Origin of the sequence: Pseudobutyrivibrio sp. (assembly GCF_015057185.1) — a bacterium.
Taxonomy (GTDB): domain Bacteria; phylum Bacillota; class Clostridia; order Lachnospirales; family Lachnospiraceae; genus Pseudobutyrivibrio.
Genome location: NZ_SVEV01000006.1, coordinates 1 through 100,737, shown reverse-complemented (window position 1 = coordinate 100,737; position 100,737 = coordinate 1). Strand labels below are relative to the sequence as shown.

The following is a 100,737-nucleotide window of genomic DNA, read 5'->3' as shown; positions in this document are numbered from 1 at the left end:
CGCCGTGTACCGAACGGTACGCACGGTGGTGTGAGAGGTCGGGAAATTCATTTGAATTTCCCTCCTACTCGATTATTTTATTATTAGCTATAAAGTGCTAGAATGTTTAATATGAACAAAAAGAAATTAGACATGACTCATGGCCCTCTTCTGGGCAAACTTATTATCTTTACTATTCCTATTGTAATGTCAGGTGTGTTGCAATTATTGTTTAACGCAGCTGATGTAATTGTTGTGGGGCGATTCGCGGGAGAAGCGAGCCTTGCTGCAGTTGGTTCTACTGGATCCCTTATTAATTTAATGACAAACCTATTCATTGGTGCTTCGGTTGGTGCTAATGTTTGTACGGCTCAGTTTTATGGGGCTAGACAATATGAAGATGTAAAAAAGACACTACACACTAGTGTAGCTATATCTATTATTGGTGGAATAGTATTAGTATTTCTTGGACTATTTGGTGCAAGACCAATGTTGGAATTAATGGGTTCTCCTGAAGATGTTCTTCCATTGGCAGCACTATATGTACAGATTTACTTTTTGGCAATGCCAGCTGCGATGTTATACAACTTTTTAGCAGCTATTCTGCGAGCAGCAGGTGACACTACTCATCCATTAGTATTTTTAACTATAGCTGGAATTGTAAATGTAATATTAAATCTTGTTTTAGTTATATGCTTTGGGCTCGGAGTGGCAGGTGTTGCCATTGCTTCTGCTACTGCCAATTATATTTCTTGTATATTATTGGTTCTATTCTTTATCAAACAGGATGACGCTCTAAAGCTCAATCTTTCAGAGATTAGCATAGATAGACGTATCCTCAAGAAAATTGTAAAGATTGGATTGCCAGCAGGTATTCAGGGTAGCGTATTTTCACTATCCAACGTAGTTATTCAATCTGCAATTAATTCTTTTGGTACTGCAGCAATAGCCGGTTCTTCAGCTGCAAGTTCGATAGAGGGCTTTGTTTATGTTTCAATGAACTCAGTATCTCAGACTTGCGTTACATTTACAGGTCAGAACTTTGGTGCTGGTAATGAGAAACGTGTTAAAAAGGTTATTTTTGAGTGTTTAGGCATTGTTACTGTATTGGGAATTATTTTAGGTAATTTAGCTTATTATTTCGCTGATGTATTGCTTGGTATTTACACTGACAGTGCTCCAGCAATTGCCGCTGGCACCATTCGTCTATTCTGGGTATGCACACCATATTTCTTGTGCGGAATAATGGATTCACTTACTGGTGGTCTGAGAGGTCTGGGATATTCAACTGTCCCTATGATTGTCTCTCTGTTGGGCGCATGTTTTTCGAGACTTATTTGGATTGCAACATACTTTAGAGTTCATCATACAGAGTCAGTATTGTTTTTCTCATATCCAGGAAGCTGGTTGTTAACATTGAGTGTGCATAGTATATGTCTGGTGATTATTTACCGTCGTTGGGTTAAAAAGAAGAAATCTGAAATCAGGATTTAATAACTAGAGGGGGTTGTTATGTATTGGAAGGAAATGCTAGGGGCCATTAGCCGAATTGACAAAAATGCACCAGTTTATGAACTGAGCACAGATTATAAATATGAGGGGCTGCAAGAATATCCACGTCCACAGCTTCAGAGAAATACATATATTAATCTTAACGGCAAGTGGAATTATAGAATTATTAGTGGTCAGGGAAAAGTGGTTCAAAAAGGGATTATAGAGGTGCCATTTTCTCCTGAGACTACACTGTCTGGTGTTGAAAAACACGTTTTACAGCCTGATGAGACGCTAGAATATATAAAGGTTTTTGGGCTTGATAAGGTAAAAAAAACTAAGCATTTAATTTTACATTTTGGCGCTGTCGACCAGGTGTCACAGGTATCTATAAATGGCATAAATCTAGGCACCCATGAAGGTGGTTATACAGCATTTTCCTATGATATCACTGATTTTATTGTAGATGGCGAAAACGAGATAAAAATAAGGGTTAGAGACTATACAGATGGTGTTGGCTATGCTAGAGGAAAGCAAAGTATTTCACCTTGTGGAATGTGGTATTCTGCTCAAAGTGGAATATGGCAGACCGTGTGGATGGAATGGGTCCCTGAGGCCTACGTAACAAAGCTGAAAATTACCCCTGATATTGATAATAATCGATTAGATTTAGTTTTGAGTGTTTCTGAGTTAAAAGGTCAGGTGTCTATCTCAGCTGCCAATCAGGAGCTTATAAAAGATTATTCAGTGGACAAAATACAGGATGATAAAATATATGTTCATGTAATCCTGAATCACTATAAGCTATGGACGCCAGAAGATCCTAATATTTATTTCTTAAACATTGAATATGGTAAGGATACCTTTTCTACTTATTTTACTATGCGTCACTTTGGAGTAGGAGTGGATGAACGAGGATTTCCTTGTCTGACATTGAATCACAAGCCATATTTTATGCATGGCGTGTTAGATCAGGGATATTATCCAGAGAGTCTTATGACTCCACCTAGCGATGCTGCAATGATAAATGATATAGAGTCCATAAAGTCTTTAGGCTTTAACATGATTCGAAAGCATTGCAAGATTGAGCCTATGCGTTGGTATTTCCACTGTGACAGAATAGGAATGATTGTATGGCAGGATATAATTAATGGTGGCACCAAATACGACATGAAAATGATTTGTCATATTCCTACAGTAGTTAGACCATTTGGAAATACAAAGGATAAAAATAAACTATTCCTTAGATTCACAGGTCGAAATACTGAAAAATCAAAGGCAGTGTGGCGACATGAGTGCAAGGAAATGATTGAACAGCTTTATAGTGTGCCATGTATCGGTCAGTGGTGCTTATTCAATGAAGGCTGGGGACAATTTGACGCTAAGGCCTGTTTAGAATATGCGAAGCAGTTTGATTCCACAAGACCTATAGATGCTGCGTCAGGTTGGTTCCATGAGGGCTGTGGTGATGTGTTCTCAGAACATCTATATTTTGAAAAGCTAAAAGTAAATCATGGACCTAGACCTTACGTTATATCAGAATATGGTGGCTTTTCCTTGAAGGTAGGCAATCATGTGAGACGTGATGCAGTTTATGGATATAAAAAGTATTCACAAGGCAAAGATTTGCAATCAGCATATGATGAAATTATGAAAAAAATAAAGTCCCTCAGGGAAGAGGGACTAGCAGGTGCGGTTTATACACAGGCAACCGATATAGAAGATGAAGTTAATGGATTGTTTACTTACGATCGGAAGGTGCAAAAACTGTATTAAACCAACTTTGTGGAAATGCCATTCCGAAAATGATTCCCATAACTATGGCGCCTGCGGTCTTGATTGTTGAAAGACCATAGTTTGTAAAGTTAACCATATCATTCATAATTAAATAATAGGATGTATAGTAAATTCCGGCACCGGGTACTAAAGGGAATATTCCTGAAATCAAGTATACGGTGACGGGATTTTTGCGTTTAGACGCAAGACTTCTTGAAAATACTGTAAGGAAGAATGAACCTACAACATTACCAAGGGTAGGTGCAGCTAATGTGCTAGCAATTACAGAATAGAAAATCCATCCGATTGCTCCAGATATACCGCAAAAAAACAGCTCGGATTGAGGCGCAGAGAAAACGATTGCAAATCCAATTGTTGCTATAGTGGCAACTATAAATTCGATAATATAATTTGTATACATTAGATGTAAGCACCTCCTCCTATTAAATGAGCAATAGTGATTATGGTACCAACACCAACAGCTATACAAAATGCAGTTAATAATGCATCAATAAGTCTGATTGATCCTGAAAGATAATCGCAATTGATAAAATCTCTAATACTATTAGTAAGTGGAATACCAGGAACTAATGGCATGATTGCTCCGATAATGATTTTGTCGTAATGTACAGGTAACCCTGCAGCATAAAACAGCAACGCTACAATAGTAATAACCATACTGCTCAGTACATTAGTAATTGTTTTCGAGTGACCAAGCTTTCTATCTAATGTGAGGAATAATCGAAGTATAACACCAACTATGATGGCAATAAATGCATCTAGAGGAGTTCCACCATATAAATATGCAAATCCGCCACAACCAATTCCTGTTGCAAGTATTAATGTTAATAAATTATATTCAGGTATAACTTTTGCTTGCTCCAATTTTTTCCATGCATCTTCGATGGAAATCTTTTTTGCACAGACGTCACGACATAAACTATTAATGGCAGCGATTCGACTTAGGTGCATAGGGTACATAGGGACATGCCTAATCATTGAACTGGCATGCTTAGTTACTTCGTCCGCACTGGCGAAAATTCCGTTACTCAAAACATACACATCACAGTCTGTAATATCATAAGAATTCAAAATAGCAAGTACGCTATCCTCAACTCTATAAACTTCAGCTCCATTTCGAAGTAAGCAGTCTCCTAATTCAACTGCAAAGGATAATACTTTTTTTGTATCTGACATATTGTCTCCTAAATGAATAAATTTTCCAGTTCTGATTATCTAATAATCCCGGAATAATTTCAACCTTATGGAAAGTTATTTACATTTGTGGATAACTTTGTGGGAAATGTTTGTTCGTTGAATTATATATCAAAAAGACACAAATTAGCGCTAGCCATTGAAAATTGGGGATTTTTGAAAAAAAGTTATCAAGACTAAAATGTGGATAACTTGTAAAAATGAAGTTATCCTCAACCTTAGAAAAATGATTGTGGAAAATGTTGATAACTATATTTTTAGGTTGATACATTACTCAACAAGATAAAACGTCAACAGTGAAGCTTTTCCTATATACATGTATTTCTAAATAAACCTTATATAAGTTGGGTTTTATGATATAATCAAACACAGTGAAAATGAAAGAGATAGATTAGGAGGTCTAATAATCATGGCAGATAATAATACATGTGCTTCAGCCAGCTCTTGTAGCAGAGGCTCATGCGAAGGTTGTCCTTCTGCATCAGCAGCACAACAAGGTGTTAGGAATACAGCTTTTTTAGAGGCACCAAATGCCAATTCCAATATTAAGCACGTTATCGGAATCGTATCTGGTAAGGGTGGCGTAGGAAAATCAATGGTTACATCTTCACTTGCAGGTGTAATGGCGAGAGCAGGTTACAAGGTAGGTATCCTTGATGCAGATATTACAGGTCCATCTATTCCAAAAATGTTTGGTGTTCATGGTCCAGCTGCAGCAGACGCTGAGGGAGTTATGCTTCCAGAGGTTGCAGAGGATGGCACAAAGATTATGTCAATAAACCTTATCCTTGATGACGAGGAGAGTCCAGTAATATGGAGAGGTCCTGTTATTGCAGGTGTTGTAAAACAATTCTGGACAGATGTTGCATGGGGTGATATCGATTACTTATTTGTTGATATGCCACCAGGAACAGGTGATGTTCCACTTACATGTTTCCAGTCTTTACCAGTTGATGGTATTGTAATTGTTACAAGTCCACAGGAACTTGTTCAGATGATAGTTAAGAAAGCATATAACATGGCAGATATGATGCATATCCCAGTGCTTGGAGTTGTTGAGAACTATTCATATGTACAGTGTCCAAATTGCGATGAAAAGATTCAAATCTTTGGCGAGAGCCACATTGATGAAGTAGCAGCAGAGCTTAATATTCCAGTACTTGGTAAAATACCAATGGACAGAAGCTTCGCTACAGCAGCAGATGCTGGTCGCATTTATGACATGGAGAATAAGTATCTTGCAGATGCTAAAGCTGTTCTTGAAAAAGCAGAGAGTGTTGCAAAATAAAAAATCGTAAACGAGGCTATAATTAAATACATATTTAATATATATAGCATTATAATTGCTTAAATGAGCTTGTAGTTCACAATCTCTGAGGTCTCTGGAGGATGACATGTAGTCACCGTAAGAGACTCTCAGGATTGTGAGCGTAACAAGCGGAGTAAAGGAGAATTTATTATGGCACAGAATCCAATTGTTACAATTGAAATGGAAAATGGCGATATCATGAAGGCTGAGCTTTATCCAGAAATCGCTCCTAACACAGTTAATAATTTTATTAGTCTTATCAACCACAATTTCTATGATGGAGTTATTTTCCACAGAGTAATTAACGGTTTTATGCTTCAGGGTGGAGATCCTGATGGAACAGGCATGGGTGGCCCAGGTTATTCTATCAAGGGTGAATTCTCAAGCAATGGTTTTGAAAATAACCTTAAGCATGAGCCAGGTGTTCTTTCAATGGCTCGTACAATGATTCCAGATTCAGCTGGTAGCCAGTTCTTTATCATGCACAAAACTAGTCCACATCTTGATGGAGACTATGCAGCATTTGGTAAAGTTATCGAGGGTATGGATATAGTTAACAAGATTGCTGAGACTGCAACAGATTGGTCTGACAGACCTGTTGAGGAGCAGAAAATGAAGAAGGTTACAGTTGAGACTTTTGGTGTTGAGTATCCAGAGCCAGAAACTGTATAGCAAATCATTTTACTTGCCAATGAGGTTTTAATATGGTAAACTAGCGGCACGCGTTTTGCGTGTCGTTTTTTTCGTTAAATTCAATTTATTTCCCAAAGGACAATATGAAACTAAATAATATTTACTTGTGCTTTGTACTGTGGATAACAGTAGGAGGTTTGGCTTCTATTTGCTCAATTTACAGGCGTATTAGGGCAAAGAAAAAGAATAAGCTAAGGCTAGCATACATGAATAGATTAATGCTATTAGCAGAGCAAAATCATGATGTTACGACACTCTTAAGAGAAGTTTATTATGGATTTAATAATAAGCTGTTTAAGCACTGTCTATTTAAAGCGCTTTTGCTGCAGGAAAAAGCAAAGGATAAAGAAGCATATGCTCAAATCGGATTTAGATACATTGAAAAGAAATATGGATGTAAGCCTATGAATTTAATTCATAATTATCTTATCAATGAGTTTCTAAAAAATGGAAAGTTATCCACAATGGATTATGCTGCTTTCTATAATTATGGAGAGAAACTAATAAATGCCTGGAAAAAGGAAGAGTTGGTGTTCAATCGTATAATGAGAAAAGAACTGATAAAAGGTGTTCTATGGCAATTGTTTTTCTTTAATATGAATATAGCGGTGTATTTTAATTTTTATACAGAAATAAGTGAACTAATCCTTGTAATTGTCAACACAATTGGGATTGTGGTATTTATTATTCTGGATTATGAACGTACTTTTGTAGATGTGAAAAACCGTGACGGAAAACTTGCAAAGACATTTTGGGGCAAAAAAAGAGCCCTAGCCAAAACCATCAGGATAAAATCCTTTTATCAACTGATAGGTGGCATGGGCCTTATAATTAATCTTGGTTTGTTTGTGAGTCAGAAGCTTGCGCAGGAAGCTTTATTCTAAGCTTAGTAATACGTTTTTTCTCAACAGCAAGTACTCGAATAATAGCTCCATTTTCTGAAACGTAAGTCTCACCCACATTTGGAAAATGATCAAAGGCGCCTGTAATGTAACCACCAATGGTATCGTAGTCCTCACTGGAAAAACCAAGTGGGATAATATCGCATAAATCCTCTAAGTTCATAGAACCTAGAACCTGATATTCTCTATCACTTATGCGAACAACAGGGTCTTCTTCGTCTTCATCATACTCGTCTCTGATTTCGCCTACGATTTCCTCTAATAGGTCTTCTAGTGTAATCATTCCAGAAAGGTCACCGTATTCATCCAACACAATGGAAAGAGAGGCAGCCTCGGATCGCATTTCATCAAATAGGTCAGAAACGTTTTTCATTTCAAATGTGAAATAAGCGTCTCTTAAATAATCGCGAATTGAAAAATTATCAGGTCGATTAAGCCCGAGAAAATCCTTCATGTTGACAATTCCAAGAACCTTGTGGGTATCTGGCTCGCATACAGGAAGTCTTGTGTACATGTCTTCTTTGAAGACTTTTATTAATTCATCATAGGTGATGTCGGCATCTACCATAGTCATGTCTATTCGAGGAATCATTACTTCCTTAGCCGTGGCGTCAGAGAAGTCAAATACCTTGTGAATCATGGTGCGCTCATCACCTTCGATGGCTCCACTTTCGTGGCTGACATCAACCATTGTTCGGATTTCTTCTTCGGTAATTGTTGTATCTTTAAAATCTGGGTCAATGCCAAACATCCTAATAAAAATGGCAGATAAAAAATTAATGGCAACAATTACTGGAGTAAGAATCCACATTAAAGCACCAATTACTGGAGCAAATATAAGGCTGAGGCTGGTAGAATAGCTGGTAGCTAATGACTTTGGTGTAATTTCACCAAATATTAAAATTAACAAGGTCAGGATACCAGTTGCTATTCCGGCACCAACATTACCAAAGATATCTATGGCAAGTGCTGTGGCAAGAGAAGACGCTGATAGGTTTACAATGTTGTTGCCTATTAAAATAGCAGAAAGCATCTTTTTAGGTCGGTTAATAACATTTAAAACCCGGGCGGCTTTTTTGTCATTATCATCAGCCATAGTTTTTATTTTAATTTTGTTAACAGTTGTGAGTGCAGTCTCTGCAGAAGAAAAAAATGCAGATAAGCATAGCAGAACAAAAAGAATTATTAGTTTACTTAGCAAGTGCACATCCAAACGATAAAACCCTCCTTTGTTATGAATGAATAATTTCTAATAATTATATCATATAGAAGAAAAGATGTTGCAAGTTTTCACTACACAAAGGCTGGTTACTTTGATAGAATTATCACTATGAGAAAAAGGTTAATTGCGATTGGATTAAGTGCATATATGGTGCTGTCTTTGACGGCATGTTCTAAATATAACGAGACTGAAATTTCTCTCAGAGATGAAGGCATCGAGCTTATGGATACAGGAGACTATGAGGGGGCCATTGAAAAGTTTGACGAGGCGCTAGACTGTTCCATTGGCAAGGTCACTGATTTAGAAATCGACATTAATTATTACAAGGCTGCAGCCCAGTATAATGCAGGAAATTTTGAGGATGCAACGAAAACATATGCAGCTCTTATAAAATATGATGGCGATAACTATAAACCATATTTTCTTCGAGGCAGCATATATGCCAAAGAGGGTGAAATCGGTCAGGCTATTTTAGATTATGACGCAGCTATTGCCATAGATGATGAGAATTATTTGTTATACATTGAAATATATGAGAATTTAAATTCGCTAGGGTATACTGATCAGGCTATGGTCTATTTGAATGATGCTCTTGCTGTTGACGATAATTCCTCAGATGCAAAATATTACAAAGGTCGAATCTATTACATGCTGGGAGAGACATCTGATGCCGAAACTTATTTAAAGGAGGCTGTTGATGATGATATAGTAGAGGCCAGATTATATTTGGCAAAGCTGTATCAGGATCAAGGAGATTATACTTCTGCCCAGACTTTATTAGAGGAATACGCTTCATCAGAGGATGTGACCAGTGATGCTCTTGCAACACTTGGAGATATCGAAGTTTCAAATGGCAATTATGAGAAAGCCTTGAACTATTTTGAGGCAGGGTTGAAATTAGATTCAATAGACAATTTGCCAGAACTAATGAAGGGTAAGGTTGCTGCCCTAGAAGGACTAAATAGATTCTCCGAAGCAAAGGAAGTGCTAACACAATATCTTGAGTCTTACCCAAATGACGAAGAGGCTCAAAAGGAACTAGTTTTCCTACAAACCAGATAAAAACACCAAAGACACGCTACAATATATAGTGTGTCTTTTTTGTGTTTAAATACCAAATATTGTGTGTGTTGAAACGTAATTCTACCTATAATTTATTCAAAAGGTTTTAACTAATTTAGGTAATAATGACGAAAAACACTATATATAGTGATTAGACATTGACCCACCACCCTAGATTTTGATAACATATATTCAAGTCAAAAGTACCTTAGTTCAACAGAAGAAAGAGGCAACAAATAAGGTTGTAGGGGGAGTCCTTTTATTGACGAGATTAAGGATACTAGTGAAAGGAAATTGGTGAGTAGAATTGTTTGATGTAGTGAAAAGAGATGGAGAAATCGCAGAGTTTAATTTGGGGAAGATTAATGACGCGATAGCAAAGGCTTTTGAAGCAACTGGAAAGGAATACAACGACGATATAATCGGTTTATTATCACTTCGTGTTTCCGCAGATTTCCAGACAAAAATCAAGGAGAGCAAAATATCAGTAGAGGATATTCAGGACTCTGTTGAGAATGTTCTGGAGCAAACTGGATATACTGATGTAGCAAAGGCTTACATATTATATAGAAAGCAGCGCGAAAAGATGCGCAACATGAAGTCTACAGTTTTGGATTACAAGAACGTTGTAGACAGCTATGTTAAGGTAGAGGATTGGAGAGTAAAAGAAAACTCTACAGTTACATATTCTGTAGGTGGACTTATTCTTTCAAACTCAGGGGCAATCACAGCTAATTATTGGCTTTCAGAGATTTACGATGAGGAAATTGCAAATGCACATCGTAATGCTGAGATTCATATACATGATCTTTCGATGCTTACAGGCTACTGTGCAGGTTGGTCATTAAAGCAGCTTATTCAGGAAGGTCTTGGAGGAATTACTGGCAAGATTACTTCTGCACCAGCAAAGCATTTATCAGTACTTTGCAACCAAATGGTAAACTTCCTCGGTATCATGCAGAATGAGTGGGCAGGAGCACAGGCTTTCTCTTCATTTGATACATATCTTGCACCATTTGTTAAGACTGATAATCTTTCATATGATGAGGTTAAAAAGTGCCTTGAGGCATTTATATATGGTGTTAATACTCCTTCACGTTGGGGTACTCAGGCACCTTTCTCAAACATCACATTAGATTGGACTGTTCCAAATGATCTAGCAGAGCTTCCAGCTATAGTTGGTGGCAAAGAGATGGACTTTAAGTACAAGGACTGCAAGAAGGAAATGGACATGGTCAACAAGGCATTCCTTGAGATTATGATCGAAGGTGATGCAAATGGTCGTGGATTCCAATATCCTATTCCAACATATTCAATCACACGTGATTTTGATTGGTCAGACACAGAGAATAATAGATTATTATTCGAGATGACTGCAAAGTATGGTACACCATACTTCAGCAACTATATCAATTCAGATATGGAGCCAAGTGATGTGCGTTCTATGTGCTGCCGTCTTCGTCTTGATCTTCGTGAGCTTCGCAAGAAGTCAGGTGGTTTCTTTGGCTCAGGCGAGAGTACAGGTTCTGTTGGTGTTGTTACTATTAATATGCCACGTATCGCTTACCAGGCAAAGGATGAGGCAGACTTCTATGCGCGTCTTGACAAGCTTATGGATATTTCAGCACGCTCACTTAAAATTAAGCGTGGTGTTATTACAAAGCTTCTTGATGAGGGATTATATCCTTACACAAAGCGTTACCTTGGAACATTCGACAATCATTTTTCAACAATTGGTCTTATTGGTATGAACGAGGTAGGTCTTAATGCTAACTGGCTTCGTGCAGATATGACTGACAAGAGAGTTCAGGAATTCACAAAGGATGTACTTAATCACATGCGTGAGAGACTCTCTGATTATCAGGAGATGTATGGAGACCTTTACAACCTTGAGGCTACTCCTGCAGAATCTACCACATACCGTTTTGCTAAGCATGATAGAGAGCAGTTCCCAGACATCATTACAGCTGGCAAGGAAGGTGATACACCATTCTATACAAACAGCTCACATATGCCTGTTGAATTCTCATCAGATATTTTTGATGCTCTTGAGGTTCAGGACGAGCTTCAGACACTTTATACATCAGGTACTGTATTCCATGCATTTATCGGTGAGAAGCTTCCAACATGGGAGTCAGCTGCAAACCTAGTTCGTAAAATCGCTGAGAATTACAGATTACCTTACTATACACTTTCTCCTACATACTCAGTATGTAAGGATCATGGTTATATTGCTGGCGAGCATTATACATGCCCACACTGTGGTAAGACTGCAGAGGTTTACAGCCGTATTACTGGTTACTATCGTCCTGTTCAAAACTGGAACGAGGGTAAGACTCAGGAGTACAAGAACCGTAAGCTTTATGATATTGCAGGCTCTGTATGTAGACGTGCAGGCGAAAAGAAGGTCGCAGCTCAGGAGCAGCCACAGGTTAATCTTGAGATTGTATCAGAAGAGCCAGAGACAGGTGTAAAATATTTGTTTACAACCAAGACATGTCCTAATTGCGCTAGAGCAAAGGAAATTCTAGAAGACGAGGATTATATCCTTGTAGATGCTGAGGAACAGGTTGATTTAACAAAGAAATATGGTGTTATGCAAGCTCCTACATTGGTAGTTGTTAATGGCGACGATGTTAAACGCTATGCAAATGCAAGTAATATTCAGCGTTATGTAGACGAAAATTAGACAATAAAGTAAAATTATGGATGTGTCAACGTTCGCACACGTTGACGCATCTATTTTTTTATGTGGATATTATGATCAAGGACTGTAGTAAACAATCTCTTATTACTTTGAACGAATCGTTTTAGATGAGTGAAAAGTACATAAGGATTGTATACGTAACAGTCCGTAGGTCGTGGATGTTGGGAGAATGAAAAAATGAAATATGATGCGTTTATTAGCTATAGGCATTTAGAGCGGGATATGTATGTAGCCAAAAAGGTACATAAGGCATTGGAAACTACCAAAATTCCTAGAAAGATTCAAAAGGAGATTGGTAGAAAGAGAATTAATAGGGTTTTCAGAGATCAGGAAGAGCTTCCTATTGGTAGTGACCTGGGAAGTAATATTGAGGCGGCATTACAAGAGGCAGGAATGCTTATTGTTATCTGCTCTCCACAAACTAAAGACTCTTATTGGGTAATGAAGGAGATTGATACCTTCATTGCTATGCATGGTCGAGAAAATGTACTCGCTGTGCTAGTAGATGGTGAGCCTGGAGATTCTTTTCCACCACAGCTTCTAGTAGATGAAGCAGGCAATCCAGTGGAGCCACTTGCAGCAGATGTTAGAGGAAGCTCAAAAAGAGAGGTTCGACGTAAGCTAAAGACAGAATCCCTTAGACTTGCAGCTTCTATTTTGAACGTTGATTATGATGACCTAAAGCAGAGACATAGAGAACGTCGTATAAAAAAGATTGCAGGAATCGCGATTGGTATAACAACTATTATAGCAGGTCTTGGTATTGCCTTTGGTTTGTACAACGCATACAACCTTCAAAAGATAAATGAAGAATATACTCAAAAGCTCATAAATGAATCCAAGGTTTTGGCCGCAACATCCCTTGATGTTTTAGATTCTGGAGATCGTCAGGCTGCGGCCCTCATTGCGCTAGCAGGCTTACCAACTGAGGAAAATGAGAGACCAGTTGTGCCAGAGTCAATTTACGCTTTATCACAGGCATTGGATTGTTATGATATTGGAGCAGATTTGGCGAAGGACAAAATACTTGTTCATAATTTGCCTGTTACAGATTTTGTAGAAAATATTCAAGGTACTCGCGTGCTTAGCTATGATACTTCAGACTATGTGTATCTATGGGATTTGGAGTCAGGTGAAAAGCTTTTTGAAATTCCACCTGAGTATGATAATTATGGTACCACTGTCTCCAATAAAGCACTTGGCTTTTCAGAAAGCAATGCTGTTGTAATAAATGCAAATGGTATATTTGCTTATAATGAGAGTGGAAAAGAGGTATATAGCTTTATTCCTGAGGGGTACGTCAAAGGTGGAGAAATATATAGCAAGTCAGGTAAAGCAATTCTTTGCACTGACACTAATGTTTATTTGATTGATGCTGAGTCTGGAGAGATATTAAAGGATTATGCTAATCATACAGATATAGATTTTGGTCATTATTGTGCCTTGGATACAGAAAACAATAAGATGGCTGTGACCCACTATGATATAGGTGACATGGACATTAATTATTGCACTATCTATGATTTAAATACTGATGAGTACGTGGATGTGCCTATGGCAGGTGATACATGTATAGATTTAATATTTGATGATGACGGGCAGCTTTTGTTGGGAACCATGGATTATGATGGACTCATGAGCTTTTCAGACGCACCACTATATGTACAAAGAATTGATTCCACTACAGGTCAGGAACTGTGGAATAGAGAGTTTGTATATGAGGGCGCGAGCCTTTCTTCTAGCTACTCATACATACGAACAACAAAAGTCGAGCTTAATGGCGAGGAATGTGGTCGAGTTATTATAAATGGTACCAAGTCAGTATTTGAACTTGATTTATATACTGGAGAGGATATAAACACTATCAATTCCGATAGTTACATCCAAAGAATAGGCTTTAATGATATTGGTACCTACATTTTTGTTGGTACCTCAGATGGAAAGGTGACATTGTATCATACAGATCCAGCTATCACTCTTACAGATAATATTATGGACATAACAGATGATAGCATGATGGATTTCTTTATTACTTCTGGTACTTTGGTTGCTAGGACATATAGAAGCTCCGAGCTATTGGTACAAAAATATTCTACTGATGAGTCCATGCTATATGAGGTGGATTTAGATGCGAAGGTTTCGGCAATTGTTGACTCTAGTCCTAGCGGTGACTTGTATCTAGTGGCAGAGCATTATGACGGAGCGGACGATAGCTATGGATATATGTACGATGTTGTAGAAACTGCAAGTGGTGAGATTAAAAACCATTTTGAAGTAGAAAAGGCAGATTACAAGTCAACTCGTTTTATTAGCGAAGACAAAATTGTGATACCACGTACTGATGGATGTATTGATACGTATAATATTTCGAAATCTAAGCTGGACGAAGAAAAGTACTATGATTGTTATACTGCTGAGGCTAGTTATTCACAGAATGGAAAATATCTTATCTACTATAATGGAAGCGATTACACTGTGGTTAGCCTATCAGACATGAAAACGATAAAGGATGGTTCAAATGAGAGTGGACCAATTTCGTCTGCCATTGTTACCAATGATGGAGAAACAGTTTATTGTATTGATAGTCTAGAATACACATTGAAGAGATTTAGTACATCAAAAGACAAGGTTGAAACGTTAGTACCAGACTATCGAGTTGACATTATCGGCCTTAGTGATGATGCAACACTTGTTGCAGCAGCATGTGACGATGGAAAACTCAGAGTGTATAAAACTGACTCCATGGAGCTTGTTGACGAGATTCCATTCTACGTCAAATCATATTCTGGATTTGTGAAGTTCTCTAATGACAACTCCAAGCTTTATTTGCAGGGAGCTGATTTGTATTTTAGAATCTATGATTTGGAGCAAAACAAATTTGTATACAAGAATAAATACCAGACAAATGAGTATGATTTTTGTGAATATGATGAAGAAAACAATAGATTGATATTATCTAACTTTATTGCTATGACTATCATAGATTTAGATAGCATGGGTGAATTAAGCTATATATCAGGTGGAAGAATATATATTCCTGAGAACAAAACTATCATATGTGTTGATAATCTCAGTCTATATGCATTTAAGTTTAAGGAGCTAGAAGAGCTTATGGAGCAAGCAGAAGAGTTGTACGGTGACATGGAATTAACCGATGAACAAAAACTAGAATATCATATTGAATAACTGATTAAGGGCTGTCCTATGGGCAGCTCTTTTATTATGCTACCTGCAATATGCTTTGCCCCCAAAAATAGTAGTAAAAAAATATTTTATAATAATTATTGACATACTATGTATAAAGTATTAATATACTACTTAGAAAATACGCTAATCCATAGAAAAAGGAGGATGATAAAAATGATTAAGGTGGTTAACAAAGCATTTCTAGTAGCATTACTTGGGGTTTCATTAATATTTGGTTCCCAGGCATTGAAAAGCAATGCACAAGAGATTCCCCAGTCCACAATAACTAAATCAATGCCTACTAGCGCCAGCGTTACCACCTGCCACAAGAAAATTGTCGGAGAAAACATTCAGCAATCTACAACTAGAACAAGCGGCCTCAAATACGTTGAAGAAAACTCCGAATTACTATATAGCATCACACCACAGACAAGCATGGAAAAAGCACCAGCCTTTAACTAAGGCTGGTTAATTTTATGCTTTAACTTGCTAAAGCGTTGTGATAAAATAGATTCTAAGATTTTAGAGAAGGTTTTAGGAGGATTACTATGAAAAAGAGACTTTTATCGATGCTCATGGTTGGTCTTATGACTGGTGTTATGATGATGGGCTGTGGTGATACAGAAAAAGCTGCTGGTGGAGATTCGGCAGATGCAGGAAATGACACAGTTACTGAGGGACAGGTTTATAAGGTTGGTATCATTCAGTATGTTGATGATGCTTCACTTAATCAGATTGTTACTAATCTAGAGGCTCAGCTTGATAAGCTTGGTGAGGAAAAGGGCTGCACATTTGAGTATGAGGATTACTATTATAATGGACAGGCTGATTCTACTAATATTAATCAGATTGTTACAGAGCTTATTAATGATGAGGTAGATATTCTGGTTCCTATAGCTACTCCTACAGCAATGATTTGCCAGGCAGCTACAGAGGATAATCAGATTCCTGTTGTGTTTGCAGCAGTTTCTGACCCAGAGGCAGCAGGTCTTGTTGAGAGCAATGATGCTCCAGGTTCAAATGTTACAGGTACATCAGATGCCCTTAATACAGAGGCTGTTATTGACCTTATGCTTACTCAGGATAGAAATCTTGATAAAGTTGGTTTGCTTTATGACAAGGGACAGGATTCTTCAGCAACAGCAATTACTGATGCAAAGGCATATCTTGATTCAATGGGAATTGAGTATGTTGAAAAAACAGGTAACACTAATGATGAAGTTATGCTTGCAGCAGATGCTTTAGTAGCAGAAGAAGTAGATGCTATATTTACACCTACTGATAATACAATTATGACATACGAGCTTGCTATCTATGAGAAGTTCATTGATGCAGGTATTCCACATTACTGTGGAGCAGATTCATTTGCACTTAACGGAGCTTATTTAGGATATGGAGTTAACTATGCAACACTTGGTGTTGAGACAGCTAACATGGTGTCAGAAATATTAGTTGATGGCAAGGACCCAGCTTCACTTGCGGTAAAGACTCTTGATAATGGAACAGCTACTGTAAATACAGAGACAGCTGCTGCCCTTAATCTAGACTACGAGAAAATCCGTGATATGTGCGACGGATTCGTAGAAATCCAGACTGCAGAGGAGTTTGAGTAATGTCATCTATTTTTACAGTTTCAATTTTTCAAAGTGCTTTAGAACTAGGGTGTATGTACGCCCTAGTTGCTTTAGCACTTTTTATTTCATTTACAATTCTAAATATCGCGGATTTGACAACTGATGGCTGCTTTACCTTGGGGTGTGCTGTTGCGGCTCTTGTTACCCTTTCAGGTCATCCGTTTATGGCGCTGATTGCTGCAATGGTGGCAGGCGCCTTTGCAGGCTTTATTACAGCCTTTTTGCAGACAAAACTTGGTGTGGAGTCGATTCTTGCTGGTATTATCGTTAATACGGGTTTGTATACTATCAATATTTCACTGATGTCAGCAAAAATTAATATATTTGGTGCAGACACATTGTTTTCTATTGGAAAGGATGTTTTAGGAGAGTCCTTCATTGGAGATTGGTACAAGGTATTTTTGGTTGTGGCGATTATCGTAGTCATTGCCATTTTATTGTGGTGGTTCCTTGGAACTACTCTTGGAATGTCGATTAGAGCCACAGGTGACAATGCGGAAATGGTAAAATCATCTTCCATTAATCCAACATTTACAATCACAGTTGGCCTTTGTCTTTCCAACTCCCTAACAGGTTTGTCAGGAGCCCTTATTGCCCAGTATCAAAAGTCAGCTGACATAAATATTGGTACAGGAATGGTTACCATTGCCCTGGCATCACTTATAATTGGTCAGTCATTAATTGGAAATAAGGGAAGCATGCTTCGAAGAATACTTGGCACAATTTTAGGTTCTATTCTCTATAGATTTATTGTTGCAATAGCTCTTCGACTTTCGGTTCCAGCAGAGGCGTTAAAGCTTGTTTCTGCAGTTATCGTTGCGGTTGCAATCGCTGCTCCTTATGTTAGAAAAAAGGCAGCACTTAAAAAGCGTCAGTTTGCAAACTACAGGGGACAGCGTAGTCAGGAGGTGAAGGGCGATGCTTAAAATAGATAACATTTCAAAGACCTTCAATCCTGGTACTGTTAATGAAAAGGCTGCATTGACTAATTTGAGTCTTGATTTAAAGGATGGAGATTTTGCCACTATTGTTGGCTCCAATGGAGCAGGCAAGTCCACCATGTTCAATGCCATCGCAGGAACATTTATTGTGGACGAAGGCAATATTTATCTGGATGGAGAAGATATTACGTTTAAAAAGGAGCACGTTCGAAGCCGAGTTATTGGCCATTTGTTCCAGGACCCATTAAAGGGTACCGCTCCTAACATGACAATAGAAGAAAATATGGCCCTGGCTTTCTTGAGAGCGTCCCATGCTTCAGCTCATCTGTTTTCTAGAATTAGCTCTAAGGATAAAGCTAGGTTCAGAGAGCAGCTGGCTCTACTTGATATGGGACTAGAGGATAGAATGAAGCATCCTGTTGGGCTGCTTTCAGGTGGCCAAAGACAGGCACTAACACTTCTTATGGCTACATTTGTTACGCCAAAACTGTTATTATTGGATGAGCACACTGCTGCTCTTGATCCAGCCACTGCTGAAAAGGTTCTTGAGCTGACCAAAAATATTGTTGCTGAGCGAGGCATCACATGCCTTATGGTCACACACAATATGCATCAGGCCCTAGAAGTAGGTAACCGTACACTTATGATGAATGCAGGAAAAATAGTATTTGATACTAGTGGAGAAGAGCGAAGCAAGCTTACAGTTTCAGATCTACTTGAAAAGTTTAAAGTGGGAGCTGGAGAAGAATTAGATAATGATAGAGTGTTGTTATCAGAATAATTTGGATAAATTAACACTTTAATTCGCTAAAGTAATAGTGTAAAGTAAATGACAATAAAGTAGTACTTAAATATTATTAGGAAGAGGAAATAATCGATGAAAAAGGTTGTAAAATTTGGAGGTAGCTCACTTGCTGATGCAAATCAGTTTAAAAAGGTAGGAGATATCATTCGAGCTGACGAAAATAGAGTATTTGTAGTACCTTCTGCTCCTGGCAAGCGTAATAGCAAGGACACAAAGGTTACTGACATGCTTATCCAAACATTCAAGGATGCTGAGGCAGGAAAGGATGTTACAGATAATCTTAAAGCTATTAAGGCCAGATATGATGAGATTATTGATGGTCTTGATTTAAAAGGCTTCTCATTAGAAGAGGATTTCAAAAAAATAGCTCAGGATATTAAGGATGATTTATCTCTTGATTACCTTGCAAGCCGAGGTGAGTTCCTTAACGGAAAAATTATGGCAGAGTATTTAGGCTATGATTTCATCGATGCAAAGGACGTTATCTTCTTTAATGAAGAGGGACATCTTAATTCATACAAGACAATGAAGACTCTAGGCAAGGCCTTAGAAGAGCATCCACACGCAGTTGTACCTGGCTTCTATGGCTGTGACAAGGATGGCAGGGTTAAAACATTCTCACGTGGTGGCTCTGATGTAACAGGCTCAATCGTAGCTGGTGCAGCAAAGGTTGATGTATATGAAAACTGGACAGATGTATCAGGCTTCCTTATTTGTGATCCACGAATCGTTAAGAATCCTGTAGGAATGCAGACAATTACATATAGAGAGCTTCGCGAGCTTTCATATATGGGGGCTTCAGTGCTTCATGAGGATGCTATTTTCCCAGTTCGTTCAGCAGGCATTCCTATCAATATCAAAAATACAAACAAGCCAGAGGATGATGGTACTTGGATTGTAGAAAGCACAGGACAGCGCAATGAGTACGTTATCACAGGTATCGCTGGAAAGAAGGGCTTCTGTACAGTACTTATTACAAAATCACTTATGAACTCAGAGGTTGGTTTCTGTAGAAAGGCACTTCAGGCCTTTGAAGACAATGGAATCTGTATCGAACACATGCCATCAGGTATCGACACAATGACTGTTGTTGTTCATGAAGATGAGTTTATTAACAAGGAGCAGGCAGTTGTTTCTGCTATTCATAGAAACTGTTCTCCTGATTCTATTGAAATTGAGTCAGACCTCGCACTTATTGCAGTTGTAGGTCGTGGCATGAAAAATACACGTGGTACTGCAGGTCGTATCTTCTCTGCACTTAGCCATGCACATGTAAATGTTCGTATGATTGACCAGGGTTCTTCCGAGCTCAACATCATCATCGGAGTTGAAAACCAAGACTTCGAAGCTGCTGTAAAAGCAATCTACGACATTTTCGTAACCACAAGACTATAGACAAATATATAGACATACTAAGAGCCACTGTTACGGCTACAAGCCATGTAACGCTCCGCTCAACGAACATGTTTCGCTTGAGAGTTACATGAGCTTGATGCCTACAGTGGCTCTTTTGGATTGTCTTATAAGTGTAAGGCACAAGCAACCAAAATATTAAATAATATATTGATGATTTTAGGTGCAAAAAGCGGTAGAATGAAAAAACATGGTAGTGAAAATGAGTTTAAGCTCTAAATAGTTTTAATTAGTGGAGGATTATATGGATTTAGTTAGTGCAGTGAACAGTGCGAAAAATGGAGATAATGCAGGATTCACATATTTATATGAACAAACATATCAGAAGAGTTATTACATTGCTTTTAAATATTTAAAAAATGAGCAGGCAGCTATGGATGTTTTGCAGGAGTCTTATATCAAAGCTTTTCAAAGCATGGATCAATTGGAAGACGCAACAAAATTTGAACCATGGCTTGGACGTATTGTTGCCACTCGCTCGCTAAATGAATTAAAAAAGAATAATCCTTTATTGTTTTCAGAGGCAGAAAATGAGGATGAAGGAGATATCAGCGATACATTCGAGGACGATCGAATTGATACAAGACCTGATTTAGCAATTGATCAGCAGGAAACTTCTAGGCTCATCAGAGAAATGATGGCAGACCTTTCTGATGAGCAGAGAATGTGCGTAACCATGTTTTACATGGAAGAAATGTCTGTCAAAGAAATTGCTGAAACCCTTGGGGTCTCTGAAAATACTGTTAAAAGCCGTCTCAATTATGGCCGTACCAAGATAAAGGACAAGGTCCTTGCGCTAGAAAAGCAGGGTACAAAGCTTTACGGTATGCTTCCTATGGTATTCTTCTTTGCACTTTTCAAGAAAGATGCCATGGCATGCGAGGCTGTTGCACCTACAGTGGAAGCTGTATTATCTACAGTCAATGCTGGCTCAAAAGTTGGAAAAATTGCCGCTACAGGCGCAAAGACAACTGCCACAGTAGGCACAAAGACGGGTCTTACTATTGGTGGTGTTACAGTTACAACAAAGGTATTTGTAGCAACAGTTGCAGCAGTATTAGTTATTGGAGGCGGCGTTGCCTATGTCGTGAGCCACAATGACGCTGATACAGCAACAGAAGAAACTGCTGATATTGACTCTGCAAATCAGGATGAAGCTGATGAGTTAAATTATGAAGAGATTAATTCCTCAGAAAATTCTCAGGGAACAAGCCAAAGCGATGATTTAAATAAAGATGATAATGCTGGCAAAATAGGTGATGATGCAGCAGGTGAAATTGGTGAAGATTCTCAGGCTGTAGAAGAGGGTGCTGAAGAAGCTAATCAGACAGAAACTGCTGGTGAGGCAGGAGCTATTGGACAGCAGGTTGATGAGACAAGCACAGAGTCCGAGGGATTTAGTGGAACCTATTATTCATTAGAAGAATATGATTATTGTGAGATTAATTTTGATAGTTCCACAAGTGGTGTTGTTTATATGGGAGATGTGGCTTGTGACTTTACAAAAAATGGTAGTTCATATGCATTGAGCAATTATCGTTTTAGTGATGGAACAACTATGGATGAAACAGGAACCATGACTATTAAGGAAAATCCTGATGGAACCCTTGATGTTACAATAGATGGGTCATATTACCGTCTGACAAATAATTAATAATACGTCCCGTAGGCGAACAAATAATAGCAAAAATAGCCCATGGTAGGCAAATATATAACAATAATGAAAGCCTCTGTAGGCATCAAGCTATTGCAGCTCTCAAGCGATACATGTTAGTAGAGCGGAGAGTTGCAATGCTTGTAGCCGTAACAGGGGCTCATTATATTTTATGTTTTATTCTTCATCTATTTGGAATAGATTTACTATATTTGTGAGGGCTTCAATGGCTTTTTCAGTATCGCCTACTTTATCGTTGACTTCGCCAGTTCCCATAACGATCCCAGAAGTTTTTTCTGCAATATCGTATACACCTTCAGCTGATTCACTAACAGTGGCATTGATATGTCCTAATGTTTCAGAAATATTCTCAATAGAGTGAGATAGTTCTTGAACACCTGTTGAAATGGTTCCCATACTGTTCTGGAAAATTTCAGCGTCTGAGTAGTATTGCTCGGATACCTTTGTAAAATCAGAGTAGTCAACAAGTACTGTTTGCTCAAGGAAATCTGTTGTTTCCTGAAGACAAGAAGACATTTGATAAACTGCATTGTTTACTTCTGCAACAATTTCGTCGATATTTCCAACTGCTTCACTAGTCTGCTTTGCGAGATTACTAATCTCAGAAGCAACTACGGCAAAGCCTCTACCAGCATCGCCTGCTCTTGCAGCTTCAATAGAGGCGTTGAGAGAAAGTAACGATGTCTGAGAAGAAATCTGCATAATTGTGTTAGTCAACTCATTAATCTTATCAACGGCTTTTGCATTCTCAATAGCTTCATCTGTTTGTTGGCGAACACCTTCGTAAGTAGCCTGTGTACGCTCAGCTGCTTTTTTAGTGCTAATCTTAAGGTCAGAGGCTCTGCCCATAATGTCTTTTGAAAGGTTTGCGCCCTCAACAGCCATCTCGTCAATGCCGTTAGCTTCATCCTTTATTATAGAAACATTGTTGCTAATTTCCTCAGTAGCAGCAGATGTTTCTTCCATAGATGCAGCTAATTCCTGAGCTGTAGCGGAGTTGTCTGAACACATTGCATTAACGTCATCTGCAGTACCTTTTAATGTGATCACGTTATTATTAATACGGTTCTCTGTTGAAGTAATATCTGTAACCATACCGCGAAGTGCATCACGCATTACACGTACAGAATTTGCTATCATGCCCACTTCATCTTTTCTTTTAGCTAAAGCTACACCCTTCTTACTCTTCTTGAAATTAAAGTGTGCAGTTTCATCGATTATTTCTGCTACATCTCCAAGAGGTCTAAGCATAGTATTAATCAATACAAAGAAGATAATCATGAAGATTAATAAGATTACAGCAACAGTGATAGTAACAAGCGCAGCCATGGAATTAACCGGCTCCATGATTAAATCATAATCACCAGTAACAATGACAATATTTCCTGCCCCTGTGAATGCATATCCTGCATATTTATTGGCACCATTATATTCATAAATAATGGAGCCACTGCCAATATCCTCAGGAGTTTCTCCTGCCTGTAAACGTTCTACCAAACCTTTAACAGCAGCATTTTCTACTGGAGTACCAATTTTTTCTATAGTAGGATGGTAGATCATTGTTCCTTCGCGGCTTACATAGTAAGCATAAGAACCTTCTACACTTTCGATTTTGATGTTACCAAGTGGCTTGTCAAAAACTTCAAATATAGAGTCTCTGTTAGCATCAACATCAGCCTCCAATTGTGAAAGCAGATACATTTCGATAGTAGGACCGGATAAATCATTGTATCCCTCGAGAGTAATGTATCTACCAGTAGAATCCATAGTAGAATCTACAGTACTTGCAGCTACCTCTGCTAAATTTTTTGTATAGTTGCGGTATGTTTCAGTAAGTGTCGATTTTGAATTATGTATCGATATACCTCCTACAGCCAACATTGCTAAAATAAATATTATGTCAAAAACTAGAACAATCTTGAAAGCCATAGAATGAGTAAATGATACTTTAGATTTTTGTTTCTTAGTTTTCATATTTCATTCCTCCAAAAAAATCTTTCATATATTAACATAAGGAATCTTATAAATGAATAGCCAAATTAAATAGTTTATTATTTAATCGCGCAAAATTTAAAATTGGGTATTTATGCTCTAGTGTAGAGCAAATTATTCGAGAGAACGATTAACAGTAAAAACAGTAATCTGAGATTAGTAACTAAAGCGGTAAAAATAGTTTTAATAGATGGGGGACTTATGCTATACTATTTAAAGTTTAGAAGAGAGAGGTAAAACATGAGCCTTATAATCAAAAATGGTAGGGTTTTAAATCCACCTACAAACACAGATCAAATATTAGATATTAAGATAGACGGGAACAGTATTTCAGCTGTAGAGGCTGAAATTGTTCCCGTTTTTTCTGATTTAGTAATTGATGCAAAGGGATGTTTTGTTATGCCAGGACTCATTGATATGCATGTGCATTTCAGAGATCCGGGCCAGACAGCAAAGGAGGATATTGAGACAGGTTCCAAGGCTGCGGCTAGAGGAGGGGTTACCACAGTTCTTGCCATGCCAAATACAAAGCCTGTTGTTGATAATCCTGAGCTTGTTAATTATGTCCATGAAAAGGGAAACTCTGTTGGACTTTGTAGAGTACTTCAGGTGGGCTCGGTTACAAAGGGCATGGCAGGCAAAGAGCTTTCGGATTTGCAAGGAATGATTGATGCAGGAATTCCTGCTATTTCAGAGGATGGCAAATCAGTTATGGATTCAGGTCTATATCGTCAGGCTATGAAAATAGTTGCAAACCAAGGAGTTCCAGTCCTAGCACATTGCGAGGATATTAATTTGGTTGAGGGCGGTGTTATGAATATGGGAACACGCTCAAAGGACCTTGGAGAAAAGGGTATTAGCAATGCGGTTGAAAATATAATCGAAGCCCGTGATATTATGCTTGCTGAGGAGACTGGAGCAACACTTCATCTTTGCCATTGCTCCACAAAGGAGAGCTATGACATTCTTAAGGAGGCAAAGGCTAGAGGTATTAAGGTATCCGGGGAGGTTTGCCCACATCATTTCACACTTACTGAGGATGACATTGTGCCAGGAGATGGCAATTACAAAATGAATCCTCCAGTTCGTACAAAAGAAGACAGAGACGCTTTGCGCAAGGGATTGGCAGAGGGAGTTTTTGAGGTTATTTCTACTGACCATGCTCCACATACAGCTGAGGAAAAGGCAAAGGGATTTGCATCTCCATTTGGAATCGTAGGTCTTGAAACGTCGGCCAGCCTTACATATACAGAGCTTGTTTTATCAGGTCTTATTTCACCACTTACAATGGCTGCGTACATGAGCAGCAATCCAGCGAGAATATTAGGAAGAGATGATTTAGGAAATATTGCAATAGGCAAGGCTGCCGACATTACAATATTTAATCCATCCATTGAATACGAAATACATGCTGCCGACTTCGTAGGCAAATCAAAAAACATGCCATATGAAGGCCGCAAGGTGCAGGGCAAGGTTGTCAAAACAATCTACGATGGAAAAGTCGTCTACTCCGAATAGCTGAGTATGTAGTATCAAGAAAAATACCAATGTAGATTTTATCGTTGTATAACGTGAATTAATTTTAAATTAGTTGTTATTTAGATGATTAGATGATTAGATGAGCTTGTAGTTATCAATCTCTTGGGGTTACTCTCGCGAGACATTCCAGTCGAGCGGAGTAATGCCAAGGATTGAGAACGTAACAAGCGGCCTAGGGAGGAAATATGATTCAGAAATTAATTAGTCAGATTCAGGAGAAAAATGCACCGATTGTAGTGGGCCTTGATCCTACTATGAAGCTTATGCCTAAGGGGCTTGTGGACAAGTGGACTGCAGAATGTGGCCAGACACTTGAGGCTGTGGGTGAGGCTATGTTTGATTACAACAGACAGATTATGGATGCCTGCGCAGATTTAATCCCAGCAGTAAAGCCACAGATTGCCATGTACGAAAGCTATGGCATACCTGGCATGATTGCTTATAAAAAGACAGTTGATTATGCAAAGGAGCTTGGTCTTGTTGTTATCGCTGATATTAAAAGAGGTGATATCGGTTCAACATCAACAGCATATGCTTTAGGACACCTTGGCTCAGTTCAGGTTGGAGAATATAAGTATCAGGGCTTTGATGCGGATATGGCTACAGTAAATCCTTACCTTGGATCAGATGGAGTAAAGCCATTTGTTGATGTATGTAAGGAAGAGGACAAGGGAATTTTCGTACTTTGCAAGACTTCAAATCCATCGTCTGGAGAATTCCAGGACAGACTTATTGATGGTAGACCTCTTTACGAGCATATGGCAGAAAAAATTGAAGAGTGGGGCGCTGATACTTTAGAAGGCAACTACTCAAATGTTGGCGCAGTTGTTGGTGCAACATATCCAGAGATGGGGGCAAAGCTTCGTAAGCTTATGCCACATACATATATTTTGGTGCCTGGTTACGGCGCACAAGGTGGCAAAGGTGCAGACCTTGTAAACTTCTTTAATGAAGATGGACTTGGTGCAATCGTAAACTCTAGCCGTGGAATTATTGCAGCTTACCAGCAGGAAAAATATGCAAAATATGGTGAGGCTAACTTCGCAGAAGCAAGCCGTGCAGCAGTAGAAGATATGTTAGCAGATATCCGTGGAGCACTTTCTTAATTACCACTATCAAACTGCAATTGGCAAAACAAATATTAGGAGTTTAATAAAGCATGAAAGTAAAAGAAAAAGCTAAGGTCATAGATCAGCATAATTTGGCAGAGGGAGTATACAGTATGGTGCTTTCTACAAAGGCTGCTGAGTATGCTATCCCAGGTCAGTTCATAAGTATATTTTCTAATAATGGAAGTAAGCTTCTTCCACGCCCTATAAGCATCTGTGAAATCGATAAAAATGCAGGTACTCTTAGAGTAGTTTATAGAGTTGTAGGAGAAGGCACTACAGAGTTTTCAAAACTAACTGCTGGCGATGAAATAGAAATTATGGGCCCTCTTGGAAATGGATTTCCACTTGAGGGAGACAAGGCTATAGTTATTGGCGGTGGAATCGGTGTGCCACCAATGCTCGAGCTTGCAAAACAATTGCCAGGTACAGTGACTGCTGTTATGGGATATAGAAATGATGATATGTTCCTTACAGAAGAATTTACTGATGTGGCATCAGAACTAATTATTGCAACAGACGACGGCTCTGTGGGAGTTCACGGAACAGTTGTAGATGCTATGAAAGAAAATGAACTAAATGCTGATGTAATCTACGCTTGTGGACCAAAGCCAATGCTTCGTGGTGTGGCAGAATATGCTAAAGAGCATGGAATTAAATGCTACGTTTCTATGGAAGAGAGAATGGCCTGCGGAGTGGGAGCTTGCTTAGGCTGCGTTTGTCAGTCAACAGAAAAGGATGACCACAGCCATGTAAACAACAAGCGAGTTTGCAAAGATGGTCCAGTATTTCTTTCGACGGAGGTAGTGCTCTAATGAATACAAAAGTTACAATTGCAGGTGTAGAATTTCAGAATCCAATTATGGAGGCTTCAGGAACCTTCGGTTCGGGAATGGAGTACTCAGAATTTGTTGATTTAAATAAGCTTGGTGCTGTGGTAACAAAGGGTGTAGCAAATGTACCTTGGCCAGGCAATCCAACTCCTAGAATCGCAGAAGTAAGCTCAGGAATGCTTAACGCTATAGGACTTCAGAACCCTGGAGTTGAAGTATTTTGCAAAAGAGATTTAAAATTCCTAGAACAATTCAAAGATGCAAAAGTTGTGGTTAATGTTTGTGGCCATTCAGCCGAAGAATATATTGAAGTGGTAGATATATTGTCTTCGGAAAAACGCGTGGATATGTTAGAAATCAACATTTCCTGCCCTAATGTTAAGGAGGGAGGAATTGCCTTCGGACAAGATCCAAAAGCGGTAGAAGAAATAACACGTTTAGTTAAGTCTCATGCTAAACAGCCTATAGTGATGAAGCTTTCACCTAATGTTACTGACATCAAGGTCATGGCAAAGGCTGCAGAGGCAGGTGGAGCAGATGCCATTTCACTCATAAATACTCTTACAGGAATGAAAATCGATGTGGAGCGTCAGAGCTTTGTTCTAGCCAATAAAACCGGTGGCATGTCAGGCCCAGCAGTTCATCCAATTGCAGTTAGAATGGTTTATGAATGTTCAAATGCAGTAAGCATTCCAATAATAGGAATGGGTGGCATTTCAACATGGCAGGATGCAGTGGAAATGATGTTGGCAGGAGCCACAGCCGTATCAGTAGGAACAGCTAATTTCTACAACCCTACAGCTACCCTTGACATCCTTTCAGGATTGAAGGATTATATGTTACGCAAGAATATTGACGATGTTAATGATTTGGTTGGTATTGTAAGGTAAAATAGGAATTGTACGACACTTATCCCATAGTTCACAGAAAAGTCAGATAAAATACTCAGAAATTTCCGTGACACTTTTACATCGATTTGCTAAACTTTATTTACGTCGACACACTATGTGAAAGGAGGGGAGCTGATGAAGTTCAAGAAGATAGGTGAGGACAAAATCCGTTGTGTTATCACCAAAGAAGAAATGGAACAGAACGGTATGGAGCTCGGAGATTTCGTCAGTGACCAGGAAAAAACCCAAAGCTTTATCAGGGATATTTTAGCAGAAGCATGTGAAACACTTGGTATAGAAACTCACGCAAAGGCTTATAGTGTACAGATGACAGTTATGCCACAGGGCGATGTTGCATTACTTATATCCCCAGATTCAAGTTCAGGACTGGCAACTGCTATAGAAGAATTAAAAAAGCATTTAACAGGTTTACAGGAGACACTTTCTACTACGAAAAATACACCACCAGCAATTTCAGCAAGCACAGCTGATGTACCTGTACAGAATGCTACAGTTTTAAGAGATGACAAGGATGAGGTTACAGATCAGTATTTAGATACTCCTCTGTGGGCAATCCTTCCAGATTTAGATGCATCTATAGAGTTATGTAAACATATTCCAAAGTATGATGGAATCAAGAGTTCTCTCTACAGATATGGTGATGATTACTACGTTAAGCTTAATTTTGAGCTTACACGTCGCCAGATTTCAGCAGTTATTTTGGTTATTGCAGAGTTTGCAAGCCAGATGTTTACTGAGAGCTTCGATGGAGCATTTTTATTAGAGCATGGCGATTTGATTTGTGATGATTGCGTAAATGTATTGTCGCAGATTTAAAAGTTTTATTAATCGAATAGTGTAATTTAGAGGGCAACAAATGTTGCTCTCTTTTTTGTTTGACATTGACAAAACTTAACGAAATGCGTATTATACCCTCAGTATTGTTGATAGTTAGTTTGCACTAATTGGAGAGTAATAATGAGCAAGAATAATATTTTAAAAAGAATATTTGCTCTAGTAGCTATTTTAGCTACTGTTATTCTTGTGCAGTTTTCTAATGAGTATATTTCAGAGCATATTAATCATCATTGCGATGATAGTGACCACTGTCCTGTATGCTCAGTTATCATCCAGTGCGAGAACAATATCAAAACACTTAGCACAGGTCTTATATTGGTAGTTGCTGCAGTTATTGCATTTTCTTTTATAGCTGTAGAGATTGCTAATTTTGATTATCAGTCTGTTCAGACTACACTGGTTTCCCAAAAGGTTAGATTAGATTCTTGAGTGTGCCTGCATTTACTCATAGGCATTATTGTTGTGCAAGCTTTTGTTTTAAATCAAACAAAGGCTTACAATGGATACACGAAAGGATAATGAAAATGAAAAATTTAATAGCGAAGATTTTTACTAGAAGATTATTTACAAAGAATCGTAGAGTGATGTCTTTGATGTGCGCTTTTGTTCTTGGAGCTTCTATTTTTGTAGGCTGTGGAAATGCAAATAATGCAGGAATAGCAGCTGCAAATACAGATGGTATTTCTGTAGTGACAACTATTTTCCCTGAGTACGATTGGGTTCGTCAGATTGTAGGAGATTCTGCAAATGTGGATATCACAATGCTTTTGGATAATGGCGTGGATTTGCATAGTTATCAACCTAATGCTGAGGATATCATGAAGATTTCCACTTGTGATGTATTTATCTATGTAGGTGGAGAATCTGACGAGTGGGTTGATGATGCATTAAAGGAAGCTACAAACAAGGATATGGTTGTTGTTGACCTTTTAGATGTACTAGGCGATAGCGTCAAGGAAGAAGAAGTCGTTGAGGGCATGGAAGCTGAGGAAGAAGCCGAAGGCGGTGAAGAGGAAGTTGAGTATGACGAGCATGTATGGCTTTCTTTGAAAAATACTCAGACTTTAGTTACAGCAATTTCAGATGCACTAGGAACTGTTGATGCTGAAAATGCAAGTGTATATGCAGAAAATGCAGCAAAGTACAATGAGGAGCTTGCAGCTTTAGATGCACAGTACCAGGATGCCGTTGATGCTGCTAACGTAAATACGATATTATTTGGAGATAGATTCCCATTTAGATATTTAACAGATGATTATGGCCTTGATTATTATGCAGCTTTTGTAGGCTGCTCTGCAGAGAGTGAGGCTAGTTTTGAAACTATCACATTCCTTGCAGGAAAGGTTGATGAGTTAGGGCTTAACAGTGTTTTAACTATTGAAAATTCAGACCAGAAGATTGCTGAAACTATTATCGTAAATACGAATTCAAAGGATGCAAAAATATTAACATTGGATTCTATGCAGTCTACTACAAGTGCAGATGTTGAGGCAGGCGCTACATATTTAGGCATCATGGAAAACAATCTTTCAGTTCTAAAAGAAGCATTACAATAAAGGAGTTACTATGGCAATTTTAACAGCCAAGGAACTGAGCGTAGGCTATGAAGGCAGCTCAGTATTAAATGGAATCAATTTTGAAATCAATGCAGGAGATTACTTTTGTATTGTTGGGGAGAATGGGTCTGGAAAAACTACACTTATGAAGACCATCTTAGGACTTCAGACACCGATTTCAGGCGAATTTAATTTTAGTGAGGGACTTTTGAAAAATGAAATCGGATATTTGCCACAACAATCAGATGTACAGAGAGATTTCCCAGCATCTGTTTTTGAAATAGTTCTTTCCGGCTGTCAGAATGGATTGGGCAAAAAGTTCTTCTATAGTAAGGAACAGAAGGAGCTGGCTCTTCAAAATATTAAACGAATGGGAATAGCTCAATTGAAAAATAGATGCTATAGAGAGTTATCAGGAGGTCAACAACAGAGAGTTTTATTAGCTAGAGCTCTTTGTGCAACGAAAAGAGTGCTCCTACTAGATGAGCCTGTGGCAGGTCTGGATCCTCAGGTAACTGCAGAGATGTATGAACTAATCAAACAGCTAAACGATGACGGACTCACCATTATTATGATTAGTCACGATATTGATAATATTACAAATTACGCAACTAAGATTTTTAACGTAAATACGTTAGCAGTTGAAGAGAAAAAGGAGGTGCAGTCATGCTAGACACATTAATGCTTTACCTCACTTTTCCATTTGTAAGATACGCTCTAATAGTAGGAGTGTTGATTGCCCTATGCTCCTCACTCCTTGGAGTCACTCTTGTATTGAAGCGATACTCATATATAGGAGATGGATTGTCACATGTTGCCTTCGGTGCATTATCAATTGCTACAGTTTTAAATCTTACCAATAGCATGCTTATAGTTTTGCCTTTAACCATACTGGCTGCAATATTGCTTCTTAGTAAAGGAAAAAATGCCAAGGTCAAGGGTGATGCAGCAATTGCTATGATATCAGTTGGAGCTCTAGCTTTTGGTTACATGATAATGAATCTATTCCCAACATCCTCAAATGTATCGGGAGATGTATGTACCACACTTTTTGGTTCCACATCGATTTTGACTTTGACAAATACTGAGGTTTGGGTTTGTGGAATACTTGCAATTGTAGTACTTGTAATATTTGTGCTGTTCTATAATCGCATTTTTGCGGTGACATTTGATGAGGATTTTGCCAATGCAGTTGGAACAAAGGTTAAACTATACAACCTTTTAATTGCAACAGTTATAGCTATTATCATTGTAATTGCAATGAACCTAGTAGGCTCCTTGCTGATTTCAGCCCTTGTAATCTTTCCTGCATTGTCTGCAATGAGTGTGTTTAAAAGCTTTAGAGCAGTTACAGTTTTTTCTGCAGTAGCATCTGTAATATGTGCATTCTTTGGAATCATAGTTTCAATACTTGTAGGAACACCAGTTGGTTCCACAATCGTTACCGCAGACGTAATTCTTTATATCGGTTGTTTGATCGTAGGTAAAATAAAAGGATAATAGTACATGAAAAGAATAATTACTATATTGATGTGCATAACTTTGACTTTTGGTATTACTGCTTGTGGAAAAAATGAAGATTCATCGGACGCCACTGAGACAGCCACAACAACACCTCAGGTTAAGCCAATAGAATCCACAGAGGAAGGCGAACCTCAGGAAGAAGAGACAAACACTTCTGATGAGATAATTGTACCAGATGATAGCGTAGACATTGACCTTACAGCAATGTCAGCCACCTTCGTATACTCCGAAGTCTACAACATGATAATGACTCCCGATGACTACATTGGAAAAACCATAAAAATGGAAGGTATTTGCAACATGTACGAAGACCCGGAATCAGGTCAAAAATACTACGCCTGCATCGTACAGGATGCCACCCAATGTTGCTCTCAGGGCCTTGAATTCGTACTAGACGCCGACCAATACACTGAGGACGACTACCCTCAGGTAGGTGACGACATCACAATCATTGGAACCTTCGCCACATACATGGAGGGTGAAAATCGCTACTTGACAATGTTGGATTCTAAAATGGAATAAAAGCCACTCTGTAGGAGACAAGCTCTGAGTGTTGCTTAGCGAGGCATGTTAGCCGAGCAAAGCAATATTTCAGGCTTGTCACCGTAACAGGGTGGCTTAATTATTATCGTTATCTACTTACATATACTGGTAATCCGTTTTTGTATTCAACGTCTGGGAGTCCGATAACGAGAGGCTGTAGGTAGTTTACCATATCGGAGGTAACTCCATTGTGGGAAGAATTAATCCATGACATTGGGACTTCCTTAGCTTCGTTGGCAATGTCGTGAATCTTTGCGTAGTCGAATTTGATTTCGTATGGTGCATTGCTGATACGCTCCATAGTAACCATGGCGCCTGTGACACCTTCTTCGGCAATGTTAACGGCCTTTTTTCCGATAGCTTCGGATTCGTTGATGTCAGTAAGGCTGGACATATGAGCTGCGGCACGCTGGAGTACGTTTACTTCGATAGAACGTACCTTTACGCCCAGAGCATCCTTTACAAGGTATTCAAGAGTTTTGCCTGCACCAGAAAGCTGAGCATGTCCAAAGTTATCGAGAGTACCTGTAGAAGCTGAAATGTATTCGCCATTTGCATCTCTAATGCCTTCTGAAACAGCAACAACTACGTTTGTTTTTTCTTTTAATAGACGCTTTAGGTCTTCGATAAATTTAGCTTTATCAAATGGAACTTCTGGAAGATAAATAAGGTCAGGACCGTCGCAACAATCTGTTTTGGCAAGGGATGTGGCAGCTGTTAACCAACCAGCATCTCTACCCATAACCTCAATGATTGTAACGCTAGGGTTATCGTATATTTGAGCATCGAAGATTACTTCCATTGTTGAGGTTGCAATGTATTTAGCTGCAGAACCAAAACCAGGTGTGTGGTCTGTTACACAAAGGTCGTTGTCTACAGTTTTTGGAACGCCAACAAATCTGATTTTTGAACCAATTTTGCTAGCATAAGCTGAAAGTTTGTCCACTGTATCCATAGAATCGTTTCCGCCAATGTAGAAGAATGCTTCGATTTGGTATTTTTTAAATTGATCAAATAATGTATTATATATAGGATCCTCTGAGTCGATACTAGGGAGTTTGAAGCGGCATGAACCTAAGTACATGGCTGGAGTTGTTTTAAGACGTTTCAAGAAATGTGGATCGTTAGCTACGATAGAAGAAAGGTCAATGATATTATCATCTCGAATACCGAGAATACCGTTTATTGAACCGTATATTTTGTCATAGTTAGAACCGATGGTTCCTTCAATAACTCCGGCGAGACTGGCATTAATAGCAACAGTAGGGCCGCCTGATTGAGCTACAATTACATTACCCATAAATATAATCCTCCCATTCGAAAATAGTTCTATAGGGTTGATTTTAACATAGGAGAGCAATTTTATGAATACATTTTTATACGGTATTATTGATATTATTACAGAATTACATACTTATTTTTTGAGCCTTAACGATTCCTATGAGGCCAACTTTACTGATAAGGAATTACACTTTTTAATAATTGGTGTATTTGGCATGGCACTTGTTTTGTTAATCCATCCACTTTTTACGATTTTGGCAAAGCATGACCACGTTCTTGCAATAACATGGATATATGTATTTACACTTGTAATTCTTACAACCTTTGCAATTGAAATAGGACAAAAGGTTACCAAAACAGGTGTCATGGACTTCGAGGATATCGTTTTTGGCGTATGGGGATTCCTGTTAATGTTCTTGATTTTTGCCCTAATTAGAGGCGTAATTAAAGGCATTATTGGCCTTTTCAAATCTAGAAGAGACTACTAAATTTTAGTTATCTCTACTTAAAAGCCCTGCAATAGATTTAAGTAATCTGTTGCAGGGTTCTTTTTAACTAATCATATCTATGCAATCTTTTTAAAGAAAAAATAAAATTAATAGAAAGAGTCTTTCCCAACTATTACATAAAATAATAGCTGTTAATTAGATAATTGAAAATTTAGGTTTTTATTTTCTAAAGCTATTTATAAAGGAGTCTAGGATTATGGCAAATGTTAATTTGACTATCGACGGCAAAGCTATTGTGGCTGACGAGTCAAAAACTGTCCTTGAGGCAGCTCTTGATAATGGTATTTACATCCCACATCTTTGTCATCATGATGATTTACATCCAAATGGAGGATGTCGTCTTTGTGTTGTAAAGCAGGAAGGTGTAGACGGTGTTATCACATCATGCTCAACAAAGGTTAAAGAGGGCATGGTTATTAACACTAAAGAAGAAACAGTAGAAAAGGTTCGTAAGCTTTCGGTTGAGCTTATGTTTAGAACTCATCCAGATGAGTGTGTTGGATGTCCTAAATATGGTAAGTGCCAACTTGCTTCTATTTCTCAGTACGTTGGTGATGCTGGTCGTGAATTCCGTCAGCAGAAATTACCTCTTATTGAAAATGAAGAGAATCCACTTATGCTTCATGAAATGTATCGTTGCATCCTTTGTGGACGTTGCGTACGTGCATGCTCAGAGATGCGTGGCGTAGGTGCTCTTAAATTCGAAAAGGTTGATGGCAGAATGAAGGTTGTTATCAACGGCAAGGATCTTGCTGATGCAGGCTGCCAGTTCTGTGGTGCTTGTGTTGAGGTTTGTCCTACAGGTTCAATCAGAGATAAGGTTGGTGTATTCAAGGATGATCCAAGCCTTAGCCGTGAGCAAAGATTAGTACCATGTACCGAAGGCTGCCCAGCCCACATTAATGTTCCTAAGTACATTAGATTTATCAAAGAGGGCAACTATCCAGCAGCAGCTGCTACAGTTCGTGAAAAGGCTCCTATTCCAGAGTCATTGGGTTACATCTGTGTTCACTCTTGCGAGCTTCAGTGCAAGAGAAATCACCTTGATGGACCACTTTCAATCAGAAACCTTAAGAGATTTGCAGCTAGCCAGGATGATGGTAGCTGGAAGGCACTTTCATTCCAGAAGGATGCTACGGGCAAGAAGGTTGCTATTATCGGTGCAGGTCCTGCAGGTCTTACAGCTGGCTATTATCTCAAGAAGCTTGGCCATGAAGTTACTATTTTTGAGAAGCTTCCAAAGGCTGGCGGCCAGATGAGATATGGTATTCCTTCATATAGACTACCTCGTGAAGTTCTTGATAGAGAAATCGCTGAAATTGAGTCAATCGGCGTAGAGATTAAGTGCGGTCAGGATGTTAAATCAGCAGCTGAGCTTAAGGCGCAAGGGTTTGATGCAGTATTCGTATCTGTTGGTACACATGCTGGTAACAGACTTCCACTTGAAGGAAATGATTTACCAGGTGTATATCTTAACGCTGATTTCCTTCGTGCAATCAACCTTGGTGAGCCACTTCCAGTGGGCGAGAACGTAGTAGTTCTTGGTGGTGGTAACGTTGCTATCGACTGTGCTGAGTCAGCTCTTCGTCTTGGTGCTAAAAATGTTGTAATGACATGTCTTGAGGCTCCTGACAAGATGACAGCTTCTGAAGAAGAAGTTACATGGGCAAAAGAGGATGGAATCGTTGTTGAGAATTCTCGTACATTCGATGCAATTGAGTCAGAAAATGGCAAGGTAACAGGTCTTACTGTTACAGGAATTGAGGGACTTAAGTTTGGCCCTAAGGGACCTGAATTTACACGCATCCCTGATTCAACAGTTACATTCCCAGCTGATACAGTTATTTTTGCTGTTGGTCAGCACCCAGATATTAATGAAGAATTTGGACTTGAGCTTAACAGAGGCCGTATCGTAACAACTGATGGTCATAAGACATCTGTTGAGGGTATCTACGCAGCAGGTGATGCTGTAACAGGTACACGTTCAGTTATTGCAGCAATTGCAGAGGCAAGAGCTGCTGTTAGCGAGATTGACATCTTTTTAGGTGGCGATGGAAACATTGAAGAGAACCTTGCTCCAGAGCAGGTTGCTAATCCATGCATTGGAAAGAATCCAGAGCTTACAACAACACATAGAACTGAGCCAACAGTTACTGATGCTGACACTAGAAAGTGTAACTTTGAGCCTATGGATCTTGGATTTGATTGCAGCAAGGCTGGCTGTGAAGCAAGCCGTTGCTTACAGTGTGACCTTCGTGTACAAATCTCTCCACAGAAATTCTGGAGCGATTACATTTCTGAGGAAGGAGGTCAGCAATAATGAAAAATTTATTAGTTGTTAGTTGCGTAAGCGACGATTATAAAGCACCTCTCTCAATGTATTTATTGAAGAATTGCCTTTCAGAGGTAGTTGGAGGTGTAGAACAATATGCGAAAAACCTTGATGCAGATATTATGTATTTGCTTCCAGAAGGTGAGAAAATTGATGATTTAAAGGGCGATGTGCGCTATACTAATGCATGTTCACCAACCTTGAATAATCCATATTCGGTTGTGCAGGTTTTAACTGGCAACATTCCACGTCCAATGATTCAGGACGACTATGTGGCAGTATTCGAGGACAAGGCAGTTTCAGTTGTTACACCTGAGGCAGCCTATGGTATCAAAAATGGCTTCGATGAGAAGTTTGTGGCAGTAAACGTGGGTGGCAATACAGAAATCAAAAAGGTTTCTGTAGGCCAAACTGTAGGTGAAGTTGCAAATGTTGATGGCGCAAAAGCAGTTTTACTTGGCGGCTTAAAGGGAACATTCTATGCTCCAGCCGATGCTGCTTCTACAAAGATTGAGGCAACAGAAAAGTTTAGCTCAATTACTGTATACGATCAGAGCGAATGCATGGTTGATGTACTTGTTCAGATTATGAACAAGACATATGAAATGTCATGCGGAAAGTGTGTCCTTTGCCGTGAAGGTACATCACAATTCAAGCAGATTGTTACAGAAATGACTACTGGCCGAGCTAAGGCTACTGATATTGACCTTATCAAAGAAGTATCTGAAATTATTAGTGTTGGTGCTTATTGCCCATTTGGTCAGAATATGACAAATCCTCTTACATCTGCAATTGCACTTTTTGCTGATGAGTTTGAGGATCACATTAAGAGAAAGACTTGCAAATGTGGCAAGTGCTACAAGCAGGCTGAATTATATTATATTGATCCAGATGAATGTATCGGTTGTGGAGACTGTATCGATGCATGTCCAGAGGAGGCAATCGAGGGTAAAGATGGCTATATCCACATGATTGACCAGGATCTCTGTGAACAGTGTGGAAAATGTGTATCTGCTTGTGATGAAGGATGCATCAAAACAGCTGCTAAACTTCCTAAGCTTCCAAAGAAGCGCACAAAAGTTGGTAAATGGTAACATGATGTAAAAAAAGCCGCAGGCTTTTTTACATCAGGAGACCGGCAGGTCGACGATAACATGATGTAAAAAACGCCACAGGCTTTTTTACATCAGGAGACCGACAGGTCAACGACTATAGGAGAATTCAAATGAAAGAAAAGTGGCTAAATATTTTAACATTAGCATTCACTGTAGCTTTTCTTCCACCTATTTGGGCGGTTGCATCTACACATGTAGGAGTTACAGTTGGTGCAGTGGCACTTATTTGTGCAGGCTTATTTGCAGCCCTTGGCAACAATATTAAGCTTGCAATTCCAGTATCCCTTGGCTTCCTTTGCGGAGACGTGTGGGCTGTTATTGCAACAAAGGTTATGGCATCTCTTGGATTAGGACCAGACCTTACAGTTTACGTTACATTGTTTGTTATGGGCGGTCTTGCAGTTATTATTGGATCTGTTTTAGAAAAGTTCATTTTTGTTCCAGCATGGCTTGCTGGATGGGCTATTGGACTTACTATTATGGGACCAATGGATGCAAGCAATTTAGGAACAATGCCAATTCAAATTGGTGCAGCAATGCTTGCAGGCGTTTGGTATGTAGGTGTTGTAGGAGATTTGTTCCAGAAATTATTAATAAAGATATTTAATAAGTAAAATTGAGCTTCTGCTACTAAGGTGGCAGGAGCTTTTCTTTTGTTCTATGGGCAATTTCTCAAATAGCAAAACTTAAGCTGGTTTTGCAACACATGCAACGACGCTTTGTCTTTTATTGCAGAATGATTTTCTCAAAAAATGTTTTATGCAATAAACAATAACAATAATATAAATGAAAAGCAGTTGTGAAAAATATGTGATGGTACATTATATACAAGAAAATAAGAACCAGTTAATCTTTTAAGGTTTTAGTTAAAGGAGAGAAAATGGAGAATTTAAAGACACAATTAGTTGTAATTGCCGGTGGTCCTTCTGGTATGTCTGCAGCTGTTCAGGCAGCTATGGACGGCGCTGAGGTCATCGTAATCGAAAAGGCAGCTATCACAGGTGGTGCTGCAAATATGGGTATGGGCCCTCTTGGAATTGGTACAAAGTATCAGCAGGAGCAGATGATCGATGTTACTGTTGAAAAGGCATTTAACATGTTCATGGACTATACACACTACAATGTTGATGCAAGACTTGTAAAGAGATATTTCGAGCAGTCTGCAGAGACAATCGAGTGGCTTGAGGATATGGGTGTTGAATTTGAAGGTGCTTTCAAGTACTTCCCACAGTCAGAAGCTACATGGCATATCGTAAAGACAGGTAACAAGATTGGACCTCGTGCAGCAGGTCATATGAATAAGGCACTTCTTAACAAGGCTCAGGAGCTTGGAGTAAAGGTTCTTCTTGAGACAGCTGGTAAGAAGATTCTTAAGGATGAAGAGGGCAAGGTTTGCGGTGTTGTTGCAGTAAACAAGGATGGTGAGGAATTCACAATCGAGTGTAAGGCAGCTGTTATCGCAACAGGTGGTGCTGGTTGCAACCCTGAGTTCATCAAGGAAGAAATCGGTGTAGAGTATGGCAAGGACGTATTTAACTTCGCTATTCCAGGTCTTGTAGGCGATGGTCTTAAGATGGCTTGGGAGGCAGGTGCTGATCACCTTCCAGTTAGAATTGAGTCTGCTTGCGATGTAGGTGGCGGCGAAGAAGCTGGCGCTTGCGTAAAGAACGTGCTTAGACAGCCAAACCTTCTTGTAAATGCATTTGGTAAGCGTGTTATGAACGAAGAGTTCATGCAGAATACAACATATCTTTCAAACGTTGCAAATCATCAGAAGGATAAGAAGTTATTCTCAATCGTTGACTCTACAATCGTTAAGTCATATGTAAAGAATGGCGTAGATGTAACATCACTTGTTACTCCAGATCCTGATGTATCTGCATTCTATGATGAGATGGATGAAATCATTAACAAGGGTTCTAAGAACTTCTTCAAGGCTGACACAATCGAAGAGCTTGCTGAGATGATTGGTGTTGACCCTGAGGTTCTCGAAGAGACAGTTGATGATTACAATGATTACTGTGAAGGCAGAGATGAAGAGTTCTTCAAGAACTACAGATATCTCCGCAAGTTAAAGAAGGGACCATTCTACTGTGGAACATTCCATCCAGGCGGATACGGTACAGTAGGTGGTATCAGAATCAACGAAAACTGCGAGGTTTGCGATAAGGACTTCATGCCTATCCCAGGTCTTTACGCAGCAGGTGCTGATTCATGTAACATCTACGATGATTCATACATGTTCTTGCTTCCAGGTAACTCAATGGGATACGCAGTCAATACAGGACGTATCGCAGGTATGGAAGCTGCTGAATACATCGAAGACTAAATTTTGGAGGAAATAAAATGGCAGGAAGACCAATATATGATCCAGCCAGCTTTAAGAATGTTGAGGAGAATGGTAAAGTGGTAGGCTTTTCATTTGCATGGAAGGCACAGTATTATCGTTCATTTACTCTTTCAATTTTACGCGACATTATTCTTAAGGTTGATGGCGAGGATATCAAGAGAGAAGATATCAGACTTACAGTAAATGGAGATACATTTTCACTTGAAGAGTGCAGAACAGTTATTGACCCAGAGTACAGATGGGAATTTGGCGAGTATGCAACAGTTACAGTATTAAAAGAAGGCGGCCTTTCAAAGGGTAAGCATAGCATTGAAGCTATCCAGAAGATTGCTCCATCATACATGCCATTTGTTATCGAGGCACCTTGCAATATTGAGGTTGAGTTTTAGTAGGGAGGTATTAGAAAATGAGCGATATTAAAAGAAGTGTGTCTCTCTACAGCTATCAGGACGAATTCTATCTTGGAAAGCTTGACTTAGAGGGATGCTTAAGAGAAACAGCAGCAACAGGTGCAACAGGTGTTGAGCTTCTTGCTGAGCAGATGATTAGACAGTTCCCACTTCCAATTGAAACACAGACATTTAGAGATCAGTGGTTCGAGTGGATGAAGAAATATAATCTTACTCCATCATGCTACGACGCATTCTTGGAGAATCACATTTTTGACAACCGTACTCTTACATTAAAAGAGCAGATTAAGATGATGGAGCGTGACTTACGTCTTGCATCATTACTTGGATTCCCAGTAATCCGTACACTTGTATCTACACCTATGGATGTAATCGAGGGTAGCCTTGAGTACGCTGAGAAAGTTGGCGTAAAGATCGGTCTTGAAGTACATGCACCATTCTCACTTAACTCAGGTTGGGCTGATGGATATATGGAGATGATTAACAGAACAGGTACAAAGCACTTTGGATTTATTCCAGATATGGGTATCTTCTGTAAGAACATTCCTGATGTTGTTCGTGACAAGGCTCGTCGTCACGGCGCTAAGGAAGAGTGCATCAAGATTGTTGATGACGCATACGCAAACCGCGTAGCAAAGGGCTTCACAAAGATTAAGTATGACCTTAACCTTGGTAAGGCTAACATGGAATACCGTATGGCAAACGGCATGGCAGAGATGATGGATGCTGTTAAGGCTGCAGGCGGTGGCCCAGCAGACTTAGAGTATGCAGGAACATCATTCACATACTCATGGTCAGATCCTCAGGATATTATTGATAACATCGATTATATCTTCCATACACATGCTAAGTTCTACAATGTACATGAGGATCTCACAGAGACAGCAGTAGCTATTCCAGAAGTAATCGAAGCTTACAAGAAGGCTGGTTACACAGGATTCTTGAGCTCAGAGTACGAAGGTGGCGAGCACCTTAGAATGGATCTTGATGTAGATTCAATCGAGCAGGTTCGCAGACACCAGGCTGCTATGAAGAAGTGGATCGAAAATTAATCATTGATTAATTTTCGATTCTACACAGGCGTTAGCCTGTGCTAAGTAAAGTGGATCGAAAATTAATTTAAAAAGAAGGAGTTCAACCATTTGGTTGGACTCCTTCTTTTTATTTTAATTTAAATAAATAAAATCCAAAGCATAAGACCGCAAAGCCCACTCCAATTGGATATGCAATGGTGCTTCCAAGGTTGAAGCCTTCTTGGGCCATAAGAATATAAGTCATACTAACAGCTGACATAAATGTTGCAGGCAGCGCAGTGAAAAGACTTACGAATTTATTCTTATGAGTTTTTAGTAGATAAGCTGTAGCAACCCACAAGCTTATCATGGCAAGAGTCTGATTGCTCCATGAAAAATAGCGCCATAATACATTGAAATCTAATTGTGTGAGGATAGCACCTGCACCAAGCAATGGCAATGTAATTATAAGTCTATTTTTTATTGGCTTTTGTTCGAGACCTGTTATTTCACTGATGATGAGTCGAGCACTTCTGAAGGCTGTATCACCTGAAGTAATAGGGCAAACTACAACGCCTACAATAGCTAGAATGCCGCCGATTGTTCCAAGCATTCCAGTAGAAATGTCGTACACGGTTCCTGACTGTCCCATATTTGTAATAGCATCGTTTAGCGCTCCAGTAGCACCGTAGAAAGCAACACCGCCAGCTGCCCATACAAGAGCAATTACTGATTCTGCTAGCATTGCACCGTAAAAAATCTTACGACCTTCCTTCTCAGATGTAATGCATTTTGAAATCATTGGAGATTGAGTAGCGTGGAAGCCTGAAATAGCACCACAGGCAACTGTAATAAACATGTAAGGCCATACAGGAAGGTTTGTAGGATGCATGTTTTGAAAATTAATTTCTGGAACAGTATAACCACCAATGAATATGCCCAAAAGAATACAAACAGCCATTGTAATCAATATGATGCCGAAAATCGGATATAGCTTTCCAATGATTTTATCGATTGGAAGCAGTGTTGCAAGTATGTAATAGCAAAGGATTATAACAATCCAAAAAGTTGTGTTTAGGCTTGCAGGAGTAAGTCTTGCAATTAATGCAGCAGGGCTTGTTACAAATACTGTACCAGTCAAAAGCAAAAGAACAACGGAGAAAACTCTCATTCCCCACTTTGCTGTCTTGCCAAGATATATTCCTGAAAGCTCTGCAATTGATTTTCCCTCATTTCTCTCAGAAATCATTCCCACCATGTAATCGTGGACGGCACCACCAAGTATGGAACCGAATATTATCCATAGAAAAACGATTGGTCCGAAGCAAGCTCCCATTAGGGCACCAAAAATTGGACCAGTGCCTGCAATGTTTAAAAGCTGTACTAAAAATGCTTTGCCAGTTTTTAAAGGCACATAGTCAACACCATCGTTAAGAGTGGTGGCTGGGGTTGGCCTATCGTCGGGAGAAAAAATTCTCTCAATTAATTTTCCATAGGTAGAATAACCAATTAATAAGATGATAAATGAAACTAGTAATGAAATCATGATAACCTCCTAGAAAAATTTATTGTTAACATCATTTTAGCATAATATTTTTAATTTGGATTACATGCAACAAATATGGGTGATTTGTTGCATGTTTTTTTGCCTCAAGAAAACCATGCAAAAAAAACAAAGAAAACATCATTTTTATCAAAGTGGACAAAAATAAACTCATTTAGAATCAAAATAAAGGCAATTATAACAAAAAATGCTGGATATATTTCCAGCAAAGAACAAAACAGAATAGGAAATGGGGGGATTTTTTACGGAAATATTAGCGCTTAAAAATATTACCAAAGATTATCCTGGTGTTAAGGCTCTTGATAATGTGTCAATTTCTTTTGAAAAGGGAGAAGTGCACGCTTTAGTTGGAGAAAATGGAGCGGGTAAATCAACCTTTATCAAAACTATTTCTGGTGCTATCAAGCCTACTTCAGGAACAGTGGTAATGGAAGGTAAAGAGTATTCGCATTTGGAACCATCTCAGGCAATTGATTTGGGTATTGCGGTTGTTTACCAGGAAATGATTCAGTTAGAGGCTAGAACAGTAGCGGATAACATTTTTGCCGGAGCAAGGGATGGTCTGATTGTTGATGATAAAACAAGATATAACAAGACAAAAGAACTTCTTGCAAAATTCAACAGCAACATTGATCCTAATACCCTTATTAGAGATTTATCCATGGCAAATCGTCAGATTGTAGAGTTGGCAAAGGCTATTGCCAAAAACGCAAAGCTTATCATTATGGATGAGCCAACTGCTTCTATTACTGTTGCGGAGCAGCAGAATCTCTACAAGCTTGTTAAGCAGCTTAAAAATGATGGGGTTACAATCATTTACATTTCACATCGTTTGGAAGAGCTATTTGAAATCTGCGACAGAGTTTCAGTTCTTCGAGACGGTCAGTACGTAACCACAGTCAATATTGACGAGACATCCAAGGATGATCTTATTAAGCACATGGTTGGTCGTGAATTGTCTGAGACATATCCACAAAAGAAGCCAGCTACTGATGAGGTAATCTTAGAGGTTGAGCACCTAACAGGAAATGGGGTGGAGGATATCAGCTTTAATCTCCATCGCGGAGAAATCCTTGGATTTGCAGGTCTTGTTGGTGCAGGCCGTACAGAAATTATGCAGATGATCTATGGTGCAGTGCCTAAGACCTCAGGAACAATTAAAAAGTATGGAGTGGAGATTGATCCACATTCTCCAAAGGAAGCAATGCATGAGGGAATAGGTCTTATTCCTGAGGATAGAAAATATCAGGGCTGCTTCCTTGACAAGTCAATCATTTGGAACATTTCTATTTCAAATTTAAAAACTCTTAGTAGAAAATATGTCATGAACAACTCAAAGGAAGTTGAGGTGGCAGAGAGCTATAAGGAAAAAATGCGAATTAAGGCACCTAACCTTAGACAAAAGGTGGGTGGATTGTCTGGTGGTAATCAGCAAAAGGTAGTTATCGCAAAGGTTCTTGCGGCTAATCCAGACATATTGATTTTTGATGAGCCAACAAGGGGAATTGATGTTGGTGCAAGACATGAAATATATACTCTTATGAATGAGCTTACAGAAATTGGTAAGAGTATCATAATGGTTTCCTCTGATATGGAGGAGCTTTTAGGAATGTCTGAGCGAATAATTGTTATTCACGAGGGCAAGGTTGCTGGTGAAATTTCCAAATCGGAATTTGATCAGGAAACAATATTAAAGAAAGCATCTGGTCTATAGGAGGGGAAATAAAAATGAAAAATAAAAAATCGGTTGGCCAAATCATTGCTGATTGGTCAATGGTTATATTGCTTTTAGTTTTAGTTGTATTTTTTAGTGTGATGTCGCCTGCATTTTTGACACCACTTAATATTACAAATATTTTAGTTCAAAACGTTCACGTTGCAGTATGCTCGACAGCGGTATTTATCATTATGGTCAGCGGTGGCTGCGACCTTTCAATTGGTTATCAAATGTCAGTTGCAGCAGTACTTTGTACAAAGCTTCTTGCAGAAGGTACAGTATCTGTTCCAGTTGCAGTAATTCTTGCAATAATTGTTTGTTCAGTTCTTGGAAGCTTTAACGGAATTATGACTTTAGTTCTTAAGAGTAATGCCATGATTGTAACTCTTGGAACAATGGCTATTTTCCAGGGTATTTCATATTTGATTTCTGGATCAAAGACATTCCACAATCTTCCAAGAGAGTTTATGTTTATTGGTCAGGGAAAAATTGGTCCTGTTCCACTTAACATCATTATCATGATTGTTCTTGTAGCAATAGCAATATTCGTTCTCACAAAGACATCAATCGGTAGAGATGTTTATGCGGCAGGCGACAACCCAGAGGCTGCAAGACTTGCAGGTCTTAATGTTGCAAAAATAAAAGTATTAGCATTTACAGTTGCTGGTATTTTAGTTGGTGTTTCAGCTGTGCTTCTTGCTTCACGTTCAGGTTCAGCAGATTCAAGTACAGGTGTTGGTATTGAATTTACAGGCATCACAGCCTGCGTTCTTTCAGGTGTAGCCCTTAAGGGTGGAGAAGGTACACTTTGGAAGGCGATTGTAGCAGTATATGTTCTTGGCGTTCTCGCTAATGGTATGCAGCTTATTAATCTTGGTACTTATCCACAGTACATTGCAAAGGGATTAATCATGCTGTTCTCACTTTACCTTAGCAATAGAGAGCAAAAGGCATAGATAAAATTAATTTTCATTGGAGGGTAAAAAATGAAAAAGAAACTATTATCATTAGTAACAGCAGTTGCTCTTGTAGCCTCTTTATTTGTAGGCTGCGGTAGCAGTGCAGGAAGCTCAGAAAATGCTAGCTCAGATGATGGAGCTGCAACAACTACAGAGGGTAAGCCAGGCGAAGGCAAAAAGGTTGGATTTGTAACATTTGGTCTCGGTGGAGATTTCTTCCAGATGCTTGCTGATGAGTTCGTAACAGTATTCGAGGAAGCAGGATATGAGGCTCAGTATGCAGATGGTGAGTTCAATCCTACAACACAGATTGAAGCATGCGAAAACTTTATCGCTATGGGAGTAGATGTACTTTTCTGCTGGTCAGTTGCACCAGAGTCAATGGATGGTATTGTTGCTGAGTGTCAGGAAAAGGGTATTAAGTTTGTAGCTTTCGTTGCTCCAACAACAGAGTACGATGCACTTATGGTTTCTGATGATGCAGAGCTTGCAGATTGTGCTTGTAAGCTTGCAGCCAAGTGGATTGATGAGACATATGCAGATGCAGAGGATCACTCAGTTCCTGTAGTAGTTCTTTCTTGCCGCACAGCTGATACAGGTGTTATCCAGGCTGACGAGCTTGACAAGATTGAGGAGTTCTCTACAAAGGCTAAGTTTGTTAAGGAAATCGAGTGCCAGGATGAGACAGTTGATGATGGTATGTCAGCAGTAGAAAACCTTTATGCAACAGATGACTCTACAAAGGTTATCCTTACAGCTCACTCAAACCTTGCAACAGGTGCTAACAACTATTTAACAGGTCTTAGCTCACCAGTTCAGGATTACTCAGATATGGCTATCTTTGCAATCAATGGTGATAACGCAATGGCAGAGCTTATCAAGTCTTCTATCAATGATGAGTGCCCACTTCGTGGTATGGTACTTACAGGCTCTGTTCATGATACAGCTTCAGAAATGCTTTACGTATGCGATGGTCTCCTTGATGGTTCATTAGAGGCAGGTCATATCCAGAAGGCTGGTACAATGTTCGTATATGCGGATACAGTAGATGAGTACCTTGAGACCGGTACAGTAACATCTGTAACAAATGAAGATTTCTAAATTGGACAATATCTTAACTCGATAATATATGTTTATAAGGAGAAGCAATTTTTGCTTCTCCTTATTTGTTGTTGTATAATGGTTTAGAATTTTGAGTAAGTGGGGATAGGGGAAAGTTCAGTTATACAAGGAGATTAAATGAATAGCTTCAACCAATTCAAAGTAAATATATATAGGGACATGTCTGAGGCGCAGCATCTTCATACTGATGTTGAGTTATTATATGTTGTTGAAGGAGTTATTAATGTAAAAATTAAAGACTCTGTATTCACACTAGAGCGAGATGACGTTTTAGTTATTAACTCAAGTATTCAGCATAGCATTGAGACAGTTGAAAAGAGCATTGTTTGTTCTATCATGTATGATTATCAGATTCTTGTTCACATACTTAAAAAGCCTAACAGCTTTTTCCTATGCAACAGCTCAGTGGACAAAACAAAGTCATATTTAGAAATTGTTTCATTGTGCAGAGATATTGTATATCAGCATGTTACATCTCTTAAGAAGACTGAAAGCTTGATGTATAGTATGCTTTACAAGCTTTTGGATGAGTTGATTGAGCACCACATGATTGATGATACCAATGCCGAGATTTCCGAGAATTATGATGCTGACGAAAAGCTTCAGATTATCATCCACTATGTTCACACAAATTATCAGGACGGAATTAGCTTGTCTGACTTGGCAAAGCAGATGTACACATCTACTTCTACCTTGTCACGACTTTTCAAGAAACAAACAGGCACATATTTTGCAGAGTATGTTAACCAGGTTCGTACTAGATATGCAATAGATGAGCTTCTTTATACAGAGAAAAATATGACAAAGATTGCCATGGATTGTGGTTTCTCAAATGCCAGTGCATTTACAAAGGTATTCCGTGAAATCTATAACATGGCACCAACTGAGTATCGTCAGAAAATGAAGGGCTCAGTTAAAAAAGATGTTGTAGTCGATGAAGAAATCAAGCAGAAAATCGAAGAAGAATATAGACATAACGAGGAGATTAAGTCTGCAGATGCTGCTGTAGAAGCAGTTGTAGATGTTAGAAACACTGAGGAGCTTAAACCTTGCTGGAATAAGCTGGTTAATGTTGGCTTTATCCATGATATTCTTCGTGCTAACACACAGTACCATATTCAATATCTAGCAAAGGAAATTGGATTTACCTATGCCAGAATCTGGATGGTATTCAACACAAAGACAATGGTTTCCGATGGAAAAACTGTTGGAGATTACAACTTTGATATGATATTCCAGGCATTAGATTTCCTTGTAGAAAATCGTATAAAGCCATGGCTTGATTTTACAAACAGACCTTATGCAAATGTTACAAACCCAGAAGAATCTGCATGGTTTGAGGACATTCGAATTAATTACAAGGATCAGCGTGTATGGGAAAACCTATACAAGCAATTCTTTATAAACCTTATCAGACGTTACGGTGAGAATGAACTATCCACATGGAGATTTGAGATAGGTCTCGAAGGCTTCCATGATGATTATGACAGCTTCTACCTAGAAGGAGGCTACGAATTTGTTAACGTATTTTCTTATATTTCCAAAACACTAAAGGAATTAGTTCCTGGTGCCCAGTTTGGATATTGTGGTGGTGCCGGAATACAGGAGCCAAAGGATTACGAGCAAATTCTTAAGAGCTTATATTCTGCAGAATACAAGCCAGACTTTGTCTCTGCCATTGTATTCCCATACATTCCAAAGGCGATTACAGACATTGATGGCGGCAAAGCCAATTTTGTACGTTCCCAGGACAAAGACTTCGAAGGACACGAATTAGAGCGCATTTACAACATGCTAGACAAAGTAGGCATTCCACGAAACCACTTAGTTGTATCAGAATGGAACCTTACATGCTCAAATCAAAACTACCTCAACGACAGTTGCTTTAGAGGCTGTATACTACTTCGCAACATCGTAATGTTTGCAAAGGACCTAGATATATTTGGACTTTGGCTTGCATCAGACTGGCAAGTTAACTCCTATGCAGCACGTAATGTAATCAATGGAGGTGGCGGTATCCTTTCCAAGGACACCATCAGAAAGCCAATCTACTACGCACTTAAAATGCTTAACCACCTTGGCAGCAAAGTAATAGCTCGTGGCGAAAACTACATGGTTACAAAGGTTGCAGATGACGAGTACCAGGTAATATGCTTCAACACAGTATGGTACAACTCAGGCTATTTCATTGATGCAGAAAACCAGTCTTCTGTAGAAGATGCCAAAGCTTACTTTAACACCAAAGACAACCGCAGATTTAACATAAAGCTCACCGGCGTAAGTGAAAATGCAGGCTACTACATCAAGCGCCGAAGCGTCAACCGCGAACATGGCTCAATCATTGATGAATGGTCAAAGTTCGACAACGACAGCAAACTCGAGCGCATCGACATTAAGTACCTACAAGAGCGCTGCGTACCAGAGCTATCCCGTATCCGCCAAAAATCTAAGGGCGACGTACTCACCCTTGATTTCGAAATGGAACCACAGGAATTTTGTGTACTCCACATTTTCCCTGAGTACTAAAAGCAGACGGGAGGGCCCCACTATGTGGGAGTTGCCCGTCTGCCACAGCAACCCCATTGCCGTAGGCAATTTGCATGGGGTTAGCTTTCCCGCAATGACGGGAGGGCCCCACTATGTGGGAGTTGCCCGTCTGCCACAGCAGCCCCATTGCCGTAGGCAATTTGCATGGGGCTAGCTTTCCCGCAATGACGGGAGGGCCCCACTATGTGGGAGTTGCAATATTTTTGTCATCCTATTGCGTGGATTTTGGGGACGAAATATTTGGTTGCAATGAAAAACAAAATTTTGAGAAGTTTATAAGAGAATAAAGTGAGGAAAGTCGGTATATTTTATGTAGATAAAAGATATCGACTTTTTTTGTGTAAAATTTTTAATAAGGAGAAAAACGATGGAGACAATTAAGATTGGTATTATCGGCCATGGCTTTATGGGACATGAGCACGAAGCAATGCTTACTCGTCTTGATGGCTACAAGGTAGTTGGTATTTCTGATATTGACCCTAAGCAGCTTGAGGATGTTAAGGAAGGCATTAAGAGATATTCTAATAATGAGGAGATGTTTAACGACCCTGATGTTGATGTAGTACTTATTGCTGCAAATAATAATCAGCATCATGACCTTGTTATTCAGGCAGCTCGCTCAGGAAAGGATATTATCTGCGAGAAGCCAGTTGCTATGAACTTGGAAGAGCTTGATGACATGGTAAAGGTTGTTGATGAGTGCGGTGTTAACTTTACTGTACATCATCAGAGAAGATTTGATAAAGATTTCCGTACAATGAAGAATGTGTACGATAGCGAGACACTTGGTGATGTTTATTCTATCAAGAGTAGCTTGTACGGCTTCAACGGAAATATGCATGATTGGCATGTATATATTGCAGAGGGTGGCGGAATGCTCTTTGACTGGGGTGTTCACCTTCTTGATCAGATGCTTTGGATGATGCCAGGCGCAAAGATTAAGTCAGTATTTGCTGATGTTAGAAACGTAATCAACTTTGAGGTTGATGATTACTTCAAGATTCTTATGAAGTTTGATAATGGAATTATGGCTGAGGTTGAGCTTGGTACATATTTCCTTACAGATAAAATGGATAATAAGTGGTTTGAGCGTCATTGGATTATGGGCGGAAATAAGGGAACTGCTTACCTTGATGGATTTGATCCACAGGGGGCAATCGTTCGTACAAATGGATTGCTTCAGAATGTTGGCGGTCAGCGTACTATGACTGCAGCGGGTCCTACACGTTCATTTGGACCACCACCAGAAGGAAAGCTTATTACAGAGCCACTTCCAATTGCAAATACAACTCATGAGGATTACTTTGAGAATTACCGTAAGGCATTCGATGGACAGGAAGAGTTCCTTGTAAAGATTCCTGAAACACGTCGAGTTCTTCGTCTCATGGAGGCAGCAAGAGAGTCTGCTCGTACAGGTAAATCTGTAGATTTTGAATAATAATAACTAAATGAAAGCCTGAGTTTTACTTTGATTCATCAATGTGAATAAAAGTGGGACTCAGGCTTTTGGCACTTTTACTAGAGGTCTGCAACAGAATGATTCGTTTTGTTGCAACATACACAGATTTTTTGAATTTTCGCAAGGATTTATAAAATAATCTTTTTTTAGGACAAGTTAGGTAGAAATTTAGTTGTTATTATCTTATCATCACAAATGACTTAGGGAGGTATTAGAAATGAGTGATGTATCTACGTCAGCTACAAATAATGCAGCTGCTGCACCAAAAATCGAAAAAGCAGGCCCAAAGCTGGCAGTTGGGTATGCTTTTGGTGAAATAGGCTGTCAGATGTCATGGTACATGATTAACAACTACCTGACATTATTCTACAGAGATATCGTTGGACTTTCAGCTTCAGCAATTTCCTTAATTATGTTAATTGCTCGTGTTTGGGATGCTATTAATGATCCAATGATGGGGACTATCGCAGATAGAACAAATACAAGATGGGGACGTTTCCGCCCTTACTTGTTCTTTGCACCACCTTTCCTTGCTATATTTAATATTCTTACATTTACAGTATGGCCAATGGAAGGTACAACAAAAGTAGTCGTATGTTTACTTTGCTACATAGGCACAGGTATGGCTTATACAGCTGCATCTATTGCTTATCAGGCACTACAGAACGTTGTTGCAATTGATTCAAAGGTAAGAATGCTTCTTGCAACAAGCCGTAATGTAGGTTCTTCAATTATCGGTATTATCCTTTCAGCAACAGCTGCACCTCTTCTTTTAAAGCTTTCTCATCCAGGAGTTGAGGCTGCTGATGCACAGGGTTACTTTAGATTTGCAATTATCATGGCTGTAATCATGATGATTCCATTCTGGATTTGCGGAGCTATCTGCAAGGAAAAATATACAGAGCATCTTCACTCAAACAAGGGTAAGACAGAGAAGCTTGGATTCCTTGCATCATTAAGAGAAATCGCAAAGAACGATCAGCTTCTTATGGTTGTTCTTGCAACATTCCTTGGCGCTATTTGCGTATCTGGTCGTATGGGACTTCTCACATTCTACATCATTTATGTAGTAGGTGATTTCATGCACATTGCAACATTCTTCACAGTAATGACTGTTGCACAGCTTATTGGAAGCTTATTACTTCCATGGGGAACTAGCAAGTTCACAAAGAAGGGTTACTTAATCATTCTTCAGATGTTAATGAACATTGGCTTCCTTGCAATGTTCCTTCTTCCAAACGCTGGTATTCCAGTATTACTTGGAATCTCATTCGTATGTGGTCTTTGCAACTCAGCTTCAGGTATTTGCTACGGCTTAGTTGGTGATTCACTTGAGTATGGTGATTGGAAGCTTGGCCGCCGTCAGGAAGGCGTTGCAGCATCAATGCTTTCATTCGGTGTAAAGATTGCTACAGCTGTTTGTGGCGCTGCTGGTATTCTTCTTCTTGATGCAGTTGGATATGTTCCAAATGCTGAGCAGACAGAGGCAGCTCGTCAGGGTATCAACGCGGTAGTAAACCTTATTCCATTTGTAATTGGTGTTCTTTCACTTGTTCCAATGATTTGGTACAAGCTTACACCTGAAAAGGTTGAAGAGATTAGAACTGATCTTGAGAATGGTAAGAGAGCTTACGATAGATAAATATAGAATTTTAAGGGCCTTGCAATTAGCAGGGCTCTTTTATTGCGCTAAAAATGAGGCAAAAAAATATGATTGCAAAATAATAAAAGGCTTTTGGGGAATTCTATAATGATATACGAAATTTTTTAGTTTATAATTTGCCTATGGAAAATATAAGAGAAATTGTTCAATTTAATATTATTCATGAGTCTAACAGCGAGCCGAGAGAGCAGCATTACCATCAGAATTTGGATTTGCTCTATGTGCTCGCTGGTTCTGTTGATGTGGTAATTGATGACAAGGTATTCCATCTCAAGGAAGAGGACATGATTCTCATTAATTCTAATAAGCGTCATAAATTTGAAAATTCGGGCAATCTTTTGGCTATTCGCTTTGCCATAGATTATTATTTGCTTTCTCAAACTGTTGGCACCACTCAGATGTTGTTCTTGTGTAATTCGGCAGTGGATAAAAATTCTGCCTATGATAAACTGCGCCATCAGATGAAGGAGATTATCCGTTATTATTACACAGAAGGTAACAAGGATAAATGCTATTTACAGGCCCTTTATTACCAGATGCTCCATGTGCTGATTGCGAATTTTATGGTCAAAACAGAGGAGACTAGAGTACTGTTTGACAATGATGCAGAAAAAGAGCGAATTAGTGAGATTCAAAGCTACATTCAAGGACACTATCAGTCTGCGATCAGTCTTAATGATTTGGCGGAGCAGATGTTTTTGACACCAGCCTATCTTTCTAAATATATCAAGAAAAAATTTGGTATGACCTTTGTGGATTACCTGAATAATATTCGATTGTTTCATGCAGTGGACGAACTGATTTATACCAATAAGAGCCTTACACATATTGCTATGGACAACGGCTTTTGCACTTCTGCTGCCTTTAACAAATCTTTTAAAAAGGTATTTAATGTTTCCCCAGGAGAATATAGAAAGACTGCGGAAAACCAAAACAGAAATAATCCAATTGAAGTAGATGATGAACAGGGCAAGCAGCAGATTATCACTTATATTGAAAATGACAATGCGAAACATGCAAGATTGGATTTGAATAAAAAAAGCATTCAAGCTGATGCTAGTATTTACAAGAAAAAATATGTAGATGAAACTAGAGTAATCAATATTGGAAGTGTTTACATGTTGCTTCAGCAGGAGGCACAGGAACAGCTTCTTGAGCTAAAGGAAAAATTGGGAATTACTCATGTGCGTGTGTGGGATGTGTTTGCACAGAATGCTTTTATTAGGGAAAATGGACAGTTTAGCTTCCACAAGCTTGATAATGTACTAGATTTTCTTGTGGATAATAAAATAAAGCTATACATGGAGGTTGGACAAAAGCCTACCTTGCTCATGTATGCACCCGAACGATATATCAACGTGACAGCTACTGAAAATGAGCTATTTGATTATGAATACTACAAAAAGCTTATCAAGGATTTGAGTATTCATTTGGTTAATCGCTATGGTGTTGAAGAAATCGAAAAATGGTATTTTGAATTTTGGAATAATCCTAAGCTGAATATCACCAGAGAGAACGGCGAATACTACCATTATTTTGATATGGTATATAATACCTTCAAATCCATTAGTCCGGACATTAATATAGGTGGGCCGGGACTAATTTTGGGTTACGAAAAAACTATGGCAGAAGAGGTTTTTGCCATTTGGAAAAAGAGAGATATTTGGCCAGACTTTGTGTCATTTGGTTCATTCCAATACATTTCCTTTAGTGATGGACAGTTTACCTATGGCAAGAAATCCTTGGACAAGGATTACGTTAAAAATCAGGTTGCTGTCATGAAGAAGTGTATGGCTGATGAGGGATTTAATGTAAAAGAATTTCATTTAGATGAGTGGAATTACACCATTTCCAATAGAAATGTAATCAGCGATAGCTGCGAGCATGCAGCCTACATCATGAAAAACTATATCGATATGATAGGTGAGGTTGATGTAATGTGCTATTGGCACGGATTGGATTTGTACGCAGAATACTATGATACTAACACATTGCTCAGTGGTGATGCAGGATTGATTTCCAGAGATGGAATTAAAAAGCCATCCTTTTATGCGGTAGAGTTTTTAAATCGTAGTTACTACAACGAGATTATTCGATGTGAGAATGGAATTGTATCCACTAATGGAAGAGGCAGCTATTCAATTGTGTGTCATAACTTCAAACCTTTATCAGAGAAATATTTGGACATAGAAGAGGACAGCATACAGATAAAGGATATTGATTATTACATTTCAGATACAGAGGATTTGAATCTCAATGTTGTGCTTAATAATGTTCAAAATGGTAATTACCAGATAAAGACCTATTACATTAATCCAGAATATGGCAGTGTGCAGGATTTGTGGAAAGGACTTGGACTTGCCAGCTCCATGGAAAATGAGGAGATACAGTTTATCAAACAGCATGCCAACCCAAACATGGAAAGACAGGAAATCGAGGTTAGCGATAATAAGCTTGAGATTGAGTATGTTCTTAAGGCTACAGAGATTAGATTTATTGAAATCAAATATCAGTTTAAATATGAGTAAAAGTGAATAATACACAGATTTTCTAGGAGGACAAAAAATGTACTACAATTTTTGTCCTCCTTCTTTTTTCAGGAAGCTTTAGAACTAAATTGGTAAAGAAGATTTGCCAAATCAGATAAAGTGTGAAAAAGGATTTGGACATAAAATGTTCACATATTCATTCAAGTGGTGAAAGGAGAATAGAATGAAAGTTTTAGGTATTTCCTTTGGTCGTATAGATCAAAGAAGTGATGTTATGGTAAAGGAAGCTCTTTTTGCAGCAAAGGAAGCTGGAGCAGAGGTTGAATTTATTAATACAGTTAGATTAAATATCGGTCACTGTCGTGCTTGCGATTATTGCAGCCGTTGCCGTGATAAGGGTGATGTAGAAATCCACTGCTGTATGAAGGATGACTACCATATTCTTGAGGAGAAGTGCCTTGAGGCTGATGGTATTATCATCGCAGCTCCAGTATATGCAGTTGGTATCGTAGGTCAGTTCAAGAACTTTGTTGATAGATTTGGCCCATCTCATGATAGAGCAGCTCTTATTGAGGAAAATAAGAAGCGTCAAGAGGCAGGCAAGCCACTTCTTGATGAGCGTTATTTCAAGGATAGATATGTTGGATACATTTCAGTTGGTGGAGCTCAGACTCACAACTGGGTAGCACTTGGTCTTCCAATGCTTGATTTATTCTCATTCTCATTCTGCATGAAGTGCGTAGGTCACGTAGATGCATATGATCAGGGACGTACAGGTCATCCATTATTTGACAAGGACCTTATGAAGAAGTGTGCAGACCTTGGTACAGCAGTAGCTGAATCACTTGGTAAGCCATATGACGAGGTTGATACATGGGTAGGTGAAGAAGGCGTTTGCCCAGTTTGCCACAACCCACTTCTTTCTATGAACGGTACAACAACTGTTGAGTGCCCAATCTGCGGTATTTACGGAAAGCTCTCAGTTGATGGAGATAAGGTAACAGTAGAATTCTCAGAGGAGCAGAAGAACAGAGCTCGTAACACTCTTATCGGAATCTATGAGCACTATAACGAGATTCAGAACATGATTACTGTATGTGTTCCAAAGCTTATGGCTAATAAGGATACACTTCCAAAGATGATGGAGAAGTACAAGAACTTCGATCTTCATTGGAACTAAAGTGATATTAAGAGGTGCCATCCACTGAAAAATTGCACCTCTGATATAGAAACATTATATTAAGTGAGCCGAATTTAATAATATCTTGTTGGTTTGGTGAGTATAACAAAGTGATACCAAACCAACTAGATATTATAAATGAGGCGGATTCTATGGGGGAATTAGAAATGGATACTACTAACATGGCAGGCACATCTGCAAAATCTGGTATCACTAAAGTGAACCAGTATGGTATGGCTCCTTTGAAGCCAATCAACTATTTTGTCTATGGTATGGGTAACTTTGCTTCTCAGCTTTCATGGACAATGGTAAGTACTTATCTTTCACTTTTCTACACCGACGTATTCGGTTTAGGAACAGGTGCAGTTGCACTCCTTATGCTAATTGCTAAGGTTTGGGATGCTATTAATGATCCAATGATGGGTACACTCATGGAGCGTACTCACACAAAGCACGGTCGATTCCGTCCTTACATCGTAGTAGGTGCAGTATTCCTTGTAATCTTTACTATTCTTACATTTACAGTACCTGGCTTTGGCGGTCCAGCTAAGCTTGCTTATGCTTACATTACATACATCGGTCTTGGTATGTCATACACAATGACAAATGTACCATACCTTGCAATGCCAGTTGTAATGACACGTGACCCTAAGGAAATCAATAGATTAAACGCAGCTCAGATGATGGGTATGACAATTGGTCAAATCATCCTTAACCTCTTCGTACTTCGTCTTGTTGTATGGTTTGGTAAAGGTGATCAGGCTGCTGGTTACCAGTCAACAGCTATCCTTCTTGCACTTATTGCACTTCCAATGTTCTGGGCAGTTGCAGCACTTTCAAAAGAAAGAATTGATGTTAAGAAGAGTGAACAGGGAAGTATTATCGAAGGTCTCAAGCTTATCGCAAAGAACAGAAACCTTGTATGTGCTCTTATGTACAGCTTAATGAACATGTTCGGTATGCTTGGTCGTATTTCTGTTGCAGTATACTTCTATATGCACGTTGTACAAAACTTTGAATACATTACAATTTTCATGATGATGCAGATGATTGTAGGTACAATCGTAATGCCATTTGCTCCTAAGTTCTGTATGAAGTTTGGTAAGAGAAATACAGGTATCATCTCAATGCTCATTCAGGGCCTTGCACTTATTATCATCTTCTTTGGTCCATCAAAGAGCATTCCATTCAACTTCGTAATGATGGTTATCTATGGACTTGGATACATTGCAGGACCTTCAGGATCAGGTATGGTTGTTGATGCTATCGATGACTTCGATCTTAAGTATGGTTATAGAAATGATGGTATGGCATTCTCATTCTCAGGAATGGCTACAAAGATGGGTACAGCTCTTGCAAACTCAATCTTCCTTCTTATCATGGGATTTTACGGATATGATAGCTTATTCGGTGTTAGAGCACAGTTAGAGGAAGCTACAGATCCAGGAGTAATTGCTACACTTACAGAGCAGATCGCACATACTGAGTTTGGTATCAACATGTGTGCAAACCTTCTTCCAGGTATCGTATTCCTACTTGGTATCATTCCACTTCTTATCTACAACCTTGATAAGCCGGGTTACATGGATAAGGTAAGAGATGGTCTTACAGAGAGAAATGCAAAGCGTGCTGAACAGGCTGAGTAAAATAAATAGTTAAAATTTTTAGCGAGGGTCACTCTTGTGACCCTCGTAATTGTATTTTAGGAGTTATTTGGGATATAATAAAGTTAGATTTGTGCTGGAAAATATAATGTAAGGCTTGCTTTCAAAAATTAAGGGTTGTGGAATCTTTATGAGACGAAAATTGATAGCTGTTTGCACAATTATCATAGTGATGCTTTCGACGTTTATAGGGGGATTTATGCCCGTGAGCGCGAAAACAAACCAGGTGGATCCATATCGTATTTTGTGCATTTTATCTTATAACTATTCCTATGAAATAGTTTCTGATGAAATGGATGGAATAGAGGCAGGCTTATCTTCGGATGATTACAAACTAGATTATGAAATAACCTATGAATCAATGGATTCTAAAAAGTTTTACACAGCAGAGGATATTGTAAATTTTGAGGACTATCTTACATACAAGCTTTCAAAACAAGAACCCTATGATTTAATCATAACAGCTGATGATTCTGCCCTTAGATTTGCAATTAATCATAGAGATACAATATTTAAGGATATTCCTATTGTGTTTATGGGGGTCAACTCAATCGCTGATGCCCAGACTGCAGATGTGTTAGATGGTGTCACTGGTGTGGCAGAGGTTCCAGATTATGAAGCCAACTATGAGCTGATGAAGTCACTCTTTCCAGAGAGGACCACAATAGTAGCCATAGTTGATGGCACAAATACTGGTCAGGGTGAGTTTGTTCAGTTTAGAGAATTTATCGCAAATCATCCAGAACAGGATTATCGAGTCCTCAACACTTCGAGATATTCCAGAGAGGGCATAGAACAATATCTTAGTGAATTGGGCGATACAGATATTATTTTATACCTTGATTTTCTTGAGGATGGAGAAAAAAATATATACGCATTGGATACAGCTACGAAATTTATAGCTACATATGCGGAAGATATTCCAATTTTCAGAGTATCATCAGCTGATATAGGAAATGGTGTATTAGGGGGAGTCTCTTACTCTTTTTATGATGCGGGCAAAATTGCTGGACAAATGGCAGCTCAGATTCTATCTGAATCTGAAACTGATGAGATTGAGCTTGTAACAGAAACAGTTACAAATACTTATTTTGAACAGGCAATGATGGATAAATATGGCATCAATATTTTAGATATACCAAAAGATGCCATTATAATAAACGAGAGAACAACTATCGTATCTTGGTATAGAGATAATACTGCCATAGCAAATCTAACTATCCTTGTATGTTTTTTGCTTTTGATTATCATAATATTGCTTGCCATATCAAATGGTAAGAGAAAAATTCTTGTTAACAAAGATGCATTAACAGGAATTCCAAATAGACTTAGCATAAATCGACAGATAAAGACTACAACCGCTCAAAATGAGTCATATGGTCTCATAATGGTGGATTTAGATTATTTTAAAGATATTAATGATAATTTGGGGCATCTAGTAGGTGATGAAGTATTAATAGAACTTGCTAACAGACTTGATGCTGTTGCAAAAGAAAATGATTCTACTGCTGCTAGAATTGGTGGAGATGAATTTCTAATTTTTAAGAAAAATGCTCAGGCAGAGAATTGCGCACATGTATGTGAGAAACTGCAGTTGGTCATGAAAAATCCTATTGCTACATCTCAAGGCGAGGTTGATATTACTTTGTCTATGGGGGCGGCTGCATATCCTGAGGATACGGATAATCCGGCTAAGGTTTTATCATTGGCGGATAAAGCACTTTATAGAACAAAAGAAGAAGGAAGAAACGGATATACGTTATATAAGAATATAAAAATATAAAAAATGAGAAGTGTCAGTTGGTATTATTGAAAACTGTCACTTCTTTTTTGGTGATCTCACAATACTTTATCTATATTAGCATTAGTTACCACCATCGGTGACAGTAAATACGAAGTAATATAAACATTATCACTTACATAGGTGTCGGAGTCCCGGCGGATAGTAAAATCTAAATCATAACCTTTGGTTAAATCGTCCCCTGTAGAAACTCCATTTAAATAATTCTGCACAATACAAAATGTTGCATAAGCTTCATTATTTAAATTTTTATAAATACTCATAGATTGTTTTTCATCTTTTATGTTTTGAATATTGCAGGAGTCACAATCCTGACCTGTTATTATAATCTGATTATCTTTATTGTACGAGGAATCAATGGCTTCACATACGCCTAATGCTATGGAATCATTGGCTGCTAGCACGGCATTTAACTGTTGATTGGTTCCATAGTAACTAGATAGCATAATTTCCATTCGTTCACATGCCAACTCAGTATCCCAAGAGGAAATTGATGTGCTATAGAAGGATGTTTGGTTTGATAAAACCTTTAATTTACCATCGTTTATATATGATGAAAGTATCGACATAGCTCCATCATAGAAATAAATTGCATTGTTATCTGCTGAGTCACCAGAAAAAATCTCAAGATTGAAGCATCTGTCACTATCTATATTATCTAAATCTAAAGCATCTACAATATATTGAGCCTGAAGTTGGCCAACCATATAATTATCGTAGCTCACGTAAGCAAGCAAATTCGGGTTATGATAAATAAGTCTGTCGTAGGCAACAATAGGTATATTTTTCTTATTAGCATTTTCTATACACGGACCTAGGGAATCTGAATCTACAGGGGAAATAATTAAAAGCTGAGCACCTTGATCTATCATTTGATTAATATCATTTATCTGAGCGTCAATAAGATTATCTCCATAGGAGAGTAAAACATTATAGCCGGCATCTTCGAATAAGGTTTTGAGAAGATCTGCATCAATATGCCATCTTTCTAATTGTGCTGCGGGCATACTTATACCAATGGTTTTTACGTCTTCGCCAGTATAGGTGGTTGCAGACTGAGGAACCGGTTCGCTTTCCTGAGAAAGATTGGAAACTTCTTTGGACGAGCAGGCGGTAAATAACAGAATTAATATAGATATTAATGATATTGTTTTTAATAATTTGTGCATATACATACTCCAAATCATGTGTCTACTTATATCCATCACTATTATAACAAATAAATGTGACAAAAAACTTTAAATGCAATAAACATGGAAAAAATATTGCAAATAATTTAACAATCAAATTTGGTTGCAAAATATGACAAATATGGGCTCAACATTTTTAAAGTGGACTACTATTTAATGAGATATATTATCAGTATAAGAAGTATATAACCCGGAGGTAAGATTAATTTATGGAAAAGAAAAAAGTTCTTGGTATTTCTTTTGGCCGTAAGATGAGCAACTGCGATGTTATGGTTAAAGAAGCCCTCATGGAGTGCGAGAGAGAAGGTTGTGATGTAGCTTTCCTTCGTGCTGATGATCTTGATATTAACAACTGTACAGGATGTATTGCTTGTGTTATCGGTATGATGTCTGGTCGTGGACGTGGATACTGTGTAAAGCATGATGATTTCGATATCCTTGATGAAGCAGTTATGCAGTCAGACGCTGTTATCCTTGCATGTCCAACATATGAGACATCTGTAACAGGTAGATTCAAGACTATCTGCGATAGAATTGGACCTAGCCATGATATCACATTCAGAAAGGCTAGATATGATGAAGGCAAGGCAGCTGGTGTTCCAGAGGAGCAGCTTCCAGATGCACGTGCATTCAAGAAGCGTTCAGCAGCTCTTATTTCAGTTGGTGGCGCTATGACAGAGGAGTGGATTGCACTTACACTTCCAATGATGTATGAGTTCACATTCCCAATGGCTATCGATGTAGTAGATACAGTTGAGTACTACGGAGCTATGGCATGCGAGAACGTTGCTGGTAACCCAGATATGATGGAGAGAATGACACAGGTAGGTAAGAACATCGTTGCTTCTATTAACGCTGAGGATGAAGAAGAAAGAATTAAGTTCCGTGGAGAGGAAGAGGGTACATGCCCAATCTGCCACACAAGACTTATCCAGTTCTCTCATGATAAGAAAACAGCATCTTGCTTAGTATGCGGCAGCCGTGGAACATTTGATATTGTTGATGGCAAGTTCGTAATGAACTACACACAGGAAGAGCTTGATCGCTCAAGACTTCGTTGGGGTGGAAAGCTTGAGCACTCTACAGAGATTAAGACTCAGGCTCAGCCTTCAGGTACTATTAAGAACCTTAAGGAGCTTAAGCAGCCATATGCTGACTTCAACCCAGGGGTATGGCCAGTAGATGAGAATGCTAACGGCAACGTTGCAAAATAATATTTAAACAAAATGAAAGCTTGGACTAAACTATGGTCCAAGCTTTTATTAATTGAATACTATTTTGAAATCTTCATCAGCTTAAGAGAAATCTCGTAGGCAAACATGTTATCGGGATTACTTATATCGATTCCGAATAATGATTTCATTTTTTCGATTCGATAGAAGAATGTTGATTTATGAATATGGAGTGCTTCTGCAGCAGCGGGAGCACTTCTATTTTTTTGTATGTAGGTTTGTAATGTAAGCAGATATTCGGTTTCGTTTTCCTCATCATATTTTTTAATGAATTTCAAAGCAGGATGAATAGAAGCCTGGAGAACCTCAGGATTGTCTATAATGTTTGAAATATGACGGAAGCAATAGTCGCCATACAGCAGTATTCGGTCAGTAATATCGGATGGTTCAAATAATGTGAGCATACTTTGGCACTGATCAAAATAGGTATGGCTCTCCATTAGATTCGTAAATACGAAGCTTAAAGTAGCTATCATATTGTTCATTTGTAGGAAGGTGACAAGTCGTTCCCGGTTTTCTTCAGAGTAAGGCTTTAATGTGTGAGTCGGCACTAAAGTAATAATTATACCGTTGTATGTACCTGTCACCGAATTAGTGAGAATGGACATAATCTGATTACAATAGTAATCCGGCGATAGAACCCTCTCCGAGGAGCTGATGAAATCAAAAGCCAATAAATAATAGTTGCTCTCAGGCTTCACGCCAAATAATTTCAATTGGTTTTTTATGTTTTCTTCATTATCAAAATGCTTCAAAAACAATTCCTTGAAAAAGTGGTCATATTTAATTCCCTTAGGATTGCTGAAGCTGAAATCCTTTTGCAGCTCTACAGATATAGTTTTTGATAAATCATGAATAAAAGCTAAATCCTCTTCTGAAAATTCTTTATTGATACCACGGCAACAAATGTACCCAACAACTGCTTGATTGATTCGGATGCTTTCAAATACCCAGTCATAAGGAAAGTCCTCAATCTTTGAAGTGAAGGGATAAATGCTGTGATAAATACGCTCTGTAATCTTGTTAACCTTCATATCATTTGAGAAAACATTTTTGATAGAAAGTCGATTGTTTTTGATTTCTAGTGTACGCTCATCGGAAACGGTAGGATAGGAAGCTAAAATTGAATAACTACTATCTACAAGGGTAAAAGGATTGCCAACGAATTTGTATGCTATTTTAAGAAGCTCCTGTAAACCACACCCTTTCCTAAGTGCGTCAAAAAGCTGATCCTTTTGTTTTTGCATTTCACGATAGCTCTTTACTGTATCTATTAGACAATTGTCTGAAATTTCACCTTTAGAATAGCTGTCTATTATTTCATCAAAATTGATTAAATTAGGATAATGCTCGCTCATAATCCTCTCCTTTCAACTGTTTTATTATATCAGACGTTTGTCGGAAAAGTAATTGATAAATCTTATCAAATTTCCTATTTCTGACGGATGCAGTTAATATAAAAGATTGTTATATTTTTATCAAAGTCAAAACGTAAAAGGAGAAATTAGAATAATGGCAATCAAAGTTATGGGTGTTGCTGCCGGAAGAAAAGACAGTAACAGCGAGATTTTATTAAAGGAAGCCCTCATTGCATGCGAGGAGGCAGGCGCAGAGGTCACAATGATTAACCTTAGAGATTACAACCTTATGGATTGTATCGGATGTACTTCATGTACTATCGGAATGTCACAGGGTAAGAACGTAGGATGCGTTCTTGATAAAAAGGATGACAAGAAGAAAATCATGGAGACACTTTTAAATCAGGATGCTGTAATCTATTCAGTTCCTACATATGATTTAATGCCTGCATCAAACTATCTTACATTTGCTCAGCGTAGCTTAAGCTATGAGACAGCATTCCTTGAGACAATTGGTGCAATCCAGCACAAGGATCGTGTGGCTGGTCTTATTTCAGTTGGTGGTTCTACAAGAGCATGGCAGTCAATGGCACTTGAAGGACTTCAGGCAACAATGTTTACAACAGATATGCAGGTTGTAGATATGATGCTTGCAACAAGAGTTCCAGGTCCTGCACAGGTACTTCTTAATGATGACCTTATTGCAAGAGCTCACAAGATGGGTGAGAACATCATCAAGGCTGTTAATACACCAGTTGAAGAAAGAGGATGGCTTGGTGAAGAGGACATGGGATGGTGTCCAAACTGCCACTCTAACGCTTTAGTACTCGGTGAGATGCAGTGGGATGGACTTCATTATCCAATCGAGTGTCAGGTTTGTGGAGCAGGTGGAAACCTTGAGCAGACAGCAGATGGAAAGTGGAAATTCGTTATCCAGAAGGATGGTCTCTTAAAGGACAGAACTACTGTAGCTGGTCGTGCAAAGCATCTTGAGGAGATTGCTCATACACAGGGTGGATTCTTTGAAAATCCTGAAAATAAGGAAATCGTTGCTAGCAAGATTGGCAGATACAAGAACAAGACATTCAAGGGAATCTAATTCCGTTTGGAAGGAGAAATATTTTATGAAATTCGAACATTTAATGAGTCCTATGAAAGTAGGAAATGTAACTTACAAGAACCGTATCGTAAGTGCACCAATGGCATTTGGTCTTATCGTACAGAATCCAGAGGCTAGAGATTTTACATATAGAAAGCTCGAGAGTGGTGCAGCAGGCGGAAATGCATGCGTAATCGTAGGTGAAACAGACGTCAACTTCAAGGACGCTGTACGTATCCCTGGTTTTAGACCATTTGATTTTGCTAAGCCAGAAGAGGATATGGATACATTTAACGCAGTGGCAGAGTATGCAAAGCGTATTAAGTCTCATGATTGTATCGCACTTGCAGAGCTTGTTCACTGTGGAAAAGAAAAGGTTCCATTTAGACCAGAGGAAGAGGCAATTGGACCAGTTGAGTGCACAAACCTTGCAGGCGTACATGTTCGTCCAATGACAAAGGATGATATGGACCGTATCGCAAATGACTTTGCTGTAGCTGCTACATATATGCAGAAGGCAGGCTTTGATGGTGTCCTCATCCATGGTGGACACGGCTTCTTATTTACACAGTTCTTAAGCCCACTTATGAACACAAGAACTGATGAGTACGGCGGATCACTTGAAAACCGTGCTAAGTTCCCAATCCAGATTATCAAGGCTATGCGTGAGGCAGTTGGCCCTGACTTCTTGATTGAGCTTCGTATCGATGGAACAGATCATCAGGAGGGTGGTATTACTCCAGATGAGACAGGAAGATTTATTAGCTGGGTAGAGGACTACATCACATCTGTTCACGTAACATGTGGTATTTACGAGGATTCAGTTAAGTCTGGTACAGAGAGCTCTATGTTCCATGAGCACGGACTTAACATTGAGCCAGCTTCTATTATTAAGAAATATACAAAGCTTCCAGTAGGTGCCGTTGGTGGTATCAACTCACCAGAGATGGGTGAAAAGGCAATTGCAGAGGGCAAGATTGATTTCATTATTCTTGGTCGTCAGATGCTTGCTGATCCACAGTTTGCTAATAAGTGCGCTTGCGGAGATTCAGATTGCATTCGTAGATGCTTACGCTGCTACCTTTGCTTCCCAGGTTCTCCAGAGGAAGGCTACACAGATTTACCATTCACAAGTGAGGAGCTTGCTCTTTATGTAGGACATTGCCGTATCAACCCACTTGCTCATTTACCATTTGACCCAGAGACACTTCCTGCTCCAGTAAAGAGCAATAAGGTTCTCGTAATCGGTGGTGGCGCAGCAGGTATGCAGGCTGCTATTACAGCATTTGATAGAGGTCACAAGGTAACTCTTTGCGATAAGGCAGATACACTTGGCGGACTTCTTTACTTTACAGATAAGGATATTGACAAGCCAGACCTTAGAAACTTCAAGAATGTTCTTATTCGTGAGGTTGAAAAGCGTGATATTGACCTTCGTCTTAACACAGAGGTTACACCAGAGTTCATTAAGGACTTCGGTGCAGATACAGTAATTATTGCTACTGGTTCACGTCCATCATGCCCACCAATCAAGGGTATTGAGAATGCTCATCAGGCAATGGAAGTTTATGATGATTCATTCAAGGTAGGCAAGAAGGTAGTTATGATCGGTGGCGGTCTTGTTGGATGCGAGACTGGTCTTAACCTTCAGAAGCAGGGCCATGAGGTAACAGTTGTTGAGATGCTTGACCGCGTTGCTAACGAGGCATTTGGTAGCTATCGTGAAGCTCTTGTTTGGGAAATGGAAAGATGCGGCATGAAGTCATTACCAAAGACAAAGTGTCTTGAGATTTTACCAAATGGTGTAAGAATCGAAAATGCAGATGGTGAGCAAACACTTGAGGCAGACACAATTCTTTTTGCTCTTGGAATGAAGACAGTTCCTTATGATGAGTTAAAGGCAGCTTGTGGAGATGCTGAGGTATTCATCGTTGGTGATGCAATTAAGCCAGGTCAGGTTGACCAGTGTACACGTTCTGGATATCTTGCAGCTGTTGATATTGCTAGACCAGAAAACTTTGTAGACCATGAGTACAGAGGAATTATCAATCCAGCCTAATGGGCAGTAAAAAGAGTTAAGCACTGTAATTTTACTTAAATATTAAAAGTCATGAGTTTTATGAGGGTGCAACATTTTTCTTTTAAATGTTGCACCCTTTTATTTTTGGGGATTGTATTTCGCAATAAATGAAAAAGATATATATACGTAAAAATATGATTTCATTTTGATTGTAACTACAATTAATTCATATAAAAAACTATCAGAGATAGGAGAATAAAATGAGTTATCGTATTTTAACAATTAATCCTGGCTCTACATCTACTAAAGTAGGTTGCTTCAACGGCGAAGAGCTTGAATTTTCAGTTAACGTTTCTCATGATGCTGCAAAGCTTGCTGAATTCGCAAGCATTAGCGATCAGCTTCCATATAGAAAGGAAGTTATCCTTGCAGAGCTTGAGAAAGCAGGAGTTGATTTGTCAACAGTTGATGCCTTCGTAGGCCGAGGCGGCGGACTTCTTGCGGTAGAAGGTGGTACATACAGAGTTAATGACATTATCTTAGATCATGCAAGACGTGGTGCTAATGGAATTCAGCACCCAGCACAGCTTGGTTCACAGATTGCAAACGAGTTTGCTTCACAGTACAACAAGCCAGCATTCGTAGTAAACCCACCAGATACTGATGAGTTTATCCTCGAAGCAAGAATGACAGGCATCAAGGGAGTCTACAGAGATTCTCATTTACACGCACTTAACCTTAAGGAGACTGCTATCAGACATAGTGAGCGGGGCGGTGTTAAGTACGAAGATAAAAACTATATAGTTTGTCATATCGGTGGTGGTATTTCTATTTCAGCACACCGTAAGGGCAAAATGATTGATGGAAATGACATCGTTGCAGGTGATGGTCCAATGGCTCCAACACGTTGCGGTTCTGTTCCAGCAGCACAGATGATTAGATACGCATATGATCATCCAGATAAGAAGGAGACACTTGCTCTTACTACAAAGACTGGTGGTTTCGTTAGCCATCTTGGCACATCTGATGCTCTTGAAGTATTCAATAGAGCTGAGGCAGGCGATAAGGAAGCAAAGCTTATCTGGGATACAATGACATACCAGATTATCAGATACATTGGCTCAATGGCAGCTGTACTTCACGGTCAGGTTGATGGAATTCTTCTTGGCGGTGGAATGGTTCACAACAAGAAACTTGTTGCTGATATTACAGATGCTTGTTCATGGATCGCTGAAGTTACAGCATACCCAGGAGAGTTCGAGCTTGAGGCAATGGCTGCCGGCGCTATCCGTGTCCTGGAGGGCAAGGAAGAGGCTAAGGAATATACGGGAGATCCATGTTGGACACCTGATAACGTATAAAAGTGTTTAATAGTCCTTACACTAATTAGGACTTTAAATGAGCTTTGTAGGTAGCAAGCTCTTAGATCTCTCAAGTGAGACGTTTTAGTCGAACGGAGAGATACTAAGGCTTGTGACCGTAACAAAGCGGATTATATTAAAAAGGAGATTATGAGATGAATCAGACAAAGGTTAATAAGTATTCTCGTAGCGTTTCTATTATCGGCGTTGGCTGTACCCCTTTTATGTACACAGTTGATAATCCAGAAACAGACGGTCTTACAGAGGGAGAGTTATTTGGATACGCAGCACTTAAGGCAATGGAAGATGCTGGTGTTAATCCACAGGACATTGATTTCTATTTCCATGGTGAGGCTTCACCACTTCACCAGTCAGATTACCTTACACCAAACGTACAGATTGCTAACTGGTTTGGTATGAAGGGAAAGGCTTCTATCCACCATTCAGAGGCTTGCTGTACAGGTTACTATGCAATTGAGCAGGCTGTTAACGCAGTAGCATCTGGTAAGTACAACTGCGTACTTTCAGGTTGTGTTGAGTTTGGTGATAGCTGTGCAATCGGAAATCACCCATACAAGAGAGAAAAGCTTACAATGGAGAAATTCCTCCAGACAACAGCTTGGCTCTACGATAGAACTTACACACGTTCACTTATGGCTGGTCAGGAGCTTATCTATGATGATGCTGCTGAGTGGTACAAGAGAACACGTGGACTTACAGATGAGCAGATGGATGATACAATCAACCATATGTCAATCAACAATAGAAAGAACGCTTCTATGGACGAGCTTGCTATCGAGCGTCGTACATATGAAGAGATTGCTAAGGAAGCTGGCTTTGATGATGTTATGGATTACATGCGTAGCCCATACAACCCAAAGAACGGTGACTTCCTTAGAATGAGTGGTATCGAGCTTAAGTGTGACGGTGCAGCAGCAGTTATCGTTTGTGCTACAGATATGGTAGACAAATACATGGGCAACAAGAACCATAAGCCAATCGAAGTTCTTGGTTGCGGTTGTGCAGCTTGCGAGGCTACAACACCTCACTTCGAAGTTAGAGCAACAGAAGAAGCAGTTCGTCAGGTATACGAAGTAACAGAGTGCAAGCCAGAAGAAATCGATATCTTCTATGCAAACGACTTCATCATCACATCACACCTTGTATCAGCAGAAATCGCTGGCTACTTACCATATGGTGAGGGCTGGAAGTACATCTGCGAAGGTAGAACAGCTTACGATGGAGACAAGCCAATTAATACTAATGGTGGTAGAACTTCATTTGGTCATGCTCATGCAGCATCAGGTCTTGCTGACCTTTACGAATGCGTAAAGCAGATGCGTGGCGAGTGTGGTGAGAGACAGGTTAAGAAGCTTCCAAAGACAGCTATGTTACGTGGATACGGCGGAGCTCAGAATATCTGTACTTATATCATTAGAACAATCGATTAATTGGAGGTGTCGAAATGGCAATTAAGTTAGAAAAAGTCGTTCAGGGCTTCTATGATCGCCTTGAAGAAGGAAAAATTTGTGGTAGAAAGTGCCCTAAGTGTGGCGCTGTAGAATTCCCACCAGTATATGCATGCAACTCATGCGGTAATCTTGAGACAGAGTGGTATGAGATTTCTGGTAATGCAAAAATGCATTCAATCGTTATGCCAGCAGCTCTTTCATCAAAGCCAGAGTACAAGGCTCTTGGTAAGTTTGCTTATGGCGAAATCGAGCTTGAAGAAGGCTCTCGTCTTAACGCAGTAGTACGTGGCATCTCAAAGAAGTCTCGTAAGGAGCTTCTTGACAAGCTTCCACTTGATGTACACGCAGCAATCTACCAGCGTGACGGCTACAAGACAGTAGTTTTCGATCTCGACGAAAAGTATTTACAGTAAAACGAAAAGTCGAAATAAGTTGTACTTATTTGAATTGTTTTGGTAAAGGAGCCTGTAGGTAACAAGCTCTTAGGTTTCTCAAGGGAGACGTGCTGTCGACCGGAGAAACACTAAGGCTTGTGACCGTAACAGGCGTCAAATAGAAAGGATGTAAAGAAATGGAAAGAAAAGAATTAGAAGCACAGATTATTGAGATGGTAGCAAAATGCTATAACGTTGATGCAGCAGGTCTTTCAATGGAGACAACATTTAAGGATGACCTTAAGGGTGCATCAGTACTTATGGTAGGCCTTGTATCTGAAATCGAGAACGAGCTTGACGCTATGATTGCACTTCAGGATGCAGCAGCTTGTGCAACAATCGGAGAACTTGTTGATAAGGTTGAAAACGAACTCTAATTTGTGAAACAAATTCGAGTTCCAACCCCGAGCCTTTCCGTAGGAAACTTTAATGGCTCGGGTTCCAAAGGAAATGTAATTCCTAAAATATAAAAGGAGAAAATCATGAGCGTACTTGATAAGATTTACGAGAAGGCTAAGGCCAACCCTCAAAAGGTTGCGTTCCCAGAAGCCGAGAATGAGAAAATGATGCAAGCCGCTTACGAGTGTGGACAGGAAGGATACATTGTTCCTATACTTGTTGGTAACAGTGCTCGCATCAAAGAGCTCATAGCTGAGAGAGGCTATGACGAGTCAGTATTTACAATCGTAGATATCGCTGACGAAGCTTATAAGAATGACGTTGTTGCAAAATATGTTGCATTGCCTAATACTGTTCTTAAGGAAAAGGCACTTGGACGTCGTATGGAGAATCCACTTTATTACGCAATGGCTATGCAGGCTGTTGGCGAGGCAGATGTTACATTTGCTGGTATTGATAACACAACAGGAGATGTTCTTCTTGCAGGACAGATGATTATCGGTCTTAAGGAAGGCATCAGCACAGTTTCATCAATCGGACTTTGCGATATTCCAGGATTCCAGGGAAGCGAAGGACAGCTTCTTGCAGTTGGTGACAGTGCAGTATGTACTAATCCATCAGCGGAGCAGCTTGCTGATATTGCTATTTCAGCATGCGATACAGTTAAGGGACTTCTTGATTGGGAGCCAAGATGTGCAATGGTTTGCTATTCAACACTTGGTTCAGGTCAGGGTGAGCTTATCGACAAGGTTAAGGAAGCTCTTGCAATTGCAAATGAGAAGCGTCCAGACCTTGATATTGATGGTGAGTTCCAGCTTGATGCAGCTATTGTTCCTGCAGTAGCAGCAAAGAAGGTAAATCGCGAGAGCAAGGTTGCAGGTAAGGCAAATGTTCTTATCTGGCCAGATCTTAACGTAGGTAACACAGCAGTTAAGCTTATTCAGCAGTTTGGGCATGCAGATGCTTACGGACCAATGCTTCAGGGCTTCAACAGCATTGTATGTGATTGCTCAAGAGGGGCACCTGTTTCAGAGATTAAGGGTAATGTAATTATTTCTGCAGTTCGTGCACTTGGACAAAAAAAGTAGACAGGAGGGCCCCACTTGTGGGAGTGGCCTGTCTACCACAGCAGGCCCATTGCCGAAGGCAATTTGCATGGGCCTAGCTTTCCAGTATAATGTAGACTATGAGTAATGTTCTAGGGGTCGGAATTGACCTGGTATCGATAAGTGAAATAAAGGATTTAGACGAGAGGACACACGGCGCTTTCGTTGACAAAACCTACACTGATGGAGAAAAAGAGGATGCTAATGCCACGTCTGATTTTTACCAGTTTTTAGCAGGAAGGTTTGCAGTTAAGGAAGCTGTCTTCAAAGCTATTTGCGGCAATTTCACAGATATCGAATTTGATTTTAGACAAGTGGAAACAAGGAGAATGCCAAATGGAGCACCAAAATTTGTGCCATCGATAGAACTCCTTAAGATATTAAATGATATAGGTGCCAGTGATATCCTTATTTCCATTTCAAATCAGGGAGATTCGGCCATAGCCATAGCAGAACTTATAAAATAAGCAACAAAGCCATTAGTTGCAAAAAAATAAAGATTTAATTGCACAAGTCAGGTCATCATATAGGTGGCCTGATTTTCTTTTGCAATAAAATGTAAAAATAAAGAAACCTTTATATATTCCAACAGTTAGCCAATAACTAAAATTATAAGTAAGAAAAAGGTTGGAATATCTAGGAGGATTATCAAATGAAAATAGGTGTTTGTTCAAATGTTAGAGGAGATTTACCTTGGAGAGAGGCTCTTGAATATTTTGCGTCAAAAGGAATTCAGTGTGTTGAGGTAGGTGTAGGTGGATACCCTGGAAAGGACCACTGCGATGCCGATGTGCTTTTAAATGATGAAGCTGCTTATGCTGAGTGGAAAAAGGCTCTTGATGACACTGGAATAACTGTATCAGGTTTCTCTTGCCACTCAAACCCTGTTCATCCAAACAAGGAGTTTGCAGCAGAATCAGACAAGGCTATGCGCGATGCTGTTCTTATGGCGGAAAAATACGGTATTCACAATATCGAATGCTTCTCAGGATGCCCTGGTGACTTTGAAGGTGCAAAGTACCCTAACTGGGTTACATGCCCATGGCCAAATGACTTTGGTGAAATATTAGATTACCAGTGGAATGAAGTTCTCATCCCATATTGGAAGAATTTTGTAAAATTTGCAAAGGAACATGGAGTAACTCAAATTGGCTTAGAAATGCATCCAGGCTTCTGTGTATACAACACTCAGACATTGCTCAAGCTTCGTGAAGCTGTTGGCCCAGAAATCGGATGTAACTTTGATCCATCCCACATTATCTGGCAGGGCATGGACCCAGTAACTGTTATCCGTGCTTTAAAGGATGCTATTTTCCACGTACATGCAAAGGATACTAGAATCGACGAAAATAACACACGCCTCAACGGAGTACTTGATACAAAGTCATATGCAGACGAAATCAACCGCTCATGGATTTTCCGTTCATGTGGTTATGGAAACGACCGTCTCTACTGGAATGACATCATTTCAAACCTTAGAATGGTTGGCTATGACAAGGTAATGTGTATCGAGCACGAAGATTCACTTATGAGTCTTGATGAAGGACTTGATAAGGCTGTAGCATGCATGAAGGATACAGTCATCAAGGATGAAAAGCTTACAAACGCTCGTTGGATTTAATTAGAAAAAAGAGATTATAGGAATTTAAAAAGAGCCAGCTCAATGAGCTGGCTCAATCTGTATTATTGTTGTATTCTAGTAACTCCTGCACCGTAAATGGTGGTCCAATCATTTTTCATTGAAACTGGAATCCAACCTTCTTCGGCACATTTTTCATACATTTTTTCTGCAGAGGAAATCTTGCCATTTTCTCTTTCTGTGTCATCGCAGCATAGCATAAATGCAAGGCTCTGGTATTTATTGTCTGTAACAACAAATTTAGCCATACTGTAATCACCAGAGCTATTTCCAAAGGAAAGAACAGGCTGCTTACCGATTTCCTGCATAATAGCAGTAACCTTGTTCATCTTAAGATTCTTTATAAGGAATTCCCCACCTAATACAAGGGAGTCATCATCTGTTAATTGATAGGTTAATCCATCCTCGCCATTTTGATTCGTAGCCACAAGCGTTTCATCAGAACCAATAATCTGATTAGAAGGAATTGGAAGATTATCTTCTAGCAATCCTCTCAAAATCAATCTATCTGTACCAGAAACTACATAAACTGTAAAATCATTATCCTGCAAATAATTAATAACCTGAACCATTGGCTGATAGAATGCCTCGCCCTTGGTCATTCCTGAATATCCGCTCATAGGAGTGTTTGCAAAGGCCTTCACATAAGCCTTAAACTCATCCACAGTCATACCAGAAAAAGCTGAGGCGATTGCCTGACCATGCTCCACATTAAGGGTCTCCGGATAAACTCCCGTATTTGCAAATTCAACAACCTTTAAAGCTGTAGCCTTCTCAAACTCTGTAGCCTTATCTCTATAAGTAGGATCACCGAAAACTCTATACACCAAAAGCTGATGATCAAAGTACACAGGATCAGTTTCGCAGCATAGTGTACCATCCAAATCAAACACGGCTATTCTGTCTTCAACAGGAATATAATACTGACTATTTCTGTCCGTAATCTGAGCCATATAACTCTGAAGCTGTGTTTTTCCTGGCGCCGAATCGGTCCAATAAGATAGTGTAGAACTACCACTTGCTTCTGCAATTAGCGATGTGTTTGTAAAGGCAAGTAGAGAAAAAATGCATAAGATAGCAATAAACAATGAACGTAATGAATTTAGATTTTTTTTATCACTGATATTAGACATAATGTTTCTCCTTTTTTAGATTTTGGTTATTATTTATTTTAGCACTCTATTTTTTTATTGTTGTGAATCATTTGTGAATGGGTACACATTATTTATTTTCAATACTTTCGGAATGGAAGAAATCAATGTTAAATTTTAACGGCCTACCATTTTTGTTTATTGAAAATTGTTATAAAGGCTTATCAATTCGTTTCTATTTTTGCAGTTGGTCTTTTTCATAAGATTCTTCACGTGAAATTTCACGGTGGATTCTGTTATGAAGAGGTCAGCTGCTATTTCTTTATTAGATTTCATCTCAAGTATTTCATCTAATATTTGTATTTCCCTGGAAGAAAGAGAATATTTGTCAATAAATAAGCCATGGATATCTACAGCTTCGTTAGTTTGAGCTGGAACACCAACATATAGTTTTGAAAACAATAATGCAAAAAGAATCAAGGTAATAGCATAAAAAATGGAAATTACGAGGATTAACAGTGCATTGTCCTGGGCTAGATGAAATCTCATTAACATACCAATAGGTTCACCTACTCGACCTAGTAATAGACCAATTGGTGCAAGATAAAGATTATCTGTAGCAACAGCAATATCAAGGAAAATGATTGCTCTGTACACAGATATAAAGCCGCCTAAAAGGTAAGAAAACATCCAGGTGAGGAAAATGCCAGTTTGGTTATCTCGAAGCAGTGGCATAGAAAATGTAAATGTAAGTGCAATCAGACATAATACAAGTCCGATTTTACGGCTGCGGTCGTTGATAAAGCCTGCTATTACAAGTCCGATTGTGTAAAATAGACGCATAACTTCTACGTTCATGTGGAAGGCTGTGATATCTTCACTAGGAACAAAATATCCAAGGCCATTAATGATGCTGACAGTAAGAAGGGTTAAAACGACTATTTTGGTATAGTTTGATGCGATATCTGTAATACCTTCGGGAATTATTTCGCCCGTTTTTGTAATAGTTTTTTGATTTGTAAGCAATAAAATTATCGAGATAATACTGATGAATGCATATAAAAACAGGCAGTACTTACTTGTCATAAAAACATAAGTAGTATCAAATTTATATAGCAAATATGAGAAAACACAGCTTATACCTATGCCTGCTCCAAAAGAAATACCATAATAATCCCTAGGAACTATTTCAATGGTAAGTGTAACGTACCAGGCATAAAGAATGCCGATAGCAATGTTCATTAATAAGCCTATTGGTAGGCAAAAATGGAGTGGTGAAGATAATATGCTGAACACTGTAAGCATAAAATTAAGCGCTATTAAGCTTGCTAATTCTACTAGCTGTGATGGTCTGTTCTTGTAGAATCTAAGATAAGCACAGAAAATCACAATACCGATTCCTTGGAAAATTTTACCTAAGAACTGACCATAAAAATCAACATGATATGAATCGTAAAAATTGGTCAAATTATAGAACCAGGATAGGTACTGCGAACTGTTTAAGAAAAACAATAATCCAATTAAAATACTTATAAATGCGACTTTTTTCTTCATGTGTCTATTCTACCACTGTGAAATAGGGATAGGTAGAAAAATCAATGAAATACAGGGCTTCGAGATACTACCTATCCCAAAACTATCCCTTTAAAACGCGGACTTTTCGCAATTTGAACAAACTTTTCAACTATCCTTGCTCTCACATCTTATTTGTAAGTTTCCAATGGGAAATGGAAAGGAGAAAAGGATATATGAACAGAAAAAAGATAATGGCATTGGTGATGGCGATGGCTATGGTAGGTATGGTGGCAGCGCCTAGCATTACATCAGAAGCAGCAGGTTTAACGCAGGCGACTGACCCAAGCCAGGTGGTTTATGGAACTGTTTCTGAGGAGGACATAGAACTTCTAAGATCATTATTCGATGCAGAATGGTATTTGAATGAGAATCCAGAACTAGCTGAGTTCTTTGGTAATGATACAGAGGCATTGTTTAAACATTTTTATAAGTGCGGATTATTTGAGGGTAGAACTTGTAGTTCATTATTTGATCCAGCAGCCTATGCCAGCGCATATGGGGATTTGGAAGCAATGTACGGCAATAATATTTTGAAGTATTATGAGCACTACATTAAATCGACTCCAGAGGAAAAGGAACTTCGTCCATTGACGACAGTTGCAGCATGTGCTCAGGCAGGTGTAACTGTACATTCTATGGTTTCCAGCGATGTTCAAATAACTCCTATTGCATACATGATTGCTGAACGTTTGGGTACAAATGATTATGGTGCAGTGCAATCAGCTATTAATACTGCAGTTGCATCAGCTAAAACTAGTGGTGGCAGCGGTTCGGCAGAAAGATCAGAGGCTGGTGAGACGGTTGTTGTAACACCAGATGACACAGGAGAGGCTGTAATTGTAACACCAGCAGATAGTGAATCAGCCCTTTTGGCACAGGCTAAGGGATTACAGTTGGTTGGAACAATTACTATTGAGAGCGACTATGGCTGTGGTATGAAGGAAATCTCAATATACAGAGGTGTAACGGAAGGAACATATGCAGCATATGCGGGATATGTATCTGATATTAATACAGTTCCAGTTCAAACAATTGGTGCTTATACTGCGGCAGCTGATTCAAGTAATGCAGATATGCTTGATTGGAATTATCAAATTGCATATTTTGATACTGGAGCAGTAGTTGCTGGAACATCTACGGCATCGGGGATGTATGGCGATAATGCGCCTACTAGCGGAAACATTATTAGCAATCCATTGACTATTGGTGTTGCAACAGCTGAAAGTGAGAATTGCACAAGTGATACATCATTTGAATTTCCTAATGAAGTGGTGCCTACAGTCACAGAAAAAGCGTTTGTTGATGAGAATGGTACTGCAACCACAAGTTATAATGTGACAATTAATTTAGAAAACGCAACTTCAACAAGTGTTGATGCAACAATAGGTGTTTATAGTGAAAATACAGGCTTTGCATATGTAGGTGAATATACCATTGATGCATCAAATGCAGGATCAAATGCAGGTGAAGGCGACGGCAACTAATTCATTTAGAGATAGAAGCATAATATTAACTTTGAGTAATCTTATCTCTTTTGATATGATTAAATCATGGTTAATTCAAAGTATGAGCTAATAATTGAAGATATAAAAAAGGCCATCAATTCTGGAAAGGTTTTACCTAATCAAAAGATTCCTTCTGAGAATCAGTTGGCGGAAAAATATGGTGTAAGTCGTCAGACTGTCAGAAAGGCATTGGGATTTCTTATAGATAATGGATATTTGTACCCGGTACATGGTAGTGGAACTTTCGTTGTGGAGCGCAAAATCAAGCGCAAGCACACCAAAAATATCGCGGTAGTATCCACCTATATGACCGACTATATTTTTCCAAGGGTTATTCAGGGAATCAACCAAATCCTCGACGAGAATGGCTATAGCATTTTGCTAAAGACTACCAACAATTCCCGCAAGGGTGAGGCTTGGTGCATGGAGGAATTGCTTTCAAAGGATATTGATGGCATGATAATCGAACCGAGCCAGAGTGCAATCAGCTGTCAGCACCAGGTGCTTTACCAGCAGATGGATACCATGGGTATTCCATATGTATTTATTCAAAGCTGCTATGAGGAGATGATGGATAGACCTTATGTCATGCTTGATGATGTTGAGGGCGGTCGTCTAATTACAGAGCATCTTGTTAAATTGGGACACAAGCGAATTGCAGGTATTTTCAAAGCAGATGATAGCCAGGGGATTCTTCGTCACAAGGGTTACGTAAAGGCATTGCAGGAAGCTGGAATAGCTTACGATCCAGATATGGTCATCTGGTATCACACAAAGGACCGAGGAGTCAAACCAATGGAGGGGCTTCTTAGAATACTTGAGAGTGGCAAGGCTTGCCATGCAGTTGTTTGCTACAATGACGAAATAGCCTCAGATATTATCAAGGGACTTATAGCTATTGGTCGAAATGTTCCTCATGATATTTCAGTAACAGGCTTTGATAATTCATTGCTTAGTCATAGCAAAGGAATTACAACTATAGCTCATCCTCAGGAGGAGCTTGGCAAGAGAGCTGCTGAGACATTGATTGGTTTGATTAATGGTGCCATAACCAGAAGGGAAGCCCAGATTTTACTGGAACCAGAATTGGTAGAAAGAAAAAGTACACTATAACTTGTACAGTGCGTTTTGCACTTGTACATGGTTAATAAATCCCTATAATTTCATACTTTTAATGATGATAAATACAACTTGTACATGTATGTGTACAAGTTGTATTCTTTTTTTTAGGACATTTATTTAACGATGTGGGTTTACCACGCATTTTAGGAGTTTTAGGGAGGATTTTTAAATGAAGACACAATTAAACTACAAGTTTTGGTTCTGCACAGGATCACAGGATTTATATGGTGATGAGTGCTTATCACATGTTGCAGCACATTCTCAGGAAATCGTTGAGTGCTTAAACAAGTCAGGCCGACTTCCTTTTGAAGTTGTTTGGAAGCCAACTATGATTACAAACGAAGTAATCAGACGTACATTCAACGAGGCAAACAATGACCCAACATGCGCTGGTGTAATCACATGGATGCACACATTCTCACCTGCAAAGTCATGGATTCTTGGACATCAGGAATTCAGAAAGCCACTTTGCCACTTACATACACAGTACAATCGTGAGATTCCATATGAGACAATGGATATGGATTTCATGAATGAAAATCAGGCAGCTCACGGTGATAGAGAGTACGCTCACATTCTTTCTCGTATGGGAATTGAGAGAAAAACTATTGTTGGCTATTGGCAGGATGCAGAGGTTCAGGATAAAATAGCTACATGGATGCGTACAGCAGTAGGTATCGTAGAGTCTAGCCACATTCGTGTAATGAGAGTAGCTGACAACATGAGAAACGTTGCAGTTACAGAAGGTGACAAGGTAGAGGCTCAGCTTAAATTTGGTTGGGAAATCGATGCATATCCAGTAAATGAAATTGCAGAGGCAGTTGCAGCAGTTTCTCAGTCAGACACAAATGCACTTGTTGACGAATATTACAGCAAATATGATATCTGCCTTGAGGGTAGAGAGCCAGAGGAATTCAAAAAGCACGTTGCAGTTCAGGCTCAAATCGAGCTTGGCTTTGAAAGATTCCTTGAGGAGAAGAACTACCAGGCAATCGTTACTCACTTTGGTGATTTAGGAGCACTCAAGCAGCTTCCAGGTCTTGCTATTCAAAGACTTATGGAAAAGGGCTATGGCTTCGGAGCAGAAGGCGACTGGAAGGTTGCAGCTATGGTTCGCCTTATGAAGATTATGACAACAGGTATGAAGGACGCTAAGGGAACTTCAATGCTTGAGGATTACACATACAATCTTGTAAAGGGCAAGGAAGGTATTATTCAGGCTCATATGCTTGAGGTTTGCCCAACAATTGCTGATGGACCAATCCAGATTAAGTGCCAGCCACTTTCAATGGGTGACAGAGAGGATCCAGCTCGTCTTGTATTCCAGTCAAAGGAAGGAAAGGGTATTGCTACATCTCTTATCGACCTTGGAAACAGATTCCGTCTTATCATTCAGGATGTTGAATGCAAGAAGGTTGAGAAGCCACTTCCAAAGCTTCCAACAGCTATCAACTTCTGGACACCACAACCAGATTTCTACACAGGTACAGAGGCATGGCTTCTTGCAGGTGGCGCTCACCATACAGCATTTACATATGACCTTACAGCAGAGCAGATGGGAGATTGGGCTGCAGCAATGGGAATTGAAGCAGTTTACATCGACAAGGATACAAAGATTCGCGACTTCAAGCGCGACTTAGCTCTTGGTAACGTTGTATTTAGATAAAATAAATCTATGGGGGAAATTATTATGAACATTAATGAAGTGATTGCCGAGGGAAAGAAAACCGCCCTTGGTATCGAATTTGGTTCCACAAGAATCAAAGCAGTCCTTGTAGATGAGGACAATAAGGTTTTAGCCCAGGGTGACCATGAATGGGAAAACCATTTAGATAATGGCATCTGGACATATCCTTTGGAGGAGGTATGGGAAGGCCTTCAGGATTGCTACGGAAAACTAAAGCAAGACGTTTACAACAAATTTGATGTTAAGCTTACAAAGCTTGGGGCAATCGGATTCTCTGCCATGATGCACGGTTATCTTGCATTTGACAAAGATGATAATCTTTTAGTTCCATTTAGAACATGGAGAAATACAATTACAGGCGAGGCAGCAGCAGAGCTTAGCAAGGAGTTAAACTTTAACATGCCTCAGCGTTGGAGCATTTCTCACTACTATCAGTGTATTTTAAATAAGGAGCCACATGTTAAAAATGTAGCTTACTTTATGACATTAGCTTGCTATGTACACTACAAGATGACAGGAAAGAAGGTTGCAGGTGTCGGTGAGGCATCTGGAATGTTCCCTATTGATTCAAAAACATGCCAGTATGACAAGGCAATGCTTGAAAAATTCAATAAGCTTGCAGCAGCTCATGGCATTAATACAAAGGTAGAGGATTTACTTCCACAGGTACTTGTTGCAGGAGATGATGCTGGTGTACTTACAGAAGAAGGTGCAAAGCTTCTTGATCCAACAGGAGAATTAGAGGCAGGCTGCCCACTTGCTCCACCAGAGGGTGACGCTGGCACAGGTATGGTTGCAACAAACGCTGTTTCTGTAGGAACAGGTAATGTTTCTGCAGGTACATCTGTATTCTCAATGGTAGTTTTGGATAAAGCACTTTCAAAACCACATGAGGAAATCGATATGGTTACAACTCCAACTGGTGAGGCTGTAGCTATGGTTCACTGCAATAACTGTACATCTGATTTAAATTCATGGGTTGGCATTTTCAAGGAATTTGCTGATGCATTCGGAATCGATGTATCTATGAATGATATTTATGGTACACTTTACCGTAAAGCCCTTACAGAGGATAATAATTGCGGCGGTGTAGTTTCATTTAACTATTTTGGTGGCGAGCCAGTAGTTGGTGTAAACGAAGGACGTCCAATGATAGTTAGAAAGCCAGATGCAAAGTTTAGCCTTGCTAACTTTATGCGTTCTAACCTTTATGGAGCACTTGGTGTACTCAAGATTGGAAATGATATTCTTCTCAAGGAAGAAAAGGTTACAATCAAATCAATCACAGGTCACGGCGGATTCTTCAAGACAAAGGGGGTAGGCCAGTCAGTTCTTGCAGCTGCCCTCAATGCGCCTATCACTGTTATGGCAACAGCAGGTGAAGGCGGTGCATGGGGTATGGCAGTTCTTGCAAACTACTGTATCCGCGATAACAAGGATCAGTCATTACAGAATTACCTTGATGAAAGAGTGTTTGCAGGACAGGAGTCTACTACAATGGAGCCAGACCCAGAGATGGTTAAAGGCTACGACGAGTGGATTGTAGAATACAAAAAAGCACTTAAAGCTGAAGCTGCAGCCGTAGAATCTTGGCGATAGTTTAAGCTGCTGGTTACGGTCTCAATCCTATGATGTTACTCCGCTCAGCGTGGAATACTTCGCTTGAGCAACACATAGAGATTGATACCTACCAGCATTAAAATATTTCAAAGATGCTAGGCTGTATTCTTATAGCGTAGATAGGAGATTAGAAATGTTAGAAGAATTAAAGAAACAGGTTTATGAAGCAAACATGGAGCTTCCTAAGAGGGGTCTTGTAACCTACACTTGGGGAAATGTTTCAGGTATTGACCGCGAGAGCGGAATTTTTGCCATCAAACCTTCAGGTGTTGAATACGAAAATTTAAAGCCAGAGGATATGGTACTTGTAAATCTAGATGGTGAAGTAGTAGAAGGCAAATATAAGCCAAGCTCAGATACTGCTACTCATGTTGAGCTCTACAAGAAATACGATAATATTGGTGGTATCGTACATACTCATTCTACTTATGCAGTTGCTTGGGCACAGGCTGGTAGAGATATTCCTCTTTACGGCACAACACATGCAGATTATTTCTGTGGACCTATTCCATGCACAAGAAACCTTACCCCAGAGGAAATTGATGCAGCATATGAGGTAAACACAGGAAAAGTAATTATTGAGACATTTGAGGAAAGAGGTATCAATACAAAATATGTTCCTGGCGTAATTTGCAAGAACCACGGACCTTTCACATGGGGCAAGGATGCGGATCAGGCAGTTTACAACGCAGTTGTTCTTGAGGAAGTAGCAAAAATGGCGCTTTTCACAGAACAGGTAAATGCTCAGGTTGCTCCTGCACCAGATTGCATTAGAGATAAGCATTTTAATCGTAAGCACGGTGCAAATGCTTATTACGGACAAAATTAGAAAATTATTAACCTTCTCTTTTTAGTGGCTACCTTATGGTAGCCATTTTTTTAGCAAGAATTAATAATTATGTAAAATAATTTAGAAATAATTAAAATAAATCTTGTAAACTCTTCATGTATTTGGTACACTAAATACATCGTAGATCCAACATAATTAATGAGGCTTGATGTTTGGGTCACAGGATAATTAATAGGAGGACAGCACGTGAAAAAGCTTTTTTCATGTGTTTTGGCGATTTCTATGATGGGAAGTCTTGTGGCGTGCTCAGGCTCAGAGGAAAAGAATTTCACGGTGAACTATGATGATATTGCTACTGGCAATGTCTCTTCGGGCGTTTCAGTCCACGATCCATCTATTTTAGAAGTTGACGGCACATATTATATTTATGGTTCCCATATGACAGCTGCAAAAAGCACTGATTTACTTAATTGGGAATATATTGGCAATGGCTATTCTAGTACAAATCCTGTCTATGGACAGATTTATGATGTGGCAGACCAGGCCTTTGCGTATTCAGGCTCAAAGGACAGTTTGATTCCAACAGATGACGGCGGAACCCATGTGTGGGCACCGGATGTTATTTATAACGAAACCACAGGCCTATATTACATGTACTATTGCACCACTAGCACCTTTAATGCATCAAATCTTTGCTATGGTACATCCACATCACCAGAGGGACCTTTTGAATGGCAGGGACCTCTTATATATTCAGGCTTTAATATGCATACAATAGACGCTACTGATGTATATGATTATGTGGATGAGGACTATGCAAAAAAGAACTATATAAAGGCTGGTGCTTACAACTATGAGGATTATCCTAATGCGATTGATCCTACTGTTTTTTATGACAAAGATGGCCGTATGTGGATGACCTATGGTTCATGGTCAGGAGGAATATATCTGCTTGAATTAGACCCAAATACCGGTCTAGTTATACACCCCGAAGCAGATCCTGATAATAACGTGGACCCATATTTTGGCAAAAAGCTTTTAGGCGGCGGTCATATCTCTATTGAAGGTCCATACATTATGTATGACGAAGCCACAGATTACTATTATCTCTTTGTTTCTTATGGTGGGCTAACAAGCACTGGCGGCTATCAGATTAGAGTTTTCCGCTCTAAAACAGTAGATGGTGAATATGTTGATATGAATGGAAAGTACCCTGGAAAAAGCGCTATGCATCAGGACTATGGTTTGAAATTATCAGGAAATTACAAGCTTCCAAGCTTAGAAATGGCATACATGGCAACAGGTCATAACTCGGCATTTATAGACTCAGATGGCAAAATCTATTTAGTTTATCATACCAGATTTAATGATGGCGGAGAAAATCATTCTCCTAGAGTCCATCAAATGCTTATGAATGCAGAAGGCTGGCCATGCGATTTACCATATCAGACTAAGGGAGAAACTGTATCTGAGACTGGATATTCCAAGGACCAGGTAGTTGGCAGATATTTCATAATAAATCAAGGTACTGATATTTCTAGTGATATAGCAAATCCAAAGATTTTGTATCTAAATGATGATGGCACCTGTGAAGGTGACGGCATAACAGGTACATGGGAAATGCAAGATGGCACTTATTACATGAATATTACAATTGACCAAGTTAATTACAGTGGAGTGTTCTGTGAAATGCTAGATGAAGGCGACAATGAGGTTATGACATTCTCTGCTGTAGGGGAAAATGAGAGTTTATGGGGAACGAGGTTGATTCTCTAGAGGAGAAATTTGGAGGATATAGATTTGGATAAGGATTTTAAGTACAACAAACCATGGATTTTGCAGCGAGCGGATCCTTATGTATATAGGCACACTGACGGGAAATACTATTTTACCGCTTCAGTGCCAGAATATGACAAGATAGTCCTTAGATGTAGCGATACCTTAGAAGGACTTCAGGATGCCAAGGAAGTAGAAGTTTGGCATAAGCATGAGACTGGTCCAATGAGCAAGCATATTTGGGCACCTGAAATACATTTTCTCTTTGGAAAATGGTACATTTATTATGCTGGTGGCGAAGTAGAAGATATATGGAAAATACGTCCATATGTGTTAGAATGTCAGGGAAATAATCCTATGACTGACCCTTGGATTGAAAAGGGCAAAATGACTAGAGCAGACAGCGACGAGTTTTCGTTTGAGGCATTTTCTTTAGATGCCACAGTATTTGAAAATAAGGGAAGCTGGTATTATATTTGGGCTGAAAAAACTGGCGTTGGTAAACAGATTTCAAATCTCTATATAGCCAGAATGAAAAATGGATATACTCTTGAAACAGACCAGGTATTGCTCACCACTCCAGATTACGATTGGGAGCGCCACGGCTTTTGGGTAAACGAAGGCCCATCTGTAATCAAGAGAAACGGAAAGATTTTTATGACATATTCGGCAAGTGATACAGGAATCAACTACTGTATGGGCATGCTTGAAACCAGCGAAGATAGCGATTTACTGGACCCTCTTTCATGGAAAAAGTCCCGCTATCCAGTGCTTGCTTCATCTGCTGAGCATGTGGTATATGGCCCAGGTCATAACTCATTTACAGTGGATGAAGAGGGGAATGATATACTGGTATATCATGCTCGTACTGAGACAGAAATTGTAGGTGATCCATTATACAATCCGAATCGTCATGCTATGCTTATGAAAATAAGATGGGTGGATGGAAGACCAGTATTTAACTATGATTGAAAATAGAGTTTGTACCAGATGTCTCCTTAGAGATATGATCGATGGAGACATGGAAATGATAGAAAAATACAAATCTGCATTAAAGCAGGCTGACCAGGTGACTGATGATATATACGAAAAGCGCCTGGCAGTCTGCAAAGAATGTGAAAGACTTAATGCTGGCACATGCATGGCTTGCGGCTGCTATGTTGAGCTGAGAGCGGCCATGGCTGCAAGTCACTGCCCAAAGAAAAAATGGTAAAAAATAACTCTCTTCGGTGGATTAAATCCAAGAAGAGAGTTTTATTTTGCTTAATTTTTAGGCATATAGCTGAGGGATACTTTGATATCCTGTCCGTAATTTCCGAAGGATTTACCAAACAAAGTAACACCACCAACATGCTCAGCATCATCATCTACAGCAATTCTAAAATTAATAGGAGTGCTTGAATCTAATGCTAAATCACTGATAGTCAAATCAGAAATTTTAAGACCATCAATAAATGTTCCATGTCTGTTAACAACTAAAAGCTTAAGTAATCCGTATTGATTCCAATTTTGTGGCCACCAATCAGGAGTAAACATACCAAGTATATCGCCACCGAAATCACCAGGGCTTGTCCACATACCCAGCTTTTTATCATTGAGATAGAAAGAAATATCACTAGGCCAATTCTCATCCACACCAGGGGCCTCTGAGGAAATCTCAAAGGAAATGGAAATCTGTGTAATCTCGTTATTGCTAGGAACAAGATTTGGCAAGGTGTATTCTACATAGCCCTTTGTAAACCAAATGATATCAGCATTGAATCTATCTGGATGGCTAAAGTATCTGGCATCATCGATTTCACCAATAACGCTAGAGCTGTCAGCAAGACCACATGTAGGACAAACATTGAAGCTTGAGAATTGACCAACCTTTATAGAAGTTGCAAAAACATTTGATAGGTCAACAGGTTTTTCTATTTCAAGTACAATTTTATCCTGAATCACTGAACAAATCTTAGAATTTCCGTGGCTGGCTGATTCATTGGATGTGGAAATCAAACCACATTCTTCTAGCTTTTTAATGTGTCCTGTAAGGGCGCCATTACTAAGATTAAGCTGAGTAGCCAGCTGGTTCATACTCATGTGTCCATTTTCTAATAGTATATTTAATATTTGAATACGTACATCAGAGCCCAAAGCTTTAAAAAGTTCTAGTCCTTCGTCAAGGGAAGTGATATGAATCATAACACTTATTCTCCTTTTTAGAATAAATAATAATATTTTATATAATTATAAAATTCCCCATTTACAGTGTCAAATGAATTTAATGAAAAAACAGGAGATTTGTTATAGAAAAATATTGAATACTTTTACTTAAACCTATCGAAAATGTGAAAAATGTGACGAATTAGTGAAAATATCCAAATTTTATTAGTTCAATTTGGAGAGATTAAAAGAAAAATCAAATTAGTTTAGAAAAATCTAAAATAATTATTGACTTAAGCTATTGGCATAATATAATTGAATCATAACAGTTAACCATTTGGATGTTTAATAGATTAGCTAACAAGCCTCGGCTGATTTATTAACGCCGAACAGTATAACTTTATAACCTTTACATGTGAAAATCAAGGAGGAGAAGAATGAAGAAAAAATTAATCAGTATGCTTCTTTGCACATCAATGGCAACAGCACTATTTGTTGGATGTGGCGGAGCTTCTGAGGGTGGGGTTAATCCTGATGAAGCAACAGAAGAGGAGACAGCAGAATCGGAAGTAGTTACTAATACATATGGTGATTCAAACGGTACTCATCTTGAAATGTGGACTTTCGTAGAGCTTCATGCTCAGCACTATGGTGTAATGGCAGAGGAGTGGAATAAGCAGCATCCAGATCAGACTATTGAGATTACTTGTACAACATATCCATACAGCGATATGCACACAAAGCTTCTTACAGCGCTTGAGTCAGGTACAGGAGCTCCAGATATCTGTGATGTAGAAGTTGGTCAGTTCCCTAACGTTGTAGAAGGTCTTGATCAGTGGCTTGTTCCATTAAATGATTATGCAGCTGATTATCTCGATACAATGGTTACATCTCGTATGGAGACATATCAGGGTTCAGATGGAAATTATTACGGCGCACCATACCACGTAGGTGCAACAGTTATGTACTACAACGTAGCAGCAATGTCTGAGGCAATGGGACTTTCACAGGATGAGGTTATTGCAAAGATCGATGCAGTAGAGACATGGGATGATTATCAGGCACTTGGTGAGGAGTACTTAGGAGCTATGAACGAAGATGGCAAGTACTTCACATGTGTTGATACAGGCGGAGTAGATTGGCTCTGGCTTGCAATGGCTGAGTACGGTGATGACTGGACAGGTGGTTTTGATGATCCAGCAAATGTTCAGTTAGACTCAGTTAAGAAAATGCTTACAATGCAGCAGGATTGGTTAAACTCAGGCTTCGCTGAGGTTTCACCAGACGGACATATTGATCTTGAGGCTGGTTTCCAGAACATCATGGATCACAACGTTGTTTCATTCCCTAAGGCTATGTGGTACATGTCACGTTTCACAAACTACATGGAAGAGGAAAAGGGTAACTGGTACATTGCTAAGTGTCCTGTATTCGAAAAAGGCCAGAAGTGCTCAGTAGGTATCGGTGGTACTGGTACAGTAGTAACACAGCAGTCTGAAAACACAGACCTTGCAGCAGAATTCCTTTGCTGGGCAAAGATGTCAGAGGAAGGTGAGCAGCACATCTGGGATACACTTGGATTTGACGTATGTAACGCAGCACTTTGGAGCGATGATGCATTTGCTCATGATGATGCAAACCAATACAATCAGTTCTTCATCAACTACCCATATGATGTACTTAACGAGATAGGAATGGATAACATTGGAAAGATTTCTGTTGTATCTATTAGCCCAACAATCAATGAGTACTTCTGCACAACAACATTAAATGAAGTGTTAGAAGACCCTTCATATTCAGTAGATGATGCTCTTCAAGAGGCACAGGACGCAGTGGATATGGAACAATAGGAAATGCTTTTGAAGGGATGCCGGCCTAGGCAGGCATCCCTATTTTAAAAATGAGGAAAGGTGCATTATGAAGGTTAAAAACTTTATTTATTCTCAGAAGGTAGCACCATACGTTTTCGTAGTACCTTTTATTCTTAGTTTTGCTTTCTTTTGGGTTTACCCCCTAATCACTGCTTTTACAATGAGTTTTCAGGATATCGGGGCAATCACAACAGATTGGGTAGGTTTTGATAATTACACAAAATTGTTGAAAGATAATGTTTTCCATATTGCGGTTTGGAACAGTATTAAATACATGTTTTTCACGTTAGTTCTTTTGATTCCATTCCCAATGCTCTTTGCAGTACTTATGGATAGCAACTTGGTAAAAGCTAAGGGCGTATGGAAGGCTGTTCTCTACATGCCAGCATTAACATCAGTAGTTATTTCTGGTACATTATTCCGCCTGATGTTTACAGAGTATACAACAGGTCAGATGAACATGATTACAGCGGCTTTAGGCCTTGGAACATATAAATGGTTAAAAATGGGCTGGTCAGGAATGCTTGCTTTATTAATTGTTGCCTGCTGGAGATGGACAGGCGTCAACATGCTATATTTCCTGTCTGGTTTGAAATCAATTGACAGTTCTTTATATGAAGCAGCAGACATTGATGGGGCATCAGGTTGGCAGAAATTCTTATATGTAACATTGCCATTGTTAAAGCCAACTACAGTATATGTATTAACTATTTCTGTTTATGCTGGACTTGCAATGTTCTTAGAGTCTTACATGCTTTGGGCAGGTAACTCATCACCTAACAACATAGGCCTTACTATTGTAGGTTACTTGTACAAACGTGGTATAGAGAAAAATGATATGGGCTATGCCTGCGCAGTTGGTGTTGTGCTCCTTGTGGTTGCACTTATCATAAACTTCGCTCAGCTTATACTAAATGGTACTTTCAAAAAGGAGGAGAAATAATATGTCAAAAGAAAAGACAATGAGTTCATCTCCTAAGATTAAAATTGGAAGTATTCTAGCAACAGGATTTTTCCTTATTCTTAGTTTAATTATATTATTCCCAGTATTTGCCGGTTTGTTGGCATCCTTCAGACCAGGCAAGGAGCTTATCAGAAGGGGATTATCTATTGATTTAGATTTATCCACCATGAACCTTGACAACTACTTGTATCTCTTTTCTGGAAATGCAGATAGCCAGAAGTATTTTATGTGGTATAAAAACTCTCTGGTTATCTGTATCCTCTCAGTAGTTATCACACTTTTTGTTTGCTACTTTGTTGCCTACGGAATCTCAATGTATAACTTTAAATTTAAGAATCTTTTGTTTACAATAGTTTTGGCAACAATGATGGTTCCTTTTGAAATATTAATGCTTCCATTGTACAAAGAGATAATCGCTTTAAAGCTCATTGATACATATGTGGGAGTTATGATTATAGGATTTTGTAACGCATCTACAATTTTCTTCTTCAAACAATATTTATCAGGACTACCAAAAGATCTGCTAGATGCAGCTAGAATTGATGGATGCTCAGAGTATGGTATTTCGGTAAAGATTATCCTTCCACTTGCAAAACCAGCTTTTGCTTCTATGGGTATTCTTTCTGCTATGGGTAACTGGAACGCAATCCTTTGGCCACTTTTAGTACTAAAGGGTGCAGAAAAGTTTACTCTTCCTATTGGACTTAATACTTTGCTCACACCATATGGTAATAACTATGATGTGCTTATTGCTGGTTCAATGTTTGGAATATTGCCTATTTTTGTAATCTTCCTTATCTTCCAGAAATATATTATAGATGGTATGACAGCAGGAGCAGTAAAAGGTTAACCTTTTACTGCTCCCACGACGCACCTCATTGCCGAAGGCAATCATAATGGTGCGTCTTCCCGTGGCCAGAGAAATAGCTGTGGCTAGCCGAGCAAAAAATATAGGAGAAGTATATGTTATGGCAAAATTAGTTATCAACAACGAAAACAAAAAGAGTACAATTGCTCCAGAGATTTATGGTCATTTCTCAGAGCACTTGGGACGCTGTATTTACGAGGGGTTATACGTTGGAGAAAATAGCGATATTCCTAACGTAAATGGTATGCGTACAGATGTAGTTGAAGCTCTAAAGGAGATGAAGGTACCAGTCCTTCGTTGGCCAGGTGGTTGCTTCGCTGATGAGTATCACTGGATGGATGGAATCGGTCCAAAGGAAAATCGCAAGAAAATGATTAACACCCACTGGGGTGGTGTGGTAGAAGATAATAGCTTCGGAACACACGAGTATTTTGAATTATGCAAGCAGCTTGGCTGCAAAACATATGTAAATGCCAATTTAGGTTCTGGTACAGTTCGCGAAATGAGCGAATGGGTAGAATACATGACATTTAACGGAGTTTCACCAATGGCTGACCTTCGTAAGGAGAATGGTCATGAGGAGCCTTGGACAGTTGATTATCTAGGTGTTGGAAACGAAAACTGGGGCTGCGGCGGTAATATGCGCCCACAGTTTTATGCTGATGAGTACAGACGTTATCAGACCTATGTTAGAAACTATAACGGAAGCAAACCTATTTCAAAGATTTGCTGTGGTGCCAATGTAGATGATTATCATTGGACAAAAGAAGTATTAGCTACATGCTTTGATCATACACCAGAGCAGTTCCATGGATTTATGGATGGTTTGTCACTTCATTACTATACACTTCCTGAGACAGAGGATGATTGGAACTTCAAGGGAAGCGCAACAGACTTTACAGAGGAGGTATTCTACCAGACTCTTAAACGTAGCTTTTATATGGAAGAGCTCATCAACAAACATGGTGCAATCATGGATGAGTATGACCCAGAAAAGAAAATCGGCATGATGATTGATGAATGGGGAATTTGGACTGATGTTGAACCAGGAACCAACCCAGGCTTCTTGTACCAGCAGAACACTATGCGCGATGCTTTAGTTGCTGGTATGAACCTTAATATATTTAATAAGCATTCTGACAGAGTAAAACTTGCATGTATTGCACAGATGATTAACGTACTTCAGTCAGTTATGCTCACAGACGGTGAGAAGATGATAAAAACCCCTACTTATTATGTCTTCAAAATGTTCCGTCACCACCAGGGAGCAACACTTCTTGGTTCAGACCTTATTAACAACAGTACAGTCGGATCTGGCAAGAATGAACTTCCTAAGGTATTTGAATCAGTTTCTGAGGATGAGAATGGTGTTATCACTGTAACCCTAACAAATAACTCATTAGAATCTACAGAGGAACTTGAGATTCAACTTACTAAGGACGGTGGAGCATACAATGTATGCGAGGCTTCATATGTTACAGGTAAGATGAACTCTTACAACACATTTGAAGCACCTGAAGTAGTAAAAGAACAGGAGTTTACAGCTTACACAAAGACTGATGCTGGCATAAAAGTAACCCTCCCAACATGTTCAGTTGTTAGCATTAGACTTAAAAAATAATTCTTTCAAACAAAGTATCTGCATTTGATAACGATTGATGATAGCCCTTGGCCAATAGGCTGAGGGCTTTTTTGCGCTACTGTAGATTCATAAACCAAAACTTCGTTCTCCAATCTTGTGACAAAATGTAAAATATAGTTGACATTATGCTATCGCGGGATTATTATAATAATATCAGCTGAGGAAACTAGTTAATTGTTTTTATAAACGGAGGATAAAATATGAATGCATATACTGCTGGTGTTATTTTTGGAATATTAATTGGAGTTATAGCTGTGGCATGCAGCTGCATTAGAAGAAAGAGATATGAAAAGAATAAAGTACACTACGATGAGAGACAACTATTGGTTCGTGGTCGTGGAGCTAATTACGGTTTCATTACTGTGATTATTTTGAATATGATATATGCGCTATGTTTATATAGTGTTACTGTTGATATCATATCACCACAATTAGTTATTATCGCAATTATGTTCTTAGGAATTATGGTTGATGTGGTCTACTGTGTTTTGAATAATGCTTATATCATGGTAGGACAAAAGATTAAAACATGGATTGTTCTGGCTATAATGGTAATAATGTCAAATCTGTTTGCCGCTATTAATAATGCAGATGAGATTGATTTAGCTAGCAGATATATGAATGGATTCTTTATAAATGTTTCAATATGTGTGCTGTTTACAGGTATTCTTATTGCTATGGTAATCAGATTGTTATTAGATAAAAGAGGAGATGCCAATGAAGAATCTTAGAATGAAGGCAGCCAGAGCTGGCAAGGATTTGTCCCAACAGCAGCTTGCAGATTTGTGTGGCGTGTCTAGACAGACTATAAATGCCATAGAAAAGGGTGATTACAATCCTACCATCAGCCTTTGTATAGCCATTTGCAAGGCTTTGGACAAGACCTTGGATGAGCTGTTTTGGGAAGAAAATCAATAATCTTCACATACCCATCGCGAAAAATTAAGAAAGAATTAAGACTTATTTAATGGTATTTGTCATCCTAAACCTGTACCATATGAATTATGGATAAGGAAATTGTAATAGAAGAATCAACGACAGTGAATGAAATTGTTTCTCTGGGGAATTCATACGAGAACAATATGGCACGTATAGCTGCTATAGAGGATGAGTTTTCTCATACCTTAGATCCAATTCTTAGGATGTACAATGCAGCCATGAATCTTACAGAAGCCAGACTTAATATAATTAAGGACGAGTTCGAATTTAGAAATCTTAGGGTTCCGATTCATCACATTGATACGCGACTCAAATCATCAAAAAGCATATTGGGGAAACTAGAAAAGAAAGGAATGAGATTGTCTCTAACTGAGGCATTCAACAATATTTACGATATTGCAGGCATCAGATGTGTCTGTCCATATATCAAGGATGTTTACCTGATTCGAGATAGAATACTAGCTCAGGATGATGTACATATAATAGAAATAAAGGATTACATCGCCAGCCCCAAACCAAATGGCTATCGCAGCCTACATATGATAATTAGAGTGCCTGTATATTTCATGAATAAAAAGCAACTGGTTCCTGTGGAAATCCAAATTAGAACTATGGCTATGGATCTGTGGGCATCTCTAGAGCATGACATCAAATATAAGACACTATCAAATAATGTAGATTCCCTAGATGCTTTAGAATTAGACATTGAGGATGAACTTCTACAGGCAGCAGAGCTTATATACTCAGCCCAGCAAAAATTTGAGATTATGAATTCAATAATTGAGAAATAAGAAAAGCCTGACCGTTTGGTCAGGCTATTATGCTATGAAGATAAACCAACTTCTGTGGCAACTCCGTTTTCAATATTGAATTGTAATCCAAGTCCGGAATCTTTTAATTGTTCACACAGTTCTTTAAATTCTTCAAATGTATAATATGTAGGTGCATCCTCGCCACCAGCTGTATAGAATTTTGTGTTTGAATCAATGGCTATGAAGTATGTAGCATAGTCGTAATCCTCAAGGTTATTCCAAGTATTTGGATCAAGCACTTTGGTAACACCTGCATCTATAGTAAATCCATTGTCTGCAAAACTTAAGCTTCTAATATAAGAACTTGAGTAACCAGGGTCAGTTGTTAGTAATGTTGAAAAATAAAAACCATCATCTAAATCAGATGAAGAAGCGGCAGTTTCAGTAGGGTCTGTTAACACTAAGTCGGTAAAGGTTTCTCCATTGCTGAGGTATTCCCATGTAGTCTTTTCAACCTTAAGGGTATATGAATCATTTCCATCCTTAGTAAATAAAAATTTAATTGGTTTGCCATTTCCATCAGTAGAAGTAAATTCTACTCCTTCATCTGTGGCATTTACTTTACCATCCTCCCAAGTAAAAAGACGAAGAATCATAACGCTCATAGAGTAGTCGTCGCCATTTTTCTCAATAGAAACAGTAACCTCATTGTTAGAATAGAATCCCACATAATCATCAATATTAATAGTAGATTCTTCTTCAATCTCGGTCGCTGAGTTATTCTCAGAAGCTGCGGCATCTGAGCTACTGCTTGAACCACCATTATTTACAATTGTAGTTAATTCTTGCAGTTTAGACTCAAGGAAAGGCGCTTCTGTCATGTTGACACCCTGCTCAGCAATTTGCATTGCCATCTCATAATCACCGGTTTCTTCATATACATGAATCAAACCAATATATGCTTCTGTACACTTGTCATCAATTTCAAGAGCCATATTGTAGGCTTCTAGGGCCTTGTCATAGTCCCCTTCCTCGATATACTTTGCACCCAAATCAAGATATCTATCCAATTGTCTTTCAGGGCTGTTGTATACAAGGAAATATCCTGCGATTGCAGCAGCTATTGCGACAATGATTACTGCAATTGCAATAATTATTTTTTTACTTTTCATAATCAACCTCCGTGAGTTTATTCTTCATTATTATAATACTTTACCTTTCATATTTGAACGAGAATACAATTTATAAAACGCTGCAAAAAATAATCCTCCTATTTGACATAAAGTAATACACCAAATAGAAGGATAATATTTTTATATAATGGGAAAATTATTGGTTAATTTTTAAATATGAAATAACATCCTCAACATTTTTAACTGGGATGATTTCAAGGGCTTCCTTTACTTCCTCAGCAACATCTACCAGGTCCTGCATGTTATCATCAGGGATAAATACCTGCTTTACGCCAGCTCGTTCCGCTGCCATTAACTTCTCTGGAAGTCCTCCAATGGCAGACACGATGCCTCTTAGGGATACCTCACCAGTCATTGCAAATGTTGGCTTTACAGGCACTCCGGTGACAAGAGATGCAATGGCAGTAGTCATTGTGATACCAGCAGATGGACCATCCTTTGGTACGGCTCCCTCAGGTACGTGGATATGTAAATCATTTTGCTCGAAAAGTGAAGCTTTGTCTGGATACATGGATTTTACAAGGCTAACTGCAATCTGTGCAGATTCCTTCATTACATCTCCAAGCTTTCCAGTTATGGTGATTCCACCCTTTCCCTTTGTAAATAAGGTTTCTATATAAAGAATCTCGCCGCCTACAGCAGTCCATGCAAGTCCTGTTACAACACCAGGCTTCTGCTCAGCAGGAACGGTATTGCGATGCATAGGGCGCATATCAAATTCGCCACGAAGCTGTTCTGGAGTGATAGTAACAGATTCATTTTCGTTTCTGGCAATAAGAAGTGCAGCACCACGGCAAAGTGCATCGATTCGTTTTCTAAGACCTCTAACGCCAGATTCTCTAGTGAAATCTGAAATGATAGTGCTTAGTATCTCATCGCTTACATTAAGCTGTGACTCATTAATACCCATAGCCTCCATTGACTTTGGTAGTAGATGCTCACGTGCAATTTTCAGCTTCTCATCAGGAGTATAGCCAGTAAAATTGATTACCTCCATTCTGTTGAGAAGAGGAGCAGGAATAGTATCCAAGCTGTTGGCTGTACAGATGAATAACACATTTGAAAGGTCGTATGGAACATTCATGTAGTGGTCTGTAAATGTATTATTCTGTTCTGGGTCAAGTACCTCTAAAAGGGCGCTGGCTGGATCACCATTGTAGCTTTGAGAAAGCTTGTCAATCTCATCCAGAACCATAACTGGGTTGCTGACACCAGATTTTGAAATGGCATCCATTATACGTCCAGGCATAGCTCCTATATATGTACGACGATGTCCTCTAATTTCTGCTTCATCTCGCACACCACCAAGAGATACTCTTACATATTCACGGCCCAATGACTTGGCAATTGATTTACCTATACTTGTCTTACCAGTGCCAGGTGCACCGACAAAGAGAAGAATAGAACCAGACTGAGTCCCCTTTAGATTCATAACAGCTATCTGCTGAATAATACGCTTCTTAACCTTATCAAGTCCGTAGTGATCACTATCGAGAATCTTTTCAGCTTCCTCTAAATCAATCTTTTTAGTCTCTTCCTTTTTCCAAGAAAGTCCTATAACGAAATCAAGATAATCGTAAAGCATTCCAGTTTCAGAGCTGTGATGACCTTCCTGCTTGAGTCTATTGAGGACCTTGTCTGCTTCCTTACGTGCATCCTCATTCATGCCGGCTTCTTTTATCTTTTTCTCAAAGCGCTGAATGTCAGTTACATTCTCAGGGTGCATGTCATCAAGCTCTTTTTGTAAATATTCCATCTGCTTTTTGATGGCAGACTCTCTGTACAAATCCTTGTATTCCTGCTCTCTTGCAGAGTTAGCATCAGTTGTAACCTTTGTTACTTCAACATATTCAACGATTTCCTTTTCCATAAGCTCTAATCGCTTGTTGATGCTGTCATTAGCGATAATGCTTTGCATCTCTTCATTAGATGTGTTGAACCAGTAGGAAAGGGAAGCAGCTAATTCTTCTACGTTTGAAATTCCACTTAAGAGTAATTCTATGAAATTAGAAAACTGGAAGCGGCTTGATAAATCTCTTACATCAGCCTTCAATGCCTCTAATACTTCTAATTCTCTGGAAACATCAAGTTCGTCCACATCATTTCTCTTTGAAATGTTAAGCTCGATTTCACCATCACCATTAATATGTATCTCATCCACGTCTATACGATTTGTGATATTAACAGTTACATAGCCTTCAGGACTAACCTGTGCGAGAGTACCAACAGCACCAATTTTATAGAAATTGTCTTCTGTCAAATCCTTTCTAGCCTGATAACGCTTGGTTTGTAAAACTACAACCTTTTCCCCTTCAACAACCTTTCCAGTCAGTGTCTTAAATACATCTGTCTGGAAATACATGTTTCCTCGTGAAATAAGTTGCATATTGTATAAAGGTAAAATAATCATAAGAACCTCCGTATATCAAAAAATCGCATTTGTTAGCACTCACATCAACAGAGTGCTAAATGTAAGTTAAAGATAACATCCTCTATAGTCCAAGTCAATAAATCAAATATTAAAAATTTATTAAAATTAAATAGTGCACAATTGAAGAATGATACTTCAAAAATATTTGAAAAAGAGAGGTCTTTCTTTACAAATGAACAGAGTGCATAAATCTTAGGTCTTTATGTAGAACTCTAAAATAAGCAGAAACTTTTGGTTGTGCAGTATAAATAAATTGTTTAGTGCTAAATAGGGTAAAATGCACAATTGTATTTATAAAAATACACATCACGTTATAAAACTATGTTAAAATCCTAACTCGTGTTTGTATATAACACTTAACAGGGGCGTAACTATAAACTTTAGATAATTAATAAGATTCACGGAGGAACTTATGAAAAAGAAAAAGAACATTTTTTCAAGCGTAAAGTCAAAGCTTATAGCAACTATGCTTTTGATTTCGATCATCCCACTTGTTGTTGCTATTTTAATCAGCTATAACAATTCATCTACTAGTGCCGAAGAGCAGGCAAAACAGAATTTGGATTGGCAGGCAAAATATATCGAGTCAGAGATTGACAAGATTTTTACAAAGTGTGAGGCATCTCTTACAAGTTTTGCTTCTGTTCCACAGACAATTCAGTTTCTTAAGGGCGAACTAGATGATGTATCAGTTGTTAAACAGCAGATGGTAGCTATTAACGAGTCATTTGGTGATAATAATACAATCGTTATGTCTAATGCTAATGGAGATATGGTATTACGTAGTGATGATGGTGACCTTAAGAACATCAAAGAGCGTGATTACTGGCAGAATGCAATGAAGGGTCAGACTTATGTTTCTACTGTATTTGTTAGTTCAGTAACAAATTCAAGAAATATTTGTTTAGCAGTACCAGTTTTCGATACAGATGGAAAAACTGTTATCGGTGTAGTACATAAGACACTTAATCCAGATGAGTTACATACAATGTTAGCAGAGGATGCAGAGGAAGCATTCCTTGTTGACCAGGAAGCTACAATGGTAGCTCATTCAGATTTTGAAATCTCAGCTACAGATGAACCACAGAATTTTGCATCATCTCCATACATGACATCAAGTGATACTACAGGTTTCTATATCAGTGAAGCAAAGGGTTATCCTGTATATGTTAGCTATGTAAAGAATGAGATGTCAGGCTACACAATCTGTGCTGGTAAAGCATACAGTGAGGTAGTTGCTGAGGCAAGAAATGGTTCCATGATGATTATGGTTACTGGCTTATTTATGATTTTAGCAGTACTTGTAATTTCAATTTTCATGGCAAATAGCTTTACAAAGCCAATCAAGGCTGTTGATGATACTATTTCAGAGTTAGCAAATGGTGTATTTAAGAAGATTAACAAGCATACAAATCGTAAAGACGAATTTGGTCAGATTGTAAATAATACAAACGCAGTTATTGAAAAGCTTTCAGGTATTGTAGGTCATATTAAGAGCTCTACAGGTACTGTAGGTGAGTCATCTGAGGAATTATCAGAGATGGCAGATCAGATTGCAGCAACAACAGAGAGTGTTGCAGTTGCAGTTCAGCAGATTGCTACAGGTGCAGTACAGCAGGCTGAGGATATTCAGTCAGCAGCTGAGGGAACAAGCAAGATTACAGATGCTGTAGAGAACGTACAGGATTCTACAACAGAGATGACTTCTCTTGCAGCTAGAATGAAGCATGCTTCTGAGCTCTCTAGCTCATCACTTGCTACACTTCAGAATACAAGTACAGAGATGACAGTTAAGATTGATGAAATCGCTACAAAGATTTCTAGCACACAGAATGCTGTTTCAAATATCAACGAGAGAGTTGAGGGCATTTCAGGTATTGCAGCTCAGACAAACCTTCTTTCTCTTAATGCTTCAATCGAGGCTGCAAGAGCAGGTGAAGCAGGTAGAGGTTTCGCAGTTGTTGCTGAGGAAATCAGAAAGCTTGCTGATGATTCAGAGAGCCTTGCATCTGAAATTAGAGTATTAATGGATGAGCTTCTTTCAGAGGCAGAGCAGGCAGTTAAGGCTGCTTCACAGGTAATGAACGGAAATATCGAGCAGCAGAACGCACTTGGCGAGACACTTACAGCAGTTGAGGGTATGCTTGCTGATATCGAGGAGACAGTAAATAGCGTTACTAAGATTTCTGGTGAGGCTGACAACTGTGTATCTTCAAACTCAGTAGTATCAAATGCTATGTCATCACTTTCAGCTATTTCAGAGGAAAATGCAGCATCTACAGAGACAACAGGTGCATCAGTAGAAGAGCTTTCAGCTACTGTTACAACACTTGCTGAGTCTGCAACACACCTTAAGGATATCGCTGAGCAGTTAAACGAGGAAATGAAATTCTTTAAGTAAGAAATAGAGGTAAAAAATGGATTTTTGTCAAATTGTAACATCTGAGACAGATACAACTCAGGCATTAATTGCTGGAGTTCGTAATGAATTGGTTGCTATTCCACTTCCATCAATTTTAACAATTGAAAGTGTTGCAAAATCAGATATTAGTCTTGTTGATCAGGAGGATGTTATCTACTTAAGAGGTCGTGTTATCCCTCTCATTTATTTGGACAAGCTCTTCGAATTAGAGCCTTTTGCAGAGGAAGAGGATAGCATAACAGTTGTAGTTTGCATTCACAATGATTCATGCGTAGGTCTTGTTGTTGATACATTGATGGGTCAAAAGGACATCGAAACAAAATCCTTAGGTATTCTTGAGGATAATCAGTTCTTCAGCGGTGCTTCTATCCTTGAAGACAACGATGTTGCAATGATCATTAACGTACAGTCATTTATTGCCTAAGGAGGATAGTATGTCAGACTTAAGAGTTGTTAATGAAAAAAACGAGGCGGATAATCAATATATTATTTTTAATATTAATAAGGAATCGTATGCTATTGATGTTTCCCAGGTAAATAATATAATCCAAATGCCAAAAATTACAAAAGTTCCAAAGTCTCCAGAGTACTTCAGTGGAGTAATCAGCCTTAGAGGTGAAATAATTCCTATCATGAGCTTACATCGTAGAATGAATTATGGTGAGGATTCTATCACAAAGGATTCTAGAATAATTATTCTTAACATAGAAGACGAAAGACTCATGGGAGTAATTGTTGATGAGGTAAAGGAAGTGCTTACTATCCCTGAGAATGAAATCGAGCAGCCATCACCATTTATCAATGCTGACGAGTCCTTTATTCGCGGCATCGGAAAAAAAGGAGAGGAACTTATTTCAATACTAAAAATTGGATCTTTAACTAAAAAAGATATAGCTTAAAATGAGAAAACCGCAGCGTCTGCTGCGGTTTTTTTATTGTTAGGGCAAGGCCCTATTTTTCAAAGTCTTAGTTTTTATATTTTAGATAAAATAGATACTTTGAAAA

The 100,737-nt window shown here is 39.0% G+C and carries 82 protein-coding genes; 69 read left to right on the top strand and 13 right to left on the bottom strand.

Going from position 1 to position 100,737, the window contains the following annotated elements; genetic code table 11:
- Window positions 1-111 precede the first annotated feature (111 nt).
- On the top strand, window positions 112-1,473 hold the full coding sequence (locus E7276_RS04100) for an MATE family efflux transporter (protein ID WP_294214062.1): 1,362 nt from the start codon (window positions 112-114) through the stop codon (window positions 1,471-1,473).
- A gap of 18 nt (window positions 1,474-1,491) precedes the next feature.
- Window positions 1,492-3,246, top strand: a complete 1,755-nt coding sequence (locus E7276_RS04095) for a glycoside hydrolase family 2 protein (RefSeq protein ID WP_294214060.1) — start codon at window positions 1,492-1,494, stop codon at window positions 3,244-3,246.
- On the opposite strand, the gene E7276_RS04090 is transcribed toward E7276_RS04095, so the two are convergent.
- Window positions 3,212-3,667, bottom strand: coding sequence for a threonine/serine exporter family protein (locus tag E7276_RS04090; RefSeq protein ID WP_294214059.1), 456 nt, complete (start codon window positions 3,665-3,667; stop codon window positions 3,212-3,214). The two genes, E7276_RS04095 and E7276_RS04090, sit on opposite strands and share 35 nt — an antisense overlap.
- Window positions 3,667-4,443, bottom strand: a complete 777-nt coding sequence (locus E7276_RS04085; RefSeq protein ID WP_294214057.1) for a threonine/serine ThrE exporter family protein — start codon at window positions 4,441-4,443, stop codon at window positions 3,667-3,669. Before E7276_RS04085 ends, E7276_RS04090 begins: the two co-directional genes overlap by 1 nt.
- A 427-nt stretch (window positions 4,444-4,870) precedes the next feature.
- Between E7276_RS04085 and E7276_RS04080 the strand changes: the two genes are divergently transcribed.
- The 3 genes from E7276_RS04080 to E7276_RS04070 all read left to right on the top strand — a co-directional run bounded on the left by E7276_RS04080 (window position 4,871) and on the right by E7276_RS04070 (window position 7,347).
- Window positions 4,871-5,749, top strand: coding sequence for an Mrp/NBP35 family ATP-binding protein (locus tag E7276_RS04080; RefSeq protein ID WP_294214056.1), 879 nt, complete (start codon window positions 4,871-4,873; stop codon window positions 5,747-5,749).
- Window positions 5,750-5,920: 171 nt separating this feature from the next.
- Entirely contained in the window at window positions 5,921-6,442 is a 522-nt protein-coding gene (locus E7276_RS04075; protein ID WP_294214053.1) for a peptidylprolyl isomerase, read from the top strand.
- A gap of 227 nt (window positions 6,443-6,669) precedes the next feature.
- Window positions 6,670-7,347: a hypothetical protein gene (locus E7276_RS04070; protein ID WP_294214051.1), complete on the top strand. Its 678-nt coding sequence runs from the start codon at window positions 6,670-6,672 to the stop codon at window positions 7,345-7,347.
- Here E7276_RS04070 and E7276_RS04065 read toward each other — a convergent pair.
- Window positions 7,295-8,578 (bottom strand): HlyC/CorC family transporter, encoded by a 1,284-nt coding sequence (locus E7276_RS04065; RefSeq protein WP_334298474.1) that lies wholly within the window; start codon window positions 8,576-8,578, stop codon window positions 7,295-7,297. The two genes, E7276_RS04070 and E7276_RS04065, sit on opposite strands and share 53 nt — an antisense overlap.
- Before the next feature lie 117 nt (window positions 8,579-8,695).
- Between E7276_RS04065 and E7276_RS04060 the strand changes: the two genes are divergently transcribed.
- The 9 genes from E7276_RS04060 (at window position 8,696) to E7276_RS04020 (ending at window position 21,989) form a co-directional block, all read left to right on the top strand.
- Window positions 8,696-9,649, top strand: coding sequence for a tetratricopeptide repeat protein (locus E7276_RS04060; protein WP_294214047.1), 954 nt, complete (start codon window positions 8,696-8,698; stop codon window positions 9,647-9,649).
- A gap of 307 nt (window positions 9,650-9,956) precedes the next feature.
- Complete coding sequence (locus E7276_RS04055) at window positions 9,957-12,338, top strand: ribonucleoside triphosphate reductase (RefSeq protein ID WP_294214045.1); 2,382 nt, start codon at window positions 9,957-9,959, stop codon at window positions 12,336-12,338.
- Between the two features lie 195 nt (window positions 12,339-12,533).
- Window positions 12,534-15,542, top strand: coding sequence for a toll/interleukin-1 receptor domain-containing protein (locus tag E7276_RS04050; RefSeq protein ID WP_294214042.1), 3,009 nt, complete (start codon window positions 12,534-12,536; stop codon window positions 15,540-15,542).
- Between the two features lie 174 nt (window positions 15,543-15,716).
- On the top strand, window positions 15,717-16,004 hold the full coding sequence (locus E7276_RS04045; RefSeq protein WP_294214041.1) for a hypothetical protein: 288 nt from the start codon (window positions 15,717-15,719) through the stop codon (window positions 16,002-16,004).
- A gap of 86 nt (window positions 16,005-16,090) precedes the next feature.
- On the top strand, window positions 16,091-17,155 hold the full coding sequence (locus E7276_RS04040) for an ABC transporter substrate-binding protein (RefSeq protein ID WP_294214039.1): 1,065 nt from the start codon (window positions 16,091-16,093) through the stop codon (window positions 17,153-17,155).
- Window positions 17,155-18,102 (top strand): ABC transporter permease, encoded by a 948-nt coding sequence (locus tag E7276_RS04035; RefSeq protein WP_294214037.1) that lies wholly within the window; start codon window positions 17,155-17,157, stop codon window positions 18,100-18,102. Before E7276_RS04040 ends, E7276_RS04035 begins: the two co-directional genes overlap by 1 nt.
- Window positions 18,095-18,898 carry an ABC transporter ATP-binding protein gene (locus E7276_RS04030; protein ID WP_294214036.1) on the top strand — a complete coding sequence of 268 codons (804 nt, stop codon included), beginning with the start codon at window positions 18,095-18,097 and terminating at the stop codon, window positions 18,896-18,898. The genes E7276_RS04035 and E7276_RS04030 overlap by 8 nt, the downstream gene beginning before the upstream one ends.
- Before the next feature lie 96 nt (window positions 18,899-18,994).
- Window positions 18,995-20,317: an aspartate kinase gene (locus E7276_RS04025; protein WP_294214034.1), complete on the top strand. Its 1,323-nt coding sequence runs from the start codon at window positions 18,995-18,997 to the stop codon at window positions 20,315-20,317.
- Window positions 20,318-20,579: 262 nt separating this feature from the next.
- Complete coding sequence (locus E7276_RS04020) at window positions 20,580-21,989, top strand: RNA polymerase sigma factor (RefSeq protein ID WP_294214032.1); 1,410 nt, start codon at window positions 20,580-20,582, stop codon at window positions 21,987-21,989.
- Between the two features lie 177 nt (window positions 21,990-22,166).
- Here E7276_RS04020 and E7276_RS04015 read toward each other — a convergent pair whose 3' ends face one another.
- Window positions 22,167-23,984, bottom strand: a complete 1,818-nt coding sequence (locus E7276_RS04015) for a methyl-accepting chemotaxis protein (RefSeq protein ID WP_294214030.1) — start codon at window positions 23,982-23,984, stop codon at window positions 22,167-22,169.
- 258 nt (window positions 23,985-24,242) lie between these two features.
- Here E7276_RS04015 and E7276_RS04010 point away from each other — a divergent pair, with 258 nt between their 5' ends.
- From E7276_RS04010 to E7276_RS03965, 10 genes are all read left to right on the top strand, one after another.
- Complete coding sequence (locus E7276_RS04010; protein ID WP_294214028.1) at window positions 24,243-25,520, top strand: dihydroorotase; 1,278 nt, start codon at window positions 24,243-24,245, stop codon at window positions 25,518-25,520.
- Window positions 25,521-25,726: 206 nt separating this feature from the next.
- On the top strand, window positions 25,727-26,647 hold the full coding sequence (gene pyrF / locus E7276_RS04005; RefSeq protein WP_294214025.1) for an orotidine-5'-phosphate decarboxylase: 921 nt from the start codon (window positions 25,727-25,729) through the stop codon (window positions 26,645-26,647).
- A 53-nt stretch (window positions 26,648-26,700) separates the two neighbouring features.
- Window positions 26,701-27,465 (top strand): dihydroorotate dehydrogenase electron transfer subunit, encoded by a 765-nt coding sequence (locus E7276_RS04000; RefSeq protein ID WP_294214022.1) that lies wholly within the window; start codon window positions 26,701-26,703, stop codon window positions 27,463-27,465.
- The gene (locus tag E7276_RS03995; RefSeq protein WP_294214020.1) at window positions 27,465-28,373 is read left to right on the top strand and encodes a dihydroorotate dehydrogenase; all 909 of its coding nucleotides are present in this window, start codon (window positions 27,465-27,467) and stop codon (window positions 28,371-28,373) included. Before E7276_RS04000 ends, E7276_RS03995 begins: the two co-directional genes overlap by 1 nt.
- A 135-nt stretch (window positions 28,374-28,508) precedes the next feature.
- The gene (locus E7276_RS03990; protein WP_294214019.1) at window positions 28,509-29,210 is read left to right on the top strand and encodes an adaptor protein MecA; all 702 of its coding nucleotides are present in this window, start codon (window positions 28,509-28,511) and stop codon (window positions 29,208-29,210) included.
- 141 nt (window positions 29,211-29,351) lie between these two features.
- Window positions 29,352-29,660, top strand: coding sequence for a hypothetical protein (locus tag E7276_RS03985; RefSeq protein WP_294214016.1), 309 nt, complete (start codon window positions 29,352-29,354; stop codon window positions 29,658-29,660).
- 95 nt (window positions 29,661-29,755) lie between these two features.
- On the top strand, window positions 29,756-30,787 hold the full coding sequence (locus E7276_RS03980; protein WP_294214014.1) for a metal ABC transporter substrate-binding protein: 1,032 nt from the start codon (window positions 29,756-29,758) through the stop codon (window positions 30,785-30,787).
- A gap of 10 nt (window positions 30,788-30,797) precedes the next feature.
- Complete coding sequence (locus E7276_RS03975) at window positions 30,798-31,460, top strand: metal ABC transporter ATP-binding protein (protein WP_294214010.1); 663 nt, start codon at window positions 30,798-30,800, stop codon at window positions 31,458-31,460.
- Window positions 31,454-32,287 (top strand): metal ABC transporter permease, encoded by an 834-nt coding sequence (locus tag E7276_RS03970; protein ID WP_294214007.1) that lies wholly within the window; start codon window positions 31,454-31,456, stop codon window positions 32,285-32,287. Before E7276_RS03975 ends, E7276_RS03970 begins: the two co-directional genes overlap by 7 nt.
- Before the next feature lie 6 nt (window positions 32,288-32,293).
- Window positions 32,294-32,833 (top strand): hypothetical protein, encoded by a 540-nt coding sequence (locus tag E7276_RS03965; protein WP_294214005.1) that lies wholly within the window; start codon window positions 32,294-32,296, stop codon window positions 32,831-32,833.
- A 109-nt stretch (window positions 32,834-32,942) separates the two neighbouring features.
- On the opposite strand, the gene E7276_RS03960 is transcribed toward E7276_RS03965, so the two are convergent.
- A complete protein-coding gene (locus E7276_RS03960) occupies window positions 32,943-34,154 on the bottom strand; it encodes a 6-phosphofructokinase (protein WP_330598917.1) in 1,212 nt (403 codons plus the stop codon).
- Window positions 34,155-34,218: 64 nt separating this feature from the next.
- Here E7276_RS03960 and E7276_RS03955 point away from each other — a divergent pair, with 64 nt between their 5' ends.
- From E7276_RS03955 to E7276_RS03925, 7 genes are all read left to right on the top strand, one after another.
- Window positions 34,219-34,623: a hypothetical protein gene (locus E7276_RS03955; RefSeq protein WP_294214003.1), complete on the top strand. Its 405-nt coding sequence runs from the start codon at window positions 34,219-34,221 to the stop codon at window positions 34,621-34,623.
- A gap of 217 nt (window positions 34,624-34,840) precedes the next feature.
- Entirely contained in the window at window positions 34,841-36,964 is a 2,124-nt protein-coding gene (locus E7276_RS03950) for an FAD-dependent oxidoreductase (protein WP_294214001.1), read from the top strand.
- Window positions 36,964-38,070, top strand: a complete 1,107-nt coding sequence (locus E7276_RS03945) for an NADH-ubiquinone oxidoreductase-F iron-sulfur binding region domain-containing protein (protein ID WP_294213999.1) — start codon at window positions 36,964-36,966, stop codon at window positions 38,068-38,070. Before E7276_RS03950 ends, E7276_RS03945 begins: the two co-directional genes overlap by 1 nt.
- Before the next feature lie 131 nt (window positions 38,071-38,201).
- Window positions 38,202-38,705: a DUF1097 domain-containing protein gene (locus E7276_RS03940; RefSeq protein WP_294213997.1), complete on the top strand. Its 504-nt coding sequence runs from the start codon at window positions 38,202-38,204 to the stop codon at window positions 38,703-38,705.
- 266 nt (window positions 38,706-38,971) lie between these two features.
- Window positions 38,972-40,420, top strand: a complete 1,449-nt coding sequence (locus E7276_RS03935; protein ID WP_294213994.1) for an FAD-dependent oxidoreductase — start codon at window positions 38,972-38,974, stop codon at window positions 40,418-40,420.
- Window positions 40,421-40,437: 17 nt separating this feature from the next.
- Complete coding sequence (locus E7276_RS03930; protein ID WP_294213991.1) at window positions 40,438-40,830, top strand: C-glycoside deglycosidase beta subunit domain-containing protein; 393 nt, start codon at window positions 40,438-40,440, stop codon at window positions 40,828-40,830.
- 17 nt (window positions 40,831-40,847) lie between these two features.
- Window positions 40,848-41,903 carry a sugar phosphate isomerase/epimerase family protein gene (locus E7276_RS03925; protein ID WP_294213989.1) on the top strand — a complete coding sequence of 352 codons (1,056 nt, stop codon included), beginning with the start codon at window positions 40,848-40,850 and terminating at the stop codon, window positions 41,901-41,903.
- Window positions 41,904-42,012: 109 nt separating this feature from the next.
- On the opposite strand, the gene E7276_RS03920 is transcribed toward E7276_RS03925, so the two are convergent.
- The gene (locus E7276_RS03920; protein WP_294213987.1) at window positions 42,013-43,410 is read right to left on the bottom strand and encodes a carbon starvation CstA family protein; all 1,398 of its coding nucleotides are present in this window, start codon (window positions 43,408-43,410) and stop codon (window positions 42,013-42,015) included.
- Between the two features lie 247 nt (window positions 43,411-43,657).
- Here E7276_RS03920 and E7276_RS03915 point away from each other — a divergent pair, with 247 nt between their 5' ends.
- From E7276_RS03915 to E7276_RS03870, 10 genes are all read left to right on the top strand, one after another.
- Entirely contained in the window at window positions 43,658-45,142 is a 1,485-nt protein-coding gene (locus E7276_RS03915) for a sugar ABC transporter ATP-binding protein (RefSeq protein WP_294213985.1), read from the top strand.
- 14 nt (window positions 45,143-45,156) lie between these two features.
- Complete coding sequence (locus E7276_RS03910) at window positions 45,157-46,101, top strand: ABC transporter permease (RefSeq protein ID WP_294213983.1); 945 nt, start codon at window positions 45,157-45,159, stop codon at window positions 46,099-46,101.
- Between the two features lie 30 nt (window positions 46,102-46,131).
- Window positions 46,132-47,205, top strand: a complete 1,074-nt coding sequence (locus E7276_RS03905; RefSeq protein WP_294213981.1) for a sugar ABC transporter substrate-binding protein — start codon at window positions 46,132-46,134, stop codon at window positions 47,203-47,205.
- Window positions 47,206-47,343: 138 nt separating this feature from the next.
- Window positions 47,344-49,752, top strand: coding sequence for a GH39 family glycosyl hydrolase (locus E7276_RS03900; RefSeq protein WP_294213978.1), 2,409 nt, complete (start codon window positions 47,344-47,346; stop codon window positions 49,750-49,752).
- A 388-nt stretch (window positions 49,753-50,140) separates the two neighbouring features.
- On the top strand, window positions 50,141-51,211 hold the full coding sequence (locus E7276_RS03895) for a Gfo/Idh/MocA family protein (protein ID WP_294213974.1): 1,071 nt from the start codon (window positions 50,141-50,143) through the stop codon (window positions 51,209-51,211).
- A gap of 238 nt (window positions 51,212-51,449) precedes the next feature.
- The gene (locus tag E7276_RS03890) at window positions 51,450-52,874 is read left to right on the top strand and encodes an MFS transporter (RefSeq protein ID WP_294213972.1); all 1,425 of its coding nucleotides are present in this window, start codon (window positions 51,450-51,452) and stop codon (window positions 52,872-52,874) included.
- 143 nt (window positions 52,875-53,017) lie between these two features.
- Complete coding sequence (locus E7276_RS03885) at window positions 53,018-55,423, top strand: GH39 family glycosyl hydrolase (protein ID WP_294213969.1); 2,406 nt, start codon at window positions 53,018-53,020, stop codon at window positions 55,421-55,423.
- Window positions 55,424-55,607: 184 nt separating this feature from the next.
- Window positions 55,608-56,564 (top strand): flavodoxin family protein, encoded by a 957-nt coding sequence (locus E7276_RS03880; RefSeq protein ID WP_294213966.1) that lies wholly within the window; start codon window positions 55,608-55,610, stop codon window positions 56,562-56,564.
- 152 nt (window positions 56,565-56,716) lie between these two features.
- Complete coding sequence (locus E7276_RS03875; protein ID WP_294213964.1) at window positions 56,717-58,210, top strand: MFS transporter; 1,494 nt, start codon at window positions 56,717-56,719, stop codon at window positions 58,208-58,210.
- A gap of 223 nt (window positions 58,211-58,433) precedes the next feature.
- Window positions 58,434-60,011, top strand: a complete 1,578-nt coding sequence (locus E7276_RS03870; RefSeq protein ID WP_294213962.1) for an ABC transporter substrate binding protein — start codon at window positions 58,434-58,436, stop codon at window positions 60,009-60,011.
- A 56-nt stretch (window positions 60,012-60,067) separates the two neighbouring features.
- On the opposite strand, the gene E7276_RS03865 is transcribed toward E7276_RS03870, so the two are convergent.
- Window positions 60,068-61,198, bottom strand: coding sequence for a substrate-binding domain-containing protein (locus tag E7276_RS03865; RefSeq protein WP_294213960.1), 1,131 nt, complete (start codon window positions 61,196-61,198; stop codon window positions 60,068-60,070).
- Window positions 61,199-61,428: 230 nt separating this feature from the next.
- Between E7276_RS03865 and E7276_RS03860 the strand changes: the two genes are divergently transcribed.
- Entirely contained in the window at window positions 61,429-62,433 is a 1,005-nt protein-coding gene (locus tag E7276_RS03860) for an NAD(P)H-dependent oxidoreductase (protein ID WP_294213958.1), read from the top strand.
- A 59-nt stretch (window positions 62,434-62,492) separates the two neighbouring features.
- Here E7276_RS03860 and E7276_RS03855 read toward each other — a convergent pair whose 3' ends face one another.
- Window positions 62,493-63,809, bottom strand: coding sequence for a PucR family transcriptional regulator (locus E7276_RS03855; RefSeq protein WP_294213957.1), 1,317 nt, complete (start codon window positions 63,807-63,809; stop codon window positions 62,493-62,495).
- 154 nt (window positions 63,810-63,963) lie between these two features.
- Between E7276_RS03855 and E7276_RS03850 the strand changes: the two genes are divergently transcribed.
- The 9 genes from E7276_RS03850 (at window position 63,964) to E7276_RS03810 (ending at window position 73,321) form a co-directional block, all read left to right on the top strand.
- Complete coding sequence (locus E7276_RS03850) at window positions 63,964-64,908, top strand: flavodoxin family protein (RefSeq protein WP_294213954.1); 945 nt, start codon at window positions 63,964-63,966, stop codon at window positions 64,906-64,908.
- A 25-nt stretch (window positions 64,909-64,933) separates the two neighbouring features.
- A complete protein-coding gene (locus E7276_RS03845) occupies window positions 64,934-66,967 on the top strand; it encodes an oxidoreductase (RefSeq protein ID WP_294213951.1) in 2,034 nt (677 codons plus the stop codon).
- A 221-nt stretch (window positions 66,968-67,188) separates the two neighbouring features.
- Window positions 67,189-68,289, top strand: coding sequence for a butyrate kinase (gene buk, locus E7276_RS03840; RefSeq protein ID WP_294213949.1), 1,101 nt, complete (start codon window positions 67,189-67,191; stop codon window positions 68,287-68,289).
- Between the two features lie 155 nt (window positions 68,290-68,444).
- Window positions 68,445-69,740 carry a thiolase family protein gene (locus E7276_RS03835; protein ID WP_294213948.1) on the top strand — a complete coding sequence of 432 codons (1,296 nt, stop codon included), beginning with the start codon at window positions 68,445-68,447 and terminating at the stop codon, window positions 69,738-69,740.
- A 14-nt stretch (window positions 69,741-69,754) separates the two neighbouring features.
- Complete coding sequence (locus E7276_RS03830; RefSeq protein WP_294213946.1) at window positions 69,755-70,174, top strand: Zn-ribbon domain-containing OB-fold protein; 420 nt, start codon at window positions 69,755-69,757, stop codon at window positions 70,172-70,174.
- A gap of 158 nt (window positions 70,175-70,332) precedes the next feature.
- Window positions 70,333-70,572 carry an acyl carrier protein gene (locus E7276_RS03825; protein WP_294213944.1) on the top strand — a complete coding sequence of 80 codons (240 nt, stop codon included), beginning with the start codon at window positions 70,333-70,335 and terminating at the stop codon, window positions 70,570-70,572.
- Between the two features lie 105 nt (window positions 70,573-70,677).
- Complete coding sequence (locus E7276_RS03820) at window positions 70,678-71,682, top strand: phosphate acyltransferase (RefSeq protein WP_294213942.1); 1,005 nt, start codon at window positions 70,678-70,680, stop codon at window positions 71,680-71,682.
- Between the two features lie 98 nt (window positions 71,683-71,780).
- Window positions 71,781-72,167, top strand: coding sequence for a holo-ACP synthase (locus tag E7276_RS03815; RefSeq protein WP_294213940.1), 387 nt, complete (start codon window positions 71,781-71,783; stop codon window positions 72,165-72,167).
- Between the two features lie 185 nt (window positions 72,168-72,352).
- On the top strand, window positions 72,353-73,321 hold the full coding sequence (locus E7276_RS03810; protein ID WP_294213938.1) for a sugar phosphate isomerase/epimerase family protein: 969 nt from the start codon (window positions 72,353-72,355) through the stop codon (window positions 73,319-73,321).
- A 62-nt stretch (window positions 73,322-73,383) separates the two neighbouring features.
- Here the strand turns inward: E7276_RS03810 and E7276_RS03805 are convergent, their stop codons facing one another.
- Entirely contained in the window at window positions 73,384-74,472 is a 1,089-nt protein-coding gene (locus E7276_RS03805) for a haloacid dehalogenase-like hydrolase (protein WP_294213936.1), read from the bottom strand.
- A gap of 156 nt (window positions 74,473-74,628) precedes the next feature.
- Window positions 74,629-75,984 carry a helix-turn-helix transcriptional regulator gene (locus E7276_RS03800; RefSeq protein WP_294213935.1) on the bottom strand — a complete coding sequence of 452 codons (1,356 nt, stop codon included), beginning with the start codon at window positions 75,982-75,984 and terminating at the stop codon, window positions 74,629-74,631.
- 194 nt (window positions 75,985-76,178) lie between these two features.
- On the opposite strand from E7276_RS03800, the gene E7276_RS03795 reads away from it, so the two are divergent.
- The 8 genes from E7276_RS03795 (at window position 76,179) to E7276_RS03760 (ending at window position 85,718) form a co-directional block, all read left to right on the top strand.
- The gene (locus E7276_RS03795) at window positions 76,179-77,489 is read left to right on the top strand and encodes a hypothetical protein (RefSeq protein ID WP_294213933.1); all 1,311 of its coding nucleotides are present in this window, start codon (window positions 76,179-76,181) and stop codon (window positions 77,487-77,489) included.
- A 66-nt stretch (window positions 77,490-77,555) separates the two neighbouring features.
- Window positions 77,556-78,623: a GntR family transcriptional regulator gene (locus tag E7276_RS03790; protein WP_294213931.1), complete on the top strand. Its 1,068-nt coding sequence runs from the start codon at window positions 77,556-77,558 to the stop codon at window positions 78,621-78,623.
- Window positions 78,624-78,801: 178 nt separating this feature from the next.
- Window positions 78,802-80,298, top strand: coding sequence for an L-arabinose isomerase (gene araA / locus E7276_RS03785; protein WP_294213929.1), 1,497 nt, complete (start codon window positions 78,802-78,804; stop codon window positions 80,296-80,298).
- A gap of 24 nt (window positions 80,299-80,322) precedes the next feature.
- Window positions 80,323-81,918, top strand: coding sequence for a xylulokinase (locus E7276_RS03780; protein WP_294213928.1), 1,596 nt, complete (start codon window positions 80,323-80,325; stop codon window positions 81,916-81,918).
- A gap of 154 nt (window positions 81,919-82,072) precedes the next feature.
- Window positions 82,073-82,768, top strand: a complete 696-nt coding sequence (locus tag E7276_RS03775; RefSeq protein ID WP_294213925.1) for an L-ribulose-5-phosphate 4-epimerase — start codon at window positions 82,073-82,075, stop codon at window positions 82,766-82,768.
- A 207-nt stretch (window positions 82,769-82,975) separates the two neighbouring features.
- Window positions 82,976-84,505: a glycoside hydrolase family 43 protein gene (locus E7276_RS03770; RefSeq protein ID WP_294213922.1), complete on the top strand. Its 1,530-nt coding sequence runs from the start codon at window positions 82,976-82,978 to the stop codon at window positions 84,503-84,505.
- 18 nt (window positions 84,506-84,523) lie between these two features.
- A complete protein-coding gene (locus E7276_RS03765; RefSeq protein WP_442960441.1) occupies window positions 84,524-85,477 on the top strand; it encodes a glycoside hydrolase family 43 protein in 954 nt (317 codons plus the stop codon).
- Window positions 85,470-85,718, top strand: a complete 249-nt coding sequence (locus tag E7276_RS03760) for a DUF6171 family protein (RefSeq protein ID WP_294213916.1) — start codon at window positions 85,470-85,472, stop codon at window positions 85,716-85,718. Before E7276_RS03765 ends, E7276_RS03760 begins: the two co-directional genes overlap by 8 nt.
- A gap of 50 nt (window positions 85,719-85,768) precedes the next feature.
- Here E7276_RS03760 and E7276_RS03755 read toward each other — a convergent pair whose 3' ends face one another.
- On the bottom strand, window positions 85,769-86,689 hold the full coding sequence (locus E7276_RS03755) for an ArsR/SmtB family transcription factor (RefSeq protein WP_294213912.1): 921 nt from the start codon (window positions 86,687-86,689) through the stop codon (window positions 85,769-85,771).
- A 398-nt stretch (window positions 86,690-87,087) separates the two neighbouring features.
- Between E7276_RS03755 and E7276_RS03750 the strand changes: the two genes are divergently transcribed.
- From E7276_RS03750 to E7276_RS03720, 7 genes are all read left to right on the top strand, one after another.
- A complete protein-coding gene (locus E7276_RS03750) occupies window positions 87,088-88,500 on the top strand; it encodes an ABC transporter substrate-binding protein (protein ID WP_294213910.1) in 1,413 nt (470 codons plus the stop codon).
- 67 nt (window positions 88,501-88,567) lie between these two features.
- On the top strand, window positions 88,568-89,464 hold the full coding sequence (locus E7276_RS03745; protein WP_294213907.1) for a carbohydrate ABC transporter permease: 897 nt from the start codon (window positions 88,568-88,570) through the stop codon (window positions 89,462-89,464).
- A gap of 1 nt (window position 89,465) precedes the next feature.
- Entirely contained in the window at window positions 89,466-90,335 is an 870-nt protein-coding gene (locus tag E7276_RS03740) for a carbohydrate ABC transporter permease (RefSeq protein ID WP_294213905.1), read from the top strand.
- Window positions 90,336-90,453: 118 nt separating this feature from the next.
- Entirely contained in the window at window positions 90,454-91,974 is a 1,521-nt protein-coding gene (locus tag E7276_RS03735; protein WP_294213902.1) for an alpha-N-arabinofuranosidase, read from the top strand.
- 221 nt (window positions 91,975-92,195) lie between these two features.
- Window positions 92,196-92,726: a hypothetical protein gene (locus tag E7276_RS03730; protein WP_294213900.1), complete on the top strand. Its 531-nt coding sequence runs from the start codon at window positions 92,196-92,198 to the stop codon at window positions 92,724-92,726.
- Window positions 92,713-92,913: a helix-turn-helix transcriptional regulator gene (locus tag E7276_RS03725; RefSeq protein WP_294213897.1), complete on the top strand. Its 201-nt coding sequence runs from the start codon at window positions 92,713-92,715 to the stop codon at window positions 92,911-92,913. The genes E7276_RS03730 and E7276_RS03725 overlap by 14 nt, the downstream gene beginning before the upstream one ends.
- A gap of 164 nt (window positions 92,914-93,077) precedes the next feature.
- Window positions 93,078-93,725: a GTP pyrophosphokinase gene (locus E7276_RS03720; protein WP_294213894.1), complete on the top strand. Its 648-nt coding sequence runs from the start codon at window positions 93,078-93,080 to the stop codon at window positions 93,723-93,725.
- Window positions 93,726-93,757: 32 nt separating this feature from the next.
- Here E7276_RS03720 and E7276_RS03715 read toward each other — a convergent pair whose 3' ends face one another.
- Together E7276_RS03715 and lon are read right to left on the bottom strand one after the other, a co-directional pair.
- Window positions 93,758-94,858, bottom strand: a complete 1,101-nt coding sequence (locus tag E7276_RS03715) for a tetratricopeptide repeat protein (protein WP_294213891.1) — start codon at window positions 94,856-94,858, stop codon at window positions 93,758-93,760.
- 157 nt (window positions 94,859-95,015) lie between these two features.
- On the bottom strand, window positions 95,016-97,289 hold the full coding sequence (gene lon, locus E7276_RS03710) for an endopeptidase La (protein ID WP_294213888.1): 2,274 nt from the start codon (window positions 97,287-97,289) through the stop codon (window positions 95,016-95,018).
- A gap of 433 nt (window positions 97,290-97,722) precedes the next feature.
- On the opposite strand from lon, the gene E7276_RS03705 reads away from it, so the two are divergent.
- From E7276_RS03705 to E7276_RS03695, 3 genes are read left to right on the top strand one after another with little or no spacing between them, the layout of a single operon-like run.
- A complete protein-coding gene (locus E7276_RS03705) occupies window positions 97,723-99,711 on the top strand; it encodes a methyl-accepting chemotaxis protein (protein WP_294213885.1) in 1,989 nt (662 codons plus the stop codon).
- A gap of 16 nt (window positions 99,712-99,727) precedes the next feature.
- Complete coding sequence (locus E7276_RS03700) at window positions 99,728-100,156, top strand: chemotaxis protein CheW (protein WP_294213883.1); 429 nt, start codon at window positions 99,728-99,730, stop codon at window positions 100,154-100,156.
- A gap of 10 nt (window positions 100,157-100,166) precedes the next feature.
- On the top strand, window positions 100,167-100,631 hold the full coding sequence (locus tag E7276_RS03695; RefSeq protein WP_294213879.1) for a chemotaxis protein CheW: 465 nt from the start codon (window positions 100,167-100,169) through the stop codon (window positions 100,629-100,631).
- Window positions 100,632-100,737 lie beyond the last annotated feature (106 nt).

Excerpts from the sequence above, each read along its gene's own strand:
- E7276_RS03820 (WP_294213942.1), top strand. The coding sequence starts at position 70,678 with ATGAGCGTACTTGATAAGATTTACGAGAAGGCTAAGGCCAACCCTCAA.
- E7276_RS03950 (WP_294214001.1), top strand. The coding sequence starts at position 34,841 with ATGGCAAATGTTAATTTGACTATCGACGGCAAAGCTATTGTGGCTGAC.
- E7276_RS03725 (WP_294213897.1), top strand. The coding sequence starts at position 92,713 with ATGAAGAATCTTAGAATGAAGGCAGCCAGAGCTGGCAAGGATTTGTCC.
- E7276_RS03900 (WP_294213978.1), top strand. The coding sequence starts at position 47,344 with ATGAATAGCTTCAACCAATTCAAAGTAAATATATATAGGGACATGTCT.
- lon (WP_294213888.1), bottom strand. The coding sequence starts at position 97,289 with ATGATTATTTTACCTTTATACAATATGCAACTTATTTCACGAGGAAAC.
- E7276_RS03745 (WP_294213907.1), top strand. The coding sequence starts at position 88,568 with ATGAAGGTTAAAAACTTTATTTATTCTCAGAAGGTAGCACCATACGTT.
- E7276_RS03890 (WP_294213972.1), top strand. The coding sequence starts at position 51,450 with ATGAGTGATGTATCTACGTCAGCTACAAATAATGCAGCTGCTGCACCA.
- E7276_RS04060 (WP_294214047.1), top strand. The coding sequence starts at position 8,696 with ATGAGAAAAAGGTTAATTGCGATTGGATTAAGTGCATATATGGTGCTG.
- E7276_RS03700 (WP_294213883.1), top strand. The coding sequence starts at position 99,728 with ATGGATTTTTGTCAAATTGTAACATCTGAGACAGATACAACTCAGGCA.
- E7276_RS04050 (WP_294214042.1), top strand. The coding sequence starts at position 12,534 with ATGAAATATGATGCGTTTATTAGCTATAGGCATTTAGAGCGGGATATG.
- E7276_RS03905 (WP_294213981.1), top strand. The coding sequence starts at position 46,132 with ATGAAAAAGAAACTATTATCATTAGTAACAGCAGTTGCTCTTGTAGCC.
- E7276_RS03695 (WP_294213879.1), top strand. The coding sequence starts at position 100,167 with ATGTCAGACTTAAGAGTTGTTAATGAAAAAAACGAGGCGGATAATCAA.
- E7276_RS04095 (WP_294214060.1), top strand. The coding sequence starts at position 1,492 with ATGTATTGGAAGGAAATGCTAGGGGCCATTAGCCGAATTGACAAAAAT.
- E7276_RS04010 (WP_294214028.1), top strand. The coding sequence starts at position 24,243 with ATGAGCCTTATAATCAAAAATGGTAGGGTTTTAAATCCACCTACAAAC.
- E7276_RS03860 (WP_294213958.1), top strand. The coding sequence starts at position 61,429 with ATGGAAAAGAAAAAAGTTCTTGGTATTTCTTTTGGCCGTAAGATGAGC.
- E7276_RS03910 (WP_294213983.1), top strand. The coding sequence starts at position 45,157 with ATGAAAAATAAAAAATCGGTTGGCCAAATCATTGCTGATTGGTCAATG.
- E7276_RS03940 (WP_294213997.1), top strand. The coding sequence starts at position 38,202 with ATGAAAGAAAAGTGGCTAAATATTTTAACATTAGCATTCACTGTAGCT.
- E7276_RS03815 (WP_294213940.1), top strand. The coding sequence starts at position 71,781 with ATGAGTAATGTTCTAGGGGTCGGAATTGACCTGGTATCGATAAGTGAA.
- E7276_RS03705 (WP_294213885.1), top strand. The coding sequence starts at position 97,723 with ATGAAAAAGAAAAAGAACATTTTTTCAAGCGTAAAGTCAAAGCTTATA.
- E7276_RS03895 (WP_294213974.1), top strand. The coding sequence starts at position 50,141 with ATGGAGACAATTAAGATTGGTATTATCGGCCATGGCTTTATGGGACAT.
- E7276_RS03810 (WP_294213938.1), top strand. The coding sequence starts at position 72,353 with ATGAAAATAGGTGTTTGTTCAAATGTTAGAGGAGATTTACCTTGGAGA.
- E7276_RS03750 (WP_294213910.1), top strand. The coding sequence starts at position 87,088 with ATGAAGAAAAAATTAATCAGTATGCTTCTTTGCACATCAATGGCAACA.
- E7276_RS04040 (WP_294214039.1), top strand. The coding sequence starts at position 16,091 with ATGAAAAAGAGACTTTTATCGATGCTCATGGTTGGTCTTATGACTGGT.
- E7276_RS03740 (WP_294213905.1), top strand. The coding sequence starts at position 89,466 with ATGTCAAAAGAAAAGACAATGAGTTCATCTCCTAAGATTAAAATTGGA.
- E7276_RS04085 (WP_294214057.1), bottom strand. The coding sequence starts at position 4,443 with ATGTCAGATACAAAAAAAGTATTATCCTTTGCAGTTGAATTAGGAGAC.
- E7276_RS04100 (WP_294214062.1), top strand. The coding sequence starts at position 112 with ATGAACAAAAAGAAATTAGACATGACTCATGGCCCTCTTCTGGGCAAA.
- E7276_RS03715 (WP_294213891.1), bottom strand. The coding sequence starts at position 94,858 with ATGAAAAGTAAAAAAATAATTATTGCAATTGCAGTAATCATTGTCGCA.
- E7276_RS04030 (WP_294214036.1), top strand. The coding sequence starts at position 18,095 with ATGCTTAAAATAGATAACATTTCAAAGACCTTCAATCCTGGTACTGTT.
- E7276_RS03760 (WP_294213916.1), top strand. The coding sequence starts at position 85,470 with ATGATTGAAAATAGAGTTTGTACCAGATGTCTCCTTAGAGATATGATC.
- E7276_RS03800 (WP_294213935.1), bottom strand. The coding sequence starts at position 75,984 with ATGAAGAAAAAAGTCGCATTTATAAGTATTTTAATTGGATTATTGTTT.
- E7276_RS03805 (WP_294213936.1), bottom strand. The coding sequence starts at position 74,472 with ATGTCTAATATCAGTGATAAAAAAAATCTAAATTCATTACGTTCATTG.
- E7276_RS03975 (WP_294214010.1), top strand. The coding sequence starts at position 30,798 with ATGGCAATTTTAACAGCCAAGGAACTGAGCGTAGGCTATGAAGGCAGC.
- E7276_RS04080 (WP_294214056.1), top strand. The coding sequence starts at position 4,871 with ATGGCAGATAATAATACATGTGCTTCAGCCAGCTCTTGTAGCAGAGGC.
- E7276_RS04020 (WP_294214032.1), top strand. The coding sequence starts at position 20,580 with ATGGATTTAGTTAGTGCAGTGAACAGTGCGAAAAATGGAGATAATGCA.
- E7276_RS03945 (WP_294213999.1), top strand. The coding sequence starts at position 36,964 with ATGAAAAATTTATTAGTTGTTAGTTGCGTAAGCGACGATTATAAAGCA.
- E7276_RS03855 (WP_294213957.1), bottom strand. The coding sequence starts at position 63,809 with ATGAGCGAGCATTATCCTAATTTAATCAATTTTGATGAAATAATAGAC.
- E7276_RS03775 (WP_294213925.1), top strand. The coding sequence starts at position 82,073 with ATGTTAGAAGAATTAAAGAAACAGGTTTATGAAGCAAACATGGAGCTT.
- E7276_RS03875 (WP_294213964.1), top strand. The coding sequence starts at position 56,717 with ATGGGGGAATTAGAAATGGATACTACTAACATGGCAGGCACATCTGCA.
- E7276_RS03865 (WP_294213960.1), bottom strand. The coding sequence starts at position 61,198 with ATGCACAAATTATTAAAAACAATATCATTAATATCTATATTAATTCTG.
- E7276_RS03990 (WP_294214019.1), top strand. The coding sequence starts at position 28,509 with ATGAAGTTCAAGAAGATAGGTGAGGACAAAATCCGTTGTGTTATCACC.
- E7276_RS03850 (WP_294213954.1), top strand. The coding sequence starts at position 63,964 with ATGGCAATCAAAGTTATGGGTGTTGCTGCCGGAAGAAAAGACAGTAAC.
- E7276_RS04025 (WP_294214034.1), top strand. The coding sequence starts at position 18,995 with ATGAAAAAGGTTGTAAAATTTGGAGGTAGCTCACTTGCTGATGCAAAT.
- E7276_RS03960 (WP_330598917.1), bottom strand. The coding sequence starts at position 34,154 with ATGGGTAATGTAATTGTAGCTCAATCAGGCGGCCCTACTGTTGCTATT.
- E7276_RS03825 (WP_294213944.1), top strand. The coding sequence starts at position 70,333 with ATGGAAAGAAAAGAATTAGAAGCACAGATTATTGAGATGGTAGCAAAA.
- E7276_RS04070 (WP_294214051.1), top strand. The coding sequence starts at position 6,670 with ATGAATAGATTAATGCTATTAGCAGAGCAAAATCATGATGTTACGACA.
- E7276_RS03970 (WP_294214007.1), top strand. The coding sequence starts at position 31,454 with ATGCTAGACACATTAATGCTTTACCTCACTTTTCCATTTGTAAGATAC.
- E7276_RS03980 (WP_294214014.1), top strand. The coding sequence starts at position 29,756 with ATGAAAAATTTAATAGCGAAGATTTTTACTAGAAGATTATTTACAAAG.
- E7276_RS03845 (WP_294213951.1), top strand. The coding sequence starts at position 64,934 with ATGAAATTCGAACATTTAATGAGTCCTATGAAAGTAGGAAATGTAACT.
- buk (WP_294213949.1), top strand. The coding sequence starts at position 67,189 with ATGAGTTATCGTATTTTAACAATTAATCCTGGCTCTACATCTACTAAA.
- E7276_RS04035 (WP_294214037.1), top strand. The coding sequence starts at position 17,155 with ATGTCATCTATTTTTACAGTTTCAATTTTTCAAAGTGCTTTAGAACTA.
- E7276_RS03885 (WP_294213969.1), top strand. The coding sequence starts at position 53,018 with ATGGAAAATATAAGAGAAATTGTTCAATTTAATATTATTCATGAGTCT.
- E7276_RS03730 (WP_294213900.1), top strand. The coding sequence starts at position 92,196 with ATGAATGCATATACTGCTGGTGTTATTTTTGGAATATTAATTGGAGTT.
- E7276_RS03790 (WP_294213931.1), top strand. The coding sequence starts at position 77,556 with ATGGTTAATTCAAAGTATGAGCTAATAATTGAAGATATAAAAAAGGCC.
- E7276_RS03830 (WP_294213946.1), top strand. The coding sequence starts at position 69,755 with ATGGCAATTAAGTTAGAAAAAGTCGTTCAGGGCTTCTATGATCGCCTT.
- E7276_RS03930 (WP_294213991.1), top strand. The coding sequence starts at position 40,438 with ATGGCAGGAAGACCAATATATGATCCAGCCAGCTTTAAGAATGTTGAG.
- E7276_RS04075 (WP_294214053.1), top strand. The coding sequence starts at position 5,921 with ATGGCACAGAATCCAATTGTTACAATTGAAATGGAAAATGGCGATATC.
- E7276_RS03835 (WP_294213948.1), top strand. The coding sequence starts at position 68,445 with ATGAATCAGACAAAGGTTAATAAGTATTCTCGTAGCGTTTCTATTATC.
- E7276_RS03935 (WP_294213994.1), top strand. The coding sequence starts at position 38,972 with ATGGAGAATTTAAAGACACAATTAGTTGTAATTGCCGGTGGTCCTTCT.
- E7276_RS04000 (WP_294214022.1), top strand. The coding sequence starts at position 26,701 with ATGAAAGTAAAAGAAAAAGCTAAGGTCATAGATCAGCATAATTTGGCA.
- E7276_RS03955 (WP_294214003.1), top strand. The coding sequence starts at position 34,219 with ATGAATACATTTTTATACGGTATTATTGATATTATTACAGAATTACAT.
- E7276_RS03920 (WP_294213987.1), bottom strand. The coding sequence starts at position 43,410 with ATGATTTCATTACTAGTTTCATTTATCATCTTATTAATTGGTTATTCT.
- E7276_RS03755 (WP_294213912.1), bottom strand. The coding sequence starts at position 86,689 with ATGATTCATATCACTTCCCTTGACGAAGGACTAGAACTTTTTAAAGCT.
- pyrF (WP_294214025.1), top strand. The coding sequence starts at position 25,727 with ATGATTCAGAAATTAATTAGTCAGATTCAGGAGAAAAATGCACCGATT.
- E7276_RS04045 (WP_294214041.1), top strand. The coding sequence starts at position 15,717 with ATGATTAAGGTGGTTAACAAAGCATTTCTAGTAGCATTACTTGGGGTT.
- E7276_RS03720 (WP_294213894.1), top strand. The coding sequence starts at position 93,078 with ATGGCACGTATAGCTGCTATAGAGGATGAGTTTTCTCATACCTTAGAT.
- E7276_RS03965 (WP_294214005.1), top strand. The coding sequence starts at position 32,294 with ATGAAAAGAATAATTACTATATTGATGTGCATAACTTTGACTTTTGGT.
- E7276_RS03795 (WP_294213933.1), top strand. The coding sequence starts at position 76,179 with ATGAACAGAAAAAAGATAATGGCATTGGTGATGGCGATGGCTATGGTA.
- E7276_RS03780 (WP_294213928.1), top strand. The coding sequence starts at position 80,323 with ATGAACATTAATGAAGTGATTGCCGAGGGAAAGAAAACCGCCCTTGGT.
- E7276_RS04015 (WP_294214030.1), bottom strand. The coding sequence starts at position 23,984 with ATGAAAACTAAGAAACAAAAATCTAAAGTATCATTTACTCATTCTATG.
- E7276_RS03880 (WP_294213966.1), top strand. The coding sequence starts at position 55,608 with ATGAAAGTTTTAGGTATTTCCTTTGGTCGTATAGATCAAAGAAGTGAT.
- E7276_RS03985 (WP_294214016.1), top strand. The coding sequence starts at position 29,352 with ATGAGCAAGAATAATATTTTAAAAAGAATATTTGCTCTAGTAGCTATT.
- E7276_RS03995 (WP_294214020.1), top strand. The coding sequence starts at position 27,465 with ATGAATACAAAAGTTACAATTGCAGGTGTAGAATTTCAGAATCCAATT.
- E7276_RS03735 (WP_294213902.1), top strand. The coding sequence starts at position 90,454 with ATGGCAAAATTAGTTATCAACAACGAAAACAAAAAGAGTACAATTGCT.
- E7276_RS03925 (WP_294213989.1), top strand. The coding sequence starts at position 40,848 with ATGAGCGATATTAAAAGAAGTGTGTCTCTCTACAGCTATCAGGACGAA.
- araA (WP_294213929.1), top strand. The coding sequence starts at position 78,802 with ATGAAGACACAATTAAACTACAAGTTTTGGTTCTGCACAGGATCACAG.
- E7276_RS04090 (WP_294214059.1), bottom strand. The coding sequence starts at position 3,667 with ATGTATACAAATTATATTATCGAATTTATAGTTGCCACTATAGCAACA.
- E7276_RS03915 (WP_294213985.1), top strand. The coding sequence starts at position 43,658 with ATGGGGGGATTTTTTACGGAAATATTAGCGCTTAAAAATATTACCAAA.